The following is a 109,636-nucleotide window of genomic DNA, read 5'->3' as shown; positions in this document are numbered from 1 at the left end:
AGCTGGAGCAGCGCGTCATCGAGCTGGAGAACTGATGAGCGCGCGCGGCTACATCACCCGCGACGAGATCGCCGAGGTGGCCGGCCTGCTGTGCGCCCGGCCCGGCCAGCCGTGCGAGATGGTGAGTGTGCAGGCCACCACGATCAACGGCGAGTACGAGAACGCGCTCACCCTGGAGCGGGCGTGGGTCGAGGTCCGCGACGTCGTCGACGGTGCGAAGCGGGACGCCGACCGCTACGGCGGCGACTGGCGCGACCACATGCCCAACCGGCCGGAGCTGTTCGACGTCGAGTACGGCGACGACTACGACTTCGACGCCAGCACCGGAGCGACGACCTACACCTACACCGAGGACTACGACGAGGCCGAGGACCGGCGCGTCGCCCTCGACATCATCCGGGCGCTGGTCGCCCGGTTCCCCCTCCCCACCGAAGAAAGGAACTCCCTGTGGCCGTCAACCTGAGACACCTGGGCCTCGACGACGACCAGGTGCGCGAGCTGGTCAAGTTCGCGGCCGCGGCCTGCGTCTTGGCCAAGGACGAGCAGCACCCGCTGAACTGGGCGCTGGAGTTCTTCGAGGACCCCGAGGGCCTGGTCGACGTCGGCGTGAAGGTCTGGGACCAGATCGACAACAAGTACGGCGTGCTGTGATGAGCACCTGGGCGGAAGCGGGGCGCGTGCTCGCTGATGAGCTGGAGCGCAGCGAGGCGCTGGGGCCGTTCGCTGAGGAGGACTCCCGGCTGCGCATGGCCGACCAACTGCTCCAGGCGCTGGACGCCAGGCAGTACACCGTGACGAAGCGGATCATGCGAACCGAACCGACGCCGCCGCCAGCCACGGTCGTGTCGGCGAGCAGGTCCGTGACTGTGGGCGACCTCTGCTCCAATGCAGGGATGATCGTGCAGCGGCACACGACGCAGGAAGAGGGCTCCGACCATGTGGAGACTGAGCTGCCGTGCTGCATCCGTCGCATCACCGTCCCCGCGGACTCTGACCTTGAGGTGGATGTGGTGTGCCCGTTCGATCGGGTGCGCTACACGCTTCGGCTCGCAGAGGAGTGGGACGGCGGCCTGCTCGCCTGTTTCGAGGTGGGCGGCGAAGTGCTAATGGTCAAGCGGCGCCCTGCCAAAAGGAGGGCTTGGTGATCACGTCGTGGGACATCATCATGCTGGTTCATGCGATGGGTATCACCTACCGTGTGCCGCGTGTTCTGGATCGCTGGTCTCTCATTACAAGCTGCGACCCGGTGAACTTGTGCGACGCGTGCCGGGACGAGCGCAGGAAAGTCATGCACGAAGCCGCTCAATTCGAGGTCTACGGGGCGTTCGGCTCTGCGTTGATGGTGATGCTGGAGGCGATGGCCTGGTTCATCAAGCCTCTCATTCCTGCTAGCAGAAAGGCTTTCAGGAAGGAACGACTGCCTACCTGCTCGAAGGGAACGTGCCTCGCGCACACTGGGCAGGCGGCCACGTGAGCGTGTACCTGGGCCGGTACGGCACGACGTTCGGCGAGTCGGAGGTCCTGTTCGCCATCGTCAATGACGATGTGGACCACGCTCGTGCGCTTCTGGCCAAGATGATGCCGGAGGAGCGGCGGGCATTGGAACACCGCTGCGAAGAGGTCATCAACCTCATCCAGATCATGCGAGAGGACGAGCAGTGAACGAGATGCCCCGCCGGAAGTTTCCATGCCACGACTGCCCTTGGCAGGTCAACGCCGAGCCGGGGAAGTTCCCCCCGGGGCGGTATGAGCGTCTGCGCTCCACTTGCCGGCCGGATGCGGAGGGTATGCCGCCGCTGCCGGGATCGCCGATGTTCGGCTGTCACGTCGGTGGCCCAGGCACGGACGAGGACCTGGCCTGCGCGGGCTGGCTCGCTGTTGAGGGCCACGAGCACATGGCCGTTCGGCTTGCACTAAGGGACGGCAGGCTGCCCCTGGAGGCGTTGGACCGGGGTGACAACTGGCCGGAGCTGTACCCGTCGTACGAGGCGATGGCTGCGGCGAACAGTGTTGCTACCAGGGAGGACGTACCGTAGTCCACTGACGCGAGCGGTGTTGCTAGCAATACCGCTCGCATACCCTCAGGACATCGGTGGAAGGACGGCGTTGCCCGAGACCACGAATCAGCTGTGCATCGGCCCTCGGTGCGGGCGGCAGCCCTGCCAAGCGGCAGCCGGACGCCTCATCTGCGAGACCTGCACCACCAGGCTACGACGTGACCTGGAGATCACTCCACAGCTCACGCTATGGCTGGAGCAGAACAAAACGCCGGGCCAGGGCGGCGGGGACCGGGTGTCCGGCTCGCAGGAGGCTGGCACTCCGGCCAGGCTCGACGTGCTGTCGATGCTGCACGAGGGGGCGACGCCGATTCACGGCGACGACGAGGACCAGATTGGCCCGCCGTCCATCCCGTCCACGCTGAAGGGGTGGGCGTGGCTGATTGCCGAACATCGCGGCCTGACCTACCCGCAGCGGGCCGGCGTCGGCGAACTGTCGGTGTGGCTGCTGCGGCACCTGGACTGGGCGACCGAACGCCCGTGGATCGACGACATGATCGACGAGGTCGGAGCGTTGCGCCGGTGGGCGCATGGGCTCGCGCCGTGGGCTGTTCACGTGCAGGAGCTCGTCGGGCCGTGCCGGTCGTGCGGCAAGCGGGCGCTGATCCGTACGGCGGGGGAGCGGTACATCGAGTGCGACGCCCGAGAGGAGGTTGGGGGGTGCGGCAGCTTGTGGACCTGGGAGGAGTACGAGGAGCACGTGGCCGAGCTGGTGGGGCGGCGCCGCCAACGTCGCAAGGTTGGCGTGAAAACGAAATGAGGCGTGGCAGAATGATGTTCATGACGAGCAATCCCGGGCGGCTCCCCCCAACCGATCAGAGAGTCGCCGCACAGGAAGCGTTGAGGAAGGCCGCGGTCGCGTACTACAAGGCGATCGAGGGGCCGACGAGGCAGTTCCAAGAGGCTCTGCTTGCTGCGTCCGGGTCGCCTGTGGATGTGCCAGGCAGCGAGAAGAAGTCGCTGGTGACGCTTCGGCAGATGGTCGAGATCACAAAACAAGCCGACCCGAGCGGTGAGGGCTTCACCTTGTACACGATCCGGAAGGTCGTGTCCGAACTCGCGGGAAAGTCGGCGGAGGAGTAGACCTCCCCGCTCATCGGAAAGCTCCGGCGGCGGCCGGGGCTTTCTGCATTTCAGAAGTCGACGGCGCGAAGCCGAGAAGGGGGTTCGTGGCAGGGTGCCGTGATCGAGCCCCCGATGTCGATGCTGTGCTCCCATCCGAGCACGTATGCCTGCCTGGTTTCACCGATCATGCGCTTAAGGGCCCGCAGCACGAACAGCGCTACGGTGATCATAGTTGCCACGATCGCGAAGCTGTGCAACCACAGCAGGTAGATCACGCTCATTTTGAGCATGTTTGGGTTGAGGACGACCCAGATGGTGGCGGCCCCCGCTGTGATCCAGCTGAGCACGGTGACGGTCACGGACGTTGCTAAGGCGCGATCGGCGCGCAGCATCGCGCCTGCGTCATTGGCGTGGGCCGCGGTTGCCCCCGCGCTCACGGCCAGCATCGCAGCGGCGAGGAGTGCGCCGGCTGTCTGGAACAACCCCAAGAATGAACTCACGTCATCCATCTCCTTAAACAGGTGTGAACGGCCGACTGGCAGCGCTTACAGCTGTCAGCACTTTCGGCTTGTGTATGTTTCCCGCTAATCTAGGTTCGTGTCAACATCTGTAAGCAGCCTGATCGGAGACTCAGGATGCCGCTCGCCACGCGGCTGAAGCGTTTGCGCGAGGTGATGGTCAACCCGAACACCGGGCTGCCGTACTCGCAGCGCGACGTCGCGGCAGCTATTACGGCGGCAGGCACCCCGATGACGGGCTCCTACATCGCCCTGCTGGAGGGTGGCGACCGCGCCAAGATTTCGCTGGACAAGGCGATCGGGCTCGCTAAGTTCTACGGGGTGCCGGTGGAATACCTAAGCGAGAACCCCGACCAGGACCTAGTCAAGCAGGTGTCGTCGCAGCTGGACCTGTTCGAGGCGATGCTCAAGTCAGGCGCCGTGCAAATGCGGTTCCGGCAGGCCGGTGAGCTTTCACCTGAAGCCAGACAGCGCATCACGCGAATCATCAGGCAGGAGATGGAGAACGAGGGCATCGCCTACGAGCCAGGGATATGACGAGGTTTGTAAACTTTTCGGGCATCCCTTTCGTCCTGTCTAGGTGTCCGCTTCTCGTCTCCGCATCCCAGACACGGTGCACGCCGCCCTGGCTTCGGTGCCGCCGCCGCGCCCTTTCGACTTAGACGAGTATCTCGACCGAGTCTCCCAAGCGCGGGGGCATCGGCTCGTGCTGCAAGAGGAAGACCTGCCCGTGGATCTGTGCGGCGTGTGGCGGTTCGACGGCCACACCGATCACATCTACGTGCCTCGCGGAGCAGCCGGCTCCCACCGCTGGCAGATCATTGCGCACGAAGTGGGCCACATGCTGATGGCACCAGAAGGCGTCACGTTCGGACACGGCATCCACGAGGAGTCGCGCGAGCAACTGCCCCCGGCAGCCACGGAATGGCTGGGGGAGATGTTCCCGCACATGGACCAGGAGGTGCTGGCCCGTTACTTCGCGCGGACAGGCTACGAGGAGGAAGGCGAACTGAACGCCGAGCTGTACGGCACGCTCGCGATTGCGGGCGTGCACGTTGACGATCGCGCCATGAAGGGCCGGATCGGCAGAATTCGACAAGCAATGGATGGGTTGTGATCATGGGCGGGTGGTTATGGACGATCGCGGCGTGGGTGGCGGTTGCGGCACGGCTGCGGCAGACGGCCACGCTCCAGGACAGGGGGCTGCTGGCCATCGTGGTAGGGATGGCGACCACGCTGACGCTGGCGCGGCCCGAAGTCGCCACTCTGGTGGATTCGGGTGGGGTGCCGATCTCTTCGCTGGCGAAACGCTGCGTGGCCATGGTGGGTGTTTTTGGGATCGTGCTCTACATGTCTGGCGTGGCCGACCGGAGCGCTCGCAAATCGGTGCTGGCCACGCTGGCTGCCGTGGTCATGCTGGTGGTCACGTATCTGGCGGGCGCGTGGCGGTGGCCGGAAACCACCGTGTTCTATGCCGACCAGGGCCGGTTTCAGCTAACAGCAGCGACGGCGATGGGCTGGCTGCACTGGATCACCTGGTACGGGTACGTGGCGTTGATCCTGCTCGCGCTCGCCGCGACCTGTGTGACGGCTGCCCGGGAAGCGTCTGGGATCGTGCGCACGCAGCTGGTGTTGTTCATTATGGGTGCCGCGTGGTGCATTCTGTCTCCCGCCTACGCCCTCGCTGCGCTGGCCGGTCTCTTCCCGTATCGGCTCCTCATTGACCAAGCCGCATTCCTGGCGCCCGGCATGCTCATCATCATCTTGGCGATGGCGTTTCAGCAGATCCAGCGCCGCCGCGCGGGTGCCCGATCATGGCTGCTGTATCAACGGTTGCGCCCGCTGTGGCGGCTTCTACTCGCTGCCGACCCCAAGGTGCCGGTCCTCCACCTTGGAGGGCTGTGGCGTATCCGACTGCAGCGGCAGGTGTCGGAGTGCCACGACGTGATGCGTCGCCTGTGGGAGTTCTTGCCACCGGGGACGTACGAGGCCGGCCGGGTGGATTCGGAGACGACCGCGCTACGTCTTCGCGACGCCATCGCGGCGAAGGAGGCAGGAACCCGGGCCGTGCGGACGACTGCGGGAACCACAGTCCAGGCAGGAACGGAGATTGCCGAGGAGGCGAAGTGGCTGATCAGCGTATGGAAGGCGTGGAAGCGGCTGGAGAAGCGGCCGGACGTGGCGGAGGTTTCGCCCGCGCTGTGACAGAGGTGTTCGCCCCGCAGTACGTGGCGATTGCTATGCCACCAGTCGCCGGGCTGCTCGCCGAGGGCTGGGCTGGCTTACTGTGGGGGCTCCTGGCCGCGGTACTGTGCGCAGGCGTGCCTGCGGCCGTGATCGCGGTGGGTGTGCGGCTGGGCCGGTTGGACTCGATTCATCTGGTCGAGCGGAAATCGCGGAAGGGGCCCATGCTGGCTGGGTTCGCTGCGGTGGTGGTGGGCTTGGCTGTGCTGGCGGTTCTGGAGGCACCCAGGGTGGTGGTGGCGTCGGCTGCGGTGATGCTCGCCTGGGTTGTGGTTATGGGTCTGATCACGCTGGTGTGGAAGATTTCGTTTCACGCTGGGGTGTCGGCGGGCACTGTGGTGGTGCTGGCGCATGTGCTTCCGCTGCTGCCGGTGCTGATGGGGGGCGCGGTCCTCGTGGCGGTGATCGGGTGGGCGCGTGTCAGTGTCTCCCACCACACCGCTGCCCAGGTGTTTGCTGGCGCGGTGGCGGGGATGGTGACGACCTGGGCGACACTCGCGATCTTGCTGTAGTCCCCTTGTTGCCAGGAATGCGACCGAATCTTGTCATGGTCAATGTCGGCCATGCAGACACGCGCAGCGGGGCTCGTTCCCAACGTCATGGCGTTTCGTGTCGCATGATGTCTATCTGCTTCTCTTGCAGATCCAGCAGGGCGTCCACCTGCTGCATGAGCACCTCGATCATCCCGTCTCGGGTGTCCTGACTGAAGGGCGTCGCCTGGATCTGGGCGATTGCGCGCTCGATCCGCGCAATCGTCCGAGCGGAGGCGCCGCTTGGCGTGGGCGCGCGGCGTCGGTCGAGTTCCTGTGTCAGGAGTTCGGCGGCTTTGTCGCGGCCGGCGGCCTTCACGTCGTCTGGGGCGGCACCGACTACGAGGGCCATGAGGACGTACTCCCGGTCGGGGATGGCGCGCTTTCCTTGCTCGTAGGCGGACCAGGTTCTGTCGGTGAAGGGCTTGCTAGTGAAGGCGTTCAGCATCTCGGCGCACCGTGCGACGCTCAGGGGGCCTTCGAGTCCTCGTTCGGTGCGTAGCTGCTGGATGAGAGCGGCGTCGGGCGGCAGGGGAGTGTTGTGTGATGACGGCATAGCGGCATGCCTCCTTCGGTTCTTGCGCTGACCTTCAGTTTGTGCGGCACGGCGTCACCGTATCAGTTGCTGCGCGAACATGTCGGTAATTCGCGAAAGTTCTGTCACTCTCGGTAATTTCGCGTTACTTCGCGAAATTTCGCGAAGCGACTTGCTTTTCGCGAACAACCGGGTAATGTCGCTTACGCGATGAGTTGATCTTCAGAACGAAGATCGCAAAGCACTAGGGAGGTGCCAATGACCAGCACGGATACGGCAACAACGCCGGAGCAGATCGTCGGCGACCTCATCGACGCCGTGGTGCCGGACGACGTTCGGATGCTCGAAGTCGGGCACGTCGCGAAGGTCCTTGGAGTGACTGACCGCGCCGTCCTCTACCTCCTGCAGGGCAAGAAGCTCAGCTACGTCCGCACCGGCAAGCGCGGATACCGCATCCCGCGCGCGATGCTGGCCGAGTACCTGCTGGAGGGCTTCCACCCCCGGCAACTCAAGGCCGCTCAGCAGCAGCTTGTCGAGACGCAGCAGGCCATCCAGGACGCGACGGACAAGCTGGCCAGCCTCGCCGCGCGCATCACCGCAGCGGAAGCCAAGCTCGCCCAGGTCGACAGCGCCAACACACCCCCCCAACGTAGGCGGTCCACCCAAACCGTCTCGTAACCAACCAACCCACCCGGCACTGCACAGAGGAGATCCCACGATCATGACTATTTTCGCAAGCAATATTGCTAGCCAACGTGCCGCCCCAGCGAAGGGGCCGGATCTGCAGTTCAACCGAACGTACGCCCTCGTTGCGATCCACGCCGCGCGACACATGACCTGCCCCGCATACGCTCCGCTGCGCACGCTCCTCGTCAGCCTGCTCATGATGGACGGCCACTCGCACGCGGACGCATACCAGCACGCCGACGACCTGATCAGCGTCGCAACCAGCGTGATCGTCAGCGTCGAGGCGAGCGAACCTCGGATGGTGCCATGGCCCGGCGGCCAGCATGTGGAGCCGTTCGTGCAGGCCATGTACGAGCTGGAGACCAGCAAGTGAGCCGACTCGCAGCCGTCGCCGTCGAAGAGAACCTGGGCGACGCCGAGGCCGCCGACTGGGACCAAGCCGCAGAGGTGGTGTTCCCCGACCTCTACCCCTGCCCCGGGGAGGAGTGCAAGAAGACGGGCAAGCTGCAGAAGGTCAACAAGACCGGCAGGATCCGCAAGCACAAGGCGAACAAGGGCGACGTGCTGCCCTGCACCGGCTCCGGCGTCCCGATCCTCACCGCGCGCATCCCGCACCGCAGCAAGTCCGGCTTCTACAAGGACCCCGTGACCGGCGTGCTGCTGAGGTCGGTGACGACGATCCTCAACCAGGGGTCCGCGCACGAGGCGCTGGTCTACTGGGCGGCCAAGGTCACCGCCGAAACCGCCATGGACAACGTGTTCGCCATGCTCGACGCCTCCCGCACCGAAGAGGGACGGGAAGAGTTCATCAAGTGGCTCAAGCAGGAGCCGAACCGGCGCAAGGACGAGCGGGCCGACGTCGGCTCTGCGGTGCACAAGCTGGTCGAGTGCAAGATCCTGGGCGAGCCCGCGCCGGTGCGGCTGCTGGCCAACGCGGACCTGCGGCCCTACATCGTCCACTTCAACCGGTGGGTGGATGAGTGGGAGATCGACTTCTACGCATCGGAGATGGTCGTCGCCAACTACGACGAGCCGTACGGCGGGACGCTCGACTACCTGTTCCGGTCCCGTCCGCTTGCGCGGAAGCTCCGTGTGCCCCCGGACACGATCTTCGCAGGTGACACCAAGACCGGCGGCACCCTCAACGGAACCACGTACGACGGCAACGTGCACGGCGTCTACCCGGAAGCCGGCCTGCAGATGAGCGCTTACCGCGCCGCCCCGTGGGGATGGCTGCGCGACGGCGAGCGCGTCAAGCTGCCGCCCCGGCACGACGTGGGCGTGATCTTGCACTTGAGACCGGAGGGCTACAACCTCTACCCGGCCCGGTGCGGCGACGACATGTACGAGATCTTCCAGACCATCCGCCGCGTCGCGGAGTTCAACACCGGCCTCGCCAAGAACGTGATCGGCGAGCCGCTGACCCTGGTCGACGACGACCCCACCAACGACACCGACGAGATCAAGGAGGAAGCAGCCTGATGGGCGGGCGCATCATCGACCGGCAGCACCGGCTCCGCACAATCGGGCGGATCCGCCTCGGAACGTTCGAGGGCAGGCCGAAGGCCAGCGAGTTCTTCATCCCCACCTCCGAGTTCGAGCACTTCATCCGGCAGATGGCCGACATCTACGGCGGCAAGGTCGAGCAGTGGAAACCGCAGGGCGACGGCGGCATGCAGTGGCGGCTGATGAACGAGGAACTGACCTCTCTCGAAGCGATCATCCCGCCCCACCGTGACCCCCTCGACCAGGCATACGAGAAGTGGAGCAGGGGCGGCCGACAAGCCCGCTGCAACGGCGAGACCGTCGAGAACCTGGGACGGCCCTGCGTCTGCAAGGCGCAGTGGGGGCCGCGGTTCTGGGAGAACGCACCAGCGCAGCAGGCGTGCAAGCTGCACTCTCGTCTCAACATCTGGATCCCCGAGATTCAGGACATCGGCGTGTGGCTGCTGGAGACCAAGGGCGCGAACGCGGGAGCGGAGTTGCCCGGCTTCGTCGACATGCTTCAGGCGATGTTCGGCCCCAAGGTGGCGGTCCCGGTCAGCCTCTGGCTCGTCCCTGGCAAGACTAGGGAGAAGGGGAAACTCAAGCTGTACACCAAGGTCGAGATCGCGATCCGGGGCATGACCAGCATGCAGGCCGCCGCGCGCATCATGGCCGCAGCCCCAGAGCACGCCGAACTCGGCGCCGGGGCGTCTGAGGACCGGCTGGCGATCGAGGCGGGCAAGCCCGAGCAAATCGACTACATCGGGGCCATCCGCGTCGCGCAGACCCGCGAGAGCGTGACCCAGCTCTGGCGGCAGGCCAAGGCCGACCGTGACGCCTGGACGAGCAAGGGCCCGGAGATCGAGGCGGCAGCGGCCAAGCGCGTCAAGGAGATCGACCGGCTGGCCGAGGTGTGGAAGGAGATCGTCACCGCGTGGTCTGGCGGCGACATGGACGCGCTGCACGGCGAGTTCATGGACTTCTCCCGGGGCTGCCGCATCGAGGACGCTACGGCGGAGGAGCTGGAGAAGTTCCTGAAGCACATCACGCCCGACGAGCCCGAGCAGTCCCCGGCCGACGATCAGGCCCCGCCCGCGCAGCCCCCCGCCGGCCGCAGCGCGGAAGACGCTTCGGTGCCCCCAGACGACGAGATCGTGGACGCCGACATCGTCGACGACCCTCCGGTGGCGAAGGAACGCCTGACCCGCCTCAACATCATGATCAGTGAACGCGGCATCACCTCCGCCACCGGCAAGGGCAGCACCGCGGCGAACAAGGCGGCCAAGGCGGCGTTCCTGAACGACACCGTCCAGCGGCCTGGTAGCCCGGACACCGACATTGAGTCCACCGCTGACCTCACCGATAGCGAAGCCGACCTGGTGATGGCGCGGCTCAAGAGCATGCCGATCACGAACCCCGGCAAGCCCAAGCAGGCCGCCCAGCAGCCCCGGCAGCAGGATCCGGCCGAGCGCCGCGCCCACATGCTCAACCTGTTCGGCCAGCTCGGCATCAAGGACCGCGACGAGGTCATGCGGGACATCAGCGCCATCACCGGCGCCAACGTGGACATGTCCGCCCCGCCCACCCCGCAGCAGATGCAGGACGCGATCGACGTCCTGGAGGCCGCCAGCGGCAACTTCGACACCTACGACGCCATGCTTGCCCAGATTCAGGAAGCCCGCGCCGAGCAGGCCCAGAACTAACCCCCTCCGCCCCGGCCCGTACCCAGGGCCGGGGCACCAACCCTCTCAAGGAGAAGCCATGCGACCCCTGTACGTGGAGTCCGAACACCTTGGCACTGACCGGATCGGCTACATGCGATTCGAGGAGGAGGCGGCGCTGTCGATCGGTGCGTACCGGCTTCCCACGAGCACGACCGACCTGGGCGCGCTCAAGGAGGACGTCATCATCTACAGGAAGATCGCGGAATCTGCCGAGCACGCCTACCGGGACCTGACCGCCCGCATCGCGTTCCTCGAAAACCAGGAGGAGCAGCGCCGCCTGGCCGCCGCTCACACCCACGCCGCCGCGCAGCCGCAGGCCACCCCAACCCCGGCGCCGGCCGCGCCGTGCAGATGCGGCGACCCGGCGGCCCCGTACACCGTGCATCGCGCCGACGCGCCCTGTCACCGGGCCGACAACCCGCCCTGCCCGAACTGCAAGGGGAACGGCTGCCCGAACTGCGCGGGCCACGGCCTCGCCATCGTCAACCCGCCGCAGGAGACCAATGCCCTGCAGCTCGTCCACGACGGCCGCGCCCCCATGCCGAGTACGACCGCGTTCAACCCGCCCGCTGCCCGGACCCCGGCGACCACGCCGACCCACTGACCCCCAGCACAACCACGATCACGAAAGAAGGACAAGACATGAGTGAGCAGCGCAACCTCAGCGACATCGTCGAGGCCGTCGCCAACGCGACCGGGCTCGAGGCGAAGGACGCGCGAAAGGCGATCAAGGCGACCCTGTTTGCGATCCAGCAGGAGGTAGCCCAGGGCCACAAGGTCGCGTTCACGAACTTCGGCAGCTTCACCCTGGCCCACCAGGAGGCTCGCACCGCGCGGAACCCCAGCACCGGTGCCGAGGTGGCCGTGCCGGAGAAGTGGAAGCCGAAGTTCACCCCCGGGCAGGGCTTTGTCGGCCTGGCCCAGCAGACGCAGACGGCGGCCAAGTCCTGATGCAGCACCGCATGTTCCGAGGGTGGTCCGGGCTGCGTGTCTACGCAGCCTGGGACGCCTCCCGGCACACGTTCACGGCGTACGCCCGCGACCCGAACGACACGATCGTGTGGCAGGTCGGCCAGGACGACGTCGAACTACCCACTTTCACCGCCCTCCAACAGGCGTTGGAGCAGCGCCGGGCCTACCTCACCGTTGAAGTGGTGGCTGCTCTCCTGGGAGACAAGGAGGGCGGCCCTGCCCCTCTGGCCAACAGCGGCAGGGTGGGAGGTGCTCAGTGACCGGCATCCCCGACGCGGCCGTCATCGTCGGCGGCGTGATCGCCGTCCTCGGCGGGCTCATCGTGGCCAGCTATCTGTCCAGCTCGTCCCGCCACCACCGATGCCGGTGGTCACCGTTGGCCGTCTCCAACCTGAGGATGACGCCGTTCATGGCGGAACAGACCGCCGTGCTCAAGCGGTGCGCTCGCTGCGGCGACCTCCAGTCGACGACCCTGGTCGGCGCATGGACGTTCGCCCAAGTGATCGGGCTCGACGCCGAAGCCGGGACCGCGGCCGGCATCGCCGCCGAAGACGTCGCCCAGTGAGAACGCCGCTGATCTTCGTCGTCATCGGCGTGCTGCTCGGCATCACAGCCGTCGCGATCCTCATCTGGATCCTCGACGCCGACAACGACCGCGCTGTCCAGCAGACCACCCCCGCCCCGTCCGGATATCTGCAGGCCAGCGCCCACTGAAGGAAACCGGTGAGGGGGCGCGCTGACCATGGCGGAGCCTGATCAGCTGCACCCCCTTCACCACCTGTACATGAACGGAGAGAAGTGAAAGAAGCCCTGTCCACCGCATTGTGGGCCGCCCTCACGGCAACCCTGTGCGTCCTGGCAGCCATGTGGCCGCCAGTCGGCTACGTGCTCATCGCCGTAGGCGCCCTCTGCGTGGCGTTCATGGTGCTGCTCTTTGGTGAGGGGATTGCCCGGGAGATGCGCCTCAACAGGGTGATGCGCCGATACGAGCGCAGCATGGCCCAACAAGAGGAGGAGTACCTCGCTCACCGCGCCCGCGTTGAGCGTCAGGACAGCGAGTGACGATCCTCGGGGCGGTGCCGGCCTGGCACCGCAACGCGGCGTGCGGCAATCTCGGGAAGTTGTTCGCGTCGAAGAAGGCTCGCGATATCGACGCCCAGCGGAAGGTGTGCGCGGGCTGCACCGTGCTGGGCAGCTGTGCCGCTGCCTACAAGGCGACGCCGAAAGGCGACTTGCCGGACCTGGTCATGGCTGGGCAGACGCGACCTGAATTTCTCGGCGTTCTCCAGGTCAACACGCGCCGCAAGTGCACGAAATGCGGTGAGAACAAGCTGCTGAACGCCTTCGTCCCCAAGACGCAGGGCAAGCACGGCCGAAGGTCGATCTGCAAGGCGTGCGAGAACGCGCGTCAGCGGGCCGTCTACCAGGCCAAGAAGACGAAAACCGCTACGGAAGGAACGACAGGATGAGCGGCTCCATGGAGCACGAGCAGGACACTCCGTACGTCAACCGCAAGAAGAAGCCCCGCAAGGTCGACGGCAAGCGGGTCGTCAAGCACAAGAAGAAGCCGTCGCAGCTTCCCCGGCACCGCGTCGAGGTCAGCGACGGTGTCGTGGCCGTGGTCGAGGGGCACGGCGTCACGGCGGCGGACCTGGCCAGCGCCCGCGCGATGGTGCTCGGCATCTCTGTGGCCAGCACAGGCGGCATGCGATGAAGACCGGCGACTTCCTGGCCAACGCCCGGGTGAGGGCCCTCATTACTCGGGAGGTGCTGGAGGAGCGGATGCGTCAGCACCGCGCGTACGGCCAGCAGCGGCACCGCGACCACGCCACCTACGACAGGGCAGAGTTCGCGTTCGCGGAGATGCTCACCGAGTCGGAGCGGCAGGTCAACGCTGACCCCGAGATGAAGACGTGGCAGTCGATCCTGCTGGAGCAGGTGTACGGGGCGATGGCCGCCGACGAGCTGCCCGCCGAGCGTCAGCGCCTCGTCCAGGCTGCCGCCGTCATCATGGCGTGGATCGAGGACATCGACACCCGACCTGCCCCGGGCGGCGGTGATGGTGGCAGTTGACCAGGCCCGCCGCGTGGCCAAGGCGACCAGGCAGCGTAAGGCAAACCAGCTTGGCATCAGAAGGCGGGTGGCCGCCACTCGCGTCCGCCAGCACCTGCAGCTCCTGCGCCGCACCATGAGCGTCCGCGAGATCGCCGACGCTTCCGGCTTCACCGGCACGTCCATCTGGAACATCCTGCTCCACGACCAGAAGACCGTCTTCCCCGAGACTCAGGCGAAGATCCTCGCGGTGACTCCCTCCGACGGGTTGGTCCTGGTGGACTCGCTCGGGACGCAGCGCCGCATTCAGGCGCTCGGCACGATGGGCTGGACCGGCGAAGTGATTGGCCGCCGCGTCGCCATGCGGCGAGGAGACACCTGGGCGAACATCAGCCGCATCATGCAGGGGACACGCCTCACGGCCAGCCTCGCGGCTGAGGTCAACCTCGTCTACGGGGAGTTGCGCCAGCAAATCCCGCCCACCGACCTGGCCGCCAGCCGGGCCAAGGCGCGCGCCCAGCGCCGCCAGTGGGCGCCGCCGGCCGCGTGGGATGCCGTCGACATCGACGATCCGGACGCCAAGCCGGACTGGGCGGCTGTCCGGTGCGAGGTCGTCTCGTGCGGTCGCCAGGTAAAGAGGGGCTGGCTCCGCTGCGAGGCGTGCCTGATTCGGCTGAAGAAGCACGGCTCGGCGGACGGCTACGTCCCGGTGAAGAACGGGCGGGCGCTCGCGGAGGACGCCCGGTTCATCTCCGAGCACGAGGGATGGTCGCTTGACGACGAGCAAGGGGCGGCGCTGGTCGCCGAACGACTGGGCGTCACCTTGGAGGCCCTGCGGAAGTGCCTGCAGCGGCACAGCAGGACGAACACGCAAGCAGAAAAGCTAGCGGAAAGGGAAGCACAGTGAAGGGGCAGAAGCAGGCGCTCAGGCCGGTGGCCGCTGACCGCCACTTCGGCGGCTGCCAGGACTGCGGCAGGGTCCGGTACCGCTCGAAGCAGATGGCCAAGCTGGCAGCCAGACAGCTCCACCCGGGCACGAACCTGCGGGCGATCCGGTGTGGCGACTACTGGCACTACGCCGCACTCACCGCGGCGAAGAAGAACTATCGGCCGTTCCAGGGCGCGCGGGCCACGTTGGTCATCGTCGACGAGGCCACGTGCCTTCCGTGGGAGGCGTCATGACGTCCCCCATGACCCTGACGGACTGGCGGGGCGAGCCGTACACGGTCGGCACGCTGATCATCTACCCGCGTGCGCAGGGCCGCACCGTTGAGGTTCAGGAGGGCGAGGTCCTCGACATCTGGGAAGTCGTCTGGTCGGGCCGGTGGATGCGGTTCGAGCCGGACAACGCCGACCACAAGGGCCTGGAGCGCGTCACCCGGGTGAAGGTGCAGCCGACCGGCCGTTGCTCCCGCTACGACATGCGCCACAAGCAGATCCAGTACGACGAGCAGGACCAGATCGTGTACGGCGACGACGACCGTCCCGTGCTCGTCCAGGCCAAGGCCAAACCGGTCGTGCTGCTCATCACCGAGAACATCACCGTCGCCAACCCAGGATGCCAGCACGGTAAGTCTGGCCAGCACGAAGGAGCCGACCAGGCATGAATCCGACGTACGGAATCGACTTCGACGGCGTCATCCACCGCTACAGCAAAGGGTGGTTCGACGGCACGATCTACGACGAGCCGATGCCCGGAGCGATCGAAGGGCTGCGCCAGCTGATGCAGCACGGCGCAGTGTTCATCCACACGGCACGGAACGTGCTCGACGTCGCTCCATGGCTCGTCCAGCACGGTTTCCAGGTCCAGGTCGAATACCCCGGCGACCCTATGAAGTTCTGGATGGAACGCGGTGCGCTGCTGGTGACGCGACGGAAGTACCCCGCAGTCGCGTATCTCGACGATCGGGCCGTCAAGTTCACCTCGTGGCCGCTCGCGCTCGCCGAGCTGCTGCCGCAGGAGGCGAGGCCAGCGGCAGCGTCGGGCGACGGCCTGGTCACGGTGTCGGTGGAGGACCTGCGCCTTGCCGTGGAGATCGCGTCCTGCCACGCCGAAGGCCCCTGTGGGCCCAGCCATGAGCATGCGGCCGTCATCGAGCGGCTGCACGCCCAGCTCCGGGGCGCGGCGTCGGGAAAGGACAGGGTCCGATGACCGAGCAGCAGGTCTGCGCGGCTGTGAAGGAGATCGACCTGGGCGGGTTGTGCGGCGCGCCCGCCGTCGCGAAGGTGACGGCGCGGTGTGCGCACGGCCACGACCGTGAGGGGTGGACGTGTGACCGGCACCTGCAGCAGATGCGGGTCGGATTGACGTTCTGCTACCTGTGCTTTATCGACTGCCACGCCTGCCGGGTGTTCGTGGCCGAGTTCGAGGCGGTGGCCATCCATGTCTAGCCGTTCCTACCGCGGCAGTCGTTCCGAAACTGAGGGCATCGTCATGGTGCTGGGCGTGGTCGCCATCCTCGGCCTGGGCGTGGCCGCAGTCGTCTCCAGCGCCACGGACGACGACGTTGAGGAGGTCGTCGCCGACTGCGTGATCGCGACGCAGCAGGCGGACGGCACTTACCAGGTGGTCGACGACCGGTTCTGCGACGGCGGCTCCCACGCCGCCTACTACTACTGGCTGTACGGCTCGTCGACCACCAGCCGGACGGGGTACGTGCGCGGCGGCACCCGCGCCAGGCCAGCGGACGCGCAGATCACGACCCGCGTCGGCAAGGTCATCTCGCGCGGCGGGTTTGGCAAGAGCGGCACCACTGGCAAAGGAGGAAGCGGCGGATGAGGTTCTCCCAGCAGCCGGGAGTCAGCGCGGCCGGCACCGCCGCACACGCCAAGTTCCGGGGCCTGAAGGTGATCGAGGAGTCGGTGGTATGAGCAGCTTCCCCGACGACGGCGACGATCCGTTCGAGCTGGCATGCGTCGTCGCCGATCTGCCAGATGACGAGCCGTGCGACCGGGAGCGGGTGATGGTGCTGCTCATGGGGTGCGTTCACGAGCACCTGGGCCACACGCCGGTGTGCCAGTTCCACGTGCAGTGCGCCGCCGATGGGGAGCTGACGTGCCCGGACTGCGACGGGCACCACGCCTGCCGCCTGGATGTCCTGGCTGAGGTGACGAAGTCGGGGGAACGCCGTGTTCTCCAAGGCTGACATCCGTCGCTGCCCAGGCTTGGCGGGCAGGCCGTCGTGCGGGCAACCGGTCCGGATGACGAAGACCGATACCGGCGTGCCGTTCCCGGTGGATCTCGCTCCGGATCCGAACGGGAACACAGCGGTGTGGCGCAACGTGGCCGGGGTTCTCCGGTCGCGTCGCGTCACCCGGGAGAGGCCGCTGGCGCCGCACGAGAAGCTGATGATGCCGCACGTCGCGACGTGCAAACCGCCACCTCGGAGAACATCGCCACGGCCGCCGCGCCCGCCGAAGGAGAAGCCGGCGGCGGCCGAGTCGTTCTACCAAGTGCTTGGCGTCGAGCGGGGTGCGAGCGACGACGACATGAAGAGGGCGTACCGGCGACTGGCTCGGGAACTGCATCCGGACGTCAACCGTGACCCCGAGGCGGCTGAGCGGTTCAAGCAGGTGACAGCGGCCTACGACGTGCTGTCGGACCGCTCGAAGCGGCAGATGTACGACTTGACCGGCCGGGCTCCGCGCCCAGGCCGGTGACGGAGTTGCGAGGAGAGCTGATGGCAGCTAGTTCATGCCAGCAAAGGAGCTGGCTTTACGGTGTTGAGCCCGAGGACCGGAGTGACCTGATATGAGCGCCCTTCCCTCAAGGACGATGATGCACGACAGGGGGAGTGGTGGCCGAAAGCCTGGTCGGGGAGGTGTCTTCTTGGCTTGGGACGCCTGCTGCGCAGGGGATGCCAGCGTCGGATCGGCTGGTGCTGATGATCGTTGCGGAGCGGTCGAACAAGTCGTCGCGCCGCATGCTGTGGCATCGGGGGGACCGCAGAGACGACGGCTCGAAGATCACGTTGACGGAGACGTTGCAGATCCGGACCGGGCTCGGCGCGCGCGGTTTGAGCGACGCGTTGCAGCGGCTCGCAGCGCGCGGAGTTGAGGTGCGCGTGCAGATCGACACGGACAAGATCGGCAGGCCGGTGTTCGCGCGGCGGGGGCACGCGGTCGACTACCACCTGCCGCCGCTGCCGGCGTCGGTGGAGCTCCCCCCGGCGCCAGGCGGTTAGGTCACGTCCAGACCGTAACCAAACCCCCCGGTGAGTGCCTGTGGATAACTCGTAAATGATCATGAAATCGGGGGGAGTTAGGTCACGTCTGAGCGTGGCCCGTGGTCACGCTCAGACCGTAACCAAACGACGAGTTAGGTCACGCTAGAGCGGGGGCCCCTATCCCTACTAGCTATCCCTTCTCCATGTCCCTTAATGGATCCCCCCGTACGTGGCTAAGGAGGAAAGGGGAAGATCACCCGCACACGAAACGACCAACACGCAAGCACTCACACCAGCAGGAAGGACCCCCATGGCCACCCGCGCCAAGCACAACGACAAACCCACCCTCCGCCACGCCTACGGCCCCCTCGCCGCCCTCCTCGCAGAGATGCGCGAAGGCTGGGACGTCGACCAAGTCCTCGGCGAACTCGTCAGCTGCCCCTGGAGCCCCCGCCTCGTCCTCGAAGCGTTCCTCGCCGCGAGAGACGACCCCAGCGACCGGCTCCGCGTCCGCGACGCCGTCGTGAAAGTCCGATCCCAACAGCAACCCCTCACCCCCGAGCAGTACGCCGCCCACCGCGCCCACGCTCAACGCATCCTCGACCGACGCCCCACCGGAGACGCCGCATGAGCATCCACACGATCGTCCTCGCCTGCGACAACTGCGCCGGCCTGACCGGCATCACCAGCCCCGCCAGCATCGCCGACGCCCGAGCAACCGCATCCGCAGCCTTCGGATGGACCAGGACCGGAGACGCCGACCACTGCGCCACCTGCAGCAGCGCACACGCCCCCGGCAACGCCTCCTCGTCGCTGATGGGTTCTCGACCACGACGAGACGGACACGCGCGGACCCAGCCAGGACCCCTCTGGAACACGCTCAAACGCAAGCTAAAGCGCTCGCGTGCACAAATGGGACTCACGGACGAGGGACGTGCTCAACGACGCTCCACGGACGTTTCAGCGTCATGCGCGGGCAAGCGAACACAAGAGCGGCAACGCGGCCAGGCAAATAAGGGCGCATAGCCAGGCCACAACGTCCGACCTGCGGAAACTTCTGAGATTCGGCACCGCTCAGAGGTTGTGTCGAAAACGAAATGACCATAGGATTGGGTCATGAAGTTAACGAGATCGGGAAGGGGAGTGATGGCGGCGTCCGGCGCCCTGGCGCTCGCTGCCACCATTGCCCCGACCGTGGCGTGGGGGTACTCACCTGAGACCCCGCCCACGGTCACCCCGGACCCAACCGAGACCGTCACCAGGACGGCAACTATCACGGTCACAGCCCACGGGCCCACCATGACGGTTGCCGGACCCACCACGACGGCCACCACCACGGGCCCCACCACCACGGTCACGGCCCACGGGCCCACCACCACGGCAGCTGGACCCACCACCACGCGGACGGTCACCACGACTGCCCCCGCACCTCCCACACCCCCGACACCCCCGCCGTCCACGGCGTTCGTGACCACAGGTCCGCTGCCCACGTTGCAGGGACCTGCCCCGGAAGCCATGTCCACCAGACTGGGAGCGCCCGACACGGGCGTCACGATGCCCATGGCGGCATGCGTAACCCCGCCCATCCCCAACGTGGCGTGCGTACCCGCGCCGCCCGTTCCCACCGTCACCCTGACCGCTGCCCCGGCGGCCATCGACGGACCCATGGGCATCGCCGTCAGCGCCCTCGGTGTCGCCGCCGTAGCGTCTGCCGGAACCGCCCTCTGGCTGTATCGCCGTTCACGCAAGCAAAAGCGCTCGCGGGACAGCATCCCAACCAACCCGAAAGGCTGATCATGGCTGAGAACACGACCGCCCCCGCCACCACCGAATTCAAGCTCAGCGAGGAGCACGCGAAGGCCCTGCTGCCCGTGTACGCGTGGCTTACTCGCGCCGAAACGGTCCAGAAGGACGGGAAGATGGGCGGTTCCGGTCGCGGAACCTCTTCGTTCTGGTCGTTCGTTGGCGGGATGCGTCCCAGCATGGCCACCCTGGTCGCCCTTCACCAGCGGGAAGAGCTTGCCGGTGACGCTCTCGTCACCGAAGAACTGATCGACGTTCCCGACGTTGAGGACTACCCCGCCCAGTACGTGTACACCCAAGGTGCGGCCAAGGCCGCGAAGCGTTACACCACGCTCCGCCACTACGGCATGTACCTCCTGCAGGTGGACAAGGAACACCCCCTCGCACAGACCGCCGGTGTCAACATCCCGGACCTCAAGAAGTGGATCACGGCCGTGATGCCCGACGCCACAGAGCGGCTCGCCGCTCAGCGTGAGCTTGCCCGGAAGGAAGCCCAGCGTAAGGCGGCGGCTGAGCTCATGGAAAAGACCCTCAAGGACATGCAGGCGGCCATCGAAGTCGCCCGGAATAACGGAGTGGACGTGACCGCCATGGAAGCCATGATGGCGGCCCACAAGGCGGAAGCCAGCAAGTAGCACCACCAGCCGGGCCACGTACCCGCGTGGCCCGGCTCCACCCCCAACCAACCCGCAAGCCGAGAGGCGAACCATGCTGTACGACACAACCCCCACAAACGACCTGATCGACCAGGCGGCGGAGATGTACGTCTCCGCCATGGGGGAACTGTCCATCCCGGTGGCCTGCGCTCTCACCACCAAAGGTGAGCCCCGCAGGACCGTCATGGAGATGCACCCGGACCACTGCACGGCAGTGATGCACGCCATCACGTTCTGGCGCAACGACGCCGTCGCCGCGCCACTCATGGCCGCACACCTCGCCGCACATGACCTCATGACCGTGAGCATGGCCCGCGCGGACGCCGGTTTCCCGGGTGACTCCCCGTTCGAGGTCGCGGCTCGTGCGGAAGTGAAGCGACTCCGCGCCATCATCGCTGAGAAGGAAGCGGGCATCCAACGCGCGCTTCGAGAGATTCAAGAGCGCCTGGTCAGAGACCTCATGGGCATGTAGCTTAACCGCGCGTCGCGCGTCTCTGGGCCCCACACATGTACGTGTGTGGGGCCCTTCCCGTGTCCGGGGACAACGCGCACCCCCACCCACCCCCCTCCCCCCGGCCCCCCGGGGGGTGCGGTCCATGTCGGCGTCCGCGCTGGTATGGGTCGGTCTTTGTTGTGGTGTGGTGCATGCTTGCGGGTGTGTGGGTGTCGTTTGAGGTTGCGGCTGGTCGTGCTGGTGTGGATCGGGCGACGGTGGGCCGGTGGGTGAACGCTGGTCTGCTCCGGTGTCTGGTGGTAGACGCGTCTACGGGGTTGCCAAGGGCTCGCCGGCGGGGGGAGGCGGGGGGTCTGGTGAACGTCAGGGAGTTGCTGGAGGTGGAGTTGGAGCGTCGCCGTTCGCGTGGCCGGCCTGGGCCGCGTCTGCGGGGCGGCAATCGGGGGATGGCCTAGTACACCGACTGGCGGGGTTCGGGTCGGCCACATCTTCGGGTGTCGGGATCGCCTATGTAACAAGCACCCCGCTCGTTGGCCGCTTGGCCCGAACGGGGTGCCGTAGGGGTTGCTCCGGTCTTCGTCATGGAAGCTACAAGATCGGAGCGCCTTATTCTGCTAGCGCTAGCTAACCCACCAGCCGTTCTTGCAGGTGCGGCCGTCGCTGTCCATGTCGCCTTCGGCGTACTTGCCACTGCCCTTGATTTCCCCGTTGGGGCCCGGGTAGACCCTGGAGTAGGACATAGTGCAGCCTTCCCCGGCGGCGGCGGGGGTCGTGGTGATGGCAGCGATCCCTCCTGTGGCGATGATCGCGATCATTGCGGCGCGGGCGATGAGGTGCATGGGGTGCCTCCCGTTGATGCGACGGTAACTCTGCGTAGAGCTTTGCATGCATAGGGTAGTCAGTGGAAGGGGTGGGGGGGATCTCTAGCGGGAGGGTGACATGCTCGTAATCGCCAAGCTCAGCGCCTTGAGGTCTCGACTGTGAACTCCTTGTGTTGGTAACGCTGTGTCGTTTGCATGCGATTCTCTGTCATGTCGGGTTTCCAGGTTGTGGCGTCTCTCGTGGGTTCTCTCGACTGGCCTGTCGCTGTGGTCGTGGCGGTCGTGGTGTTGCGCCGTCCGCTGGCTGCGGCGATGAGTCGGGCGAAGCGGTTTGAGGCCGCGGGGGTGGCAGTTGAACTCGCCGAGGCGGAACAGGCGCGGGCGGAAGTGGAGAAGGAACTGGAGCAGGCCCCCACCGATGTTGAGGTCGACGAGCTGGTGAAGCTTTCTGCGAAGCTTGGATTCCATCTCGCGCGGCTTGCGCCCGATGAGAGGTCGGCCGTAGTGGTGGATAGATCAGGACAGCGGCCGGTGGTTCGTTCGGTGGTCGAGGAACGGTGCAGGATGTTGGCCGATCTCCTCGCCGCCGATTATCCCGTGAGGATCGGCGGGGATTACTACGTGCTCGCGTTTGGTAAGCGTGTGTCCTGACTCGCTCGAAGTGATGCAGACGCGACGCGCCCACCTGTAGGGGGTCCGGCCCGCGCAAGTAGCGAACCTCCGCCAGCGCGCGGGCGCTGGCGGGGGTCGTTTCGCCTATTTCCCTGAGCCGTCTGGCCCCACTCGGGGGCGTGCCGAGGCTAGTTGTTGGGGATGGTCAGTTCGCGGGGGTAGCTGGTGCCGACGCACTTGCGTATCACGAATATGGCAGTGCGTCCTCCGTACGGGTAACCCACCTGGGTGGACTCCACACGGCCACCCATGGCGTGACATTGCGCTTCGGTGACGATCTCAGCCGAGGCGGCGGGCGCGAGCGTGACCATGGCGGCAGCGGCGGCCAGCAGGGCGCCGGCCATTCGGGCGGGGATGCGCATGTAGTTCCTCCTGTTGGGAGAGCACGGACCCTTCATGTGCAGACTCCCTCTCCTCCACCATCACGTAAAGTAGCTTAGCAGCTACAGAGAGTATGCATGGCTCGGCGAGAGGCCGCCACGCGCGGTCACCTCCCCTGTCGCTGGGTCATCTCTGGCCACTCCTGTTGACGCCGGCCAACTCTCTGGCCACTTTGGTTGGCACTCGACCAGATGCGATGTCACCTGACAGGCGGCATCAGATCGGCTGAGCCGAGACAGCGGGGCCCGGAACGTAGCTGAATGATCTTGCTATAACTCACGATAATCCTTCTTATCGTGAGTTATAATCGATCATGAGAGCGCTTGATCACGAGCCCCTCCAGCGCGTCAGGTGCACCCAACGCCCGACGTCAACCAACCCGACAACACGCAAGCGAAAGAGCTGTCTATATGACGACGTCTGGCATCTTCGACCCTGGAGCCGAGTTGGAGCGTCACGGCGGCAGCGAGGTGATTCCCGCTGATGAGGCGGAGCAGTGGGCCCGGCTCGCCGAGCTCGACCAGGCGGCCGAGGAGTTCGAGCCCCGCGCGGAGAACACGCTGCGCTCCTACGCCTCCGACTGGCGGGTGTGGGAACGGTACGTCGCCGCGGTGGGCATCCCGCTGGAGGCCGGCACGCCGGGCGCCTTCTTGGGGTTCGTGATCTGGCTCGGCAAGGAGGGCAAGGCCCCGTCGACGATCCAGCGGAACCTGTACGGCGCGGCGGTGTCCCTGAGGGAACGCGGCGTCGCGGTGCATCCGAACGGGCCGAAGAAAGCGAAGAAGGCGGTTGACGCGCTGGCCCGCATGCTGGCCGAAGCGGGGGAGCAGCGCGGCCGTGGCCAGGCCCCGCCGCTGACGATCCCGCAGCTTCGTACGATATCGAAGGCGCTGCCGGACACACTGAAAGGCAAGCGGGATCGGGCGATTCTCACGGTCGGGTTCGGCATGGCGGCGCGCAGGAGCGAGTTGGCGAACCTCCGCGCCCGCGACGTGGTGGTGACAGACAAGGGGCTGCAGGTGTTCGCCCGGTACGGCAAGACCGGCGCCCGCTCGCCCGCGATCAAGCGCGGTGAGAACGAGTGGACGTGCCCGCAGCGTGCCTGGCAAGCGTGGGCGTCGGTCGCGGACCTCGACCCGGATGGGCCCGCGTTCCGGCGGTTCAACGGACGCGCGATGCTGGGCCCGATCGCCGCGCAAGGCATCGGGATCGCGGTCACGGCGGCGGCCGAGGCTGTGGGCTTGATCGGCATCACCGGGCACAGCATGCGCGCCGGCCTCGCCACGGCGGCGCGGGAGGCCGGGCACGACACCAAGACAATCGCCGTGCAGGGCGGATGGTCGCCGAACGGCACCGCGCTGCACGAGTACCTGCGGATCGTGGACCAGTGGGCAGACAACGCCACGGCGGGCATCGGCATGTGAAGTGGGGCCGACTCCCATGGCTGCGGCGGGCGGCCCACTCAGCCATCCAGACTTGAACAGTGCCACCAGGTTTCTGGCGTGCAGCATGGACTTGCGGCCAAGGTCGAGACTTCCTTGACAATTGCTCTGGCGATGACAGAGTGGAGGTCCAAACGGTTTCACAACAGAGAACGGAGAGGATAAATGAGAGCAATTTCGGTGGCCATGGCCGCATTACTTATGACCGGCACCATGGTTGGCACCGCAGGGGCAGCGGTGGCGAAGACCGTCGAAGACGGTACCAGTGCAGCTGCGCCCTGGGCAAGCGTGTCCGGTGAATGTCAAGTCCAGGGTTATCGGGGAAGCATCAAGGCATATTACCAAATCCTTCGCACACAGGATTTTATCAACCGATTCAACTGGTACGTAAGTAGCGGTGGTAGCCGTCTCGGGAAGAAGAGCAATATTGAAATAAGAGTGATGCACAATCGCCCGCACAGTCTTGATAGACCCATCATTGTCTGGAACTCGAAGGATAACGTCCGTAAAGGGCCGGGCGGCCTTTCGAAGATCGTGCGCGTGGAGCGGCGACACCGGATCTACATCACCGCCCGGTTCGACTTCGATCGCCCGGGACTACCTGATTTTCGCTGCCAGGCGCGAACAAGAGATTTCTAGCCTGGAAGTTGCGCCAATGACGGTCCTCTGTTGTGAGGATATCGGCCGCAGCGATTCACTCCCAAATACGGCCGACGATATCAAAAGCGGCAGCGTCAAATCAGCCTGGTCGGCGTAGACCTGACCCGCGCGAGCCTGACCGACGCACCTGGACCACGTGGGATGGAGCGAAGAGACGCGCTGGCCCGCGTCGGGCGGAGCGGATGCGGGGGTGTCGGACCGGCTGCTGGACGGGCGGTGGCGGGTGTGAGTCGAGGGCGTCTCGGAGGACGCCCCGGTGCTCGTCTAACGCCGGGTTTCTAGTACGTCGGGGGTTGCGGTGACTTGACAACAGTGCATATGCTCTGCGCCAGAGTGGAACACGCTTGCCAAAGTGCTTGCGTGTTTGCACGTACGCATCTCTGAGTCTGCGCGTGTCGAACGATCACGACTCCCCGCATGGTCTCCGATCCCCCTGAGAACTGATCTTGTCTGACGCGCTCTGAGACGCGCGCACAAGCTGGAAGGCCCCGCCCCCGCAGATGGGACGGGGCCTTTCCCATGTCCACCCGGCCCCGGTTGCGGCCCTGCGTCGCTCGGGGGAGGCGCGGAAAACGAGCCGGGGCCGGGTCCCCAACCTCTGCCGGAGGTCCCCTCATGTACTGGCACACCCGCGACAACGCAGAGCAGGAAGGCCGCCAGCGTGGCCGCCTGGTCGACCGCAGCATGTGGCTCCACGACGCACCCCGCCTCACGCTGTGGTGCCGCCTCTTCGGGCACAAGCCGGTCATCGACGGGTACAGCCCCCACGACTGCGGCCTGCCCGCGCGCCGCTGGGTCACCTGCGACCGGTGCGGCGTTCGCCCCGACCCGCAGGGCGACCTCGACCCCGAAGAGTGGCCCATCGGCGACCGCTACGACGGCCTGTACGAAACGCCGGAGCGCCATGTCCTCACCACCGAGGAGATCCGGACAGCCATGAACCGCGTCCGCGCCGGCCTCCGGCTGCCCGGCCCGTGGCCTAAGCACCCGACCGGCAGCATCGGCGGGCAACTGATCCTGGGCCGCACCTTCGGCGGCTTCTCCGCCGAAGTGGAAATCGGCTGCGCTGGCGCAGAGAACACGCTAGCCGCGCACATCCGCCTCAACCCGATCGGCGCCCTCTACCTCCACACCGAGGCGTTCGGCACCTGGCTCCAGCGCCGCCTCAACAGCAAGGGCTACGCGTCGCGGCTGATCGGGCTGTCGGTCGACAGCTGGGGGATCCGTACGAAGCTGTGGTCCCGCGAAGGCGAGTGGTCTTCGGCCGATCCGTGGTGGATGCACGGCAGCGTCAACCTCGACCTGGCGGAGAAGCTGCTCGGCCCGAAGCGGTACAGCTACCGCACTGTGGACGGCCCGGTCATGGGCTGGATCCGGATGCCTGAGGGCGACAGCCACCAGGTGCAGCTCACCCTGAAGCGGGCTCGGCTCGGCCGCCCCCGCGCCGAGTGGGCCGCGAAGTACCACTGGTCGGTCGAGTGGGAGTCGGCCACGCCGATCGTCACCCGCCCGTCCAAGGGCGGCATCGTGGCGGCGTCCGTGGAGGTGCCCGACCAGGCTGTCGACTCCCGCTCATGGGACGCCCTCGCCTGCACGCTCGCCGCGCAGCAGCTCTGCGCACGACGCGCCGAGTACAACTACCAGCCGGAGACAGAGCAGTGACGGCCATCATCTCCGGTGGCCCTCTACCCCGGCGGTCGGTGGCTTGTGGGAAATAACCTCGCACAAAGTAACAACCTGCAGTGAACCGGTGCGAAGCGGGGGCCCGGCGGTCTACGGTCAGAGCATGACGGCCGACGCACTCGAAGCACTCGGAGTGATCGAGGCTGCGCTGTGGGGTATGGCCGGTGGCGCGGCTGTGGCGCTCGTGTCGCTGACGGCCGCCATCAAGGCCGCGGGCTACCGCTGGCCCTGGCGCGGCAAGAACGGCGTCTCGAAGGACGAGGCCCGCGAGCGGTTCTGGGCCCGTCTGGCGGTGCTTGGAGGATCGCTGGGGCTCGGCGCGATTGTGGCGGCCGCCGCGCACGGTCAGATGAGCGGCCCGTGGCCGGCCTTCCTGCTCGGCGTGGGCGCCGAGGCCAGCGTGCGCGGCCTCCTGGCGGGCGTCGAGGTGACGGTGCGCAAGCCGGAGGACGCAGCATCAACCGGTCTACCGAGCCTACAGGCCGGGCCTGTGGCCGCGCCGGTCGAGGCGGGCGGGGGTGGGGGTGGGGATCGTGCCGACGCCTCCTGACAGTCTGCTCGGCCGCCTGGCCCGCGCCACCCGGCCGCGCCGCCCGTGGCTGCGGCTGACCGCGTCTCCCTTCTGGGCTCAGGTGCTCATCGCTGCCGGGGCGCGACCGGCCGCCGCCCCCGACAGGATGGCAGTGGCCTTTCCTCCCCGACCGGCTGTACGACGCATCGAACCCCGCGCGGACCTGAGCGACGCGGACCTGACCGGCGCGGATCTGACCGGCGCGGATCTGACCGGCGCGGACCTGGGCGATGCGACCCTGACCCGCGCGAATTTGACCGGCGCGAATTTGACCGGCGCGTGGCTGAGCCACGCGAACCTGAACGGCGCGAACCTGCACAGCGCGTGGCTGAGAGGTGCAAACCTGAGCGGTGCGAACCTGTTCGGAGCGAATCTGTTCGGAGCGAATCTGTTCAGTGCGAACCTGACCCGCGCGAACCTTAACCGCGCGAACCTGAGCGGCGCGACCCTGAGCGTCGCGATCCTGACCCGTGCGAACCTGTTCGGCGCGATCCTGACCCGTGCGAACCTGTTCGGAGCGGACCTGTTCGGAGCGGACCTGTTCGGAGCGGACCTGTTCGGCACGATCCTGAGAGGCGCGATCCTGAGAGGCGCGAACCTGAGGGGCGCGGACCTGACCCGCGCGAACCTGCTCGGCGCGAACCTGCTCGGCGCGGACCTGCTCGGCGCGGACCTGACCCGGGCGACCCTGACCCGCGCGAACCTGAGCGGCGCGATCCTGATCGATGCGGACCTGACCGATGCGGACCTGACCGATGCGGACCTGACCGATGCGACCCTGACCGATGCGGACCTGACCGATGCGGACCTGACCGATGCGACCCTGACCGACGCGCGCCTTGGTGGGATGATGTGGGGCGAGGGGACGCGCTGGCCGACCGCCGGGTGGGCGGGGCGGATGCGGCGGGCTTCGGATCGGTTGCCGAACGACCGGTGGCGGGTGCGTGATGGGGACGTCATTCAAGAGGCCTCGCTCCTGGCGTGATCGGGCCTAATCGACAGACTCCGGACCTCTTGCAAACGGAATTGTCCGGAAATCCAACGACCAGCGCAGCGGCGCTTCATGGAGCTACGTGCGGCGGTGGTGGCTCGCCGCAGCTTCGGAAGTTCGAGTGTTACCGACCACCGCCTTGGCCACTTTCCCTGTCACCGGCCAACCCTCTGGCCGCTTCGGTTGGCACGCGGCCAGATTGCATGTCACCTGACAGTGGAGAACGCCCCCAACCCCGAGGACAAGACGACGTGACGCAGCGCTACATCAAGTACATGCCTCTCCCGGACATCCCGTCCGCGAGCAGGAATGCCAAGGACCACGACCTGTCGTCGATCCGCCGGTCAATCGAGACGTTCGGAGCCGTCGTCGCCGGGGAGGTCGACGAGCGCACCGGTCGGCTCGTCGCCGGTCACGGTCGCAAGGAGGTTCTGACCCAGATGCACGCCGAGGGCGCAAGCCCTCCGGAAGGCGTGCAGTTGACCGAGGACGGCACCTGGCAGGTCGCGATCGTGCGCGGCTGGCGGTCACGATCCGACGCCGACGCGGAGGCGTACATGATCGCGCACAACCGCACCAACGAAAAGGGCGGCTGGGACCAGGACATCCTGACCCGATCCCTGCTCGACATCCAAAAGGCAGACGCGGACCTGCTCGCGGCCACCGGCTACAGCCCCGACGAGCTAGCCGACCTTGAGGAAGTCCTCGCAGTGGACGCGACCATCACGGTGGGCGTGCACGACGACGAGCGGTACGACTTCGGCGGCGGCAGCGACGACGACGCTGATGGCCCGTCGCCGCAGGACTTTCAGGAGTTCGACGACGACATCCCCACCGACTACCAGTGCCCACGCTGCGCTTACTGCTGGAGTGGTAAGCCCAAATAGCAGACCCGCCACTCGCACTTGACTACAGCGTGAGGCCAAGTTCCTCGGCTGTCTGGATGCCGTAGTCGAGCACTTTGTGGCATGTCGGGCACAGCACCCAAACGTCATCTGGCCCGGTGTTGGCAAGCGACCGCCAGGCGCCGTTACGGGGCGTCTTGTGGGCTAACTCGACCACGCGCGACTCACCGCACGCTTCACACTCCCGCTTTCGGTGCGGGTGGTTGCGGAACCACCGGCCAACAACGCCTTCCCGTTTGCGCTTGCTGGCTTCCTCCGGCGTGAGCGTCGCGGGGCGTCCTTCGTAACGTTTCGGCTCCCCGCGAGCGCGGCGCTTTCGGCTTTCTGTTCGGGACTTGCGAGCAGCAGCAGTCGAGCACTCGGGTTGGCAATAACGCTGTCCGCGACCGACGAGGTCACGCTCCGCACTGAATGGCTTGCCGCACCACTTACAGGTGAGCTGTCGCGGAGCGGTGTCCTTCTGGCGAGTCTGGCAAGAGTCGCACCACTTCCGTGTCCTTCGCAGTGCAGCAAAGTGCACACCGCAACGCTGGCAGTCAACTTCGATCACTCTCTTATCATAGTCTGAACATTCTCGGAGTTAATGTGGAAGTGGCGGTAAAGCCCTCGTATCGGGTTCCGTCGATGACTGAAATCGCGGCGCTGCCTTGGAACGGATTCACTGCGATCAGTTGCTTCAGCGGTGCTGGTGGTTCGTCGCTCGGTTACCGCATCGCTGGCCTCCGCATGCTGTGGGCATCGGAGTTTGTGCCCGCGGCCGCCGACACCTACCGCGCCAACGCCAGCGAGCACACCTACCTGGACACCCGCGACATTCGCCAGGTCACCGCGAAGGACATCCTCGACCGGACGGGCCTCAAGGCGGGGGAAATCGACCTCATGGACGGCTCCCCGCCGTGCGCGGCATTCTCCACCAGCGGCAAGCGGGAGGCAGGGTGGGGCGTCGTCAAGACGTACTCGGACACACGGCAGCGCGTTGATGACCTGTTCTTCGAGTTCACGCGGCTCCTGGGCGACCTGCAGCCGAAGACCTTCGTCGCCGAGAACGTGTCGGGCCTGGTGCAGGGCACCGCGAAGGGCTACTTCAAGGAGATCTTGGCCGCGCTGCGCAAGCCTGGTTATCGTGTCAGCGCGAAACTGCTCGACGCACAGTGGCTCGGCGTACCGCAGCGCCGTCAGCGGCTCATCTTCGTTGGCGTCCGCGACGACCTCGGCATGCAGCCCGTCCACCCGAAGCCGCTGCCGTACCGGTACACAGTGCGCGACGCCATCAGCGACCTGCCCGGCGCGTTCGACGACCTGCAGACCGACCCGGAGACGGGCCAGCACCTCACCCTGCGCGGCTACTCCGTCGAACCACTGTGGCACGATCTTCGCCCAGGCGAAGGCCACAAGCAGCGCACCAGCCTCAAGCGGCTGGCATGGGATCAGCCGTGCCCAACCATCGTGGCCAGAGCAGGCACGGCGGGCACCGCCGCGATCACCCACCCCGACCACCCGCGATACCCGACCCTGGCCGAGCTGCGACGCCTGGGCGGCTTCCCGGACGACTTCGAGCTCACCGGCAACTACTACCGCCGGTGGGAACGCATCGGCCGCGCGGTGCCGCCCGTGATGATGGCGCAGATCGCCGAGACCGTCCGCGACGAACTGCTCGTCCCGCTGCGCAACTCGGGGAAGATCTGATGTGCGGCGTCGTCGCTGGCCTCGACAAGTTGAACATCGGCAGGGCCGTGGCCGCGCTCACGCACCGCGGGCCCGACGCCTCCCGCACGGTCACGGCGGCCGGCGTACACCTCGGCCACACCCGGCTCGCGATCCAGGACCTCGATGCCCGCTCGGACCAGCCGTTCCGATCCGGGCCGGTCACGATCGCGTATAACGGCGAGATCTACAACGCCGCCGAGCTGCGCCAGGCCGTGGAGGAACGCGACCCGGGCCGGGCGTGGGCGACGACCGGTGATACGGAGGTCCTGGCCGCCGCGCTCGCGGTGCTCGGCCCCGACCGGGCGCTGCCCCGCATCAACGGCATGTTCGCCGTGGCGTGGGCCGATGACCGGCGGCCGGGCGTGCTTCATGTCGCCCGCGACCGGCACGGCGAGATCCCCCTTCATCTGCACTTGGCGCAGCCAGTCATGGCCGCGTCGGAGCTGAAGGCATTCGCCGCAGTGGGCCGCCCCATGGCGTCGCATCTGATCGCGGACGTCCCCGCAGGTCAGTGGGGGACGATCCACGGCGGCCGCGCCTCCTGGTCACGGTTCCACACTCAGCGGTGCGCGCCGGCGGGCTACACCCTGCCACAGGCGTCGACCCGCTTGAAGGACACGCTCGCGCGCGCGGTGCAGCGGCGGCTCATCGCCGACGTGCCAGTGTGTGCGCTGCTATCAGGCGGGATCGACTCGGCCGCCATCACGTACGAGCTGGCGCAGCACGTGCCCGACCTGGTCGCCTACACCGCCCGCATGGACCCCCGATCGAGGGACCTGCGGTGCGCGCGAGAGACCGCCCAACATCTCGGGATCACGCTGGTAGAGGTCGATATCCCGGCGCCGACCGCCGACGACCTGGCCCGCGTGGTGTCCGTGATCGAGATGCCGCACAAGGCGCAGGTGGAGATCGGTTGGGCGTGTCTGCAGCTCGCCGAGCGGATCCGCGCGGACGGCTTCAAGGTCACCTACTCGGGAGAAGGTAGCGACGAGCTGTGGGCCAGCTATGGGTTCGCCTACCACGCCCTGCAGAAGACCGACTGGCACATCTATCGGCGTGACCTGATGGCAGCCCAGAGCAGGAAGAACTTCCCTCGCGTCAACAAGACGTTCATGGCGTACGGCGTCGAGGGGCGCCTGCCGTTCTGCGACCCGGACATGGTCGACCTGGCGCTGTCGCTGCAGCAGCACGCCGTGGCGGACGGCAAGGCCCGCCCCAAGGTGGTGCTGCAGCGGGCGTACGCCGGGCTACTGCCCGACGCTGTGGTGCGGCGGCCGAAGGTCGCGTTCCAGGACGGCCTTGGGCTGAAGACCGCGATCACGAACGTGCTGCCGAACCCGGGCCGCTTCTACCGGGCCGAGTACCAACGCCTCGTCAGGAACAGCAGAGCATGAGCGAAGACACCGACATCGCCGAGCAGTTCGACACCGGCGGCTGGCAGTTCACGCCCGACGTCGTGGACGTGTTCGACGACCACGTACGCGCCAGCGTGCCGCACTACGACGTGATCCAGGACCTCGTGGCCGAGACGACCGACTGGCTCGTCCCGGCCGGCGGCCTGGTCGCGGACCTCGGCGCGTCGACCGGCGCGTCAGCGCGGCGCATCATAGAGCGGCACCCTGACCGAGGCATCCAGTTCGTGCTGTACGACGAACAGCCCGCGATGCTCGAACAGGCCGACGCCGAGCTGCGGGAACTCGCCGTCAAGCTGGACACCGAGTTCGACATCCTGCTGAACCGGACCCGGATCCAGGACGGGCCGCTCGTGCACGAGAACGCCGACCTGACGCTGTGCCTGTTCACGCTGCAGTTCCTGTCACGTGAGGAGCGCGTCAAGGCGCTGCGGCTCGCCCGGCAGCGCGCGGCGGAGAGCGGCGCGCTGATCGTCGCGGAGAAGATCCGCGCCATCGACTCGCGGTGGGCGGAGATCGGCACCGACGTGGCCCACGACTACAAAGCCGCGCGCGGCATCTCCGACTCCGCAATTCGGGCGAAGGCGAAGGCCCTGCGCGGCGTGCTCCGGCCGTACCCGCAGCAGGCCACCGCAGACGCCACAGTCGCGGCCGGGTGGCACGCCCCAGAGGTCCTGTTCCGGTGGCATTCATGGGCGGTGATCGGCGCTTTCGCCTCAGCCCAGTGAACGAGGGGGTGTCCGATGTGGTTCGACGAGCGCCCACCCCCGGACTGGACGATCGAGCTTCCGCCCGGCATGGAACTGCTGAACAGCAACCAGCGGCTGCACCCGATGGCCAAGGGAAGACTCACGAAGCTGCTGCGTCGCGCTGGCCATAAGGCATCCCTGGCGGTCGGCCTGCCCCGGCTTGAGCGGGTGTACGTCGTCGGCGAGCTCCGGCCAACCGACAGGAGGCGGCGCGACCCCGGCAACTGGTACCCCAGCGCGAAGGCCGCGGTGGACGGCGCAATGACCGACGCCGGCGTCCTGGTCGACGACGACGCCGAACACCTCGTTGGCCCGGACATGCGGCTCGGGCCGATCGTCAAGGGCGGCCAACTCGTGCTGCACGTCTGGCGCGGCACCGACACCTGACCCGCGCTCACTGATCGTTCCTCCCACACCTCGGACGGAGGTTTCCCCTCATGGTTTCCAGCAGAAAGCGAGCGTCGGCCGCCGTCGTCGCGGAACGGCGCGCCAAGGCCGTACAGATGCGCATCGCAGGCATCAGCCCCACGATCATCGCTGAGAACCTCGGCTACTCCGGCGGCTCGGCGGCTGTCGTCAAGGACATCACCCGCTCGATGCAGAAAGCCGCCAAGGCGGAGCACATCGCGTCCGAGCACCTGCTGCAGATCGAGATCGATCGGCTGGACCGACTCATGGCTGCCGTCTGGGCCAAGGCGCTGTCCGGCGACGTGAAGGCCGTCGAGCAGGCCGAGAAGTTGATCGCCCGCCGATGCGCCCTGCTGGGCCTGGACCTGATCAACCGCAACGGGTCGGAGAACAGCGACATCGCCAGCCTGCTGGGCAACCTGTTCGCGAACCTGCAGGCTCGGCACGGTCAGAACGAGGTGACGGTCGAGGTCGTCGACGCCATCGAGGCTGGCGAGGACCGTCCGTGAGCTTGGCGGTCGTCACGCTGTCCCCGATGCAGGAACGCAGCATCGCGGAGTCCACGGCCCGGATCAACCTATGGACGGGCAGCGTACGGTCGGGCAAGACCATCGCGAGCCTGCTGCGGTTCCTGATCTACGTGGCGCAGGCGCCACGCGGCGGCCACCTGGTGGTCGTCGGCAAGACCAACGACACCATCGCGCGCAACGTGTTCGAGCCGCTCATGGACCCGAGCTTGACGGGGCCAGTGTCGCGGCGGATCTTCTACACGCGCGGAGCGGTCACGGCGAACATCCTCGGCCGCCGCGTTGAGATCATCTCCGCGAACGACGTCCGCTCAGAGTCCCGCCTGCGGGGTCTCACCTGCGCCGGAGCTTACGTGGACGAGGCGACGCTGATCCCTGAGGCGTTCTGGGACCAACTGCTCGCCCGCTGCAGCGTCCCCGGCGCGATGATCTTTGGGACGACGAACCCGGATGCTCCGAACCACTGGTTGCGCAAGCGGTTCCTGCTCCGCTCGCACGAGCTGGACCTACGCTGGTGGCACTTCACCCTGGACGATAACCCCAGCTTGGACCCGGTGTACGTGGCCAATCTCAAGGCCGAGTACACCGGACTCTGGTACCGCAGGTACGTGCTGGGGGAGTGGTGCATGGCCGAAGGCGCGATCTTCGACATGTGGGACCCCGACCGGCACATCGTTGACCAACTACCGCTCATGGAACGGTGGCTCGGGCTGGGCATCGACTACGGCACAGTCAATCCGTTCGCGGCCCTGCTCGCCGGGGTGTCCACCCCCGACCTGGACGGCCAACGGCGCATCTACCTGGCCAGCGAGTGGCGATGGGACTCCCGCCTCGAACGCCGACAGCTCACCGACTCGGAGTACTCGAAGAAGCTCACCGAATGGCTGGACAACGTGCCAGACACGTACGGACCCGGCACCATGGGACTCCGGCCGGACTGGATCATCGTTGACCCCAGCGCCGCGAGCTTCGTCACCCAGCTCCACCACGACGGGCTCCTGCCACAACTCGGCGACAACGCCGTCCTCGACGGCATCCGCACCGTCTCCAACCTGATCGCCAGCGACCTGCTGCGGGTGCACCGCTCCTGCGCCAGCTGGCTCGGCGAAGTCGGCTCCTACAGCTGGGACGACAAGAAGGCGGAGCGCGGAGACGACGCCCCCGTGAAGGTCGACGACCACTCGATCGACGCCAGCCGATACATCCTGCACACCACGCAGGCCGTCTGGACGCCACTGATAGAGCCCGTGCCCGACTACTGGCGCAAGCACTAACGCTCGCGTCACAGACGCCCACCGTCTCCACGGTGGGCCGCTCGACGCAACCTCGGGACTGCGTCGAGCCGGTGCGGCCACCGACCCCTGCCGTTGAGGGGCGGCGCGGGGCCGGGGGCCGCACCCCCAACCACCAACGTCAGGGCCATCCAACCGGATGGCCCTTCTGCATGTTCAGGAGGGCACCGATGCAGGACAACGCGCAACTGACCGAAGGTCGGCACCTCGCTGCTGGCGTGGGCCGCCACGACACCGCCAAGTGGCGATGCCACTGGAAGCTGGAGAAGTTTCACGGCGACGACACCGCCGCCAAGCCGTTCGAGACGATCGAGCGTGAGGGCAACCTGCTCATGTACGGCGGGGTCGCTGCGCTGTGGCACCGCCTGATCGGCGGCAGCACCGTCGCAGCGTTCGACGCGGCCAACGCCCGGGTCGGCGTCGGCGACGGCACCGCCGCGGCGGATGCCGTGCAGATCGACCTTCAGGGCGCGAACAAGCTCCGCAAGGGGATGGACGCGACGTACCCGCAGCACACGGACGGCACTGGCGCCGGAGCCACGACCCTGACATTCCGGTCGACGTTTTCCACCTCGGAGGCCAACTTCACCTGGAACGAGTGGGGGATCTTCAACGCTGTGACGGGTGGCCGGCTGCTCAACCGCAAGGTCGAGAGCCTCGGAGCCAAGACCTCCGCCGCGAGCTGGGTGTTCACGGTCCAGCTGTCCCTGGTTTAAGTCACAACGCGACTGCCTGACAGGGAGGGGAGCGCGTGGCGACGATCCTGGAGGACTTTGAGGACGACACCTTCAGCCTCCTCATCGGAGGTGACTGGGCGCGGGACGACGATTACGCCGCTTTCGGAACGTATTCGCTCAAGAGCGCCGACATCGCTGCGTTTGGTGTGACGGAAGCCACGGTCACCGTACCGGCCGGGGCGACGTCCCTGACCTTCTACTACCGGGTGTCGTCGGAAGAGGATTACGACCAGTTTTACGTCTTGGTCGACGGCGCGGAAAGGCTTGTCGCCTCGGGCGAGGTGGCTTGGACCCCAGCCACGCTCGCCGTGACTGGCGCGTCCGTGGTCACCTTCCGGTACGACAAGGACCAAGACGTCGACAACGGGTCGGACGCGGCCTGGGTGGATCAGATCGAGTTCACCATTCCTGGGGAGCTTAAGAGCGCCACCGACAACGGCGCGCTGACCGAGACAGCCAACGCCACCCAGGCGCCGGAGGTCGCCAAGATCGCCAACGACAGCGGACGCCTGACCGAGGCGCGATGGAGGAACGAGCCGCAGGGCGGCACCGTGTCACCGTCGATCCGGTCGAGCTCCACGGCGGTATCCGGGTTGGCGACCTACACGATCAACGCGCCTGCTGGTGTGGTCCTCAACGACGTGCTGATCGCCATCCAGGCGGGGGACCGCGCGTCCACAGCGACCATGACGACCCCAATCGGCGGCACGACGTGGGAGCCGCTGGACGCTCTGGACGCGACCAGCCCGTCTAACGTTATTCAGGCCGTCCGGGTGTGGTGGAAGCGCGCTGGATCCGCTGAGCCGGGTCTCTACACGTTCAAGCATACGGGCGGCTCGGAGGGTCTCTGCGTGATCGTCGCCGTCAAGGGCGCGTCCCTCACGGTGGCTCCGAAGCTCCTCCGTTCGACAGATGGCACCGGCTTGAGTGTGACGACGCCAGGCATCACCCCGACGTCGGACGGCGATCTGGAACTCCGGCTGGTCGCCGCGTATGCGTTCGGCACCGCCATGACCTTCGCCGCGCCGGCCGGGCTCACCCCGGTCAACGCCGCCCAGTCGCGGGTCTACACCGTGCTGGCGGCGGCGGCTCGTCAGCTGCGGTCCAACGCAGCGACCGCCCCCGCGAACTTCGTCGCGTCGGTGGACGAGGTGATCTGGCGGAGCGGCTACACGCTGGCCATCGCCCCGGCCGTCGCCGGGCCCCCGGAGGTGACCAAGTCGGCGGCCGACGCCGCAGCGGTGGCCGAGTCATCGACGGTGGTCGTTGTCCCGGATGGTGAACCCCACGCGGCCAACGACGCGGGAACCCTGACGGAGACGGCCACGGTTACGGCCGACGCCACCTCCTTGGATGTGGCCACGCTGCACGAGGCCGTGGCGCTCGACGCTGGCTCGGGTACCGCTGACAGCGGCACGCTGGCCGAAGCGTTGATGCTACAACTCGGCTGGAGCAGCGTCGATCAGGCGCAGCTCACTGACGGCGGCCAGGTGGGCGCGCAGGCCGCAAGCGCCGACACCGGTACGTTGGTCGAGTTGGTCGATGTCGCCAAGACGATCGGCCCGGTCTCCAGCGACGCTGGGACGCTGGCCGAGGCCACCCTAGTGGACGCGGTGGCGGCGGCGGCCGATGCGGGCACGCTGACCGAAGCGACGATGTTGGAGCTCGGCCAGGGGAGCGCCGATCAGGCGCTCTTGGCCGAAAACGCCCAGGTGGAGGCACAGCCCGCCAGCGTTGACGGTGGCGCACTGGCTGAGACGGTGGACGTCGCGAAGATGATCGGCCCCGTCACCAACGACTTGGCCGCGCTGACCGAAGTCGCCACGGTGGAGGCGCAGGTGGCGGCGGCCGACGCAGGCGCGCTGACCGAGTCGGCTGTGGCGGCGGTCGTAAAGGAGTCCACCGACTTTGGGCAACTCTTCGAGTTCGTCTCGGCCGGCTTGGACGTGGTTGACACCGCAACGCTCATTGAATCCGCTGTCGTTGACGCGGTCATCGCGGCCTCCGAAAGCGCGTCCTTGGCCGACACGTCGTCGCTTGAGGCACCCAAGTTCGCCACCGACGCCGCAGTGCTCGTCGAGCACGCTGAAGTGCTCGATATCGGGCGCGCCGTCGTCGGCGCCGGGCTCGTCCGTCGCGGCTGGTCCGCTCATTCGCCGCGCCGCCGCTGGGCTGTCGGGAAGCCGCGTCGGGCTTGGCGGGCGGATTCACCCCACACGTAGGGAGGTGCTCAGTGGAACCGATGTCCTCCCTGTCCAGGGAGTACTTGTACGTCTACGTCGAGGGAGCGACCGGCAGCGAAGCCGTGGAGATGGCCTTCACCGCCCCGGGCTCCAAGCCGATCGACGCCGATTGGCGGCCGGCTGAGTGGGAGCCTCCGTCGCAGGATGGCGCGGATGCGCGCATCCTCGTCGGTCCTGGCGAGGACGCGGTGGCGCTGCCCGAGGGCACCCATCTGGCGTGGGTCCGCGTAACCGCTGTCGACGAGCAGCCTGTGCTTCCTTCCGGGCTGGTCCCCATCACATGAACGACGCGAACGAGAGGTGGTGTGATGCCGCTCCCCACTCATGACCAGGAGTGGCCGCCCCCGCACATGCGTGCTGAGATGCGCCTGTACGCCCAGCATGGAGCCTGGTACTCCGGCGATCCCGACCGGCTCGCCGAGGTGTACGGCAACGGTGCGGTGACGCCGGGCCTGGGCCTCGATTTGAAGGGCTGGGACAGGCCTTTGCAGTGGGCTGGCGGCGCGGTCGGCCGCGTGGCGCGCTGGTTCTGGGGTTCGCCGATCCCGGCCGGACAATCCAGGTCAACGAAGCTGCACGTGCCGCTGGCGGCGGACATCGCGGCCAAGTCCGCGGACCTGCTGTTCAGCGAACCGCCCACCCTGAGGGCGGCGGGCAAGAAGACGCAGAAGCGTATCGACCAGATCATGAACGAAGGCAGCGTGTACGCCGGGCTGTTGGAGGCTGGTGAGCTGGACAGCGCGTACGGCGGCGTCTACCTGCGCGTCGGCTGGGACACGGAGATGGTTGATCATCCGGTGGTGGACTCGCTCCCCGCGGACTCGGCCGTGCCGGAGTTCCACTCGGGCCGACTGCATGCGGTGACGTTCTGGCGGGTCGTTGGCGAAGATCAGAAGGTCGTGTGGCGGCATCTGGAGCGCCACGAGAAAGGCCGTGTGTTTCATGGCCTCTACCAGGGGGACGATTCGCGGCTGGGCCACATGGTGCCGCTGGAAGATCACCCAGCCACCGCCGGGTTCGCGGCCATCGTGGACGCTGATGGCGGGTTCGATAGTGGCTATCAAAAAGGCTTGCTTGTTCACTACGTGCCCAACATGCGGCCGCATAGGACGCTGAGAGGCACGGCGCTGGGCCGCTCCGACTACGCGGGTGTCGAGCCGCTCATGGACGCGCTCGACGAGACGTGGACGAGCTGGATGCGGGACCTGCGGCTCGGCAAGGCGCGCATCATCGTCCCCGAGGTCTACTTGCAAAACACGGGCCGTGGCAAGGGCTCGTACTGGGACCCCGACCGGGAGATCTACAGCGGGCTCGGCATGCTGCCGCCGGCGAACGGCGGCGGCAACATGATCACTGAATCCCAGTTCAAGATCCGTGTGGAGGAGCACCAGCAAACCGCCAAGGGCTTGGTGGCTCAGATCCTGCGCGGCGCTGGGTACTCGGTGCAGTCGTTCGGTGAGGCCGGCGAAGGTGTAGAGGCGACCGCGACGGAGATCCACTCCCGTGAGCGGCAATCCCTCACCACCAGGGGTCGGAAGGTCGGCTACTGGACGCCTGCGCTGGCGTGGTTGGGCGAATGCCTGCTGCACGTCGACCACTACATCTACAAGAGCAAGGTCACGGCGGAACGCCCGCAGGTCGAATGGCCGGACGGCGTGTTCCTGGAGACCGAGTCAGTGGCCCGCACCGTGGACCTGCTGAACAGGGCGCAGTCCGCGTCCATCGACACCCGGATCCGCATGGTGCACCCGGACTGGGACGACGAGCAGGTGACGGCCGAGATGAAGCGGCTGCGGGATGAGCTGGGCCTGAACGTTCGGGACGCCGACACGTTCGATGAGCAGATTCTCCCTGGCCTGGACGACGACCTCGATGGCTGACCTGGAGGAGGCGGTAGAGGCGCGTGTCGCGCTCGCCGCCGCGATCTCGTACAGGTACGCCGAGGCTGAGGAGCACCTGTTCGAGGTCATTGCCAAGGCGCTGGCCAAGGGCGGGAACGCGCCCCAGCAGGCGAGCGCCCGGCTCGCTGAGGTGCAAGCACTTGGCCTCCAGGTCGAGAAGATCCTCAAGGACCTGGAGGCGCTGGCAGCGCAGGCCGTCGAGGACGGTGTGACGAAGGCGTGGCAGGACGGCTTCGTGCGGGCGAGCCAGGAGCTGGAGCGTCTGGGCGACGATCAGGGCATCAGCCCCGGCAAGGGCTTGGCGCAGCTCCTGAAGGAGGCGTTGGGTCTGCTGCCTGCCCTCACAACGGGGGCGTTGAGGCAGGTCACCGACATCTACCGGCAGGTGATCGCGGAGACGACGCCGCTGGCGTTGACCGGCGCGATCACGCGGGAGCAGGCGACGACCCGGGCGCTGCAGAAGTTCGCCGCGAAGGGCATCACGTTCTTCGACGGCAAGGGTCGCACGTGGTCGATCTCCTCATATGCGGAGATGGCGACCCGTACGGCGATGGCGCGGGCGGCGAACGAAGGGCATCTGGCGACCCTGCGGGAGAACGGCCGTGACCTGGTCATGGTGTCGCGGGCGCCATACACGTGCCCGCTGTGTGATCCGTGGGAAGGCAAGGTGCTCACCCAGTCGGGGCAGGCCGGCGACCGGCAAGAGAAGAACGTCCTGACGGGCGAGGCCATAACGGTGCACGTCGCGGGCACCGTGGCGCAGGCCCGAGCGGCGGGCCTGCAGCACCCGAACTGCAAGCACACGTTCGGCGTCGTCTTACCGGGCCTGACGAAGCCGCCGCCGAAGCCGGAAGCGGAGGGCACGTACAAGGACACGCAGCAACAGCGGTACCTCGAACGGCAGATCCGAGGGTGGAAGCGGCGCGCGGCGGCGGCCCCGGCGGGCAGCCCAGAGAAGAAGACCGCGAATCGGCACGTCAAGGCGTACCAGGAGCAGATGACGGAGCACCTGGGCGAGACAGGGCTGCTGCGGCAGAGATCTCGTGAGCGGGTCCGTCCCGATGAGATGACGCCTCCGATGCTCCATCCGGCGCTGAAGCCGAAGCCCACGCCAGCACCGCCCAGCCCGACCCCCAATCCGGCACCCAGTCCGGCGGCGTCCATGCAAGCACCATCGCCGACGACGACCAGGCCCACCACGGGCGGACGCACGTCGTCAATGCGGGACGCTGTCCGTCACCGGACCAACGACGAGGGCGAGCAGTGGATCAGGGACAAGATGCCCGCGATCCCCAGGAGCGAATGGGCGCCGGACGAGAGGCGCGCGATCTGGGAGTACACGGGAGACACGCACCAGCCGATGAACGCGGCTCTGCGCGGACCCGCCGGTTCCGGCAGTTCCAGCACCCGAAAGCTGATCAACGACCTCGACAAGGCGATGGCGCGGCAGTCAGTACCGGAGCCGGTCATCGTGCACCGCGGCGTCGACGACAGGTTCACGAAGGCCAACGGTGTCGACATCACCTCGCCGGAGGAAATGGAAGGCATGGTCGGCCGTGTCCTACGGGACAAGTCGTACATGAGTACCAGCGTCGGCAGACAAGCCGCTTTCAGCAGCAACCCTATCGCCTTGGCTGTCCGCGTTCCCGCAGGTCACAACGCATTGAACGTGGACGGTCTTACGCAGTATCCCGGCGAACGTGAAATGCTTTTGCGTCGCGACACGACATATGTCGTCCATTCCGTATATAGAGTAAATGGCAAATGGTTTGTTGAAATCGAAGTGGTTCCTGACGATTGGTTCGTCACTGGGCCACCTGCCGATTGGCGCCCCGACCCGCTCGGCGACGTCGACACGGGCTACAGCTACTAAGAGAGGATGACGGAATGGCAGAACAGCACGACCCCGTACATCCGCGCTTCTCGGACAGCATCACGGTCATCGGCCAGGCGGCCGGTACGTACGGCAGTAGGCCCGCCGACCAGGCCGCCGTACGCCGCGCCCGACTGAAGGACCCGGACGGCATGGTCCTCGGCCATTTGTGGACCGACGACCAGGCAGCGGCCGGGTTCGTCAAGAACTCAGACGGGGGCAGGCCCGCCATCGCAGCAGCCGCGCAGGTGTGGAGCATCCTGAAGAACGCCTACGACGCGGGCAGGCCCGCCAGCGACGTTCTCGACCCCGCCCTGTACGCCCCACAGTTTGAGCTGGTCGTCGACTAACTCGAACTTCACCACCACATGAGAGGCCCGCCCGGCGCGGGCCTTTTTCATGTCCAGGCGCACCCCACCAGGTGCGCCTTTCTTATGTCCGCCCGCAGGCCGGGCGGTCCTGTGCGACAGCCCGCAGGCCGGGCGGCACATTACCGATTCGCAAGGAGTCAGCTTATGGCAGACGAGCAGATCGAGGTGGCCTCCACCGCCGACCAGGCTGCTACCCAGGCCGGCCAGGACAGCACCGCGCCGGAAGCGGTGAACGACACCGTCCCGGGGCAGACCCCGCCCACCGAGGACAAGGGCAAGGCGGACGCGCGGAAGATCGACGACCTTCCCGCGTGGGCGCAGGCCGAACTGCGGCGGGCTCGCAACGAGGCAGTCAAGTACCGCACGCAGCTTCAGGACAAGGACAAGCAGGCCGAGCAGAAGGCCGGGCCGTCTCCTGAGGAAGTTGCGGCGCAGGCGAAGACCGAACTGGCCCAGCAGATCGGCAAGGCCCTCGGCATCATTGCCGAGGAGGAGAAGCCCGTCGATCCGAACGACGTGATCAACCGCCTCACCTCCGAGCGGGACAGCACGGCGAAGGAACGCGATTCCGAGCGGGAGCTGCACCGCCGGGCGCTGGTCGAGCTGGGCGTGCACCGCACCGCACTGAAGGCGGGCGCGGACGGCGACGCGCTGCTGGACTCGCGTTCATTCCTGCGCAGCATCAAGGACCTCGACCCTGCGGCCGACGACTTCGGCACCGCTCTGGGTGAGCGGATTCAGCAGGCGATCGAGGACAACCCGAAGTTCAAGGCGGCCTCGCTGAGCGGGCCTCCTGCGAGGAGCGGAGGGGAGTTCACCGGTGGGCCCGGTGGCCGTAGCTCCGACCCGGACCAGATGACCACCGACGACTTCCGCGCGCAGCGGCGCCGCCAGAAGTCCAACCCCAACAAGGAGTAGGGCCCCACATGCCTAACACTTTTCTCACCCCGACCGTGATTGCCCGTGCGGCGCTGGCCACCCTCTATGAAACGACGGTCATGGCCCAGCTCGTTCACCGCGACTACGAGGAGGAGTTCGCGGCGCGTATCGGCGATACGGTCAACGTCAGGAAGCCGGCGACGTTCACCGCGAACGAGTATGTGCGCGAGAACGGTATCCAGATCCAGAACGCGCAGGAGACCTCTATCCCGGTCCGCCTGAACCATTTCGCGGACGTGAGCTTTGCGGTCACGACCGAAGAGCTGACCTTGCGGATCGAGGACTTCGGCGTCCAACTGCTCCAGCCTGCGATGGAGGCCATCGCGCAGAAGATCGACAGGGACATCCTGGCGCTGAGGGACGACATCAAGCAGGAGGTCGGCGTCACCGCTGAGGGTGGCGTGCAGTTCCCTGCGAACCCGACCGGCAAGAACATGTTCGACTACAGCAACCCCCGGTCCGCGATCGACGCGCGCAGGGTGTTGAACCAGAGGAACGTCCCGGCTGCGGACCGGAACCTGGTGATCGGCCCGGAGATCGAGGCCAAGTGGCTGGGTGACGAGCTGTTTCACAGGGCCGACGCGAGGGGCGACACGGACGGCTTGCGTGAGGCTTCACTGGGTCGTCGCGTTTTCGGTTTCGACCCGTATCAGACGCAGAACATTAAGGTCCCTGCGCAGACGACCGGAAATAGTACGACCGAGGTTGGCGTCGCATTTCATAGGACCGCGTTTGCCCTGGTGACGCGCCCACTTGTGCTGCCTCAGGGTGCGGCAAACGCTGCGGTCGCGTCCTATAAGGGTTTCGGCCTCAGAGTCGTAATGGATTACGACATCGACAAAAAGCAAGATGTGGTCTCGATCGACACGTTGTACGGCACGAAGACCCTGGATGAGTTCCGGGCCGTCCTCATCAAGGGTGCCGACGTCGCGTGAGTATCACGCAAGCGCTTCTGCTCGCGTAAATCCCTTCCAGTCCGCCCGTGCCTCGGGCGGACCTTCCATCTCCCAGCCTCAGGAGGGGGCAGCTGCGATGGGCCACAAGGTCAACACCGTGGACGGCAAGGCAGGCGACGTCGACCTGTCCGCCGTCCGCACCTTCACCGAGAAGTACCGCGTCCCCAAGGGCGCGGCCGGCACCTACATGGTGACCCGACTCCCGGTCGCCTGCACGGCCATCGCCGTACGCGCCTACCGCGCTGACGGGACTGGCGGCACCGTGAACGCACAGCGCAATGGCGGTGACCTGCTCGCGGAGAACCTGGCCACCACCACCGACGCGTGGACGGGCTGGACGCACCTGCAGAACGCCACGTTCGCCGCGGGCGACACCCTGTCGGTGGTCACCGCAGCCTCAGCCGGTAGTCCGGCTGAGGTCATCGTCCAGGTCAACTTCCGAGTGAATCCATAGGGGCGCGCGTGTACGTGTACCGCAACAGCAACAACGGCTCCATCTACGAGGTCGAGCAGCGGTCGCTCCGGATGGACGCCCTGCCGAACTGGCTGCTGATCGCCGAGCCGGACAAGCAGCCGGCCGAACTGGTGGCCACGCCCACGGCCCGGCCGTCGCGCCCGCTCGACACCGACAACAAGGCCACCTGGGAGGCGTACGCGATCTCCCGAGGCATGCCCGCGAAGGACGCTCGCGCCCTCAGCAAGGCGTCGCTGGTGAAGGAATTCGGCCGAGAGGAGGATGACGATGCCTAGAACCGACCTCCCAGTCACGAAGATCATCCGCGCCGGACACGACCTGGCGGCGGCACTGCCCACACCCGCGATTGCGGACGGGCACGCGTTCATCAACAACAGCCGCCGCATGATCCGCGTGAAGAACGCCAACACCGCCGCCCGGACAGTCACGGTTCAGATTCCCGGCGAGGTCGAGGGGCAGCCGCTCCCGGACGTGCCGTACACGATCCCGGCCAACGACGGGGACGTGCTGATCCCGGCACTGCCCGCGATCTACAACCAGAGCGACGGCAAGGTCTACCTCGACTACTCAGACCCGGCTGGCCTGACGGTGCAGGTCCTCGAACTGCCTGTGGCGGGGTAGCCGATGCCGACGTACGCCACGGCGCAGGACTACACCGACTACACCGGCACGCCCGGTCCGGACGACATCGCCCGGCGGCTCGCGCGCGCGTCGGAGCGGGTCGACGAGCTGTTGTCGAACGCCATCTACGAGACGACCGTCGAGGGCGTCGCCGTGGACCCGAAACTGGCGGACGCCATCACCCGCGCGACGTGCGCGCAGGCCGCGTGGACGCTCGCGGTCGGCGACGAGTTCGGCACCGCGTCCGCGTTCAAGGACGTGAGCATGGGGTCCGTGCGCTTGGCCAGGGTGGACACCAAGACTGGCGAGGCACCCCGGTACGCGCAGGACGCCGTATCGATCCTGCTCGGGGCCGGGTTCCTGATCGCGGTGATGACCTGGTGACCGCCATCCCCAACTTCATGTTCCGTCACACGGCGGTCGTGGAGCCGCTGGTCGGCGAAGGCGCTTACGGGCCGGTCTACGGGCCGCCGGAAACCCATCCCTGCCTGGCCGACGACAAGCGGCAGCTCGTTCGCGACGCCAATGGCATGGAGATCGTGAGCGACACGACGGTCTACTTCAGACTTGGCGTCACGTGCCCGCCCGGCAGTCGCGTCACGGTCAACGGCCGGGCGAGCACCGCCATCACGAGCCTCGTGCGCAACGGCGGCGGCCTGCCCACACCTGATCACGTGGAGGTGGCGCTGAAGTGAAGGACGGAATCGACGTCGACCTCGACCTCCACATCAACCCCGCCGCCTTCAACGAAGAGACGAAGACGGCCGCGGCCCGGGTGCTCAAGGACGCGGCACTGCACGTTCTGCAGGTGTCCAACACTAGGGTTCCGCTGCAGGAGGGCCACCTGCAGACCTCGGGTGACACGGCGGTCGACCGCGACGAGATGCGGGCCTACGTCAGCTACTCCCAGCCGTACGCGATCGCGCAGCACGAGGAGCTCGACTGGAAGCACGCGCCCGGCCGCGAAGCGAAGTACCTGGAAAAAGCGCTGGAAGAGGAAGCTCCAGCAGTTCAGGCGATGCTCGCGCAGCAGCTGAAGGAGCTGTTCACGTGACGCCGCCGCCGGGATGGACTCGGCAACTCCTGGAAGGGCTCGGCCAGCTCCTGGAGGACGCGGGCGCTGGCGACTGGAACCCCGAGGGCATCTACACGGCTGCCCAGACCGCCATCACGCTCGGCGGATTGCCCACCGCGCCGGACCTGGCCATCTCGCTGGCCACGTACGGCGTCGGCCGGACTGGCGACGACGTCGAGCAGACCGACTCCTCAGTGCTGGTGCAGTTCCGGATGCGGGGCGGTCCAGACCCGCGTGTGGCCGATGACCTGGCCGACGCCGTATTCAACGCGGTACACGGCCTGTCCAATCGGCGGCTGTTGAGCGGCGTGTTCGTGCTGCTGGCTCAGCGGCGCATCATCGCCCCCCACACACGGGACGGCTCAGGCCGCGTGGAGCGGGCCGACAGCTACGAACTGCTGTGCGTCCGGCCCTCCACCTACCGGGACTGACCTACTCCCTTCTTTTCCACTGTCGCTAGCACTATCGCTAGCGACTTCGGCATGCGCTCACAAGGAGATGAGATGACGCTGCGCAGCCTGCTCGCCAAGGACTGGCGGGTCGAGATCAACACCGGTCCCACCGCCTCGCCGACGTGGACGCCCGTCAAGGGCCTGACCGAGTTCGCCGAGGAGATCAACACCGAGACGGAGGACGACAGTGACTTCGATGGTGACGGCTGGGCCTCCCAGGTGATCACCCAGCGCGGCTGGACCCTGACTCTCAACGGCAACCGCAAGCGCGACAACGAGGCGACGACCTTCATCCCGGACCCTGGCCAGGAATTCCTCAGGAAGGCCGGCCACATCATCGGCCCCGGCGCCGACGTGCACGTGCGCTGGTACCGCCGTGACGGCTCGCCCGATGCCTACGAGGGCCGCGCCGGAGTCGACTACAAGGGAGCCGGTGGCGAAACGACCGATTTGGAGCCTTTCGAGATCGAACTGCTCGGCCAGGGCAAGCCCGAGGAAATCGAGAACCCGGTGGCGGCATAACTATGGCGAAGCTCAGGGCCCTCGACGAGTTCTTCGACGACACACTCACCCTGCCGGTCAACGGCAAGGAGTACACCGTCCCCGCGCCGGACGCGGAGACCGGCCTGCTGTGCCAGAGGCTCATGCAGGCCGGTGTCGCCGCCGCGAACGGCCAGGAAACGGACCTGACAGACCTGGCGGACTTGGACGACGACCAGGAGACGGACCTCTACCAGCGGTGCCTCGGTCCGGTCTATGACACGCTGCGCGCCGACAAGATCACCTGGCCAAAGATCAAGCACTGCGGCGTCACCGCGTTCCTCTGGATCGCCGTTGACCTTGATGCCGCGATGAAGTTCTGGGGGTCCGGTGGCAACCCGGAACTCCTCGCCCCGAACCGGGCCGTCTCCGAGGCGGCGGCGAGTACGACCCGGTCACGGGGCTCTACGAGTGGTACGAACCCGCCCCGGCAGGCCCGGCGCTCACGTGGGAAAGCCTCCTGACCCACTGGGACCTCATCGAGGCCGACCTGCACAGCGAGTTCGGGATCGACCTCGATGAGCCCGGCCTACTACAAGGCCGCTCCTGGCGGTGGCTCCGAAACCGGATTCTCGGCCTGCTGACGGCCGAAACCCGGCTTGCCCGCCAACTCGCCCCACCCCCCGACAAGACGGCCAGCCGTGCGCGTGGCCGCGCTCTCGACTAACAGAACTGACGCAAGCAATACAGATCGCGTGAGGGAACTACCCGGGGAGGTGAACCGTGGCTCTGTCGATCGGCGACCTGTACGCGACCCTGAGCCTGCGCGACAGGATGTCGGGGCCGCTCGGCAAGGCCACCGCAGGCATCAAGATCCACGCCACCGGCATCCAGGCTGCCTTCGTCGCTGCGGGCATGGCTGCCGTCCGCATGGCGAGCACCGCCGCGAAGGGCGGGCAGGCCCTCGTCTCAGCCGGTGCAAAAAGCAGCGCGCTACTGGCCGGAGTGGGTGCGGCCGGCGTCGCGGTGGGCGGCGGCCTGGCAGCGGCGTTCGCTGGCGTGACACTCGGCATCGCCGCGATCGGTATCAAGGCAGCCGCCGCCGCACCGGCCGTGAAGGCAGCCTTCGCCGACCTGGGCGCGTCCGTGAAAGGGCAGCTTGCGGACGCCGCGAGCGTCTTCCAAGGGCCGCTGATCTCGGCTGCTGGCCAGCTCAAGAGCATGTTCGGCTCGCAGATCGCTCCGGCGCTGCAGGCGATGTTCACGCAGATCGCGCCACTGATCACCCAGTTCACGTCCGGGCTCGGGCAGATGCTCACGCCTCTGCTGCCCGCCATCCAGGCGGTTGTGGGCGCGGTCGCGCCGATGCTGTCGCAGCTCGCGGGGAGCCTCGGCCAGTTCGGGGGACAGCTCGCCGGCTTCCTCGCTCCAGTGTCGGCCGCCCTGTCGCAGAACAGCGGCTTGCTGGCGACCCTGGTCACGGGGATCGGTGGCCTGCTCGTGGCGCTCGGGCCGCTGCTGGCCGCCTTTGTGCAGCTTGCCGGGGCCGTGGCGGGGCCGCTGATGTCCGGGCTCCAGCTCATCGCGACCACCTTGTCCGCGCAGCTCGGGCCGGTTCTGATCCAGATGGCGCCGCTGATTGGTCAACTCGTCGCGGGCCTGGCCGGGATCGTGGCCGCGCTCATTCCTCTGCTCCCTCCCATTCTTCAACTTGCTAGCACTTTAGCTAGCGCACTGATGCCGGTGCTGACGCAGGTGGCGCAGACCATCGTCGCTGCTCTGCAGCCGGTCCTTGTCCAACTGACCCCGGTGGTCGGGCAGATCGCGACCGCCTTCGGGCAGCTGATCACCGCCGTTCTGCCCCTGCTGCCGCCCATCGCACAACTGGTCGGCACGCTCGCCTCACAGCTCATCCCGGCGATCACGCCTGTCATCCCGCTGGTCGGGCAGGTCGCGGCGGCCCTGGCTGGCGCGCTGCTCTCGGCCTTTTCAGCGATCTTGCCCGCCGTCACGCCGCTGCTGCCGGTGATCGCTCAACTGGCGCAGGCCCTGCTGCCGCCGCTGGTGCAACTGATCAACGCCCTGTCGCCGATCTTGACAGGGCTGGCGGGGATCTTCGCGTCCGTGGTCGGCGCGGTGACGCCGTTCCTTCCACCCTTGATCCAGCTCAGCACGGCGATCCTGCCGCTGGTGATCAGCGTTGTGACCGCCTTGGCCAAGTTGCTGACCGGAGATTTTCAAGGCGCGTTCAACACCATCAAGCAAGGCGTCATCACCTTCGGCACCACAATTACATCGGCCTTCAAGAAGCTGTGGACCCTAGGCAGCGATCTCGTCACCGGAATCCGGGACGGCTTCGTCAAGGCATGGGACACCTTCATCAACACCATCAAGAACCTCGCCCAGGGCGCGGTCAGCCTGGTGAAGGGCATCTTTGGCATCTCCAGCCCGTCGAAGGTATTCGCGGAGATCGGCCAGCAGAACGTCCAGGGCCTCATCAACGGCATGGCTCGCAAGCAGAAAGGCTTGCAGAATATGGCGGCCAGGCTGTCCACCACGCTGCAACGCGCGGCCCCCGGGCCGCTGACGTACGCCTCCGCGATCAGCCCGCCGCCACTGCCGCCCGCGGCCGTGCCTGCGAACTCCAGCCCCGGCGGAGGTGACGGCCGCCAGATCCACATGACGATCAACAACCACTACCCGCAGGCCGAACCCACCAGCAAGTCGATGAACCGGGGCTTGCAGTACGCCGCGGCGGTCGGCCTCATCTCCTGACCTCACCACCCGCCAACAACTCCCGGGGAGGTGAGGCGTGGCGCTCAACGTCGGCGACCTGTTCGCCACGATCAGCCTCAGGGACAACCTCACCCCCGGCCTGGGCCGGGCCGTGGTCGCGCTTCGCACCATGGCGGGCCGGTTCGACGATGGGGCAGCGCAGATCGCGAAGACCGGCGCCGCGATCTCCCTCACTGCCACGGTGGCCAGCACGGCGCTGGCCGGCCTCGGCGTGGCCGCGTCCGCCGTCGCGGTGGGCGCGGCCGGAGCCCTCGTTGGCCTGGTCGGCGGGATCGCGGCGCTCGGCATCGCTGCGGCGGCGACCTCCGAGAACGTCAAGGGGGCATTCGTCTCGATGGCGTCCGCCGTAGGGGCGCAACTCAGGGCGGCGGCGGCCACGTTCGAGGAGCCGCTGAGGCAGCTCGCCGGGAACCTGCAGACGATCTTCACTACGATGATCGCTCCGCAGCTCGCGGCCATGTTTCAGCAGATCTCGCCGCTGATCGGGCAGTTCACCACGGCGCTGGTGCAGGTGCTGGTGCCGATCCTCCCAGCGGTACGGGAGATCATCGCGGCCATCGTGCCGATGCTGTCGAGCCTGGCCGGGGCCATGGGCGCCTTCGCCGCCCAGGTCGCCGCGTTCCTCGCACCGATCACGGCCGCGTTCGCGGCCAACAGCGGCCTGCTCACCCAGTTCGTACTCGGCGTCGGCGCGCTCCTGCAGATCCTCGGGCCGTTCATCGCCGGGTTGGTCCAAGTTGCGGCGCAGCTACTCGGCCCGGTTCTGAGCGCCCTGCAGATGATCGTGCAGGCCCTGGCCGGATCGCTGCTGTCCGCGATCGTGCAGACCACGCCCGCCATATCGCTGCTGCTGGGCAGCGTCGCCCAGTTGGTCGCCGCCCTGCTGCCGCTGCTGTCTCCGCTGCTGCAACTAGCGGCGGTGTTCGCTACGGCAGTTATGCCAGCAATAGTGCTAGCGGTATCGGTAATCTCCGGCGCGCTGGCCCCGGTCCTGATCCGGCTGCAGCCGGTCGTCGGTCAGGTCGCGTCCGCGTTCGGCGCGTTCCTGCTCGCGGTGGTGCCGCTGGTCGGCCCGCTGGCGGACCTGGTGGTTCAGCTCGCTTCGGCGCTGCTGCCCGCGCTGGCTCCCCTTCTGCCGCTGGTCGGGCAGGTCGCGACGGTCCTCGGTAGCGTACTGGTGCAGGCCCTCGGCGCAGTCGTCCAGGCGATCACGCCGATTCTGCCTCTGCTGTCGCAGGCCGTCCTCCTGTTCGGCGCGCAGCTCATGCAGGCGCTCCTCAACCTGACGCCCACGCTGCTCCAACTCGTCCAGACGTTCTCCACTCTTCTGCCCGCCGTGGCGCCGATTCTGCCGCTGATGGTGCAGTTCGCCGCTTCGATCCTCCCGCAAGCGGTACAGCTTGCCGAAGCGCTCGCTCCGGTGCTGATGCAGCTCGCGGGCGGCTTCATCCAGATCTTCCAGGCGGTGTTGCCGCTCATGCCGCCTCTGCTGCAACTGGCGGGCGCGGTCCTGCCGCATGTCGTTGCCTTGGTGTCGCTGCTCGCGCAGGGCCTGCAGACGCTGCTCGGGCCTGCGGTCCAGGGCGTCGCAACCGTCGTGGCCACGATGGTGCAAACCGTGGCCACACTGTTCGGCTGGCTGTACGACGTCCTGATCGGCCACAGCATCATCCCGGACCTGGTGACCGGGATCGGCCGGTGGATCGGCGTCACGCTGGTCGCGTTCTTCGCCGACCTCCCGGGCCAGCTCGTGCGGGCGGTCGGCGACATCGGCTCCGTGATGTCCGGCGTCGGCCAGGCCGTCATGACCGGCGTGTGGTCCGGCATCGTGTCCATGTACGACTGGCTGAAGAACGCCATCTACGGCTTCTTCTCCAGCATCATGCCGGACTGGGTGCGGCAGGCCCTCGGCATCTCCTCGCCGAGCCGGGTGTTTGCGCAGATCGGCGGATTCACGATGCTCGGCATGGCGCAGGGCATGCAGCAGTCCGCTGGCGAGGTGATGCGGACGGCGCGCAGCATCGCCGGACAGCTCACCACAGCGTTCAATCCGGACCTGTCCGCGTCGGTCAGCTCGGGCGCGGCTGCGGTCGGCGGGCCGGGCCGGAGCGGGGGAGTGGTGGTCAACCTGACCACGATCAACCCGGTCGCTGAGCCGGGCTCGCAGACGATCAACCGTGGCCTGCAAATGGCTGGCGCTATGGGGGTGGTGTGATGGGCGCGACGTACTTCCTCGACGGGGTTCCTCTGGATCACCCATCGGGGTGTTGGCGGCTGAAGAAGGGCACGAAGCGGCGGCCGTTGCCGGGGGTACGGACGGTGAACCTGTCTGTGCCTGGCCGGGCGGGCGATGTGCCCGTGCTCGGCTTGGACCATGAGGCGACGACGATCGGGCTGGTGCTCACCGTCTACTCGTTCACTCCGTCCGGCGCGGACGGCGGCGCGCAGCAGATGGAGCACAACCTCGAAGCGCTCGGTGCGCTGCTCGGGACGCGGCACCGGCTCATGGCACTCAAGTGGGTGACGGGGGCGATCGTCCGCGTCGCCGGAGTGACCGTGGAGGCCACCAGCGAGCCGGAGTATTTCCCGGGCGCGGCCATGGCCCGGCTGACCGCCGTGGTGAAGGTGCCTGGGGTGTACTGGCGGGACGAGACCGACACGACGTGGACCGGCGCCATGCCGGGCGCGGGCCAGATCGTCACTCCGCTCGCGGGTAGCACTGGCCCCATCGTCGACTCCATGGTGCGGATCACCGGCCCCGCCGTCCAGCCGTCCGTACGCGACGTCGCGACCGGCGGGACGGTCGCCTACACGGAGACCGTGCAGGCCGGCCAGCACCTGCTCATCGACTGCGGTCAGCTGCGGGCGGCGGTCGTCACGACGGACACCTGGGACATGACCCTTGGAACAGGCGCGACGGACGTGACCGGCGACATCAACGCGACCGGCCCCGGCAGCGCGTTCCGCTGGCTCCATCTCACCCCGGCCATGGCTGTGGGTGATCCGCACTCGCGGGCCGTCCTGGTCAACGCCACGGCGTTGGGCACGTCCGGCGCTTCAGCTCTCGGGATCCGGGCGCGCCGCTCCTACCTGTAGGACTCTGCTCGTAGGAGCCTGCGCGAGAGCTGAGATTGTGAGCTTCATTCCAGGTCACGGCCCAGATCTTTCGGATCGGGTATCGCAGCGATCAATTCGCCCCGATGCAGCCAGCAGTTCCGTCCCCGTGCCGCGAGGTCTGGTGTCAGCCAGCCACGCACAGTTTGCCTGTGTACCAGGCGCCGCGGATCCCGTACCCGAGCCTCGTCGCCCCCGGCTTCACACACCTTTCGTAATCGGGGGCGAAGATCGTATCAACATGGATGACGACGTCGGTTCGCGGAGGGGTATCGCAGTGCCCGTACCAGCTGAGACCACCTTCGTCTTTGTAGTAGCCGCACTGCAACTGGGCAGCTGCTTGCGTATTGGTGGTCGTCGCGGCTGAGGCCGGAGTCCCAGCGAACGCGATAGTGGCGGCCGCGAAGGCTACGATCGCCGATTTCGTGATGGTGGGAGTTGTGAAGCGCATGATTCCCCCTGAAATGCAGTGAAGGTTCCGATCCAGACACTCAAGCGCATGACGGTTTCAGAGCTGCTTCATCAAGGCTTCACGCCAGTTCGGATTCGCGTTGAGAAGCGCTGTCCGTGGTGTCCGGCTCATCGGTCTTAGCACGCGACGCTCGCTTGTGGCCCGCAGGAAGGGAACCAGTGTTCGACGTCCGCCTCATTGCCTACGCCCCCAACGGCGACCGGCTGGGCTTGCTGCCGCATCCGCTCGGGTTCGAGGTCGGATACCCACTGAACGACGTGCCCGCGCTGACGTTTCGGTACAGCCGTCACGCCATCGGCGCGGACCTGCTCGCGCAGCCGTGCGAAGTCGCGGTGGAGTGGTCGGAGGACGGACACACCTGGACGGAGCCGCCGGACTCGCGGTTCCTGAGGATTCGGCGCGGCACAGCCGTAACCGACGTAGCTGGCGTCGAAGCGTTTGAGCTGCCTGGCTACGGCTGGCAGCTGCGCAAGGTCGTGTTGTTTCCCGGGTCCGCGCCGCTGGTCGACGGAAAGAGGGCGTTCACCAGCGCGACGCCGGGCAGCATCCTGCAGTCGTTTCTTGCTGAGGCGCAGGCGCGTGGCTCGCTCCCCGAGTTCGACTGGACGTTCAATACCACCCGCGACAGCAACAACAAGCCGTGGGCGAAAAGCTTGACCATCTACTACCGGCTGGGCCTGGACGCGCATACGACGCTGATCAACCTCGCTGAGCAGTCCGTGATCGACTTCCGCATGGAGGGCCGGACGCTCCACGTCTACAACGCTGACAGCGCGCTGGCGCGCGACCGGACGGCCGCGCCGCGTGTGGACCTGATGCTTGGCCGTGACGTGCTCGACGCCCCGGACTCGGGCACGCTGGAGGATGCCGCGAATGCCGTCTTGGTGGTTGGCGATGACGGGTTCCGCCGGTCGTACGGGTCCAGCGCGGTCCTGCCGTGGGGCCGGTGGGAAAACTACATCGGCCAGGGCGGCGTCTCGGATGAGGGGACCGCGTTCCTGCTCGCCGAGGGATCGCTGCTGCGCGCCGCTCAGGAGCGCGTGCAGCACACCCGGGAGATCACCCCGGTCGGCGCGCGGTGGCTGCCGTGGCGGGACTACCAGCTCGGAGACAAGATCATCGCCCCGGCGAGCGGCGGCGCGCTGGAGCCGCTTAGGGTCCGGCAGATCACCCTCACCAAGGACGACAAGGGCACGGTGGGCGGGAACGTCGTGCTCAACGACCGATTCCTTGAACAGTCAATCAGGCTCGCCCGCCGCACGGCCGGCATCGTCGGCGGCTCCACCGCGTCCGGCGGATCCGGCGCGCCACCCGCGCCGCCGTCACCGCGCGGGCGCACGGCGGCGAAGCCCGTGGGCCTGATCGTGAACCCGATCACCTACGTGGACGCGTCCGGGCACGCGCAGGGTCAGGTGACCGCGACGTGGGGGCCGGTGCTCCTGGACGTGACCGGTGAAGCGATCGACATCGACTCGTACGAACTGTTCATGCGGGAGAACATCGTCGGCGCGCCGTGGTTCTTGGTGGCCACCACGGAACCGGGCGACACCACGGCGACGTACTCGCCGCTGCTCGTTGGCCAGGAGTACGCCTTCAAGGTCCGCGCCACGTCGCAGGGCGTCAAAGGCGTGTTCTCCGACGAGTACGCCGCGCTCATCGAGGTCGACGACACCCCGCCGCCAGTGCCGACCGCTCCCGCGCTGTCGGCTCGGCTCGGCGTGATCCACGTCGGATGGGAAGGACTCGGCTTCGGCTCGGCGCAGATGCCGGCCGACTTTCACCGGGTGCGGGCGTGGATGCAAGACCCGCTCGCCCCCGGCGCGGCCGAGGTCGGCTACCTGCAGGCGGCCGGGTCGATCGTCGTCACCGGCCAGCCATACGGCGCGCTGCGCGAGTTCTGGCTGACCGCCGTCGACCACGCCGGGAACGAGTCTGGCCCGTCCGCGAGCGCGGTCATCGCCGCGGTGCAGCTCGTGGAAGGCGACGCCGCCGACGAGTCGATCACGACTGGCGCGCTGGCGGCCAACGCGGTCACGGCCGACAAGATCCAGGCGGGGGCGATCGAGGCGTCGCACATCGGCGCCAACCAGGTCACGGCCGACAAGCTCGCGGCCATCCTGGCGCTGGTCACGCGGATCGTGGCCGGAGACCCGAACGCGGCGCGGGTGGAGCTCAACGACGACGGTTTGACCGCGTACGACGAGGGTGGCGTGCAGACGGTGGACGTGTCCTCGACCGGCGCGGTGAGCATCGTCGGGCAACTCGCGACCGGCCTGACCGGCAACCGGCTCGTCATCAACCCGACCGGCGCGACGCAGCCGGAGATCAGGTTCTTGCCGGGCAGCGGGACGAACCCGGCGCGGATGTACGTGGACGGGTCGATGTACCCCGGTGAGGCCACCGTCGTCACCGTGTCGGGCGTTAGCGGGTCGGGCACCGCGCAGGCCCGCGTCGTGCACGCGGCCACCGACTACCGGATCGCCATCGTCAACCCGACCAACGGGCTCGCCGGCGGCGGCTACCTGGTCGCGAAGCCGAACGAACTTGAGGTCGGCTACAACGACATCTCAGCGAACTTGCAGCGCTTCAAGTTCAACGCCGCGTCCACCCAGTTCGCCGGGAAGTGGTCGTTCTCGGGTAGTGAGGCCGGCCTGTTGATGCGGTCGGTGTCGCTGTCGGGCGGCTCGTCGTACTCCGTGAACTGGACGTTCACGATGGTGACGATCCCGCGCGTGGTGTTCACGGCGGACAATCCCATCCCGGACCGGCTGGCCTTCCACATGCGGAACCCGACGACGACGAACTTTTCGTTCCGCAGCTCGGAGAGCAGCTTGGGCGCGCCGACGCAGTTCACCGTGCAGCTGAACATGTGGGCCTGGCGGATGTGAAAGGGGGAGCGATGGCGGTTGAGCAGTGGCAGATCACCGAGGTTCGGGAGGTCAGCAGTCCCGGCGAGGACGCATGGCTGATCACGTACAAGCCGGTCTTCGGCGACCCGGGCGCTACGTTCGTCAGCTACGTGCCGAAGGAAGCCGTCGAGGTCCGGGCCGCGGAGTACGGGCTGGCCACCGTGGATGAGGCGCTGGACGTGATCCTGCATGCGCCGCTGCTCGCGCCCGCGCACGCGGCTGGGGAACTGGACATGCCGTCCCCGGCGCTGCTCGACGTCGAGACGGCCCGCGCGCAGGTGAACGAGCAGTTGGACGTGTGCAAGGCGAAGTACGGCGTTGTCACCACGGCGGCGGCTGGAACCGGCCGCGTGGCCAAAGCGCAGGCCGACCCGCTGCAGGTCATCCGAGATCAGACCCGGATCGACCCCGTCAAGGCGGCGACGATTCGCATGGAGATGGACCGATACCGGCTCTCCCACGAGGCCGAGATGAAGAAAGGAGGCGGCCAGTGAGCGTGATACTGCCCGCTGGTTTGCCCCGGTACGCGTTGCGCCTGGTGGCGTACGAACCGAATGGCGGCAGGCTGGGGCTGTTACCGTCACCGCTGAGCTTCGAGTCCGCGGCCCCGCTGAACGATGTGTCATCGCTGCGGCTGGACTACTCAACGCACGCGGCTGGCGCGGAACTGCTTGCGCGGCCGTGCGAAATCGCGCTGGAGTATCTGGCGGGCGGCGACTGGGTGGAGCCGCCCAACGGTCGGGTTCTGCGCATCAAGCGCGGCTCGGACGTAACTGACCAGGCGGGGAAGCGGAGCTACACCTGCCCTGGCTACGCCTGGCAGTTCAAGAAGGCCGTGCTGTACCCGACCGCCGGGATGGTCGATGGGAAACGGCAGTTCAACGCCGTTCCGGTGGGTGCGGTGCTGCGGACCCTCATCGATGAGGCGAAGGCCCGGGGCGCGCTGGACGGCATGACCGCCGAGTTCAGCAGCAGCGTCGACAGTGACGGCAAGGAGTGGGCAGCCACGCTGACGATCGCGCTGGAGCCTGGCGTGGACCTGCTGACCTTGCTGCTCAATCTGTCCGACCAGGGCGTGATCGACTGGCGGATGCGCGGCCGTGAGCTGCAGGTGTTCAACGAGGGCACCGTGATGGCCACGGACCGATCGTCTGGCCCGGCGCTGGTGGACCTGTGGCTTGGCCGCGACGTGGACCAGGCCCCGGATGACGCCACGCTGGAAGATCTCTCCTCCGCAATCCTTATTGCTGGCGAGAACGGATTCACTCACGAGATCGCCAACGACCCCTCCGCGTCGCCGTGGGGCCGCTGGGAGACCTACCAGCAACAGGGCGGGGTGAGCGACGCGGGGACGGCCGCCGCGCTCGGACAGGCCGCTCTGAGCCGCGCGGCCGAGGAACGAGTGCAGATCACCCGATCGGTCGTGTTCGACGTCGCACGCTGGCTGCCGTGGGCCAACTACGCGCCGGGGGACACGGTGCTCGCGCCAGGCGACGGCGGCGGCATGGAACCGCTCCGGATCCGGCAGATCACGGTGTCCCGGGCGAGCGACGGCAAACTGTCCGGCAACCTCGTGCTCAACGATCGGTTCTTGGAAGACGACATCAAGCTTGCACGCAAAAGCGCTGGCATACTCGCGGGCGGCGTGTCGTCCGGAGGGTCCGGCGCTACGCCAGCGCCGGACTCCAGCGGTCGTGTCCCGGCCGCACCGCCGGGCCTGATCGTGGAACCGGATGCCTATCTGGACGCGGGCGGGTACGGGCGCGGCATCGCGGTGGTGACGTGGGGGCCGGTTACTGCGGACGTCAACGGGGTCGCGCTCGACGTTGGCGGCTACGAGGTGTACGCCCGGCCGAACGCTGAGGGCGAGCTGTGGTATCTGGTGGCGCAGACCGCGTCCGGCGATGTGTCGGTGAGCGTGTCGAGCTTGAATGTGGACGCCGAGTACGCGTTCAAGGTGCGCGCGGTCGGTAACGACGGCACGAAGGGCGAGTTCAGCCCGCCAGTCGCCGTGCTCATCCCGAACGACACCACCCCGCCGCCGGTGCCGTCCGCGCCGACGCTGACGACCAGGCTGGGCGTGATCCATGTCGCGTGGGACGGCCTGGGCACCGGTGGCGTGCCGATGCCGATCGACTTCGAGCGGGTTCGCGTGTGGATGCAGGACCCGCTTGCACCGGGCACGCCTGCGGTCGAGGTCGACTACCTGACGGCGGCCGGCGTCGTGGTGATTCCGGATCAGCCGTACAACGAGCCTCGCGAGGTGTGGCTGACCGCGATCGACCGCAGCGGGAACGAGTCGCAGCCGACAGCGGCCGGGGTGATTGCCACAGTGCCGCTGGTTGACGCTGACTTGATCGGCGAAATCATCGACGGTGCTGAGCACATCATCGACGGGACGATCCCGGGCGACGCGAAGATCACCGCCGATTCAATCACAAGCCGCCTGATCCGGGCGCTGGCGATCGAGGCCGACAAGATCGCCGCCAACGCGATCACGGCGGACAAGGTGGCCGCGGGCTCGATCCAGGCGAGTCACGTCTCCTCGAACGCGATCACGGCCGACAAGATCTCCGCAAACGCGATCACAGCGGCGAAACTGGCCGCTGACGCGATCAACGGCAAGACCATCACGGGCAGCTTGATCCGTACGGGCACAGCCGGACAGCGAATCGTGATTGACCCCAGCACATTGGACATCCGCTTCTACCCGGGCAACAGCACCAATTATTCGCGGCTGTGGAGCAGCGATAACGATTTTCCGGGCGAGGCAACTTTCCGTATCACGTCCGGGACCAACGTCGGCCGAACTGCACAGACACGCATGACGATCGCTGCCGGATGGACCAAATTGGAGATTCTGAACCCGAATAACAGCAACCCCAACGGGGGTTTCTTGGAAAGCGCTGAAAGCTATTCGCGCATCGGCTATGACGATGGTGGCGTCGATTCCCAGTACATGTGGATGGACGGCTCCGGCATGACCACGCACATCGGTAAGTGGTGGGATTACGCGAGCGCATCGAACACGTGGGGTATTCATTCGGGTTCATTCGTTTCCGACGAAGACCAGATTGGAGAGAGGGTTTGGTACGGGCCGACCATGCGCGACAACATGGGCCCCGTCTGTACTGTGCGTGACGGTGCTGGTCAGGAAAATTTCACCTGGTGCATTACTGCCTCGAATCAACAATATTTCGACGTGGGGTGGAGCAGGTCAGGCGGATCCTCTGGCCCTCTCACCGGCAAAGCAACTTATTGGTGGAGCTTTCGACACAATGGAGCGTCATAAATGGAAGTCTGGACTATTTGGGATGCTGAACTGGGCTACAGCCCCATGCATTTCCAGGACGGCGATGAAGCGAAGCGTGCACCCATGGGTGCCGAACCGCTGTGGGGCCTGAAAATGGTCCGGCCCGATGGCGAGTCGATGCTGGGCATGATGCCGCACAGCACGATGGAGTGGCGAGCTGCCGAATACTGCATCGACCCGGACGACATAGACACGATTCTGGACGTGATCCTCCATGAGCCGTGGATCCCGGCCGCCGACGATCCGTTCGCCGCACAGAACCCGAAGCTCGCCGAAGTGATCGACCAGATACGCGACATGCCGACGTGCTGGACAAGAGGAGTTTCCGACCAGGATCGGCGTGACGCGTGCCTGGCCAAGATTGCCTTGGTCAAGGAGAGCATCGCGCGGGTAGACCCGGCGCCACTGGCGGACCGACAAGGCGCGCTCGCATTTGTCGGCTCCGACAGGGCCGCCCCATCGGATCCGTTGGCCCCGGTCAAGGCGACACGACTGGATCCGATCCGGGTGGAGTCCAGGCGTCTGGCCGTGGAGTGGCAGCGCCGTACCGTGACGCACGCCGACTTCTACAACAAGCCGGCTGCGACGTTCCTTGGCATGCTTCCCGCAGGTGCCGGGTGAGCGACGAGCCGCCCAGCCTTGCGCTGGCCCTGTCCGAGCTACGCGGCGCGGTCGAGCTCGGGTTCGAGCGGACCAACGGGAGTACGGCGTTGATTCTGCAGAGGCTCGACCAGGTCGACGGTCGGCATGCCGAGCTGGTGAAGCGGGTCGAGCAGGACCGCTCGGCGGCCGAGGCCCGGTACGTCTCGCTGGAGACTCGCCTGGACACGGTGGAACGGGAGGCTGTGACCCGCTTGCAGCTCACCGACCGTACCCGGCAGATCATCGCCGTTGTCACCGTCCTGGTTGCCGTGGCGGGCGCGGTGATCGCGCTGATTCAGCTCACTCGCGGCTGACTGGCCGCTCTCGCTCAATTAACTGCACTTGCTTCACCTGCTTGTCACGGCTCTCGACGTCGTGATCAAGACGCTCACCTTCCTACGCGCAACGCGAGATGAGGCCGAGCGCCATCACGACGACCAGTCGTCAACCTCGACATTCCAGACCGCGGGTGCGACAGGCTCAGGCCCGGCGCACCCGCGATCGGGGTGAGGAGAAATGAGATCAGCAACTGCTGGTGGAGTCGCCCGCATCCACGGTGCAGGTGTCGCTGCCCAGGCCGCCGCTGGCGGTGTCGCCGCTGACGCCGTCCTGGACGTCGATGTTGTCGTTGCCGAGATTGCCGCTCATGGTGTCGGTGCCGGTGTGGTCGATCAGGGTGTCGTCACCGTTCTGGCCGTCGAGGTCGTCATCTCCCGGACCGCCGTCGATGGTGTCGCTGCCGTTGTCGAACAGGTGCAGCAGTCCCCCGAGGAGAGTTTCGCCGTCATTGGTGTCGGCGCCAGGGCCACCGAACAGGGTGTCAGCGCCGTTGCCGCCGCCCATGGCGTCGTCGCCGTAGTCGCCGTAGAGGGTGTCGGTGCCGTTACCGCCGTCAACGATGTCATCACCGAAACCGGCGGAGATGATGTCGTTGCCGTTGCCGCCGTTGATGGTGTCGTTGCCCTCCAGGCCGCAGATCACATCGTTGCCGCTGGTGCCGTTCAGGGTGTCGTTACCGGAAGTGCCGGTGATCGTGCATGCGGGGAGCGCCTGCGCATTGAGTACCGCGGTGCCTTGCGAATAGGGCTGAGGGCCGAAGCCGTCATTCCAGCCGCCGACGCGGATCCAGTAGGTGGTGGAGGCGCTGGCGGAGAAGGACAGCGTCGAGGCCCCTCCGGGGGAGATGCCGTCGTCGTTGCAGGCGATCTCGGTCAGCGAGCCGAGGCCGGCACCGGTGTAGACCGTGAGCACGGTGTCGAAGTTGGAAGCGGCGGTGTCGGCAGTGACCGTGGTGGCGGCGGACAGGGTCAGCGAGTACCAGACGGTCTTGTACGCGATGCTGGGGACGGGGGTGGAGCTGCACGACGGGTCAGGTTCGCTGCCCTCGGTGGTGGCGTCCACGGTACTGACACTGTCGGCGAAGGACGCGGTGTGGGCCTGGGCGTTGGCGAAGTTGTCGTTGGCCGGAGCCACCGCCCAGGCTGGGGAGGCGGTCGAGGCGACGACCGCGAACCCCAGCGCCAGGGCGGCGGTCATAGAGATCAGCAGACGCCTGCCGCGTGCGGTGAAGGCGTGTGCGGTGCGAGGCGATCGAGTGCTGAGGATGTGCATGAATCCCCTCCGGGGAGACGCGCGGGCGGCCCCGTTCCATGAGGAGACGGAGCGCCGGTCATGGCACCCATCGAGTAGGACGGTCAGAAGCCGTTCCATGGACGGGCGATGGTCCCCCGAGCGCGAGCACGCGTTGCGTCAAGGACGCGAGGTGGTCGCGATCATTGTGCTGTGCCGGGCTCAGAACGTGTGCCTCAAAGGCTGCCCGGTCGCGCGCTGTGAAGGTAGGACTGGCCGCTCTCCTTTACCTAGGACTGAAGGCGACTGAGGTGGGGTGCGGTACCTACCAGAGGCGAGTGTGCGCCTGAACCTTCATCCCGGCAACCCTCCGCGTATGGCCACATCAGGACACACCGGACCGCAACCTCATACCTCGATCACCCATGGCGTAGAGAGCGGCCAAGTGCAGATAAGCATCGACCAACACAAGGGGGATCACATGCCATGGCTGACGCAGCTTGCCGAGGTCGCGCGGAAGACCGGCTTCCCGGTGACGGAGGTCGGCGGATGGAAGTCCCGTGGCCACGGGCAGCAGCCCTCCGTTGAGGGCGTGGTCTGCCACCACACAGCCGGTTTCAATGATCGGCATGTCGTGGTGAACGGCAGGCCGGGCCTCGATGGGCCGCTGTCGCATATCTGGCTTCAGCACACCGGCCGGATCTGGGTCGTTGCGGCTGGGCGGTGCTGGCACAACGCGCCGTCGACCAGCGCCAACCACATGAACTCGACGTCCATCGGCATCGAGGCCGAAAACGACGGTCGTACGGCGTGGCCGCAGGTGCAGCTCGACTCCTACCACGCACTCTGCGCGGAGCTGTGCCGGGAGTTCGACCTGCCTGCGTCCAGAGTGCGCGGCCACAAGGAGGTCAACACCGGCAAGGTGGACCCCCACTCGATCAACATGAACACCTTCCGGGGGCGCGTAGCCGCGCTGATCAAGAACCCGGAACAGCCCGACAAGCAGGAGGAGGACGACGTGCCCGAGGTGATCTCTCTGGGGGCTGGTGAGGACCAGTCGGTCCCGGCTGGCGGCGAGGCGGCGGTGCGCTGGCACACCGAGTACGCCGACGACCCGCCCGGTCACGGCGCGGACGGCGTCGCCGTCCTGGCGAAGGCCGGCCGCTGGTGCATCGTGGACGGCCTGGTCAAGGTCCGCGGCCTGAAGCCTGGCGCGGAGATCGATGTTGCGTGGTCGCGGTACGACCGTGACGGCAAGCAGTTCGAAGACGACGCCTGGCGGCTCAGCTTCCGCGCAGACGTCAACGGCAGGGTGGAGCAGTCCGTAGGCGGCCAGTTCGCGCTCAACACCAAGAACCAACTCCGGCTCCGGATCATCAACCCGACCGACGCTGCGGCGGTGGTCGAGAAGGTGACCATGGCCAAGATCGCCATGTTCAACCGCTAGAAGGGCGGTACCTGTGAGCATCCGACTCATCAGCCGCCGCACGTGGGGAGCGGAGACTCCCACGACGGCCTACACCCACATCCCCGGCACCGACGGCGTGAAGATCCACTACACGCGCGGCCACGTCGACGAGCAGATCGCCACCGACCACGAGGTGTGCGGCAAGCTCATCAAGGCCATCCAGTCCGAACACATGGCCGGGGCCCGCGCCGAGCCGATGATCGACATCGGCTACAACGTGATCTGCTGCCCGCACCGCCGCGTGTTCGTCGGCCGCGGCCCGTACGCGCTGCCGGCGTCCAACGGTCAGGGACGGAACACGGCGCATTACGCCGTCCTGGCCCTGGTCGGCAGCTCCGGCTTCACGGAGCCGAACGACCTGCTGCTGCACGGCATCCGGGACGCGATCGAGTACCTGCGCGCCGAGGGCAACGCGGGCAACGACATCAAGGGGCACGAGGACGGCGCGGCCACGCCGTGCCCCGGCATTCCGCTGTCGGCCTGGGTGGAGCAGGGAGCGCCGCGGCCGCCGTCCCCGCCCGTTGTGCCGGTCCCGTTTGTCCAGCCCACCCCGAGAACCACGGAGGCCCTGGTGAAGAACCTGCCGATCCTGAAGCCGGGCGACTCGCACCGGCACGTGCGGCTCATGCGCGCTGTCCTGTTTGCCGCTGGATTCGAGCCTGCGAACCTGCACAGCTCGACCTACGACCCGAACGAGGTCGACCTGGTGAAGAAGGTCAAGGCGTTCAAGTCGACACACAAGATCCCGTCCGGCGCGGACCCGCTGGAGTGGGACGCCTCCTGCTGGGAGGCCGCTCTAACTTGACGCAAGCAATAATGCTCGCGCGATACCCCAAGGAGGCACATGAACGTCATCGGACGCCACCCCGCCACAGTGGCCATCGCCCGCTACTTCGAGTACGACCACCTGCCGCCGTTCCTGCAGGTGGTGTCCAAGCCGTCCGCCGACCTGGCTCAGCAGATGATCGACACAATGCCGGACTGCACGGAGCTGACGGTGGGGCTGCGCAAGCTTTTGGAGGCCAAGGACTCTTTCGTCCGGGCCGCCCTGCCCCCGAAATAGCCCTTTCACGCTAGCAATACCGCTCGCGCCTATACACGTTTGCCCGCCGAGTGGCGGGCCTGTCCCTGAGGAGGGGCACATGCACGGTGAGCCTGTTACCTACTCCAAGCCCAAGGTCGAGACCAAGGTCAAGGCCATGACGCTGACCGCCTACTTGTCCGGAGTGGCCGGCCTGGCGGTGCTGCAGGCGGTCGCTGCCGACCCCAGCATGATCGCGTTCCTGCCCGACTGGATCGAAGCCGTCGCGCTGCCGCTGGTGCCGACTGCTCTGGCCGCGGTCGCCGGATGGAAGGCGCGGCACACGCCTCGCCCCGATCTGCCGGACACGCAGCGGTAACCGCTCGAACGGGTACGCCCCGCTTCTCCCTGATGGGAGAAGCGGGGCGTTTTCCGCGTTTCTGCAGCTAGTTGCCATCCGCTTCGACCGAAGGCGTCCTCGTCCGCGAGCCGCCGCGCGGCCGCAGGGTGACGCCAGCCTCCATCAGCACCCGGTGGACGTAGCCGTAGCTCTTGCCGACCGCCTCGCCAACAAGACGGACACTCAAGCCGCCGTCCACGTACTTGCTGACGATGTCGGCCGTCAGGTCTTCTGCTGTGCTGCTCTGTGGCATCGAGTCTCCCGAGATATGTTTTAGTCATTCCATCTTGCCGCAAGCTATACAGCTTGCGAAGGCAGTACTCGCCGATGAGATACGCCCCACTTCCTCCTGTACGGAGGGAGTGGGGCGCATTCGGCATCAGATCAGCGGGTCCACAGCCCGATGATCCCGTCCTCGTGTTTGCCGTAGAAGGTCAAGAGGCCAGTCTGGAATCCCCAGTTCTGCAGTGTCGCTGCGCTGATGGAGCAGACGTGGGTGGGGTCCATCGCCAGGACGTCCCACACCTGCGGATTCGGTGTTGTCACGACGACGCCCTTTGTCGCGTGCTGCTGAAGCGTACGGACCAGCCGCTCGGGCTCCTCCAGGTGTTCCAGTACCTCCAGGGCGGTGAACCAGTCGAAGCTTCTGGGTGGTGTCCACTGGTTCAGATCGACGCCGTCGAGCCAGGCGTCCACGGGCACGTATCGGCCTCGCCATCCCCAGTCCACGCGCAGGCATACGTCCAGTTCGGTCCAGCCGGCTCCTACGTCGGCGAGGATGTCGGTGTTGGAGATGCCCGCCGCGTAGAGGCGGTCGGCTGCGGCGTCGTAGCGTGCCCGGCGTCCGGCGTACGTGGTTCCGCGCGGCCGTCGCAGGTACGTTTCGGCTTCCCGGACGCGTGTGTGATCGACTGTCGCGCCCTCCCCGGTTATCAGGCCGGCCATGGGAGGTCCGTCTCGTAGGGTGCGGCGTAGTCGATGCCGGGCACGTCGAAGCCGTACAGGCGGTGAACCTCGCTGGTGAACCAGCCGATGTCGGCCAGGTCGCCGACGTTGTCCGCCGTTACCTGCTCCCACCGCTCGCTCACCTGCTCCTGGACAGCGGGGTCCAGTTCCCAGCCGTCGAGCCGGAGACGCCCTTCGTCGTCGAGTTGGAGCGGTCGGGTGTTGGTGAGCTGGTCCCACATGTCGATCGACTGTGCGATGGGGGAGTGCATGTGCTTGCCGAGCACGCCGCGCAACAGGCTGGTATAGAGGGCGATTCCTGGGATGGCGGTGGACGCCTGCGTGACGGCCGCGCCGTTGACCGACGTCAGGGCCCGCCCACCATCTGGCCGGAGTTCTCCGTCCAGGATGAGCGCGGTGTTCTCCAGGTGGGCCTTGGCAGCGCCGATCGTGCCCTGGCGGTAGATCTGCTCGGTGAGGTGCGAGCCGATGTAGGACAGCGCCACCGTCGTGAAACCCGGGCGCAGCAGGCCCTGGCCGGCGAGGGCGTCCACCCACAGGGCCCAGTCCTCCCCGCCCATGACCTTGATCGTGTCGGCTTTCTCGTCGTCGGTGGCGGGGTCGGTCCAGACGTCCTTCAACGTCGGCGTGTCGCCACCGAAGTCCAGGGTCTTGGTTTCGGAGCCGCGGTCGAGGGGCTTGAGCGCGGACTGGTGGGTCTGGCCGGTGACGGGGTCGGTCCGGCGCGGTGCGGCGACGCTGTAGATCAGGTAGTCGATGCCGCCCTCGTACTGCTTGGCGAGCAGGTCGAGCACCTGTCGTTTCGTGTCGTCAGCGAACGCGTCGCCGTTGACGAAGGAGAACCTGCTCTCCGTCTCGGCGGCCAACTCGGCGGTCGCGATGGTGCGGTACCAGCCTGCGGTAGCGGTGCGCCGGTCGTTCGGAGGCCGCTCGAAGCACAGGCCGACGCCCTGGATGCCGTAGCGGCGGATGCCGGCGATGGCGGCGGCCAGGCCGTATCCGGCGCTAGACCCGATGATCAGCGCGGTCGGCCGGTCGTCCCTCGCGGCGGTGCTCGCCGGGGCGACCTGGTCGCTCATGTCCTGCACGAGGCGAGCGCACCCGGCGGGATGGGAGTCGAACAAGAGGTAACCACGCCCGCGGGGCTGGATGATGCGTGCCGTCATCGTGTACGTACCTGTGCCTGTCTGGTCGGGGCCTGCGGGCCGGCTGGTGTCCGCGAGGCGGTGAACGATTGCCTGAAGGTCACCGACCGTGTGGGCCTGGCCGGTGTCCTCGTCGGGAACGGTGATGCCGAAACGAGCTTCGAGATGCTGGATGAGTCGTCGCAGCCCGAGGCTATCGATCCCGAGCTCATGCCACAGGCGCAACGCGGGGTCTGCGCAGTCACCGGGCGTGAGGCGCGCGGCCGTGGCCACCGCGGCGACCACGGTCTCGTCGATACGGGGGTCACCCACGGGGCGCCTCCTCTCTCGGGAATCGCGCCCACAGCGCTTCGGCGGGCACCAGCGGCAGGCCATCGCCGTGAGCGGGATTGTTCCCGCCGGTCTGCTCGCCGGTGCGCTGGTCGAAGGCGTCGATGAGCAGCGAGCACGACCCACAGAAGCTTCCGCACGTCATCCTCTCGGTCTCGGCGCGGGGGATGACGTCGTGCAGCGCCTTCAGGCCACCGCCGGCGCGCACGGTGGCGACGTAGGCTGACCGGTTGGTGCGTTCCAGGATGGTGCGCAGCGGGTCGGTGAACAGGTTGCCGAAGGCGAGCTTGCCCGGCACGTTGAACGCCGCGCACGCGTAGACGCTGCCGTCCTTCTGGAGCAGGGCGGTGGGCAGCACATAGGAGCCGACCGTGGGGGCGAAGCAGTCGTAGCACTCATCCATCCAGTCGGCCACCGTCGTGTGGCCGGGCCGGTGAATACCGGCCTGATCGGGGAGGCGCTCGTTGTCGAGGTAGACCCGCATCGTGGAATGCACACGGTCATGCGGGAAATCCCCGTAGGACTCCTCGTACGTGCGCAGCAGGTCGTAGATCTTGTGCTGCCGGTCGGCGGGGTCGGCCAGGCTGGATACCGCGATGTTGAGGTCGTGGTCGGTGAACTCGCTGACGGCCTGGTGGATGATCCGGGCCACCCGGTCCAGGGGCGTGGTCTGCTCGCCGATGGACACCATGAGCAGCGGCACGAACAGCCGGTTGTCCAGCAGCCCGGCCTCGACGAGCTGATCGAATGTGCGACCGCAGCGCCGCTCGGACCCCCAGATGCCGTTCGTGGTCAGCTTGCTGATGTCGGTGATGCCGCGCGCCCTGGTCATGAACCTCAGCAGGGCGCGCATCGCGACGAAGGGTTCCCCGCCGGTGATGGCGACGCTGGGCAAGCCGACATCTACGAACTCAGCCAGCAGATGATCGAGCTGAGCGTCGGTCAGGGTGCGCCCGGCCTGGAGAGATAGGGCGCCCATGCCGCAGGTCGGGCAGGAGTCGTTGCACTTCGTCGTCAGCTCGAACTCGAAGCGCAGCGGACGGTAGGGGGCGTCGGCCAGGCCCACCTTGTGCCAGCGGTCGTGGATGCGGTCGAACACGTGCGGTGATTTGACGGCGTACTTCCCCTGGTAGGGGATGACGGGGCCGCGTCCGTGGATGAACGTCGCGGTGCCTTCCTTGATCACGTGGTTCTCCTTGGTGGCCCAGAGCAGTCGTGGGGGCGGCGCAGGTCGCCCCCACGATCGTCGCCCCGGACCGGGCCCTTGCCGGGGCGACGGCTGCGGACCATCACGGGGGCACGGGCCGCAGCAGAGGGAAGGCCGCTACCGGCCGATGGTCGCCGTCCAGTTCCCGCGCTTGAGTGTGATCATCCCGTCCGGGGTGATGGTCACCGCCGCGCCGCGGATGGGCAGTTCGCCGTACTGGAGCCAGTGTTCGCGTACCTGGTCCAGGTAGCCGTAAAGACGGCGTGGCCCGCCCTGGTGGATCGTCACCTTGCCGCCGGTCTCCTCGGCACGGCACCATGACCCGTCCTCATGTGCCATGAGCGCGACCCGATCAGGCGTGTCGTCGTAAGTGATGTGGCGGTGTTCGATGCCGGGGGCGATGATGTCCAGCATCGAGCTCACGTCCCACGCGTTGACGACATCCATCACCGGGTACTGGCTGGACTCGACCTGCTCGCCCTCCTCGGCGCGGGCGCGTGCCAGGACCGTCCCGTCCCGGTCCGGGTAGTCGGCGCCAGTGCGGGTGCGCATGAACCCGGCCCGGCCATGGTCGACCACGCCGGCCGCGCCGCCGTCCGGCTGTTTGTCGGCGACGATGATCAGGCTTGTCCCGGTGACCGTGGTCACCAGCCGGCCGCCCGGCTGCAGTGCGGCCAGCCACGACGCAGGGATCGGCCGGACCGCCACCGTGGCGATGATGCGGTCTCCTTCCCAGTCGATCGGGCCGGTGGCGTCGGCGGTCAGGAGCCGGGGCCGCCAGCCGCGTTCATCGAGCCGTTGTTCGGCGGCGCCGGTGAGGTAGGGGTCCACGTCGATCGCGGTCACGCGGCTGTGGCCGAGCCGGTAGCACAGCAGGGCGGTGCCGTAGCCGGTTCCGGTGCCGACGTCCAGGACGGTGGAGCGGTTGTCGATGGAGGCGTGCCGGTACATTTTCACGAGCAGGCTGGGGTGCGTGGACGACGACGTCGGCGAGCCCTGCGACAGGCAGACGCCGGGGGCGGCGTGGTCGGCGTGCACATCGCCGACCCGGGTGACCAGCGTCCGGTCACGGTAGGCGTGCTCCTGCCACTGCTCGGTGTCATCGTCGCCGACAACCAGCTTCCACCCCTCGGGAGTTGCGGTCCACCAGCGTGGCACGAACGGGTGCCGCTTGGTGTGCTCGACCGCGCTACGCCACCGGGACGCGGGCGGGGTTACCTCGGCGGCGAGCCGGCGCGCGGGCTCCTTCCAGTCCATAAGGAAGTATCCGCCGGCGATTTCGCTGCGGTCACTCATTGGTCACCGCTCACGGTCGGGGTCCGGACTGAGGGGATGGGGCGGGTGGTGATGGCCTGGTCAGCCGTCATGATGTTCGACTTTCGTGAGACGGATCTGTTCTGGCGCCGAGGGGTGAGCGGCATCAGAGGGGTTGGTGTCGGCGGCGGCCGCTGGCGCCTCCTGAGCGGTGCGACCCTTCCGCCTCTCCAAGTTGAAGACGGCGTAGAAGAAAACGCTCATCGATGTCACCTTTTGCGCAGCATGTTGGGGGCGTCGTGCGCCCAGGAGGGCGAGGAGGGCGGACAGACGACCCTTGTCCGCCCTCCTCGCGTCCGGCCGGAGCGGGTGAGGCTCACCATCCCTGGGGTCGAGGGATGACGGTGGCCGGAGGTGAAGCTCGTGCCCCCGCCGGATGGGGGTCCCGCCGTGGGGCACGAGTGGTGAGCGACGCGGGTCACGACGGTGATCGGATTCCGAGCCCGCGCCGCAGCGCGCGGCCGACCTATGGATGAGCGTGCGTGCTCGGCCGGCCGCGCCGAAACGTGACGATGGGCAGACCCGGTGCTTGGTGTGGGCTGCGTGGTCGCCGCGTCTCGTCTTGTCACCCGTGTCAGCTCCCGTCAGGAGGGCCGGACGGCGTCGGCCGCCTCGGCGCGAGCAGGGGCCGCCGCAAGGGCTGGATCGCCTCGGCCATACGTCGCAGGAGCACGTCGGGGTGAGGGGCCGCCACGAAGATGCCGGGGGACGGGCAGGAGCCGAGGTAGAACGCGAGCAGGCCACGCTCGTGCGGTGAATAGAAGAGCAGCCAGTCAGGAAACCGCTGCTGGTGGTCGCGCACGTACCGTCGGCCGCGGCGGTCGGCTTCGGCATCGCTCTCGGTCGCGAACATGTTCCTCAGTCCCTGACCTCTGCCAGCACGGCGTAGAAATGCGGCAGGTCTTCCAACGGGATGCGGTCGCCCGGTTCCGGCAGGAAGTCCACCGTCCGGACAACGCCGGGGTCAGGCACATGGAAGTCCCGTACCAGGCCCATGACCTCATGCTCAGTGCGGACGTACATCGGGACACCGTGCAGTTCCTCGTACCGGATCTGGCCCCGCTTGACCACGTCCGGATCCATGCCGTCGCCGGTCACGTGGGTGATCACGATCTTGCTACGGGGCTTGAGCCGGGACCGCAGCGCGAACCGCAGATTGGTGCACTGCTCGTCGGTCAGGAAGTGCAGCACCGCGCCCATGAGGACCACGACCGGCGTGGCCCCGCAGAGGTGCCAGTTGATCGCGTCCAGCACCTTCGCGCTGTGCGCCAGGTCCTGCTGCACCACCTCCACGTTCGGCCCGCGCAGCAGCGCCCGGCAGGCGGTCACGACCAGCTGATCGGAGTCCAGGGCGAGCCACCGGACCCCAGGGTTGACTGCGGCGGCGACGTCGTAAAGGTTCGGCAGCCCCAGCGCATCCGGCGCATCCACGGGCCGACCGCATCCCAAGTCGGCGAACTGCACGAACCCCTGCCGCGCCAGGTGCGCGACGGCGCGGACCAGCGCGGCGGCGTTCTCCTGCACTACCTCGTCCACCTTCTCGTGGATCGTCTGCTGCAGCACCCTGGCGGCTTCCCGATCAGCGGCGAACCCGTCCCTGTTCGCCCCACGCAGGACGGCGTAGGTACGGGCCGGAGCCGGCATGTTCGGGTCGAAGGTGCGGCCGGGTCCGCCATCGGGCGGATCGACCGTGCTGTTGTCGAGAGTCATGGCAAAACCTCGGTAGGGGATGTACGTCCGCCACTTGGCGGCGGAACCATTGCGGGTGCCCCGAGTAGGAAGGCGAAACGATCAGCGGTTGCGACTTCGTCGCCCTGCTCGCCGAGCTCGTATCCGTAGCCCGTCAGGTAACGGCCGTTGACGGTGGTTAAGACCGAGCTGAACAGCGGATGCAGGGGGTTTCCCACGACCGTCGTGCCGTCGCCTTGCGCCACAGACAGCCCGCGCGCCCTGAGGAGGTCGTGCAGAATGTCCGTGGGATTCGCGTCCATGCCTTGATCCCACCGCCGCGGCAAGGCGAGCGGGAGATGACAACCTATGACACGGAGATGATCATGCCTGTGGTCGCGGCTATCACGGGGACGAGATCGACGGGGCATCGCGAACTCATCTGGTACGCCGACATGTTCAGCACCTTCCTGGCACCATTCGCCACGAAGGATGCGCACTTCTACATTGGTGGTGCGCGCGGCATCGATAGCTTGACCCTGCTGTGGCTGGCTGGCAGCACGGAGGCGCGCATCACGGTTGTCGTGCCGCGTTTTGTGCAGGACCAGCCTGCCGAGGCACGTCACGCCATCGCCGAGTGCCGTAACCGCATCGCTGAGATCGTCGAATTGCGCGCTGCCGACCTCGCGACACCGGCTTACCACGCGCGGAACCGGTGGATGGTCGATCGCGGCCACCTGGTGATCGGCTTTCCCCGCGAGGGGTGCGAGACTTCAGGCACCTGGCAGACCCTCAACTACGGAGCATCGCAGGGAAAACCTCGACTGATCGTGCCCGTGTAACCCAGACTGCGGGCATCATTAGCGCATGAGCACGCACGACCGGCTCACCGGCGCAGCCATGCTGAAGCGGCTGCGGCGCTCACGAGGGTGGTCTCTTGCCGACACCGCACGAGCTCTTGCCGATACGGCGGCCCAGCTTGGGCAGCCGTTCGATACGAGTATCAGCAGCGTGCAAAGGTCTGTCGCGCGGTGGGAGAGCAGTAAGGGCCCAACGTTGCCCGACGAGCGATATCAACTGCTGCTTGCCCACCTTTACGCTCGCGATGGCCGCGGGCAGGTGTCGTTCGGTGCTGGCAGCGACTTCGCTGAGCTGCTGGAAGCGCTCGCGTACTTCGGCGTGAGCCAATATCGGCTCGATGAACTGCGCACGATCCTCGTTCGGACAATGACCGATGCCGGGGCGGAGTTGCTCGCCTTGCTCGGCCCGCCCACTCAGGCGTCCCTGTCTGCTGCTCTCGCTGACCCATCGCGCCTTGATGAGGAGGTGTTGGCGGCCATGCGCGAGTCCGTTGCCCAGGTAAACGACCAGGTCGGGAGTGTTCCCTTCGTGCGGTTACAACTCCTGCTCGCGCCAGTCGTCGAGTCCTGCCGACGACTACTGGAGATGCCCATCCCGGGCCCGTATGTGTCCGACCTGCAACTCATCTCAACGCAGGCATACACACTTGCTGGCCGATTGGCCTTCGAGACCCGAGACGATGACGCATCGCGGGCGCTGTACACGGCGGCGACCGACGTGGCCAGCAGTCTGGGGGTGCCGTGGCGGCGCGCGGTCGTCCACATGAGCAACGCGCTCGTCACGCTGTACTCGACACCGGGCCTGGACACCGCCAAGGCGCTCATCGACGCCGCAGTGCGCGATGCGCGCATTGGGCAGAGCATCACCGTCCGAGCGCGAGCGCATGCGCTGCAGGCTGAGATTGCCGCCCGAAGCGGTGCTGCCAAGCATGCCGCGGCGGCGCTCTCGCTCGCATGGTACGACCTGGACCAGAACCGCGCCGAAGATCCCGCCACAAGCTCTTTCTCGCCCGCTCACCTGCGTGGCTTCGAGGGGGTCACGTCGCTGTACGTAGGTAACCCCTCCGAGGCACACGACTACTTTGCTCGGGCAGCTCATGCGCTGGCGGCGCCGCGTGAGCGGGTGCAACGAGCCATCGTGTCGGTAGACCAGGCACTCGCTCGTATACGCCTTGGTGAGCCGCAGTCCGCCGCCGAGCTTCTGCACAGTTGCATTGATGCCGCATCTGCCATGGGGGGACGCGTTGCCGTGATCCGTCTACGCCGTGCGCGTCACGATCTGCGTCCATGGCGGCGAGAGGAGTTCGTCGCGAATCTGGATGACCACCTGATCGAGGCGCTTGGCAGGTAACGGCTTCCGGCGGCCTGAGTCAAAAGCCCTCCAGCGGCAGGTCGTCGCTCTGGAACCGAATCCGCCTCGCGTTCGCTACTCGGCGCAGCAGTTCCACTGGCTGGGCATCGCCGTCTCGGGTGACGCGCTCAGCAGTCAGGACGGACGCGCCAGACCGGAGCCGTAGCGCCGCCGCTTCGTCCTTGGTCGCGGCGCGGGCACTGATGAGCTCGCGGACCCGGGCGGTTGCGCAGTCGAGCACACCGGCAGCGGAGAGTGCGGCCAGGATGCCACCGTCGACTTTGTCGGTGCCGGCCACGAGGGTGCCGTCGACCAGGGCGAGCGGGTAGTACGCCGTGTCGAGCATGACGGCCTGGCCGTCGAGGTGCGCGTGTCGGTCGCGGCGGACGACGGTCGCGCCGATGCTGAGCTGCAGGGCGTGGGCGACGTCGCGTTCGGCTGGGACGCGCTTGACGGAGATGAGTTGCATGATGCCGGTGCGCCCGGCCTGATGGCAGGCTGTTTCCCAGGGGCCGCGTCCGTCGCTGGGCTGGGCGGTCATGCTGAGGTCGATGTGAAGGGGCCGGAGGTCCTGGACGATGAGGCCGCGGTTGGGGATGCGCCAGACGAGTCCTTCGTCGCGGAGAATTTTGGTGGCGGCGCTGATGGTGGTCGCGGTGGTCTTGTAGGTGTCCATCAGCATAGTTCGGCCGGGGAGCAGGTCACCGGGCGCGTAGGTGCCATTGGTGATGAGTTCGCGAAGGTGGTTCGCGATCTCGTACCGCCTGGTTGTCACGGTGCGCCCGCCCCTTTCCTGCTGTGTGTCTCGATCACAGGATGTTGCCACAAGAGCGTTTGACAGATGATCGCGTTGTGATTCATCATGCTCTCAGCTCGCCCTATTGTCTAAACAACAGAGCGTGGCGAGCGCGTAGAAAAGCGGCCCCCGGAAAGCTGGCAGGTTCCCATCCCGCCCCGGAGGCCGCACCAACTCCCAACCAACCCAATTCAGCTAGGAGAACACGACCCAGAAAGTCGTGGTGGTGAGGAAATTATGACACGCACCCAGTCCAACCCGTCGGATCTTGCCCGGCTCCGCTCCATGTACAACCGGATCACGGAGAAGGGCCTGTGCACCGGGCCCGGCGCTGACCCCGCCCTCTGGTCCCCTGGGGATGAGCCCGGCCGCAACGCCATGAACCAGCGCAAGCTCTACGAGCAGACCGCCGCCGCCCTTTGCGACGGATGCCAGGCCATCACCGCCTGCCGGGTGACCGCCGAGGTCGAGGAGTACGCACTCCTCATGGAGAAGGGGTACGGGCCGCACGGCATCCGGGCCGGCCTGCCTCCCTGGGTGCGCTTTGACCGCCTTCTTGCCAGCAATAAGGATGGCAACAACACCGAGGAAGCTGCGTGAACCTCTCCACGCTGTTCAACCACGCCGCCGCCCTGGTCGCCTACGTCACCACCAACCCGATCAGCTCAGCTGTCATCGCGGCCGCCGCTCTGGCTGGTCTGGCACTGGTGTTTGTGGTGCTCCGCTTAGCCTGGCGGGCTGTCGCCTGGCTGGTCGCTCGGTACGTTGCGCCGCGCCCCGTCGAGGATGTGCTGACGGTGGTGTCCGCGTCCATCGCGACCGGCGTGTCCGCGCAGGGCATGTGGCGATTCTCTGGTGACGTGCTTGGGTTCGACGGCCCGCTGCGGCTCATGCTGTTCGCGTTCATCGAGGTCGCGATGGTGACCAGCGCCGTACGGGCTCGCCGGAACATGCGGGTGACTCACAAGGCGGGCATCGACGGCCTGGCGGTGTGGGCGCTGACCGGCCTGTCCGCAGTCCTGTCGGCGATGGACTCCCACAGCTTCCCCGAGGCGGTGTTCCGGCTGGCCGCGCCGGTCGTTGCCGCATGGTTGTGGGAGCGCGGCATGGCGATCGAGCGGCAGAAGCTCACCGGCCGGACACGGATCAACTGGCGGCTCACCCCTGAGCGGCTGCTCGTCAAGATGGGCCTGGCCGAGACGTCCGAACGCACCGCGACCGAGGTGGACACGCACCGCCGACTCACTCGCGTCGCACTCACGGCGAAGAAGGCACGGGCGCTGCGCGAGGCCGGCGCTTCCGACCGCAAGCAGGCTCGCGCGCTGGCGACGCTGGATAAGGCGATGGACCGCGCGGTCGAGCACACCGGCTTGGTGCAAAACCCGGCCAAGCAGCAGCAGATGCTCGCCCAGATCGCGGCGCTGTACAACACCGCGAAGCTGACCGAGATCGAGCCGCGTCCGTTCTGGCAGCAGCTCGCCGACGACCAGGCGGAGAAGGAGGAGCGAGACCGTGTCGCAGCGGACGCCGTGGCGCAGCTGCGCGGCTTCAGCGACCGTCACGCCCTGCTGCCGCCACTTCCTGCTAGCACTATTGCTCGTGTCGGTGACTCACCCGGCGACGCAGGCGATGGCACGCCTCGTGACACGGCCAGTGGCGCAGGTGTTGTCACGCCCGGTGGCACGGCACCGGCCCCTGTGACACGCCCTCGGCCGCCCGTGTCACGCCCTCCGAAGGCTGTGACACGCAAGCAGAATGGCGCGCGTCATGGCACGCCGGGGCAGCCCAGCAAGGAGGAGCTTGCGCGCCGCATCGAGTGGCTGCATGACGTTGCCAAGACCAACCCTGGCATTGAGGTCACGGACCTCCGTGACAAGGCCGTCGAGGAGTACGGCGTCAGCGCGCGCACCGCGTACCGGTACATCGAGCAGGCCGGGCTGTCACCCAGTGACACGGCGGCCGGTGACAAACCTCGTGACACGGCTGATGGCACAGGCGGTGACACACGCCATGACACGGCCGGTGACACGCCTGATGTCACGACTCGTGACACACCCGGTGACACAGCATCCAGCACGGCGCCCGACGCGGCGTGACACGACCCCAGGAGGACACCATGCGGCCGCCCTCGCGACGCCCCAGCGGACCCAACATCATCCGCTTCATCGTGATCTACGCGCTGGTGCAGGGAGCAGCCATCGCAACCGCTGCCATCGCCGTGTCACTGATCAAGTAACCCACCCGAACGCCCCAACCAGCCCGACACCCGAAGGACTCGACATGGATCCCGAGACCAACCTGATCAAGCTGTCCACGGTCCTGCCGATGTGGCAGGCCGACAACGACTCCAACTTCCTCACCGTGTGGCTGCACTACCACCCGGCCGACCCGTGGTTCGTGCGGGTGTACGTCGGCGGCGGCGTCGTCACGCTGGAAGTGCCCCGCGATGTCCTGCTGAAGGGCCTGGACGAGCTGGCCGTCTGCGAGGACCTGAAGGTCCAGCCGTTCGGAGAGCCGATGTGGACGCTGTTCACACTGCGGTGGAACCCCGAGGAGCCGTTGGCGTTCCGCGTGCCGACCGCCAACCTGCGCGGATTCCTGACCGAGACGCTGAAGCTCGTGCCGCTCGGCACCGAGGAGACCCGGATCGACTGGGACGGCGAGATCGCCGACCTGTTCGAGGAAGCCCAAGAAAGTGACAGCCAGTGACGGGGCTACAAGGGCCGCCCGTCGCCTGTCCGATGCTGACCGGCAGCTTCGCGGACGACCCAACGCGCGCCCGCGCTGCGCAGCGCGCGCGCCCGCGCATGCACCCGCGCGAGGCGCAGCCTACCAAAGATCACAGCCCGTAAGCAGGAGGAGCAGCACGTTGGCCAGGAACCGCACCGGCCCCGAGGAGCGGAAGGCGTTCCACACCAGTCGGATCGACCGCGAGCGCAGCGGCGTCCGTCGCTTCTGGCTCGCCGCGTGCTGGGCCGCCGCCGAGCTGGCCCAGCTCGCCAAGCGCGACCCGACCAAAGCCCACACGACTGGACTTGACCTGGCCAAGCAGCTGCGCGCCATCGCCGCCGACCTGAACACCAAGCACCTCAACCACCTCAAGGCCCGGAAAGGAGGAGCCAGCCGTGTATGAACTGAGCCTGCCCAAGGACGACGGCGGCGAGCAGAAGGAGCAGGACAACGTCGTCGTCGGCCCATTCCCGGTGCCGGTCACCGACGACACTGCGCCCGCCCCGGCCGAGGAGGAAGAGTCGGCGGGGACTGCGGTGTCCGTCTGGTCGACGGTCACAACCGAACTGCTGCCCCGCGCGGAGCAACTGCTCGACGCCATGGTGGTGGGCGACGGCCTGTTCGGTCAGCGGCCCGCAAGCATCGCGACGCTGGCCCGGCAATACTGGATCGACCCGCCTCAGTTCGTCCGCGACGCCATCGCGCTGCGGGTGCTCTACGGCCTGTACGGGGTGCCGGTCATTCTCGCGAACATCGCCGCGCAGCCTCTCCTCCTGATCATCCGCTATCCGTCGCTGCTGACCGCCGTGGTCGTCGTCGGCGCGGTAGTGGTCCTCTTCACAGTCGTTCTCGCCTGAAAGGCAAACCCATGGAACTCTCCTTCGGCCTGGTCGTCGGCGGCGTCGTGGTCGCCGCGGTGTTCCTCGCCCCTGCTATCGCCGTCATGAAGAACAGCACGCTGTTCCGCAAGATCCACTTCCTCGTCGCCGTCCTCATGGTCCTCGGCGGGGTCGGCCTGATCGGCATCGCCGCGTGGCTGGTCACCCTCGGCACGGACTGGGGGCTGGAGGTGTGGATCGGCGTCCCCGGGGTTATCGCCTTGGTGCTCGTCGTCATCGGCGTTGGCATCGGGGTGTCCGACTGGGACATCGGCAGGCCATCGCAGTGGGGGTTGTTCGCGCTGCCCGCGCTGATCACGGTCGTCGTCATGACGTCCGGACCGACGTGGGACTACGTCAGCGCCCAGTTCAGCTCCAACGCGAACACCCTCAAGTCCCAGGTGGAGGAGTCGAAATGACCATGCTCATCCTCGCCCTGGTGGTTGCCGCGCTCATCACCGGCGTCATTCTGTGGCGGCGACCCGACGCCCGCGCTGTCGCCGGCGGCGCGTGGAAGGCAGGCCGGACCCAGGCCGCGACCGAGTTCCGCCAGGGCTACAAGGCGACCCGCGACGCGTACGACCAGGCGCAGAAGGCGTTGCGGGGGCGCGGCACCAAGCGCGCCCGCGTCGCGTCGGGGCTGCTGGAGCTCCTGGGCGTCACCGTGGTGACGGCAGGCGGGACGGTGTACGGCGCAGCCAAGACCATCGGCGCGACCCGCCGCATCCTCGTCGAAGCCGCCAAGGGTGGACAAGCCGCGTATAAGACGCTCGAAGTCGAAGCTGAGGTGATCGAAGAGGTCGAAGATGCTGCCGCCGACGTCGTGCACGACAACTCGACGTATGTGGCGCAGCCCGCCGCGAGCAGCGGAAAGCTGATCACAGACACGATCATCATCGCCACGGACGCGTGCGAGAAGTGCGAAGCCTCGCACTCCGTGATGCTCCGCCCCGGCCAGGACAAGGCCGTGACCATGTGCGCGTGCGGCCAGGAGCTGCGCTTCTTCCGCGCCGCCGCTCCTGCACAAGTCAACACGCAAGCAAAAACGCAAGCAGGTACTGACAACCCCAACGCCGAGCAGGCACCGAACCAGGAAGGAACCCCCGACATGTCCGTCGCTCAGGAAGCATCCGGCCTCACCAGCTACTCGCTCGCCCACGAACAGATCGCAGCGCAGCTGAACTCGCTCGTCGCCACCAGCAACGCCCTCGTCGCCTCCATGGGCGACACCATCGCCCAGCACTCCCACCTGCTCGGCAACGCGGCCACTCTGCAGGACCTGATGAACCAGGCCGCGAACCTCGCAGCCCAGATCGCGACGGACGCGGCAGCCGTAGCCACCTCCTGACCGCTGAGGTTGCGGGTCCCGCCACGGCGTCGCCGTGGCGGGTGCCCGGAGCAGAGCGATCACCCCGGACGCTCGGAAGGGAGCGTGCTCCATGGCCACCAGCACCACCGCCAAGAAGACGAAGACCGAACCTGAGGAGCAGCCCGGACCGCGTGGGATACGGCGCGCGTTCCGACGCATCAAGCACCGGCAGCGCGGCCAGCTGGCGTACGCCCGGCCAGTGGCCTGGCTGGCCGCCATCCAGACCACTGCTGTTCTGGCCGACGTGACCGGCCTCGGCCTGGCCATCACCGGGCCAGCCGTCGTGCTCGCCGCAGGCACGACCCTGGTCAAGGCGCGACGGCGCGGCCAGAAGCCTGCCATGACGCGCACCGTGGCGGGCAGCGCGTGGCTGCTGGCGGCCGGGGTCGGAGGCCCGTACGGAGGCATGGCGCTGATGCTGTGGACCACTGGCGTGGGAGCGTACGTGAACTACTGGTACGGCCTGCACCGGTCGGCGAACCGCCCGGCCGCCCCGGCGAAGGCCGCGCTGCCGCCGACGAGCACTGTGTCCGGCGTCGAAGCGTGGTGGGAGCAGACCGTTGCCCCCAACAACCCGGCGTTCGCAGGTACCCACCTGCGCAGCCCTGAGCCCGTCCCTGGCGGGTTCACTGGCGTTGTCGTCGGTGTGCCAGGCAAAACCGAGCTGGACAAGATGCAGAAGGCCGTAGGAACCGTCGCGTCGGCCCGCCGCGTGTCCAAGGACCAGGTGGAGCTCGGGCCAGCCCCGGGCGGCGACTTCTCCGGCGCCCGGGTCACGGTCGTCGAACGGGGCGACAACCTGCGGCAGGTGCGGTTCCTGGAGGACGACGCCGCGGCGATCGACGTCGAGACGGGTATCGCCCGCGTCGGCTACTTTTTCGACCTCAAGCCGACCCACTGGTCGTTCTGGACCACGAGCGCGGGTGCGCAGATGGGCATCAACGCGGGGTCGACCGGCGCCGGGAAGTCGGGGTTCGGCGGCAGCAAGCTGGCGCTGGTGCACGAGTGCGAGCTGGCCGTGAGCGTGCTGCTCGACGCTCAGGATGGCAGCTCTCAGCCGGATTGGAACGGCCGCACCGCGATCAGCCGTGAGGGTGTGCTGGCGTGCTGGGAGGAGCTGCTGGCGCTCGACTACGTGATGGGCCGCCGCGCGCAGCACATCGCGCACGCGCCGTGGGTCGACGACAAGGGCCGGGAACGGCACGGCAAGCCGTACCTGGTGCCGGGCGACCCGGACCTGGGCGGTCTGGTGCTCATGTACGTCATGGCCGAGGAGTTGCCGCTGCTCCTGGGCGACGACGAGATCGGCGGAGAGGCGACCGTGCTGCTGGCCGGGGCCGCGAAGACGTGGCGGAAGCCCGGCGGCGCGATCGACGTGTTCACGCAGAACCTGGGCTTGGAGAACTTCGGCGGCAAACCCATCAGCAACACACTCCGCTCGAACCTGTCCGGCGGCGGCAGCGTGGCCGCGTTCCGGACCGGCTCTAGCCAGGACTGGAACATGGTTGGCCTGGAAGCCGACCCGTCGAAGCTGCCGCCGTTCTGGGACGGCACGCAGGATAAGACCCACGGCCTCGGCTTCACCAAGGGCATCGACAACCGGCCTGGCGGCAAATGGCGCGCCTCGATCTCGCGGGACCTGTACGAGATCGCAACCAGCCCCGCCGCCGGGCGGCTCGACGACATCACGGCGGGCTTCTACGAGGAGTACAACGACATGCGCCGCCGTGGTGTCGATCCGCGCGATGAGGGCGCAGTGACGCCGGCTGCTGTGGTGTCCGCGCCGAAGTGGTCGGCGGGCGACGTCGAGGCCGTGGTCGAGAACGTGTTGATCAGCGGCCCGAAGGAGCTCGGCGCGCTCTGCGTCGCGGTCCGGCGGCGGCTGGGCGACATGCCACTCGGCGAGGTCCCGGCCGCGTTGCGGGCGCTGGAGAAGGCTGGCCAGGTCCGGAAGGCCAAGGACGACCTGTACGAGCGGGTGAAGGAGGGTCTGTGATGAGCGTCGTTCCCGCGCCGTCCGCTGGGCGGATCGACTCCGTGCTGCGCGTGGCGGCCGTGGCGTTGGCATGGCTGGCGGTCGTGCTCGCCACAGCGATCGTGTGCCGCCCGTTGCCGGGAACCGAGCTGTCGGCCCCGGCGGTCGTCGCCGTGGCGGCCCTGGTGGTCGTCGCGGTCGGCCGGCCTGTCGGTGGCACGCTGGCGCTGTTCAACATGACGCTCCTCGCCACGACCGTGTGGGGCGAGGTGGGCGGCGCGGTCCTGGTCGTGTCGACCGTCGTCGCCGTAACGCTGCTTCCTGTTCACGCCGTTCGACCTGGACCGAGGAGAGGCCGATCATGAAGAGGTCCGAGAACCGGACGGTTCTGCCACGCGAGTGGCTGACCAGCCTGTCCGACCCGTGCAGCCATGGCCGCTGCGCTGGCTGCCGATACGACCGATGCGGCCACGACTGCCACGACGAATCCATTCACGAAAGCAATATTGCTAGCAAGTAATTTTCACCCATGGAGGCCCAATGCCTAGGAAAATGACCGGTCCGGAGCACGCTCAAGCCGCTCTGGACTACCTCGCGGAAGCGAAGGCGCTCGCGACACTCGCGGACAAGACCGCCCGTTGCGATCGCGACTGGCGAGAGACGTACTCCGCGCAGGCTTCGGCTTGCGCCCTCATCGCGGCCGCGGAGTTCCAGGCCGCTCAGCTGGCGTTACAGGTCGTTGAGTCGCGCATGCCGGGCCTCGACACGCGCGAGGCCAAGGAGTGGCGCAATGTCACGGGGGTGGTGTGAAGCCCTGTGCACATTGGATAGGCGCTGAACGGCGTCACTGCAGCGCCACCCCTGCGAGGTTCTATGTGCAGGGGTGGCGCTGTGTTGATCACACTCCAGCTGCGTTGGCTGGAAAGATGGAGCCTGGTGGCGGGTACTGCGCTCCGGCGCGTTGCTACTGCGGGAAATGCTCGTTCGTGGAGAGGGAGGGGCGACCGAACTTAGCGTCCAGAGGGCTAACGCTGCCGGGCACTAACTCGTAAGACCCGCCCAGGACGCAGCTTTTACTGTCAGGGGGCGTCGTTGGGGCGCGCCCGCCAGAGGCGGTCGTTACTGGGGTAGGCAGTATCGAGGTGCAGGGTGTCCCAGCTGCCGTCGTTGTAGCGGTTCAGTGCCATGGCCACGTTCTTGTTAACCATCGGTCGCCAGATCCACCAGGTGGTGTGCTGGTCGCCGACCTTTTCGCTGAACATGCTCCACTTCTGCAGTTCCGATCCGTTGCAGGTCCTCACCACGATGGTGGTGCCACGTTCGGCGGTGGCCGATGCAGGTTGGAGACACTTATTGGCTGCCTGGTTCCTGATCGTGGCCGTGTAGGTGTTGGGTTCGTCGGCCTGCCAGGCGCTGAGGGTGGTTTCCCATTCCTCGGTGGTGTACTTCCAGGAAGGGGAACGCAGCGTGATAGCTGTCGCGCCCTCGGCGGTGCTGTTGTTGAGCAGGGCGAGTCGTCCTCCGCTGCTCTTGTTGATCAAGTCTCGGTTGGGTTCGGCCGATGCGGGCGCTGTTGCGAACGACAGCGTGGCCGCAAGGCTGGCGGTGATGGCGAGGGCAGCAACTGCACTACGCATGCGAGGTCCTTTGCTGTTGGCATCAAGACGATCTCATTTAGGCCCCCGCAACATCATGGCGTACAGTGACCAATCAGTTACAGAACGCTTTCGCACGAGTGCCTCGGAGCCAATGCGCCGACCTGCAGTTACGTCATTAAGCCGCAGGGATAGACCTGAGGGTTCGTGCTCGCTCTCGCTGAGTACGAATCAAAGCCTCCAAGTCCTCCACCGAGGTGCCCGGCCGGTGTGCGAGCCTGGCGGCTTCGGCGGGGGAGAGGGCGTCACGTTCGGCGCGAGCGCGAGCCAGAAGTTGGCCAGCAGATGCAAGCGCTTTTGCTCGCGTGGTTGGAAACGAGCTCGGTTCGGAGAGAGGAGAAGTGGTCACGTGTCCATGGTAGATCGCTGGCCTACCAGCCCACGACTGAAGATCAGTCCGACGGTCGTCCGGTGGTGTCGGGACGAGGTCCAAAATCTCGTTACCAATTTGGACGCAACATCTTGGCGTCAGCTCTTCGGCCAGGACGGCCTGATCAACCAGCTCCTGGCGATGATCGGCGTCGAGGGCGTGAGCTGGGTGGCCCACCCCGACTTCGCGCTGGGCACGCTCGTGCTGCTCAACGCGTGGACGTTCGGCGCGCCGATGGTCATCTTCCTGGCCGGGCTGCGCCAGATCCCCGTCTCCTACTACGAGGCGGCCGAGGTCGACGGCGCGGGAACGGTCAGCCGCTTCCTCCACATCACGCTGCCCATGCTGACCCCGATCATCTTCTTCAACCTCGTCCTGCAGCTCATCGGCGCCTTCCAGAGCTTCACCCAGGCGTTCGTGGTCAGCGGCGGTCGCGGCGGCCCCTCCGACGCCACCCTGCTCTACACCCTCTACCTGTACGAACGCGGCTTCGGCTCCTTCGACATGGGTTACGCCTCGGCCATGGCGTGGGTCCTGCTCGCCGTCATCGCCGTGCTGACCGGGATCAACTTCCTCTTCGCCAGGCGGTGGGTGTTCTATGGCAACTGAGAGCGCCGCCCCGCGCGGCCGATCGCGGCGGCTGACCAAGCACGCGCTGCTCATCGGCTTCGGCCTGGTGATGCTCTATCCGCTGTTGTGGATGGTGTCCAGCTCCGTCAAACCGGACGCGACCATCTTCCGCGACCCGTCGATCTGGCCGTCCGAACTGGACCTGGGCAACTACGTGGACGGCTGGACGGCGCTGGAGCACCCCTTCCACTTCTACCTGCTGAACTCGGCCGTGATCGCGATCCTGGCCGTGGCCGGCAACCTGATCTCCTGCTCACTGGCCGCCTACGCCTTCGCGCGGCTGGAGTTCCGGGGCAGGAAGATCTTCTTCGCGCTGATGCTGGCCACGCTGATGTTGCCCATCCACGTGCTCATCGTCCCCCAGTACGTGCTGTTCTCCCAGCTCGACTGGATCAACACCAACCTGCCGCTGGTGGTGCCGAAGTTCCTGGCGCACGACGCGTTCTTCATCTTCCTGATGGTGCAGTTCATCCGCGGGCTGCCGCGCGAACTGGACGAGGCCGCCCGCATCGACGGCTGCGGCCACATCAGGATCTACTGGCGGATCATCATGCCGCTGTCGGTGCCAGCGCTGGCCACCTCGGCGCTGTTCACCTTCATCTGGACCTGGAACGACTTCTTCAGCCAGCTCATCTTCCTGACCGACCCCGAACTGTGGACCATGCCCGTGGCGCTGCGCTCGTTCATGGACGGGCAGGGCGAGACGGCCTGGGGCCAGCTGTTCGCCATGTCCATCGTGGGACTGGCGCCGATCTTCGGCTTCTTCCTGGCCGGCCAGCGTTACCTCACCCAGGGCATCTCCACGACCGGGTTCCGCTGATGATGTTCACGAACGTAAGGAGAGGGCCATGCCGAGAAGATCCAGTGGCCTGGCGGCGCTCTGCCTGACCGGCGTCCTGCTCGCGGCCACCGCGTGCGGCGGCTCGTCCGGCGGCGGCGACGGCGGCACGGTGGAGTTGCGCTTCGGCTGGTGGGGCAACAACGACCGGGCGGCCGCCACCCAGCGCGTCATCGACGCCTTCCAGGCCAGGAACCCCGGCATCAGGGTCAAGGGCTCCTACACCGACTTCAACTCCTACTTCGACCGCCTGGCCACCGAGGTGGCCGGCGGGCGCGCCCCCGACGTCATCACGCTCGGCGGCGCCTACCCCCGCGAGTACGGCGACCGCGGCGCCCTGCTCGACCTGTCCAAGACCGGCCTCAAAACCGACAGGATCGGCGCGGCGGCGCTGGACAACGGCAAGTTCGGCGGCGTCCAGTACGGCGTCCCGACCGGCGTGAACGCCATCGCCGTGGTCGTCAACGAGGCGGTGTTCGACAAGGCAGGCGTGGCGCTGCCCAAGGACGACACCTGGACCTGGGACGACTTCAAACGCACCGCCACCGAACTGGCCGGCAAGCTGCCCAAGGGGTCGTTCGCGCTGGCCGACCCGACCAGGACCGACATGCTGGACGCCTACTCCCGCCAGCGCGGCGAAGCCCTCTACACCGCCGACGGCAAGGTCGGCATCACCCAGCCGACGCTGGTCGACTGGTGGACGATGACGCTGGACCTGCAGCGGGCCGGCGCCACCCCGCCGGCCTCGCAGACCGCCGAGCTGATCACCCAGCCCGCGCCCGAGCAGTCGCTGATGGGCCGCGGCCAGGCCGCCATGCAGTTCGACTGGAGCAACCAGCTCACCGCGCTCGGTAAGGCCGCCGGGCAGCCGCTGCGGCTGATGCGGCTGCCGGGGGAGAGTCCCAGGCCCGGCATGTGGCTGCAGGCGTCGCAGATCTACAGCATCAACGCCAGGAGCGAGCATCCGCGGGAGGCGGCCATGTTCGTGGACTTCCTGGTCAACAGCGAGGAGGCCGGGAAGATCATCCTCGCGGACCGGGGCATCCCGGCCAACTCCGAGGTGCGCACGGCCGTCCAGGACGTGCTCGGCGAACCGGAGAAGGCCCAGGCCACCTTCATCGACGCGCTCACGCCCAAGGCCGGGCCGCCGCTCGTGATCGGGCCGGCCGGATCCACCGACACGCCCAAGATCCTGGACCGGGTCAACGCCGAGGTGCTGTTCGGCCGCGTGCGGCCGGCCGCCGCGGCCGACGACTTCATCCGGCAGGTCGGGACGGCGATCCAGTAGTGATCGACCGACGCGCCCTGGCCGGGCGGCACTCCGTGGAGATGCGGCGGATCGTCGCCGAGTCGCCGCTGTCGGTGGGCAACGGCGAGTTCTGCTTCACCGCCGACGTGACCGGGCTGCAGACCTTCCCGCGCAGTCATCCGGTCGAGGACCGCACCGGCTCGCCGCCGGGGACGCTGCTGGCCACCATGGCGTCGTGGGGGTGGCACAGCGTTCCCGGCTCCCACGGGCTGCAGGAGACGACGCGCACGTACCGGACGGCGCGCGGGCCGGTCCCGTACGTGGACATGCGCGGCGACCTGAGCGGCACCGGCGAGGCTCCCGCCTCGGCGGCCGAGTCGTGGCTGCGCGCCAACCCGCACCGGCTGGACCTGGGCAGGATCGGGCTGACCGCGGTCGGCGGGCCGCCGCTGACGCCCGCCGACCTGAGCGGCGTCCACCAGCGGCTCGACCTGTGGACGGGCACGCTGACCAGCCGCTTCCTGCTGCGCGGCACGCCGTTCACAGTCGTCACCGCCTGCCATCCGTGGCGGGACGTGCTGGCCGTGCGGCTGGAGTCGCCGGAGCCGGGCGGGACGGGGGTGCGGCTGGCCTTCCCGTACGGGTCGCAGGCGTGGGGCAACGCGGCCGACTGGTCGAAGCCGGAGGCGCACACCTCGGAGCTGCGGCCGTCGGAGAACGGTTTCACCATCGCGCGCACACTGGACGGCACCGCGTACGAGGTGGCGGTCACCATGACCGGCGGCGCCGGGGTGAGGCGGCTCGGCCCGCACGAGTTCCTCATCACCCGCACCGGGCCCGTCACCGAACTCACCTTCGCCTTCCACCAGGGCGAAGCCGCCCGGCCGCCGGCGTTCGGGCACGTGGTGGAGACCTCGGCGGCGCACTGGGCGCGGTTCTGGAGCACCGGCGGCGCGGTGGAGCTGTCAGGCAGCCACGACGACCGGGCGCACGAGCTGGAGCGGCGCGTCGTCCTGTCGCAGTACCTGACCGCGATCCACTGCGCGGGCTCCACCCCGCCCGCCGAGACCGGCCTGATGGCCAACAGCTGGCGGGGCCGCTTCCACCTGGAGATGCACTGGTGGCACGCCGCGCACTTCCCGCTGTGGGGCCGGCCAGAGCGGCTGGAGCGCAGCCTGGGCTGGTACACCGCCATCCTGCCCCGCGCCCGCGAGACCGCCAGGGCGCAGGGCTGCCCGGGAGCGCGCTGGCCCAAGCAGGTGGGACCCGACGGGCGGGAGAGCCCCAGCCCGATCGGCCCGTTCCTGCTCTGGCAGCAGCCGCACCCGATCTACCTGGCCGAGCTGGTGCGCCGCGCGATCGGCACCCGCCTGGCGGTCGAGCGCTACGCCGGCCTGGTGCTGGAGAGCGCGGAGTTCATGGCGGCGCACGCGGTCCGGCGGCCGGGCGGGTACGGGCTGGGGCCGCCGCTGGTGCCGGCCCAGGAGTCCTACGCGGACGTGCGCGCCAGCGCCGCCGACCCGGCCTTCGAGCTGGCGTACTGGTCGTGGGCTCTGGGCGTGGCGCAGCGCTGGCGCCGCCTGCTGGGCCTGCCCGCCGACCCGCTCTGGGCCGAGGTGGCCGCCGGGATGGCCCGGCCGCCGGTGCGCGACGGGGTGTACGCGGCGATGGCCGCGCCGCCGTACACGGTGCGCCAGGACCACCCCTCCATGTTGTACGCCCTCGGCGTCGTCCCCCCGACCGCCCTCATCGACCCCGCCACGATGCGCGTCACGCTCGATGACGTGCTGGCCCGCTGGGACTGGGACAGCACCTGGGGCTGGGACTACCCGGCCATCGCGATGACCGCCACCCGCCTGGGCGAGCCCGGCACGGCCGTCGAGGCGCTGCTGATGCCCACCGCCAAGAACACCTACCTGCCGAACGGCCACAACAGGCAGAGCGCCACCCTGCCCGTCTACCTGCCGGGCAACGGCGGCCTGCTGACGGCGGTCGCCCTCATGGCCAGAGGCTGGGACGGCGGCCCGCTCACCCCCGGCTTCCCCGACACGTGGACCGTCCGCCACGAAGGGTTGTCGCCCATGCCATGAGAGCCGGTCACGGGCTCGCGTGCAGCCGCAGCTCCTCCCGCTTGGCCAGGAACTCCTCGGCCACGGCAGCGGCATCGGATACGTCGTACGGATCCCGGCCAGCACCAGCGACCCGGCCGTGCCCGGGTGGCGGGCCGCCAGGTCCACCGCCACCCGGCAGCCGAAGGAGCCGCCGAGCAGGCAGGGCCGCTCCGGCCCGCGGCCGGCGATCCAGTCGGCCACCGCATTCCCGGCGCGGTGCCTGCGACCTTTCGAGGGGCACGCCTCTCCTTCCTCGTGAAGGCCGCGCTCCTGCCCGCGCCGTGATCGCCCGGACGTGGGGCCGCCCCCGGTGGATCAGTCCACGGGTGAGGGCGGCGGGGTGCCGAGCGCCGCCAGGTCGTCCCAGAACTCCTCCGGGATCACCGCGTCCACCAGGTCGTTCAGGCCCTCCAGCCGCTGGATGGAGGTGATCCCGACCACCGTGGCGTGCACCCTCGGCTCGCGCAGCGAGAAGTGCAGCGCGGCCGCCGGCAGCGCGATCCCATGCCGCTCGCACAACGCGCGCACCCGCTCGACATGCTCGCCGAACTCCGGCGAGATCGGGCGGTACCCGTACGTTCCGGCGTGCCGGGGCGAGCCGGACAGGATGCCGCCGCCGAAGGGCGCGGCGTTGAACACCGTCATGTCCCGCTCGGTGGCCAGCCGCAGGATGTCCTCGGCCCGCCGGTCCACCAGCGTGTACCGGTTGTGGGTCAGCACCGCGTCGAAGGCGTCGGTGCGGATGTAGTCCTCCACCAGGGTGCCGCCGGCCGCGGCGATGCCGATCGCGGCCACCAGGCCCTGCTCGCGCAGCGACACCAGGGCCGGCACGGCGCCGCCCGGCGCCATCGCCTCGGCCACCGTGATGGTGAACGGGTCGTGCAGGTGGTAGATCGGCAACGTCTCGACGCCGAGCCGGGAGGTCGTCTCCTCGAACGAGCGCATCACCCGGTCGCCGTCGAACACCCCCGTCCCCGGCTCGCAGTCCGCCTTGGAGAAGACGGTCACCCCCGCCTCCGGCGTCTCCCTGAGCGCCTGGCCGATCAGGGTCTCGCTGCGACCCTGCGCGTAGGCGTTGGAGGTGTCGAGCTGCCGGAAGCGGCCCGACAACAACGCCCGCGCGAGCTTTTCGTCCCCGGGGTCGCGGCCCAGCCCGGACGTGCCCAGGGTCACCGCCTCCAGGGGCGTCTGTGTTCCCGGTACGCGGCGCTCCTGCTGCTCTGGCACCGTGACCTGCCTCTCTGCGTGATCGTCCGATTCGCCCACGATCATCCCACGATGCCGGGAAACACGGTGCAGGGAAACACGATGCCGGGAAGGCCGTGTCAGAGGAGGAGCTGGAAGCGGCGCCTGGTCTGCCACTCCACGGTCAGCACGGTCGCGTCGTCCTGCAACCGGCCGCGCTGGTGCTCCAGGATGGCCTGGATGAGCCGCCGCAGCGTCTCGGGCGCCGACACCCCGTCCGCCTCGCGCCGCAACACGAACTCGATGAACCGCTCCAGCCCGAACAACTCCCCGTCCGGGCTCTGCGCCTCGATGACGCCGTCGGTGTAGAACAGCAGCCGGTCGCCGGGCTGGAGCTGGTAACGCACGATCCCCGTGTCGACCCGCAGGCCGAACCCCATCGGCGGGTCGGGCTCGCTGGCCAGGGTCGTGACCAGCCGGCCCTCCCGCAGCACCAGCGGCGGATGGTGGCCCCGGTTGACCCAGGCCAGCGCGCCGGTGCGCAGGTCGAGACCGGCCAGGATGCCCGTGGCGAAGCGGCCGGTGAACTGGCTCCTGATGGCCGCGTCGATCTCCTCGCCGGTCTCGTCCAGCGGCCTGCCCTGCCTGCGGTTGTTGCGGCAGGCGCCCATGGCGATGGTGGCCGTCAGCCCGGCCGACAGGTCGTGCCCCATCGCGTCGAAGATCGACAGGTGCAGGGTGTCGCCGTCGAGCGCGTAGTCGAAGGCGTCGCCGCCCATCTCGTACGCGGGTTCCAGCGCGGCGCTGACCACGACGTCGTCGTTGGCGAACGTGCCCGGCGGCAGCAGGTTCCACAACACCTCGGCCGACAGCGCCAGCGGGCGGGCGCGGGTCAGCCGGGCGTAGGAGTCGCTGTGCGGCCGCTTGCTGAGCACCAGCAACGCCGCCAGCGAGGCCAGGTCCTTGGCCCGCGCCTCGGCGAGCTCATCGTCGTCGGCGACGTTCAGGCCGAGCACGCCGACCCGCTCGGTGCCGTCCAGCAGCGGCAGCCACAGCCGTACCCTGCCGTCGCCGGCCGGTTCGCCGCGGGCGTGCACGAGTTCCACCATGCGGAAGGCGCGGCCTGGCATGGTGCCGTCGATGCGGATGACCTCCAGCGGCTCGCCGCCGGGCTCCCGCTGGCCCGGCAGCGGTACGAGGAACTGCTGCTGCAAGTCGGTCCCGTACACGGTGACCTGGGTGAAGCCCGTCAGCAGCGCGTGCCGGGCGATCGCGGGCGCCAGGTCCTCCATCGCCGTCATGTGCACGGCCTGCAGCAGCCCGCCCAGGGCGCGCTCACCCTCGCTCCGCACGTCCTCACCCCTCACGGCCGGCCTCGTCCTGCCCCTACCCACCACACCGGGAGTACGTACGGACATGGGCTGATCTTGACGTCCCGGCCGGCAAAGGGTCAGGGCCGATCGACGGCGTAGGTGGTCTGGACGACGCCCGCGTCGAACACCTTGGTCCTGACGTGCACGAGGGGGACGTCGCCGCCCACCGCGCCGAACAGCGGCAGCCCCGTGCCGATCAGCACCGGCACGGTGGTGATCGTGAGCTCGTCGATCAGGCCCGCGCGCAGGAACGTGCGGATGACCTGGCCGCCGTCCACGTAGACGCTCTTGGTGCCGCGCTCTTCCAGGGCGCGTACCAGGTCGTCGAGGTCGCGGTGGACGGTGACGCGCGGGTCGGCGCCGATCGGCAGGGTGCCGCTGAGGACCGCGACGTGCAGGCCCTCGTGCGGCCAGGGGTCGTAGGTGAGCGCGGGCTCGTACGTGCCGCGTCCCATGACGACGGTGTCGATGTCGCCGATGAACGCGTTGTAGCCCAGGTCGTCCCCCGAGGCCTCGCCCCTGCTGGTGAGCCATTCGAGGTCGCCGTCCGCGCGGGCGATGAACCCGTCGAGGCTGACCCCGATGAACACCGAGGACTTGAACGGGCGGCTCCGGGTCATGCGTGTCTCCTCCGCAATAGTAAATGTTCGTTCGTTTACTAACGTAGCAGACGTTTATGAATCCGGATTCACGAATCCGGGCCGGCGCATGGCGTCTGTCGGTGGCGGAGGCCATGATGAGGGCCATGGCTTCATGGCAGGAGTTCGAGAACGGGGCCCCGGAGCTGGCGCGCACCGCCCGGCGGCTGATGGACGCCTACAAACACAAGGTCCTGGCCACCCTGCGCAAGGACGGCTCGCCCCGGGTGAGCGGCGTGGAGACGACGTTCCGCGACGGCGAGTTGTGGACGGGGTCCATGGCGCACGCGGTCAAGGCCGCCGACCTGCGGCGGGATCCGCGGATGGCGATCCACGTGACCTCCCGCGATCCCCAGGGGGAGGATCCGTCCTCCTGGGAGGGAGATCTGAAGCTGGCGGGGCGGGCGGTGGAGATCACCGATCCTGAGCTGCTGGCGTCGTTCGGGCAGCCCGGCTCCGACTCCTACCTGTTCCGGCTGGAGGTGACCGAGGTGGCCTGGACCAGGGTCGAGGGCGACGACCTCGTCATCGACTCCTGGCACGAGGAACGGGGAACCCGGGAGTTCCGCCGCAAATAATCTACAACGTAAAGGCGCCCGCCTTGCTGAGGCAGATACGCGGCACAAAGAGCGCCACCATCGACGCTCAAGAGCCCCGTCTGGCGTCCGCTCAGTGGACGGAGAAGCCGCCGTCCACGAAGAGCATCTGCCCGGTGACGAAGGCGCAGGCGTCCCCGGCCAGGAACACCGCGGCGCCGGCGAAGTCCCGCGGCAGGCCGTTGCGGCCCGTCATGTGGCGGGCCGCCATCGCCTCGACCCGGCCGGGGATGGCCTGGGCGGGCTCGGTGAGCGGGGTCAGCACGAAGCCGGGCATGATCGTGTTGACGCACACCCCGTCGGCGGACCACGCCTCGGCGTGGGAGCGGGTCAGGCCGGCGAGCGCGGCCTTGGCGGCGCCGTAGACGCCGCTGTGGCCGAAGGCGCTGATGGACTGCTGCGAGCCGACGTTGATGATGCGTCCCCATCCGCGCCCGGCCATCCGCGGCCCGTGGTGCTGGCCGAGCAGGTAGGGGGCGGTGAAGTTGACGGCCATGGTGCGCTGGTAGTCGTCGAGGGTCAGTTCGGCCATGGGCTTGCGGATGTTGTTGCCGGCGTCGTTGACCAGGATGTCGATGTCGTCGGCGGTGTCGCAGACGCGCCGTACGGCGTCCGCGTCGCCGAGGTCGGCGCTGATCCATGAGGCGGTGACCCCGTGCCCGCGCAGCCGCGCGGCGGCCTCGTCCAGCGCGCCTTCCCCGCGGGCCACCAGGACGACCTCGGCGCCGGCGCGCCCGATGGCCTCGGCCATGGCGTACCCGATCCCGGAACTGCCGCCGGTGACCAGCGCGCGCCTGCCGTGAAGGGAGAACAACTCCCGCAGGTAGTCGGACATAGCCGATCAAGCTAGCACCCGCACGCCGCGCCGTACGGACAGGGCCGGAGAACGGTCCGGCCAGAGCCCGGCGAGCAGGCTCCTGAGTGCGGGCCGGTCGGGGGCCGAATGGGGGCTGGATCGCCGGTTGGGCAGGGGTTGGAGGTTGGCGGGCGGGGCGTGGTGCGGGAGAATGTGAGGTCGTTCTCGGGTGAGGAGGAAGGCGCCGGGTGTGCGATGAGCGTGGATCGGGCCCGCTCCCCGGGTGAGCGGGCGGACGCCCTGCTGGGCGCGGCGGTGCGGGCGGCGCGCTGGATCGGCAGCGCCGGGGCCGGTGACGAGCGGGCGCGGCACTGGCTGGCCAACCCCGACCCCGGTGGCCGTTCGGCGCTGGCTCCCGAACCCGTCTCCCTGTACGCCGGCGCCCCCGGCATCGTGCTGTTCCTCCTGGAGCTGGCGTCGGCGACCGGCGACGAGCGTTACCTGCGGGAGGCGCGGGCGGGGGTGCGCTATCTGGCCTCGGCGTGGCGGGAGGTCACCGATGTGGGCTTCTACCACGGGCTGAGCGGGATCGCGGTCGCGTTGTGCGAGGCGGGGTGGGTGCTGGGCGACGGCGTGGCCGAGGAGGCGGCGGCCGGGGCGCTGGAGCGGGTGGCGCGCGCGGCGCGGCCGATGCAGGCGGGCCCCGGCTGGTTGGGGGATCCGGCGCAGCGCGGCGACGGCGGGGTGCTGCTGGCGTTGCTGCACGGCGCGTCGATGCTGGGGCTGGCGCCGCTGGGCGAACTGGCGGCCGAGGCGGGGTTACGGGCGGCGGACCTGGCGGTGCCCGGCCACCGTTTCGGCGACTGCCCCGGCCTGCCGCGCGACGCGGTCACGCCGGGTTTCTCCGCCGGCACGTCCGGCACGGCGTTCCTGCTGGCCCGCCTGTACGGGGTGACGGGCGAGGCCCGGTTCCTGGCGGCGGCGCGCAGGGGCGCGGGTTTCGTGCGGGCGGTGAGCGTGCTGAACGGGGAGTGCGCGATGGTGCCGCACCATCTGCCGCAGGGGCGGGGCCTGCATTATCTGGGCTTCTGCTCGGGTTCCGCGGGTGTGGCGCGGATGTTCTGTGAGCTGTACCGGGTGGCGGGCGATCCCGCCGACCTGGACTGGGCCGAGCGGCTGGCCTGCGGGATCATGGCCAGCGGCGTGCCGGGGCGGCGGGTGCCGGGCCTGTGGGACACGGCCTGCCAGTGCTGCGGCGTGGCGGGGCTGGTGGAGCTGTTCGCGGGGCTGTGGGCGGTGACGGGGCGGGCGGCGTACCTGGATTTCGCGGCGGCGCTGGGCGGCCACCTGGCGGCGCGCGGCAGCGGGGACAGCGAAAGTGGAGAGGAGGGTTTGCGCTGGTATCAGGCGTATCGGCGGTCGCGGCCCGGTGAGATGAGCGCCGACACCGGCTACATGGCGGGGGCGGCGGGGATCGGCGCGGCGCTGCTGCATCTGGCGGCGGCCCTGCGTGCGGCGACTGGCGAGAAGGAGGGGCGGATGATCCTGCTGCCGGACAACCCGTTCCCGCCGGTGCCCGGCGTGCCCGTGTAAGAAGGCCGTTGCGCACGCGTACGCGCGGGGTTAAGCTCGAATATTGCCATTCATATGCATCGAGCTCTCACAGACCTCCTGGTTAGGAGTATACCAGCGAATGACTAATCGTCAAGATGGTTTCGCGCAAGCCCTTGACAGTGAACAGCGGACTGTGTCGTGGCTCTACGGCCGGCTCGACGCGGCCAGGGAACGGGCGCAGCGGACCCTGCGCGAGGTGTACGGCAGGGGCGGTTCGGGAACCCGCCAGGCGCGGGTCGAGCGTGAGGCGCTGGCCTCGGAGCAGGCGCGGCGGCTGGCCCAGCTCAACGCGGTCGAGCGGGGCCTGTGCTTCGGCCGGATCGACGACGGCGCCGGGCAGCGCACGTACATCGGCAGGATCGGCCTGCGGGACGAGGGGCACGAGTCGGTGCTGATCGACTGGCGGGCGCCGGCGGCGCGGCCGTTCTACGTGGCCACCGCCGCCGCTCCGGGCGGGCTGGTGCGGCGCAGGCACCTGCATCTGAAGGATCGCCTGGTGGTGGGGATCGACGACGAGGTGTTCGACCTGGAGGGGATGAGCGAGGGGGACCGGCGCACGCTGGTGGGCGAGGCGGCGCTGCTGGCGTCGTTGCGGCGGGGCCGTACGGGCCGGATGGGCGACGTGGTGGCCACCATCCAGACCGAGCAGGACCGCGTGATCCGGGCCTCGCTGCAGGGCGCGCTGGTGGTGCAGGGCGGGCCGGGCACCGGCAAGACGGTGGCGGCGCTGCACCGGGCGGCGTACCTGCTCTACACCCACCGCGACACCCTCGAACGGCGCGGGGTGCTGGTGGTGGGCCCCAACCGGATGTTCCTGCGCTACATCAGCCAGGTGCTGCCGGCGCTGGGGGAGACGCAGGTGGTGATGACCACGGTCGGGGAGATGCTGCCCGGCGTGCGGGCGCGGGCGGCCGACGGGCCTGCCGCGGCGGTGGTCAAGGGCGACGCGCGGATGGCGGAGGTGGTGGCCGCGGCGCTGCGGCTGCGCCAGCGGGTGCCCGACGGGGATCTGGTGGTGGAGCTGGACGGGCTGCCGCTGCGGGTGCCGCGTGAGACGTGCGAGCTGCTGCGCGAGCGGGCGCGGGCGGTGCGGCTGCCGCACAACATGGCGCGCAAGCTGTACGTCACCGAGCTGCTGAAAGAGCTGGCCAGGGCCGAGGCGCGGGCGCTGGAGGAGTCGCTGCACATCGAGGAACTGGTGATCGAGGGCGAGCCGGAGCTGTCGCAGCCGCTGGACCTGGAGGGCGACCTCGACGACCTGGACATCGACCTGGCCTCGCAGCGGCTGTGGGGTGAGCCGGAGGTGCGGCGCGCGGTGGATGAGCTGTGGCCGGAGCTGACCCCGGAGGCGCTGATCGACGGCCTGCTGTCCGCGCCGGACACGCTGCGCTCGGTGGCGCCGCCGGAGCTGGACTGGCGCGAGCTGGTACGCCCGGCGGGCGCCGCATGGACTGTCGGGGACGTGCCGCTGCTGGACGAGGCGGCCGACCTGCTGGGCGAGGACGACTCGGCGCGGCGGGTGGCGGCCAGGCAAGAGCTGGAGGAGCAGGCCGATCGGGAACTGTACGCGCGGGAGGTGCTGACCTCGACGGGCGTGGCCGAGGCGGGCATCTTCGGCCGGGCCGACGTGCTGGCCGGGCGGCACGCCGACGACGGCGCGTCGCTGACCACGGCCGACCGGGCGGCGGCCGACCGCACCTGGGCCTACGGGCACGTGATCGTGGACGAGGCGCAGGAGTTGTCCCCGATGGCCTGGCGGATGATCATGCGCCGGGTGCCGGCCAAGTCGCTGACCGTGGTGGGCGACCTGGCCCAGACGGGCTCGGCGGCGGGTGCGCGGTCGTGGGGCGAGGTGCTGGACCCGTACCTGGAGGGGCGCTGGCGCGAGGAGCGGCTGCTGGTCAACTACCGCACCCCGGTGGAGATCATGCGGGTGGCGGCGGACGTGCTGCGCGCGTTCGCGCCGGGGCAGGAGCCGCCGGAGTCGGTACGCGAGGGCGGAGCCGAGCCGCGGGCGGTGCGCATCCCGGCGCCGGAGCTGGCTTCGGGGCTGCCGGAGCTGGTGGCGGCGGAGCTGGCCGAGATCGGCGAGGGCCGGGTGGGCGTGGTGACGCCGGACGCGCTGCACGCGCGGGTGGCGGGGCTGTTCCCGGAGGGGGATCTGGACGCGCCGGTGGTGGTGCTGACGGTGACGCAGGCCAAGGGGCTGGAGTTCGACGCGGTCGTGGTGGTGGATCCGGCGGGGATCATCGGGCAGTCCCCGCTGGGCGGTCAGGACCTGTACGTGGCGGTGACGCGGGCCACGCGGCGGCTGACGGTGGTGCATGAGGGCGACCTGCCGGCGGTGCTGTCGCGCCTAGCTTAGAAATCTACAATGTAAAGGCGGCGGGCTGGTGACAATCCACTGCCTTCCCCATCACCAAACCCTCCACCAAAGGGAACCGGACGGACGGGCCGGCCGTTGTCGGGATGAGGTTCAGCGGGAGGTACTGGAAGAGGCGTCGTTGACGGGCTCGCCGGTGGCGCCTGCTGCCGGCCCGCCGGCCGGCTCCTGGTGTTCTTCCTGGGCGAGCTTGGTGGCGACCTCGCGCAGGGTGTGGGTGGCGGAGTCGAGGGCGCGCAGGGTCTCGGTGTCGAGGTGGCGCATGATGCGCAGGTAGTGCTGGGAGCCGGCGTTGTTGATGTCCTCGATGAGGCCGGTGCCCGCGGGGGTGAGTTCGACGCGGCGTACGCGGCGGTCGTGCGGGTCCTCGTGGCGGCTGACGAGGCCGTGGGCGACGAGGCGGTCGACGATGCCGGTGACGGTGCCGAGGCCGACGCCGAGGTCGTGGGCGAGGTCCTGGCCGGAGGCGGAGCCGTTCACCGACAGCAGCATGATGACTTTGAGCTGCCTCATGGTGAGGTTGGAGTTGAACAGGGGGGACTGGTGCTGGGCGAACAGCCGTGCCAGGCCGCGCTGTGTTTCGCTGATCCGGTGGATCAGCTCTTCGCGTTCGTTGCTCACGCTCACCTCTCGCTTCCTGAGAAGGTTATCAGGAACGCTCAGGTGATCTAAATATTCGCACAAGGCAAAGTGTTAGTCTGGGGCGAACTCTTTGGAGGGGGAGTCTATGACCGCATTCGCCCGGTTGAGCTTGGTCAACCGCAGCCTTGTGATTTTGGTGGCGGTCGTGCTCAGCGCGTTTGGCGCGTTCACGATCCCGCAGTTGAAACAGCAGTTGCTGCCGTCGTTGTCGTTCCCAGGCGCGTTCGTGATCGCGTCGTTCCCCGGCGCGTCGCCGGAGATCGTCGAGGACCAGGTCACGGCTCCGATCGAGGACTCCTTCCAGGGGCTTGCCGGGATGGAGCAGATGACCTCGACTTCGAAGGAGGGCCTGGCGCAGATCCAGGTGGCCTTCGAGTACGGCACCGACATCGAGTCCTCGCTGAACAAGATGCAGCAGTCCGTCAACAGGGTGACGCTGCCGGACGGTGTGGAACCGCAGGTGGTGGCCGGCAGTACCGACGACATCCCGGTGATGGTGCTGGCGGTGGGCGACGGTGGCGACGAGCGGGCGATGGCCGACAAGCTGCGCCGCATCATGGTGCCGGAGCTGCAGAGCGTCGAGGGCGTACGGGAGGCGTCTGTCACGGGCACCCGCGAGGAGGTCGTGACGATCGAGCCGGACGCCAAGAAGATGGCGCGGGCTGGCGTTTCGGCCGCGCAGATCCCGGACGTGCTGAAGGCGAACGGGACGCCGGTTCCGGCGGGCACGCTGACCTCCGACAGCAAGTCGTTGTCGGTGCAGGTCGGCTCGCGGGTCGACTCGGTGGAGAAGCTGAAGAACCTGTACCTGACGCCGGCCCAGCCCTCGGCGGCCCAGCAGCAGGCCCAGCAGGCTCAGCAGCAGCAGGGCCGTCCGCCGGCCGGGCAGACCGGTCAGGCTCAGCCCGGGCAGACCGGTCAGGCGCAGGCGCCGCAGCAGATCGCGCCGCCCAAGCCCCCCAAGCCGGTCAAGCTGGGTGACGTCGCGAAGATCACGCGCGGGCTGGCGGACGCGACGGCGCTCACCCGTACCGACGGCAAGACCAGCCTGGGTGTGTCGGTGACGATGACGCCCGACGGCAACGCGGTGGCGATCTCGCACGCCATCACCGAGAAGCTGCCGGAGCTGACCAAGTCGCTGGGCGACAGTTCGGACACGGCGGTGTCGGTGGTGTTCGACCAGGCGCCGTACGTGGAGCAGTCGATCGAGAGCCTGACCACCGAGGGTCTGCTGGGGCTGGCGTTCGCGGTGCTGGTCATCCTGGTGTTCCTGCTGTCGGTGCGTTCGACGGTGGTGACGGCGGTGTCGATCCCGCTGTCGGTGGTGATCGCGCTGATCGCGTTGTGGGCGGGGGACTACTCGCTCAACATGCTGACGCTGGGCGCGCTGACGATCGCGGTGGGCCGGGTCGTGGACGACTCGATCGTGGTCCTGGAGAACATCAAACGTCATCTCGCCTATGGCGAGGCGAAGTTGCAGGCGATCCTGGCAGCGGTGCGTGAGGTGTCGGGGGCGGTGACGGCCTCGACGTTGACGACGGTGGCGGTGTTCGCGCCGATCGCGATGGTGGGCGGGATGGTGGGCGAGTTGTTCAGCCCGTTCGCCATCACGGTGACGGTGGCGTTGCTGGCTTCGCTGGTGGTGTCGCTGACGGTGGTGCCGGTGCTGGCGTACTGGTTCCTCGGGGCGCCGGATCTGACTCCGGAGCAGGCGCGTAAGCAGCGTGAGGAGGCCGAGGCCAAGGAGTTGCGTTCGCCGTTGCAGCGGGCCTATCTGCCGGTGCTGCGGTTCGCGACGCGGTTCAAGCTGGTGACGATCCTGATCGGCGTGGCGGTGTTCATCGGCACGATGGGCCTGGCCGGGGGGTTGCAGACGAACTTCCTGGATTCGGCGGGGCAGAACACGCTGTCGTTGTCGCAGCGGATGCCGGTGGGCACGGACCTGGAGACGACCGACAAGGCGGCCAAGCAGGTCGAGGGCGTGCTGGATGACGTCGATGCGGTGGAGACGTACCAGGTGAACGTGGGTGGCGGCGACGCCATGATGGGCGGCACCGGTGGTGGTGCGGACCGTGCGTCGTTCTCGATCACGTTGAAGGAGGGCACCGACACTCCGAAGGTGGAGCAGGAGGTGCGCGACGCGGTCGGGAAGCTGTCCGGGGTGGGTGAGGTCACCGTGGGTGGCGGCGCCGCCGGGGGCGGGTTCGCCTCGGACACGATCGATGTGATCGTACGGGCGCCCGACACCGACGCGCTGCGCGCCGCGACGGACACGGTCAAGACGGCGATGGGCGAGGTGTCCGGGCTGCGTGACCTGTCGTCGAACCTGGAGACCAGTGCGCCGCGGGTCGAGATCGTGGTGGATCGTGAGGAGGCGGCCGAGCGGGGCCTGACCGAGTCGCAGGTGGGCCAGGCGGTGGCGCAGGCCTTCCGTGGCGCGCCTTTGGGGCAGATCACGCTGGACGGCCGTGCGAGTGACCTGGTGTTGCGGGGTGCGGACGCGCCGGACGACATCGAGGCGATCGAGGACCTGAAGCTGGCCACGGCCGGTGGGATGGTGACGTTGTCGTCGGTGGCCGATGTGCGTGAGGTGGCCGGTCCGACGCAGGTGACCAGGATCGATGGTGAGCGTTCCGCCACGGTGTCGGCCAAGGCGGCCGATGCGAACGATCTGGGTTCGGTGACGACGGCGCTGACCACGAAGCTGGACGGGCTGGAGCTGGAGTCGGGGGCCACTTACGAGATCGGTGGTGTGTCGGCTGACCAGGCCGACGCGTTCGCCGACCTGGGGATCGCGATGCTGGCGGCGATCGCTATCGTGTTCATGATCATGGTGGCGACGTTCCGCAGCTTCATCCAGCCGGTGATCCTGCTGGTGTCGATCCCGTTCGCGGCGACCGGCGCGATCGGCCTGCTGGTGGCGACGGACACGGCGCTGGGCGTGCCGGCGCTGATCGGCATGTTGATGCTGATCGGCATCGTGGTGACGAACGCGATCGTGCTGATCGACCTGATCAACCAGTACCGGGATCAGGGCATGGGTGTGGTGGAGGCGGTGATCGAGGGCGGCCGGCGCAGGTTGCGGCCGATCCTGATGACCGCGATCGCCACGATCTGCGCGCTGACGCCGATGGCGCTGGGTGTGACGGGGTCGGGCGGGTTCATCTCGCAGCCGCTGGCGATCGTGGTGATCGGTGGCCTGATCTCCTCGACGTTGCTGACCCTCGTTCTGGTCCCGACGTTGTACGTCGTGGTCACGCGCAAGCGCGACCGCGGCCCGCGCCACGCGGCCTCGCCGGGCCCGAAGTCCGAGTCCGGCACCGGCGAGGCAGGTAGGGAGAACCTGGCCGGCCAGCCCGCGTAAGACCGTCGAAGTGTGAGCCGGTCAGCCGCCCGGCGGGATCATCGCATCCCGCCGGGCGGCTGACCTGTCGGCGGCCGGACTTCCAGCGGACGATCATGGCGGTCATCTCTCAGGTGGAGAAGGACGCGGCCAGACCGATCCTGGTGCGGGAATACTTTTGTCGCGCAGGTCGTGCTCGGGTGGCCGTCCGATGTCAGGGCGCTGGCGCGGCGTGCGGCGCGCCAGGCAGTCAGGATGGGCTCGATGAGCGCCCATCGGGCGTTGGACAACTCGCTGGGATAGGGTCGCGGTGCGGTCATGCCTTGGGCGTACTGCCGGGCAGAGCGGCTGGCCAGACGGTCATCCAGCCGTCGATGGAACCCGGGCGAGATGCCATATGTGGCGATGAGACAGGATTTTTCGGGGTCAGGCGGGCGCGATGCGTTGACCTGCGATCGTGTGGCGGCCGGATGGCGCTACTTCGGTCCGATGAGGTCGGACAGGATGGTGTGGGGCCGCGTCCTCTTCCGCCCGATGTGGCGCTCCAGGTTGTAAAGCCGATCATTCCTTGATCGGTTGGAACCCTCATAGTCCCTGATTAGAGGGGTGTATGGTGACGCTCCCGGGAACGTCCGGGAGAGCGTCACCCCGACTCCCTAGTTCGCGGCTGGTCAGCAGTGCCTCGCGCAGGGCGCCCGTGGCCCCTGTCAGGTTGGGGTGAGACCGGAATACGAGCGAAACGTGCCATGCGGTGCCGTTGACCAACCGCCATCAGCCGCCGAGTATGCGCTGATCTGGTAGATCAGCCACCAGTCTTCAGCTCGGCTCGCGCTGCTGCTGCGGGCCAATGACGAGGGCCTGCCGATGCCCGCCGATGCCCGCCGCCCTGGTTCTGCTCAGCGCGGAAGACGACCTCACCGAGTCCGGGGACTCACCACCGCTGGAGACCAGGCCCGGCCCGACAGGCCCCGAGATGGAGGGCGGCGTGCTGCGCATCGCGCCCGCCCCGGGTGAACCAACGCACGGAGAGGCTGGTGCGCATTCGCGCCGCACTGCGGCACATCGTGGAGCGGCGCCGCGGCCAGGATCCGGCGCTGGAGTATCTCGACGGCACCATGCTGCTGGGTCGTTGGTGGTGTGGGGCCGGTTGGGCGCGATGAGCGACCGATCCGGGGGCGTGAGTTCGGCCCGGATTGCTCACCGCCCTGCTGGCGGAGCACGACATGGTCCTCGTCATGGATGTTCGGGAGTGCCCGTTCGTCCTGAGGCGCCTGCGGAGTTCTCCGAAGGCGGGGGTACGGCTCCGGCCTGGAGCCGCCTCTTCTCGGCCTGGTACACGTGGTAGGCGCCCCAGGTGCCGGCGAGTCCGATCGCGGCCATGACGGCGATCACCGGCCACTGCCATGGCTCGGGTACGTGCAGGGCGAGGAACCAGACCTTGTCCTGCGACCCGCTGAGCTTGATGCCCAAGGGCGCCAGGCCCTGCGGGAACAGTCCGAGGATGCCCACGGCCATGGCAGACCACATGAGGGTCTGACGACTACCCGACATCGTCGAGAACGGGGACTCCCCGGTCTTCCCGGCGCGGATGTCCGGTTTGCCCGATCGCATCAGGTGCAGCAGTTCGGGCCCCTTGTCATTCAGTGCCCTGGCCGCCATGGAACCGAGCAGCACGTGGCAGAGCGCACCGGTGAGCATGGCGACCGGGACGCTTGCCCACAGCAGGGCGGGCATGTTCAGGGCGTGGCCCGCCCATGCGGCCCCGAGCGCTGGGCACATCGCGAGAGTGACCAGGGAGCACATCAGGAAGGACTGGCCGGTGACGTCACCGTGGTCCATCGGCGAGTTCTTGCTCTTGTGCGGGTCCGGACCGGGCACCAGGGCGACGACGGAGACCCAGGCCAGCAGACCGGAGCCGCCGCCGAGCGCGGCGAGGGTGGCGGCCAGAGCCCACGGCGTCAGAGCGGCGTCGCCGTGCAGCAGGCAGCCGGCGAGCGTCAGCGCCAGCGTCAGCGGCCCGAAGACGGTCAGCCAGCCCAGCTGCCGGGCCCGGACGTCGGCCTTCTCCTTGCCCGGAACCGTCAGGGTCAGCCAGAGCGCCGTGCCGTCTTGCCCGTAGGAGTTGGCACAGGTCGCGGCGGCCATCAAGGCGCCGGCCGCACCGACGAACGGAAAGGCGGCGGTGAAGCCGAAGATCAACGGGAACAACGCGGTGATGATCGCGAAGGCCGGGCCCATCACGATGCCCTGGGTGCGTACCGGGTCGCGCCACCAGGTACGCAGTTCCTTGAGGTAGAGGGCCCCCAGGTCGCCCCGGAACAGGGCTCGGATCAATGAGCCACGCCGGGCGGAGGAGCCGCGGACCACCGGGCGGGCGATCGGCTGCGGCCCGAGCAGGGCGCTCCAGACCAGGAACAGCGCGGCCACGACCACGGCCAGCGCGAGCAGCGGTCCCACCGTCCACAGCCAGTCGCCGCGGCCGGCCGCCTCGACGGCGATCAGGCTCCAACTGGACGGAAGCGACCGCACCACCATGGAGAAGGCGGGCGGGAAACCGTACTCCAGCAGCGGGAAGACCCCGATGATCAGGATCCAGGAGAAGGAGGACAGCGAGACCATCGCGGCGGTGACGGTCGCGGTGACGACTCCTCCGAGCCGGGACGTGGCCAGCATGCGGAACAGCAGCGTGACCACGCGGGACAGCAGCACCACCAGGAGCAGGAGCAGCACCACCGCCGGGACCGACACCACGACGGCCACCCAGCCCAGCCGGGCGGCGAAGACGATCAGCGCGCCGAACGCCAGCAGCGTGATGGCGGTGGTGACGGCGACCAGGGCGGCGGCGAGCAGGCCCATGGTCAGCGTGCGACGCGGAACGGGCTGGCGGTGGAAGTGCTCCCCGTTGAGCGGCGGTTCGCCGGCGAAGATCGGGCCGGCCATCCACCCCAGCGCCCACAGCGCGAACGTCACCGCGAGCAGGTCCATCAGTAGCCGCGGGTGGGAGAAGTCAAGAAAGGCCAGGACGAGGGTGGCGACGGCGAGGCAGCTGCCGACGCCGTAGCCCAGGCCGTTGAGGGCCATCTTGGCGTCGGTCGTGCTGTGGCGCAGCACGGCCAGTTTCATCCGGATCAGGACGCCAACCACGACAGTCCCTCCCCGCCGCCGACCGTGACGCCGACCAGGCCGACGAAGGTCTCCTCCAGCGTACGGCTGCCGCGGACCTCATCCAGGGGGCCTTCGGCGACGACGCGTCCCCTGGCCATCACGGCGACGGTGTCGCAGAGCTCCTCGACGAGCGCCATGACGTGGCTGGACAGCAGCACCGAGCCGCCATGGCCCACGAACCTCTTGAGGATCTTCTTGATGGTGGCGGCGGAGACCGGGTCGACGGCCTCCAGGGGCTCGTCGAGCACCAGAACCTTGGGGGCGTGCAGCAGTGTGGTCGCCAGGCCGACCTTCTTGCGCATGCCGGTGGAGTAGTCCACCACCAGGGTGCGTTCCGCGGAGCCGTCGAGTTCCATGACGGCGAGCAGTTCGTCCGCCCGCCGGTCGGCCTCCTCGGCGTTCAGGCCGTGCAACTGCCCGAGGTAGGTGAGGAGTTCACGGCCGGTGAGCCGCTCCGGCATGGCCAGACCGTCGGGCAGGACGCCCATCAGGCGGCGCGCCCGCAGCGGCTTCTCCCACACGTCGACGCCGTGGACCAGCGCGCGTCCTTCGTCCGGTCTGAGCAGGCCGACGGCCATGGACAGAGCGGTGGTCTTGCCCGCTCCGTTCGGTCCGACCAGGCCGTAGAAGGATCCTTGGGGGACGGTGAGGTGGACGTGGTCGACGGCGGTCTTCTCGCCGAACGTCTTCGCGAGGCCGGCGATCTTGAGGGCAGGGGTCATGGTGTCTTTCTGGTCGGTCGCAAGGGTGAAGAGGTCAGACAGTTCGCGGGCGTACTGCCGCAGGTCGAAGTCACGGCCTGGCCATCGGGGCCGTGCGGGCGATCAGGGTCGAGATCAGGCATCGGGTGGAGAAGCTGGACTGCCGAGCCGCCTGGCGCCAGTCGATGCCTGGTGGATGGTGGTCCAGTAGTCGCGGTGCAGCCGGAGGGCATGCGCCAAGTCCATCGCCGTCCCGGTCAGCAGGATGGCGAGGAGGTCCTCGGCCGGGCCGGCGTGGGCGGTGGTGCCCGGGCCGCCGTCCCAGCCGAATTGACCGGGCGAGGCCGAGTCGCGGCGGTGGGTGCGGGCCGCCGTCCCGAAGCCGGAACCGCCGGGCCTGCCGAAGTGGTCCACTCAGCGGGCCAGAAAGGGCGGCGTGGTGGTCGCGAGGCTGAGTTCCTGCAGCGGCAGACGATCCGCAGCGGCACTCCTCTGGACGGACGAAGCCTCGCTCTACCTGTCGGAAACCGTCTTTTCCCACCATCTTCGGATCGCTACGGCGGGTGGAGCACCGCCTCGCTCAGTACCCGCCGCGGCGAGGGGCGGCGGTCGGGCGACGGGAGAGATTGGCCTGGCCCGTGGGCTTGAGGTCGCGCGCCGGCTGGTCGTGCCGGTGCGGCGATCGGGTCTGGTGCTCGGCCTTGGCCTGGGTGATCGCGGTGGGGAGTTTGATGTGCATGCGTGTTCCCTCGGGGGTTCTAGGCCTTGGTGAGCCAGGTGATCTGGGCGCCGTTGTCGAAGGACTCGCGCCGGGAGGGGGTGAACAGGGTGGGGCGGAACTGTCCAGAGAACATCGGGATGCCCGTTCCCGCCACCACGGGGTAGCTCTTGAGGATGATTTCGTCGATTTCCGGGAGCAGGGTGGCAGCGAGCCTGCCGCCGCCGCAGAGGTAGATGTTCATGTCGGTGTCCTCGGCCTTCAGCCGCCGGACGAGCTCGATCGGATCGCCCGTGTTCACCTGCACCGTGGGGTCGTCGATCGTCAGCGTGCGGGAGACGACGTACTGGCGCAAATGGGAGTACGGGTTGGTGATGGAGGCGCCTGCCGACTCGTAGGTGCCGCGGCCCATCACCAGGGTGTCGAAGACCTTGTTGGGCGTGTCTTCAAGGCCGACGAGCTTCTGGATATGAGTGGGGACGGTCTCGGGGTAGCGCTCGTTGACCCAGGCGGTCATGCGGTCCGATAGGGGGTAGAAGTCGAACTCGGCGTTGGGGCCGGCGATGTAGCCGTCGAGGGAGACGCCGATGTAGTAGACAAGCTTTCGCATACGGTAACTCCGGATGTAGTACTCTGTTTGGAGTGGTTCAAACGTAGTACTACAGATGGAGTGGTGTCAAGTGCGCAGAAATCCCGAGCGACGGCAAGCGCTAGTCGACGCGGCCATCGAGGTGCTGGCCAGAGAGGGAGCGCGGGGGCTGACCTTCCGGGCCGTCGATGTGGAGGCGGCTGTGCCCCCGGGCACGGCCTCCAACTACTTCGCCAACCGCGACGACCTGTTCACCCAGGTCGGTGGGCGCATCTATGAGCGTCTGCTGCCCGACGAGGCCGCGATCGCCCGCAACCAGGAAGGCGTGCAGGACCAGACTCGCTATGCCGAGCTCATGCACGAACTGGTGGATCGGGTCTCCGCCTTCAACTCCGGCTACCTGGCTCTGCTCGAGCTTCGACTGGAGTCCACTCGCCGCCCTGAGCTGCGGGCGGTGCTGACCAAGCGCATCCGGGAGGACATCGACGCCAACATCGGCTACCACGCCGCCTCGGGGCTGCCCGGCGACTCGACCTCGGTGGTGCTCCTCTACCTCGCGCTGAACTGGCTCATCGTGGAACGGCTGACGCTGCCCGACATCTTCACCGAGCCGGAGGTCCATGAGCTGGTGGAGGCCGCAGTGCGAAGATCGCTGAATGCCTGACGTGTGAGAGTTGTTGAGTCGAGGCCGTTGGATCTCGCTCGGCTTCCCCTCCCTGGCCGGCCACCGGCATCGCCTACCTGTCCCTGCTGGATCGAGTCCCCACGCCACCGGCACACCAACTACGCCGCCCTGGCCGACACCGATCCCACCGACGCGTTGACCTGCGAGCCGAGCGCCGTACCGATCCGCAGGGGCCGTTCACGAATGGGTCTCAGCTGAGCGAATGCGCGGGCTCTTATGATCGTTTCCTGCACGGGAGGCCCTGGTGCCGTGACCGATCAATGCGGGAATATGCGGACAAGCCGCGTTCACAGGCCGGTGGCACCGTCGATGAGTTCACGCAGAATGTCAGCATGTCCGGCGTGCTGGGCGGTCTCCTCGATCATGTGGGCGTAGATCCACCTCAGCGACACCTCGCCGAGCCTCTCTGACGGCACCGCGTCGTCGGGTGTGAACCGGGCTGCGATCCGCCGATTCTCCTCACACACCGTGTCGTACTCCGCGATGAGGCTGTCGAGGGTGTCGTTGGGGCTCAATTCCCAGCTCTGACCATCTCCGCGCGAGTTGCCGGGGATGTCGGCCGGATCGCGCTGTGCCAGCTGACGTTGGAACCAGTTCCTTTCTACTGCGGTTAGATGCTTGATCAGTCCTGCCAGGGTCGTCATGGACGGCACGATCCGTCGTCGCGAGTCCGCCTCGGAGACCCCGGCGATCCTTGCCTTGATCTGCCGGCGTTGGCAGTCGAGGAACGCCTCCAGAACCTCGCGTTCGGTGCCGGAGCTGACAAGTTCTTCAGGCCACAACGGTGTCGACACGATCGCACCTCCCGTATTGCATCGAACAGTGCTGCGCGCGCCGCTGGGGATGGGGGAGCTCTCCTCGCGCTGGGCTGGCGATGACACGCGCGTTGGTGATCTTAGTGGGGATTTCCGTTGGGATCCGGTCGGACCCTCACGCCCGTCTGGCGGCCGGAGCCCGAAGTGCGCACCTCACCCCTGGTGAGCATGGCCCGCTGGATGGTCACCTTCCTGCAGGCGCTCCCTCTTCGTCCACGTGCTGCGCACGTCGGCACGAGACGAGGTCACCGAGATGTTCTGCAAGCGCATGGCGGTGATCCACAAGAAGGGCCGGGCCCGGCTGGAGGCGCTGCGCGAGGAGCACCGCGAGGCGAGCGAACGGCTGATGGAGGTGTTCGGCGACGTCCTGCCCGCCGTCCGGGAGGCCGCCGGGCCCGGCGGCGCGGCGTCTGACGGCGCCGCCGACGACGAATCTGGTGCGCACGAAGACGACCCTGGAGACGGGCCGGCCGAGGCGGCCGTCAGGCAGACTGCGCTGACCGGCGAGCTGGTGCTCAAAGCCCTGGCCGCCGGCGGCGGGGTGGCGGCGGGGTGGCGGCTCTGTCGGCGTCGCACGAGGCGGTGGCCGCCCACCACGGCAACAACTACCTGCCGGTGTGCGAGCAGTACTACAAGTCGCCCCGGCTGACGTTGTTCGCGCTGGTGGAGGCGGTCGAGCTGGAGGCGACATCCGCCGAGCGGGCGGTGCTGGAGGCGTTGGAGTTCGTGCGGGCGAACCGGGATGCCGACCGCCGCGCTGAGGGGATCGAGGAGAGCGTTCTGGTCGAGCGGGACGGCCAGCAGGTCGTGCTGAGGATCGACGTGGACGCGTTCGCCGGGCCCTTGTGGAAGCGCACACTGCGCGACCGGCGCCGGCCGGGGATGCCGGCGCGACGCCACCTGGAGGTCTGCGTGTTCTCCCACTTGGCCGCCGAGCTGCGGTCGGGGGACATCGCGGTGGTCGGGTCGGATTCTTATGCCAACTTACATACCCAGCTGATGGCGTGGCAGGAGTGCGAGAGTCAGGCCGGGGAGTTCTGCGTTCAGGCCGGCATACCGTCGGATCCGAAGGCTCTTGTCGCGCATTACCGCAGCCTGCTGGCCCAGACGGCCCGCGAGGTGGATGAGGGGTATGCGGCGAACACCGACCTGCGTCTGGAGGGCGGCCGTCCGGTGCTGGGCCGGTGCGTGGTGACCGCGTTCGCCTACGGCGGGAACTTCGGCCCGACCGAGGTGGCCCGGCACATGCGCGGGATATCCGCGCACGAGATCTACACCGCCGGGAACAAGCACGCCGACCCGGGCAAGATCTACAAAGCCTCTGCGGACGTGGTGAACGCCTTCGCCGCGTTGGACGTCACGCAGGTGTGGGGCGACGGGTCGGTCGCTGCGGCCGACGGGTCGCAGATCGATACCTGGGAAGACAATCTCCGGGCTGAATCCCATGTCAGGTATGGAGGTTTTGGCGCTCTGGCGTTCCAGCTGGTGTCCGACTCCTACATCGCGTTGTTCGGCCACTTCATCCCGTGTGGGGTGTGGGAGGCGGTGTACCTGCTGGACTCGCTGCTGTGCAATGTCTCCGCCATCCAGCCCGACGCCATTCACGCCGACACCCAAGGCGGCGTCGCTGCCTGTTTTCGGGCTCGCGGCCATCCTCGGATTCGATCTTCTTCCGAGGATCAGGAACCCGCACCGAGGCGTTCCATGGCTTCGCCGCGCACCTGATGATCGGCGGGCAGCTGATCGGCCACAACGACCCGGACTACCAGGAGCGGGTGGTGAAGTTCAACGAGCTGATCTCCAACTGCGCGATCTACTCCACCGCCCTGGACATCACCGACGCCGCCAACGCCCTGGCCGCCGAAGGCCACCTCGTCGACCCCGACGACCTGGCCACCATCTCACCCCTGATCACGCGCACGATACGCCGGTTCGGCGACTGCATCGTGGACACC

General features: G+C 67.9%; 133 protein-coding genes and 3 pseudogenes (2 of these 136 only partly in view). 106 read left to right on the top strand and 30 right to left on the bottom strand.

The window, feature by feature from the left end; translation table 11 throughout:
- The 9 genes from AB0I81_RS30235 to AB0I81_RS30195 form a co-directional block, all read left to right on the top strand.
- Positions 1–35, top strand: partial view of a hypothetical protein gene (locus AB0I81_RS30235; RefSeq protein ID WP_360663285.1) — the 3' end only. Its footprint begins 157 nt before the window's first position; only the last 35 of its 192 coding nucleotides appear in the window; the start codon falls outside the window, past its left edge; its stop codon occupies positions 33–35.
- Entirely contained in the window at positions 35–463 is a 429-nt protein-coding gene (locus AB0I81_RS30230) for a hypothetical protein (protein WP_360663283.1), read from the top strand. The genes AB0I81_RS30235 and AB0I81_RS30230 overlap by 1 nt, the downstream gene beginning before the upstream one ends.
- The gene (locus AB0I81_RS30225) at positions 448–651 is read left to right on the top strand and encodes a hypothetical protein (RefSeq protein ID WP_360663281.1); all 204 of its coding nucleotides are present in this window, start codon (positions 448–450) and stop codon (positions 649–651) included. The genes AB0I81_RS30230 and AB0I81_RS30225 overlap by 16 nt, the downstream gene beginning before the upstream one ends.
- Positions 651–1,145, top strand: a complete 495-nt coding sequence (locus AB0I81_RS30220) for a hypothetical protein (RefSeq protein WP_360663279.1) — start codon at positions 651–653, stop codon at positions 1,143–1,145. Before AB0I81_RS30225 ends, AB0I81_RS30220 begins: the two co-directional genes overlap by 1 nt.
- The gene (locus AB0I81_RS30215) at positions 1,142–1,474 is read left to right on the top strand and encodes a hypothetical protein (protein ID WP_360663277.1); all 333 of its coding nucleotides are present in this window, start codon (positions 1,142–1,144) and stop codon (positions 1,472–1,474) included. The genes AB0I81_RS30220 and AB0I81_RS30215 overlap by 4 nt, the downstream gene beginning before the upstream one ends.
- Positions 1,471–1,662: a hypothetical protein gene (locus AB0I81_RS30210; protein ID WP_360663276.1), complete on the top strand. Its 192-nt coding sequence runs from the start codon at positions 1,471–1,473 to the stop codon at positions 1,660–1,662. Before AB0I81_RS30215 ends, AB0I81_RS30210 begins: the two co-directional genes overlap by 4 nt.
- A gap of 5 nt (positions 1,663–1,667) precedes the next feature.
- The gene (locus tag AB0I81_RS30205; RefSeq protein WP_360663590.1) at positions 1,668–2,036 is read left to right on the top strand and encodes a DUF6283 family protein; all 369 of its coding nucleotides are present in this window, start codon (positions 1,668–1,670) and stop codon (positions 2,034–2,036) included.
- Between the two features lie 70 nt (positions 2,037–2,106).
- The gene (locus AB0I81_RS30200; protein ID WP_360663274.1) at positions 2,107–2,817 is read left to right on the top strand and encodes a hypothetical protein; all 711 of its coding nucleotides are present in this window, start codon (positions 2,107–2,109) and stop codon (positions 2,815–2,817) included.
- A gap of 20 nt (positions 2,818–2,837) precedes the next feature.
- A complete protein-coding gene (locus tag AB0I81_RS30195) occupies positions 2,838–3,140 on the top strand; it encodes a hypothetical protein (protein ID WP_360663272.1) in 303 nt (100 codons plus the stop codon).
- A 50-nt stretch (positions 3,141–3,190) separates the two neighbouring features.
- On the opposite strand, the gene AB0I81_RS30190 is transcribed toward AB0I81_RS30195, so the two are convergent.
- Positions 3,191–3,631 (bottom strand): hypothetical protein, encoded by a 441-nt coding sequence (locus AB0I81_RS30190; protein ID WP_360663270.1) that lies wholly within the window; start codon positions 3,629–3,631, stop codon positions 3,191–3,193.
- 126 nt (positions 3,632–3,757) lie between these two features.
- On the opposite strand from AB0I81_RS30190, the gene AB0I81_RS30185 reads away from it, so the two are divergent.
- From AB0I81_RS30185 to AB0I81_RS30170, 4 genes are all read left to right on the top strand, one after another.
- Positions 3,758–4,177 carry a helix-turn-helix transcriptional regulator gene (locus tag AB0I81_RS30185; RefSeq protein ID WP_360663268.1) on the top strand — a complete coding sequence of 140 codons (420 nt, stop codon included), beginning with the start codon at positions 3,758–3,760 and terminating at the stop codon, positions 4,175–4,177.
- Positions 4,178–4,253: 76 nt separating this feature from the next.
- Positions 4,254–4,757, top strand: coding sequence for a hypothetical protein (locus tag AB0I81_RS30180; protein WP_360663266.1), 504 nt, complete (start codon positions 4,254–4,256; stop codon positions 4,755–4,757).
- 2 nt (positions 4,758–4,759) lie between these two features.
- Complete coding sequence (locus AB0I81_RS30175; RefSeq protein WP_360663588.1) at positions 4,760–5,845, top strand: DUF6545 domain-containing protein; 1,086 nt, start codon at positions 4,760–4,762, stop codon at positions 5,843–5,845.
- Complete coding sequence (locus AB0I81_RS30170) at positions 5,842–6,396, top strand: hypothetical protein (RefSeq protein WP_360663264.1); 555 nt, start codon at positions 5,842–5,844, stop codon at positions 6,394–6,396. Before AB0I81_RS30175 ends, AB0I81_RS30170 begins: the two co-directional genes overlap by 4 nt.
- An 85-nt stretch (positions 6,397–6,481) precedes the next feature.
- On the opposite strand, the gene AB0I81_RS30165 is transcribed toward AB0I81_RS30170, so the two are convergent.
- Positions 6,482–6,862 (bottom strand): hypothetical protein, encoded by a 381-nt coding sequence (locus AB0I81_RS30165; protein WP_360663263.1) that lies wholly within the window; start codon positions 6,860–6,862, stop codon positions 6,482–6,484.
- 345 nt (positions 6,863–7,207) lie between these two features.
- Here AB0I81_RS30165 and AB0I81_RS30160 point away from each other — a divergent pair, with 345 nt between their 5' ends.
- The 25 genes and pseudogenes from AB0I81_RS30160 (at position 7,208) to AB0I81_RS30040 (ending at position 20,966) form a co-directional block, all read left to right on the top strand.
- Positions 7,208–7,627, top strand: a complete 420-nt coding sequence (locus AB0I81_RS30160) for an excisionase family DNA-binding protein (RefSeq protein ID WP_360663261.1) — start codon at positions 7,208–7,210, stop codon at positions 7,625–7,627.
- A gap of 43 nt (positions 7,628–7,670) precedes the next feature.
- On the top strand, positions 7,671–8,009 hold the full coding sequence (locus AB0I81_RS30155; RefSeq protein ID WP_360663259.1) for a hypothetical protein: 339 nt from the start codon (positions 7,671–7,673) through the stop codon (positions 8,007–8,009).
- Entirely contained in the window at positions 8,006–9,118 is a 1,113-nt protein-coding gene (locus tag AB0I81_RS30150) for a hypothetical protein (protein WP_360663257.1), read from the top strand. The genes AB0I81_RS30155 and AB0I81_RS30150 overlap by 4 nt, the downstream gene beginning before the upstream one ends.
- Positions 9,118–10,824 (top strand): hypothetical protein, encoded by a 1,707-nt coding sequence (locus AB0I81_RS30145; protein ID WP_360663255.1) that lies wholly within the window; start codon positions 9,118–9,120, stop codon positions 10,822–10,824. Before AB0I81_RS30150 ends, AB0I81_RS30145 begins: the two co-directional genes overlap by 1 nt.
- A 58-nt stretch (positions 10,825–10,882) precedes the next feature.
- Positions 10,883–11,449, top strand: a complete 567-nt coding sequence (locus AB0I81_RS30140) for a hypothetical protein (RefSeq protein WP_360663253.1) — start codon at positions 10,883–10,885, stop codon at positions 11,447–11,449.
- A gap of 38 nt (positions 11,450–11,487) precedes the next feature.
- Positions 11,488–11,796 carry an HU family DNA-binding protein gene (locus tag AB0I81_RS30135; protein WP_360663251.1) on the top strand — a complete coding sequence of 103 codons (309 nt, stop codon included), beginning with the start codon at positions 11,488–11,490 and terminating at the stop codon, positions 11,794–11,796.
- 11 nt (positions 11,797–11,807) lie between these two features.
- Complete coding sequence (locus tag AB0I81_RS30130) at positions 11,808–12,077, top strand: hypothetical protein (protein ID WP_360663249.1); 270 nt, start codon at positions 11,808–11,810, stop codon at positions 12,075–12,077.
- Positions 12,074–12,382: a hypothetical protein gene (locus AB0I81_RS30125; RefSeq protein WP_360663247.1), complete on the top strand. Its 309-nt coding sequence runs from the start codon at positions 12,074–12,076 to the stop codon at positions 12,380–12,382. The genes AB0I81_RS30130 and AB0I81_RS30125 overlap by 4 nt, the downstream gene beginning before the upstream one ends.
- A complete protein-coding gene (locus AB0I81_RS30120; protein ID WP_360663245.1) occupies positions 12,379–12,531 on the top strand; it encodes a hypothetical protein in 153 nt (50 codons plus the stop codon). The genes AB0I81_RS30125 and AB0I81_RS30120 overlap by 4 nt, the downstream gene beginning before the upstream one ends.
- 84 nt (positions 12,532–12,615) lie before the next feature.
- Complete coding sequence (locus tag AB0I81_RS30115) at positions 12,616–12,879, top strand: hypothetical protein (protein WP_360663244.1); 264 nt, start codon at positions 12,616–12,618, stop codon at positions 12,877–12,879.
- Positions 12,876–13,286: a hypothetical protein gene (locus tag AB0I81_RS30110; RefSeq protein WP_360663242.1), complete on the top strand. Its 411-nt coding sequence runs from the start codon at positions 12,876–12,878 to the stop codon at positions 13,284–13,286. Before AB0I81_RS30115 ends, AB0I81_RS30110 begins: the two co-directional genes overlap by 4 nt.
- Entirely contained in the window at positions 13,283–13,531 is a 249-nt protein-coding gene (locus AB0I81_RS30105; protein WP_360663240.1) for a hypothetical protein, read from the top strand. Before AB0I81_RS30110 ends, AB0I81_RS30105 begins: the two co-directional genes overlap by 4 nt.
- Positions 13,528–13,890 carry a hypothetical protein gene (locus AB0I81_RS30100; protein ID WP_360663238.1) on the top strand — a complete coding sequence of 121 codons (363 nt, stop codon included), beginning with the start codon at positions 13,528–13,530 and terminating at the stop codon, positions 13,888–13,890. The genes AB0I81_RS30105 and AB0I81_RS30100 overlap by 4 nt, the downstream gene beginning before the upstream one ends.
- Before the next feature lie 13 nt (positions 13,891–13,903).
- A complete protein-coding gene (locus AB0I81_RS30095; RefSeq protein ID WP_360663236.1) occupies positions 13,904–14,776 on the top strand; it encodes a hypothetical protein in 873 nt (290 codons plus the stop codon).
- Positions 14,773–15,051, top strand: a complete 279-nt coding sequence (locus AB0I81_RS30090; RefSeq protein ID WP_360663234.1) for a hypothetical protein — start codon at positions 14,773–14,775, stop codon at positions 15,049–15,051. Before AB0I81_RS30095 ends, AB0I81_RS30090 begins: the two co-directional genes overlap by 4 nt.
- Positions 15,048–15,476, top strand: a complete 429-nt coding sequence (locus AB0I81_RS30085; protein WP_360663232.1) for a hypothetical protein — start codon at positions 15,048–15,050, stop codon at positions 15,474–15,476. The genes AB0I81_RS30090 and AB0I81_RS30085 overlap by 4 nt, the downstream gene beginning before the upstream one ends.
- Positions 15,473–16,021 carry a hypothetical protein gene (locus tag AB0I81_RS30080; RefSeq protein WP_360663230.1) on the top strand — a complete coding sequence of 183 codons (549 nt, stop codon included), beginning with the start codon at positions 15,473–15,475 and terminating at the stop codon, positions 16,019–16,021. Before AB0I81_RS30085 ends, AB0I81_RS30080 begins: the two co-directional genes overlap by 4 nt.
- Complete coding sequence (locus tag AB0I81_RS30075; RefSeq protein WP_360663228.1) at positions 16,018–16,260, top strand: hypothetical protein; 243 nt, start codon at positions 16,018–16,020, stop codon at positions 16,258–16,260. The genes AB0I81_RS30080 and AB0I81_RS30075 overlap by 4 nt, the downstream gene beginning before the upstream one ends.
- Positions 16,253–16,648 carry a hypothetical protein gene (locus tag AB0I81_RS30070; protein ID WP_360663226.1) on the top strand — a complete coding sequence of 132 codons (396 nt, stop codon included), beginning with the start codon at positions 16,253–16,255 and terminating at the stop codon, positions 16,646–16,648. Before AB0I81_RS30075 ends, AB0I81_RS30070 begins: the two co-directional genes overlap by 8 nt.
- Before the next feature lie 88 nt (positions 16,649–16,736).
- Entirely contained in the window at positions 16,737–17,015 is a 279-nt protein-coding gene (locus tag AB0I81_RS30065) for a hypothetical protein (RefSeq protein ID WP_360663224.1), read from the top strand.
- 307 nt (positions 17,016–17,322) lie between these two features.
- Positions 17,323–17,514, top strand: a pseudogene (locus AB0I81_RS30060) (DnaJ domain-containing protein); the annotation flags it as partial.
- Between the two features lie 233 nt (positions 17,515–17,747).
- Positions 17,748–18,053, top strand: coding sequence for a hypothetical protein (locus tag AB0I81_RS30055; protein WP_360663222.1), 306 nt, complete (start codon positions 17,748–17,750; stop codon positions 18,051–18,053).
- 292 nt (positions 18,054–18,345) lie between these two features.
- A complete protein-coding gene (locus tag AB0I81_RS30050; RefSeq protein ID WP_360663220.1) occupies positions 18,346–18,666 on the top strand; it encodes a hypothetical protein in 321 nt (106 codons plus the stop codon).
- A gap of 1,165 nt (positions 18,667–19,831) precedes the next feature.
- Entirely contained in the window at positions 19,832–20,473 is a 642-nt protein-coding gene (locus tag AB0I81_RS30045; protein WP_360663219.1) for a hypothetical protein, read from the top strand.
- A 73-nt stretch (positions 20,474–20,546) separates the two neighbouring features.
- Positions 20,547–20,966: a hypothetical protein gene (locus AB0I81_RS30040; protein WP_360663217.1), complete on the top strand. Its 420-nt coding sequence runs from the start codon at positions 20,547–20,549 to the stop codon at positions 20,964–20,966.
- A 602-nt stretch (positions 20,967–21,568) separates the two neighbouring features.
- Here AB0I81_RS30040 and AB0I81_RS30035 read toward each other — a convergent pair.
- Positions 21,569–21,787 (bottom strand): hypothetical protein, encoded by a 219-nt coding sequence (locus AB0I81_RS30035; RefSeq protein ID WP_360663215.1) that lies wholly within the window; start codon positions 21,785–21,787, stop codon positions 21,569–21,571.
- A gap of 192 nt (positions 21,788–21,979) precedes the next feature.
- Between AB0I81_RS30035 and AB0I81_RS30030 the strand changes: the two genes are divergently transcribed.
- The gene (locus AB0I81_RS30030) at positions 21,980–22,420 is read left to right on the top strand and encodes a hypothetical protein (RefSeq protein WP_360663213.1); all 441 of its coding nucleotides are present in this window, start codon (positions 21,980–21,982) and stop codon (positions 22,418–22,420) included.
- A 149-nt stretch (positions 22,421–22,569) separates the two neighbouring features.
- Here the strand turns inward: AB0I81_RS30030 and AB0I81_RS30025 are convergent, their stop codons facing one another.
- Complete coding sequence (locus AB0I81_RS30025) at positions 22,570–22,803, bottom strand: hypothetical protein (RefSeq protein ID WP_360663212.1); 234 nt, start codon at positions 22,801–22,803, stop codon at positions 22,570–22,572.
- A 429-nt stretch (positions 22,804–23,232) separates the two neighbouring features.
- Between AB0I81_RS30025 and AB0I81_RS30020 the strand changes: the two genes are divergently transcribed.
- From AB0I81_RS30020 to AB0I81_RS29865, 32 genes are all read left to right on the top strand, one after another.
- On the top strand, positions 23,233–24,246 hold the full coding sequence (locus AB0I81_RS30020; protein ID WP_360663210.1) for a tyrosine-type recombinase/integrase: 1,014 nt from the start codon (positions 23,233–23,235) through the stop codon (positions 24,244–24,246).
- A gap of 183 nt (positions 24,247–24,429) precedes the next feature.
- Positions 24,430–24,903 (top strand): hypothetical protein, encoded by a 474-nt coding sequence (locus AB0I81_RS30015; RefSeq protein WP_360663208.1) that lies wholly within the window; start codon positions 24,430–24,432, stop codon positions 24,901–24,903.
- Between the two features lie 636 nt (positions 24,904–25,539).
- On the top strand, positions 25,540–26,586 hold the full coding sequence (locus tag AB0I81_RS30010) for a hypothetical protein (RefSeq protein WP_360663206.1): 1,047 nt from the start codon (positions 25,540–25,542) through the stop codon (positions 26,584–26,586).
- Positions 26,587–26,710: 124 nt separating this feature from the next.
- Positions 26,711–27,157, top strand: coding sequence for a hypothetical protein (locus AB0I81_RS30005; protein WP_360663204.1), 447 nt, complete (start codon positions 26,711–26,713; stop codon positions 27,155–27,157).
- A complete protein-coding gene (locus AB0I81_RS30000; RefSeq protein ID WP_360663202.1) occupies positions 27,141–28,163 on the top strand; it encodes a pentapeptide repeat-containing protein in 1,023 nt (340 codons plus the stop codon). The genes AB0I81_RS30005 and AB0I81_RS30000 overlap by 17 nt, the downstream gene beginning before the upstream one ends.
- Positions 28,164–28,420: 257 nt before the next feature.
- Positions 28,421–29,056, top strand: coding sequence for a hypothetical protein (locus AB0I81_RS29995; protein ID WP_360663201.1), 636 nt, complete (start codon positions 28,421–28,423; stop codon positions 29,054–29,056).
- Between the two features lie 642 nt (positions 29,057–29,698).
- Complete coding sequence (locus tag AB0I81_RS29990) at positions 29,699–30,760, top strand: DNA cytosine methyltransferase (protein WP_360663200.1); 1,062 nt, start codon at positions 29,699–29,701, stop codon at positions 30,758–30,760.
- Entirely contained in the window at positions 30,760–32,175 is a 1,416-nt protein-coding gene (locus AB0I81_RS29985; protein ID WP_360663198.1) for an asparagine synthase-related protein, read from the top strand. The genes AB0I81_RS29990 and AB0I81_RS29985 overlap by 1 nt, the downstream gene beginning before the upstream one ends.
- Entirely contained in the window at positions 32,172–32,921 is a 750-nt protein-coding gene (locus AB0I81_RS29980; protein ID WP_360663196.1) for a methyltransferase, read from the top strand. Before AB0I81_RS29985 ends, AB0I81_RS29980 begins: the two co-directional genes overlap by 4 nt.
- A 15-nt stretch (positions 32,922–32,936) precedes the next feature.
- Positions 32,937–33,329, top strand: coding sequence for a hypothetical protein (locus tag AB0I81_RS29975; RefSeq protein WP_360663194.1), 393 nt, complete (start codon positions 32,937–32,939; stop codon positions 33,327–33,329).
- A gap of 50 nt (positions 33,330–33,379) precedes the next feature.
- Positions 33,380–33,859, top strand: coding sequence for a hypothetical protein (locus AB0I81_RS29970; RefSeq protein WP_360663192.1), 480 nt, complete (start codon positions 33,380–33,382; stop codon positions 33,857–33,859).
- On the top strand, positions 33,856–35,151 hold the full coding sequence (locus AB0I81_RS29965) for a terminase family protein (RefSeq protein ID WP_360663190.1): 1,296 nt from the start codon (positions 33,856–33,858) through the stop codon (positions 35,149–35,151). The genes AB0I81_RS29970 and AB0I81_RS29965 overlap by 4 nt, the downstream gene beginning before the upstream one ends.
- Before the next feature lie 188 nt (positions 35,152–35,339).
- Entirely contained in the window at positions 35,340–35,885 is a 546-nt protein-coding gene (locus AB0I81_RS29960; RefSeq protein WP_360663188.1) for a hypothetical protein, read from the top strand.
- Positions 35,886–35,920: 35 nt separating this feature from the next.
- A complete protein-coding gene (locus AB0I81_RS29955; RefSeq protein ID WP_360663186.1) occupies positions 35,921–38,128 on the top strand; it encodes a hypothetical protein in 2,208 nt (735 codons plus the stop codon).
- 11 nt (positions 38,129–38,139) lie between these two features.
- Positions 38,140–38,433, top strand: a complete 294-nt coding sequence (locus AB0I81_RS29950) for a hypothetical protein (RefSeq protein ID WP_360663184.1) — start codon at positions 38,140–38,142, stop codon at positions 38,431–38,433.
- A 24-nt stretch (positions 38,434–38,457) separates the two neighbouring features.
- Positions 38,458–40,029 (top strand): phage portal protein, encoded by a 1,572-nt coding sequence (locus AB0I81_RS29945; protein ID WP_360663182.1) that lies wholly within the window; start codon positions 38,458–38,460, stop codon positions 40,027–40,029.
- On the top strand, positions 40,022–41,923 hold the full coding sequence (locus AB0I81_RS29940; protein ID WP_360663180.1) for a phage minor capsid protein: 1,902 nt from the start codon (positions 40,022–40,024) through the stop codon (positions 41,921–41,923). The genes AB0I81_RS29945 and AB0I81_RS29940 overlap by 8 nt, the downstream gene beginning before the upstream one ends.
- A 14-nt stretch (positions 41,924–41,937) precedes the next feature.
- A complete protein-coding gene (locus AB0I81_RS29935) occupies positions 41,938–42,273 on the top strand; it encodes a hypothetical protein (protein ID WP_360663177.1) in 336 nt (111 codons plus the stop codon).
- Between the two features lie 165 nt (positions 42,274–42,438).
- On the top strand, positions 42,439–43,212 hold the full coding sequence (locus AB0I81_RS29930) for a hypothetical protein (protein ID WP_360663175.1): 774 nt from the start codon (positions 42,439–42,441) through the stop codon (positions 43,210–43,212).
- Between the two features lie 8 nt (positions 43,213–43,220).
- On the top strand, positions 43,221–44,168 hold the full coding sequence (locus tag AB0I81_RS29925) for a P22 phage major capsid protein family protein (RefSeq protein WP_360663172.1): 948 nt from the start codon (positions 43,221–43,223) through the stop codon (positions 44,166–44,168).
- Between the two features lie 97 nt (positions 44,169–44,265).
- Complete coding sequence (locus AB0I81_RS29920) at positions 44,266–44,643, top strand: hypothetical protein (protein ID WP_360663170.1); 378 nt, start codon at positions 44,266–44,268, stop codon at positions 44,641–44,643.
- 8 nt (positions 44,644–44,651) lie between these two features.
- Positions 44,652–44,939 carry a hypothetical protein gene (locus tag AB0I81_RS29915; RefSeq protein ID WP_360663168.1) on the top strand — a complete coding sequence of 96 codons (288 nt, stop codon included), beginning with the start codon at positions 44,652–44,654 and terminating at the stop codon, positions 44,937–44,939.
- On the top strand, positions 44,932–45,285 hold the full coding sequence (locus AB0I81_RS29910; protein ID WP_360663166.1) for a hypothetical protein: 354 nt from the start codon (positions 44,932–44,934) through the stop codon (positions 45,283–45,285). Before AB0I81_RS29915 ends, AB0I81_RS29910 begins: the two co-directional genes overlap by 8 nt.
- A 3-nt stretch (positions 45,286–45,288) precedes the next feature.
- The gene (locus AB0I81_RS29905; RefSeq protein WP_360663164.1) at positions 45,289–45,669 is read left to right on the top strand and encodes a hypothetical protein; all 381 of its coding nucleotides are present in this window, start codon (positions 45,289–45,291) and stop codon (positions 45,667–45,669) included.
- The gene (locus AB0I81_RS29900) at positions 45,666–45,980 is read left to right on the top strand and encodes a hypothetical protein (RefSeq protein ID WP_360663162.1); all 315 of its coding nucleotides are present in this window, start codon (positions 45,666–45,668) and stop codon (positions 45,978–45,980) included. Before AB0I81_RS29905 ends, AB0I81_RS29900 begins: the two co-directional genes overlap by 4 nt.
- Complete coding sequence (locus AB0I81_RS29895) at positions 45,977–46,339, top strand: hypothetical protein (RefSeq protein ID WP_360663160.1); 363 nt, start codon at positions 45,977–45,979, stop codon at positions 46,337–46,339. The genes AB0I81_RS29900 and AB0I81_RS29895 overlap by 4 nt, the downstream gene beginning before the upstream one ends.
- On the top strand, positions 46,336–46,791 hold the full coding sequence (locus AB0I81_RS29890; RefSeq protein WP_360663158.1) for a minor capsid protein: 456 nt from the start codon (positions 46,336–46,338) through the stop codon (positions 46,789–46,791). The genes AB0I81_RS29895 and AB0I81_RS29890 overlap by 4 nt, the downstream gene beginning before the upstream one ends.
- A gap of 72 nt (positions 46,792–46,863) precedes the next feature.
- Positions 46,864–47,334 carry a hypothetical protein gene (locus AB0I81_RS29885; RefSeq protein ID WP_360663156.1) on the top strand — a complete coding sequence of 157 codons (471 nt, stop codon included), beginning with the start codon at positions 46,864–46,866 and terminating at the stop codon, positions 47,332–47,334.
- A 2-nt stretch (positions 47,335–47,336) separates the two neighbouring features.
- A complete protein-coding gene (locus tag AB0I81_RS29880) occupies positions 47,337–47,816 on the top strand; it encodes a hypothetical protein (RefSeq protein ID WP_360663154.1) in 480 nt (159 codons plus the stop codon).
- A gap of 259 nt (positions 47,817–48,075) precedes the next feature.
- The gene (locus AB0I81_RS29875; RefSeq protein WP_360663152.1) at positions 48,076–50,067 is read left to right on the top strand and encodes a hypothetical protein; all 1,992 of its coding nucleotides are present in this window, start codon (positions 48,076–48,078) and stop codon (positions 50,065–50,067) included.
- 37 nt (positions 50,068–50,104) lie between these two features.
- Positions 50,105–52,303: a hypothetical protein gene (locus tag AB0I81_RS29870; RefSeq protein ID WP_360663150.1), complete on the top strand. Its 2,199-nt coding sequence runs from the start codon at positions 50,105–50,107 to the stop codon at positions 52,301–52,303.
- 104 nt (positions 52,304–52,407) lie between these two features.
- The gene (locus AB0I81_RS29865; protein WP_360663148.1) at positions 52,408–53,184 is read left to right on the top strand and encodes a hypothetical protein; all 777 of its coding nucleotides are present in this window, start codon (positions 52,408–52,410) and stop codon (positions 53,182–53,184) included.
- A 145-nt stretch (positions 53,185–53,329) separates the two neighbouring features.
- On the opposite strand, the gene AB0I81_RS29860 is transcribed toward AB0I81_RS29865, so the two are convergent.
- On the bottom strand, positions 53,330–53,653 hold the full coding sequence (locus AB0I81_RS29860; RefSeq protein WP_360663146.1) for a DUF6355 family natural product biosynthesis protein: 324 nt from the start codon (positions 53,651–53,653) through the stop codon (positions 53,330–53,332).
- A gap of 179 nt (positions 53,654–53,832) precedes the next feature.
- On the opposite strand from AB0I81_RS29860, the gene AB0I81_RS29855 reads away from it, so the two are divergent.
- The 5 genes from AB0I81_RS29855 to AB0I81_RS29835 are packed head-to-tail and all read left to right on the top strand — an operon-like array spanning position 53,833 to position 60,852.
- On the top strand, positions 53,833–56,562 hold the full coding sequence (locus AB0I81_RS29855; RefSeq protein ID WP_360663144.1) for a hypothetical protein: 2,730 nt from the start codon (positions 53,833–53,835) through the stop codon (positions 56,560–56,562).
- 11 nt (positions 56,563–56,573) lie between these two features.
- The gene (locus AB0I81_RS29850; RefSeq protein ID WP_360663142.1) at positions 56,574–57,077 is read left to right on the top strand and encodes a hypothetical protein; all 504 of its coding nucleotides are present in this window, start codon (positions 56,574–56,576) and stop codon (positions 57,075–57,077) included.
- On the top strand, positions 57,074–59,875 hold the full coding sequence (locus AB0I81_RS29845; RefSeq protein ID WP_360663140.1) for a fibronectin type III domain-containing protein: 2,802 nt from the start codon (positions 57,074–57,076) through the stop codon (positions 59,873–59,875). The genes AB0I81_RS29850 and AB0I81_RS29845 overlap by 4 nt, the downstream gene beginning before the upstream one ends.
- A complete protein-coding gene (locus AB0I81_RS29840) occupies positions 59,876–60,517 on the top strand; it encodes a hypothetical protein (RefSeq protein WP_360663137.1) in 642 nt (213 codons plus the stop codon). It begins immediately after the preceding gene.
- Entirely contained in the window at positions 60,514–60,852 is a 339-nt protein-coding gene (locus AB0I81_RS29835; protein ID WP_360663136.1) for a hypothetical protein, read from the top strand. The genes AB0I81_RS29840 and AB0I81_RS29835 overlap by 4 nt, the downstream gene beginning before the upstream one ends.
- Before the next feature lie 208 nt (positions 60,853–61,060).
- Here the strand turns inward: AB0I81_RS29835 and AB0I81_RS29830 are convergent, their stop codons facing one another.
- A complete protein-coding gene (locus AB0I81_RS29830) occupies positions 61,061–62,074 on the bottom strand; it encodes a calcium-binding protein (RefSeq protein ID WP_360663134.1) in 1,014 nt (337 codons plus the stop codon).
- Positions 62,075–62,588: 514 nt separating this feature from the next.
- Here AB0I81_RS29830 and AB0I81_RS29825 point away from each other — a divergent pair.
- The 4 genes from AB0I81_RS29825 to AB0I81_RS29810 all read left to right on the top strand — a co-directional run bounded on the left by AB0I81_RS29825 (position 62,589) and on the right by AB0I81_RS29810 (position 64,975).
- The gene (locus tag AB0I81_RS29825) at positions 62,589–63,554 is read left to right on the top strand and encodes an N-acetylmuramoyl-L-alanine amidase (protein WP_360663132.1); all 966 of its coding nucleotides are present in this window, start codon (positions 62,589–62,591) and stop codon (positions 63,552–63,554) included.
- A 13-nt stretch (positions 63,555–63,567) separates the two neighbouring features.
- Positions 63,568–64,380, top strand: coding sequence for an N-acetylmuramoyl-L-alanine amidase (locus tag AB0I81_RS29820; protein ID WP_360663130.1), 813 nt, complete (start codon positions 63,568–63,570; stop codon positions 64,378–64,380).
- A 39-nt stretch (positions 64,381–64,419) separates the two neighbouring features.
- A complete protein-coding gene (locus AB0I81_RS29815) occupies positions 64,420–64,638 on the top strand; it encodes a hypothetical protein (protein ID WP_360663128.1) in 219 nt (72 codons plus the stop codon).
- 79 nt (positions 64,639–64,717) lie between these two features.
- Positions 64,718–64,975 carry a hypothetical protein gene (locus AB0I81_RS29810; RefSeq protein WP_360663126.1) on the top strand — a complete coding sequence of 86 codons (258 nt, stop codon included), beginning with the start codon at positions 64,718–64,720 and terminating at the stop codon, positions 64,973–64,975.
- Between the two features lie 67 nt (positions 64,976–65,042).
- Here AB0I81_RS29810 and AB0I81_RS29805 read toward each other — a convergent pair whose 3' ends face one another.
- The 9 genes from AB0I81_RS29805 to AB0I81_RS29765 form a co-directional block, all read right to left on the bottom strand.
- A complete protein-coding gene (locus tag AB0I81_RS29805; protein WP_360663124.1) occupies positions 65,043–65,249 on the bottom strand; it encodes a helix-turn-helix domain-containing protein in 207 nt (68 codons plus the stop codon).
- Positions 65,250–65,380: 131 nt separating this feature from the next.
- Positions 65,381–65,941, bottom strand: a complete 561-nt coding sequence (locus AB0I81_RS29800; RefSeq protein WP_360663122.1) for a hypothetical protein — start codon at positions 65,939–65,941, stop codon at positions 65,381–65,383.
- A complete protein-coding gene (fabV, locus tag AB0I81_RS29795; protein WP_360663121.1) occupies positions 65,929–67,419 on the bottom strand; it encodes an enoyl-[acyl-carrier-protein] reductase FabV in 1,491 nt (496 codons plus the stop codon). The genes AB0I81_RS29800 and fabV overlap by 13 nt, the downstream gene beginning before the upstream one ends.
- Positions 67,412–68,623, bottom strand: coding sequence for a 4Fe-4S cluster-binding domain-containing protein (locus tag AB0I81_RS29790; protein WP_360663119.1), 1,212 nt, complete (start codon positions 68,621–68,623; stop codon positions 67,412–67,414). Before AB0I81_RS29790 ends, fabV begins: the two co-directional genes overlap by 8 nt.
- A gap of 138 nt (positions 68,624–68,761) precedes the next feature.
- Positions 68,762–69,940: a methyltransferase domain-containing protein gene (locus AB0I81_RS29785; RefSeq protein ID WP_360663117.1), complete on the bottom strand. Its 1,179-nt coding sequence runs from the start codon at positions 69,938–69,940 to the stop codon at positions 68,762–68,764.
- A gap of 60 nt (positions 69,941–70,000) precedes the next feature.
- A complete protein-coding gene (locus AB0I81_RS29780; protein ID WP_360663115.1) occupies positions 70,001–70,162 on the bottom strand; it encodes a hypothetical protein in 162 nt (53 codons plus the stop codon).
- A 370-nt stretch (positions 70,163–70,532) separates the two neighbouring features.
- A complete protein-coding gene (locus AB0I81_RS29775) occupies positions 70,533–70,811 on the bottom strand; it encodes a hypothetical protein (RefSeq protein WP_360663113.1) in 279 nt (92 codons plus the stop codon).
- 5 nt (positions 70,812–70,816) lie between these two features.
- Positions 70,817–71,668, bottom strand: a complete 852-nt coding sequence (locus AB0I81_RS29770; RefSeq protein ID WP_360663111.1) for an SAM-dependent methyltransferase — start codon at positions 71,666–71,668, stop codon at positions 70,817–70,819.
- Complete coding sequence (locus AB0I81_RS29765) at positions 71,665–71,949, bottom strand: hypothetical protein (protein ID WP_360663109.1); 285 nt, start codon at positions 71,947–71,949, stop codon at positions 71,665–71,667. Before AB0I81_RS29765 ends, AB0I81_RS29770 begins: the two co-directional genes overlap by 4 nt.
- Before the next feature lie 36 nt (positions 71,950–71,985).
- Here AB0I81_RS29765 and AB0I81_RS29760 point away from each other — a divergent pair, with 36 nt between their 5' ends.
- Both AB0I81_RS29760 and AB0I81_RS29755 read left to right on the top strand, forming a co-directional pair.
- On the top strand, positions 71,986–72,468 hold the full coding sequence (locus AB0I81_RS29760; protein WP_360663107.1) for a hypothetical protein: 483 nt from the start codon (positions 71,986–71,988) through the stop codon (positions 72,466–72,468).
- 25 nt (positions 72,469–72,493) lie between these two features.
- Positions 72,494–73,837, top strand: a complete 1,344-nt coding sequence (locus tag AB0I81_RS29755) for a hypothetical protein (RefSeq protein WP_360663105.1) — start codon at positions 72,494–72,496, stop codon at positions 73,835–73,837.
- A gap of 19 nt (positions 73,838–73,856) precedes the next feature.
- Here the strand turns inward: AB0I81_RS29755 and AB0I81_RS29750 are convergent, their stop codons facing one another.
- Positions 73,857–74,612: a GntR family transcriptional regulator gene (locus tag AB0I81_RS29750; protein WP_360663103.1), complete on the bottom strand. Its 756-nt coding sequence runs from the start codon at positions 74,610–74,612 to the stop codon at positions 73,857–73,859.
- Positions 74,613–74,870: 258 nt separating this feature from the next.
- Here AB0I81_RS29750 and AB0I81_RS29745 point away from each other — a divergent pair, with 258 nt between their 5' ends.
- The 10 genes from AB0I81_RS29745 to AB0I81_RS29700 all read left to right on the top strand — a co-directional run bounded on the left by AB0I81_RS29745 (position 74,871) and on the right by AB0I81_RS29700 (position 82,395).
- Positions 74,871–75,233, top strand: a complete 363-nt coding sequence (locus AB0I81_RS29745; protein WP_360663101.1) for a hypothetical protein — start codon at positions 74,871–74,873, stop codon at positions 75,231–75,233.
- Positions 75,230–76,729, top strand: a complete 1,500-nt coding sequence (locus AB0I81_RS29740; protein ID WP_360663099.1) for a hypothetical protein — start codon at positions 75,230–75,232, stop codon at positions 76,727–76,729. The genes AB0I81_RS29745 and AB0I81_RS29740 overlap by 4 nt, the downstream gene beginning before the upstream one ends.
- A gap of 184 nt (positions 76,730–76,913) precedes the next feature.
- Positions 76,914–77,342: an SsgA family sporulation/cell division regulator gene (locus AB0I81_RS29735; protein WP_360663097.1), complete on the top strand. Its 429-nt coding sequence runs from the start codon at positions 76,914–76,916 to the stop codon at positions 77,340–77,342.
- 160 nt (positions 77,343–77,502) lie between these two features.
- A complete protein-coding gene (locus AB0I81_RS29730) occupies positions 77,503–77,766 on the top strand; it encodes a hypothetical protein (RefSeq protein ID WP_360663095.1) in 264 nt (87 codons plus the stop codon).
- Complete coding sequence (locus tag AB0I81_RS29725; protein WP_360663093.1) at positions 77,759–78,220, top strand: hypothetical protein; 462 nt, start codon at positions 77,759–77,761, stop codon at positions 78,218–78,220. Before AB0I81_RS29730 ends, AB0I81_RS29725 begins: the two co-directional genes overlap by 8 nt.
- 11 nt (positions 78,221–78,231) lie before the next feature.
- The gene (locus tag AB0I81_RS29720) at positions 78,232–78,660 is read left to right on the top strand and encodes a hypothetical protein (RefSeq protein ID WP_360663091.1); all 429 of its coding nucleotides are present in this window, start codon (positions 78,232–78,234) and stop codon (positions 78,658–78,660) included.
- Complete coding sequence (locus AB0I81_RS29715) at positions 78,657–79,589, top strand: hypothetical protein (protein ID WP_360663089.1); 933 nt, start codon at positions 78,657–78,659, stop codon at positions 79,587–79,589. The genes AB0I81_RS29720 and AB0I81_RS29715 overlap by 4 nt, the downstream gene beginning before the upstream one ends.
- A gap of 91 nt (positions 79,590–79,680) precedes the next feature.
- Positions 79,681–81,606, top strand: coding sequence for a hypothetical protein (locus tag AB0I81_RS29710; RefSeq protein WP_360663087.1), 1,926 nt, complete (start codon positions 79,681–79,683; stop codon positions 81,604–81,606).
- Positions 81,606–81,950, top strand: a complete 345-nt coding sequence (locus AB0I81_RS29705) for a hypothetical protein (protein ID WP_360663085.1) — start codon at positions 81,606–81,608, stop codon at positions 81,948–81,950. The genes AB0I81_RS29710 and AB0I81_RS29705 overlap by 1 nt, the downstream gene beginning before the upstream one ends.
- A 187-nt stretch (positions 81,951–82,137) precedes the next feature.
- Entirely contained in the window at positions 82,138–82,395 is a 258-nt protein-coding gene (locus tag AB0I81_RS29700) for a hypothetical protein (RefSeq protein WP_360663083.1), read from the top strand.
- Between the two features lie 269 nt (positions 82,396–82,664).
- Here the strand turns inward: AB0I81_RS29700 and AB0I81_RS29695 are convergent, their stop codons facing one another.
- The gene (locus AB0I81_RS29695; RefSeq protein ID WP_360663081.1) at positions 82,665–83,222 is read right to left on the bottom strand and encodes an RICIN domain-containing protein; all 558 of its coding nucleotides are present in this window, start codon (positions 83,220–83,222) and stop codon (positions 82,665–82,667) included.
- Between the two features lie 481 nt (positions 83,223–83,703).
- Here AB0I81_RS29695 and AB0I81_RS29690 point away from each other — a divergent pair.
- The 5 genes and pseudogenes from AB0I81_RS29690 to AB0I81_RS29670 all read left to right on the top strand — a co-directional run.
- Positions 83,704–84,219, top strand: a pseudogene (locus AB0I81_RS29690) (sugar ABC transporter permease); the annotation flags it as partial.
- Positions 84,209–85,060 carry a carbohydrate ABC transporter permease gene (locus AB0I81_RS29685; protein ID WP_360663079.1) on the top strand — a complete coding sequence of 284 codons (852 nt, stop codon included), beginning with the start codon at positions 84,209–84,211 and terminating at the stop codon, positions 85,058–85,060. The pseudogene AB0I81_RS29690 and the gene AB0I81_RS29685, both read left to right, overlap by 11 nt.
- A 28-nt stretch (positions 85,061–85,088) precedes the next feature.
- Positions 85,089–86,366: an extracellular solute-binding protein gene (locus AB0I81_RS29680; protein WP_360663077.1), complete on the top strand. Its 1,278-nt coding sequence runs from the start codon at positions 85,089–85,091 to the stop codon at positions 86,364–86,366.
- Positions 86,366–88,417 carry a hypothetical protein gene (locus AB0I81_RS29675; RefSeq protein ID WP_360663075.1) on the top strand — a complete coding sequence of 684 codons (2,052 nt, stop codon included), beginning with the start codon at positions 86,366–86,368 and terminating at the stop codon, positions 88,415–88,417. Before AB0I81_RS29680 ends, AB0I81_RS29675 begins: the two co-directional genes overlap by 1 nt.
- Before the next feature lie 19 nt (positions 88,418–88,436).
- Complete coding sequence (locus AB0I81_RS29670; protein ID WP_360663073.1) at positions 88,437–88,697, top strand: hypothetical protein; 261 nt, start codon at positions 88,437–88,439, stop codon at positions 88,695–88,697.
- Positions 88,698–88,753: 56 nt separating this feature from the next.
- Here AB0I81_RS29670 and AB0I81_RS29665 read toward each other — a convergent pair whose 3' ends face one another.
- The 3 genes from AB0I81_RS29665 to AB0I81_RS29655 all read right to left on the bottom strand — a co-directional run bounded on the left by AB0I81_RS29665 (position 88,754) and on the right by AB0I81_RS29655 (position 91,616).
- Positions 88,754–89,665 carry an aldo/keto reductase gene (locus tag AB0I81_RS29665; RefSeq protein ID WP_360663071.1) on the bottom strand — a complete coding sequence of 304 codons (912 nt, stop codon included), beginning with the start codon at positions 89,663–89,665 and terminating at the stop codon, positions 88,754–88,756.
- A gap of 98 nt (positions 89,666–89,763) precedes the next feature.
- Positions 89,764–90,975 carry a PP2C family protein-serine/threonine phosphatase gene (locus AB0I81_RS29660; protein WP_360663068.1) on the bottom strand — a complete coding sequence of 404 codons (1,212 nt, stop codon included), beginning with the start codon at positions 90,973–90,975 and terminating at the stop codon, positions 89,764–89,766.
- 98 nt (positions 90,976–91,073) lie between these two features.
- A complete protein-coding gene (locus tag AB0I81_RS29655; RefSeq protein WP_360663066.1) occupies positions 91,074–91,616 on the bottom strand; it encodes a dihydrofolate reductase family protein in 543 nt (180 codons plus the stop codon).
- Between the two features lie 125 nt (positions 91,617–91,741).
- Between AB0I81_RS29655 and AB0I81_RS29650 the strand changes: the two genes are divergently transcribed.
- Positions 91,742–92,212, top strand: coding sequence for a pyridoxamine 5'-phosphate oxidase family protein (locus AB0I81_RS29650; RefSeq protein ID WP_360663064.1), 471 nt, complete (start codon positions 91,742–91,744; stop codon positions 92,210–92,212).
- Positions 92,213–92,303: 91 nt separating this feature from the next.
- Here the strand turns inward: AB0I81_RS29650 and AB0I81_RS29645 are convergent, their stop codons facing one another.
- A complete protein-coding gene (locus AB0I81_RS29645) occupies positions 92,304–93,065 on the bottom strand; it encodes an SDR family oxidoreductase (RefSeq protein ID WP_360663062.1) in 762 nt (253 codons plus the stop codon).
- Positions 93,066–93,281: 216 nt separating this feature from the next.
- Here AB0I81_RS29645 and AB0I81_RS29640 point away from each other — a divergent pair, with 216 nt between their 5' ends.
- The gene (locus AB0I81_RS29640) at positions 93,282–94,619 is read left to right on the top strand and encodes a lanthionine synthetase LanC family protein (protein WP_360663060.1); all 1,338 of its coding nucleotides are present in this window, start codon (positions 93,282–93,284) and stop codon (positions 94,617–94,619) included.
- Positions 94,620–94,719: 100 nt separating this feature from the next.
- A complete protein-coding gene (locus AB0I81_RS29635; protein WP_360663058.1) occupies positions 94,720–97,005 on the top strand; it encodes an ATP-binding domain-containing protein in 2,286 nt (761 codons plus the stop codon).
- Between the two features lie 111 nt (positions 97,006–97,116).
- Here AB0I81_RS29635 and AB0I81_RS29630 read toward each other — a convergent pair whose 3' ends face one another.
- On the bottom strand, positions 97,117–97,650 hold the full coding sequence (locus AB0I81_RS29630) for a MarR family transcriptional regulator (RefSeq protein WP_360663056.1): 534 nt from the start codon (positions 97,648–97,650) through the stop codon (positions 97,117–97,119).
- A 100-nt stretch (positions 97,651–97,750) separates the two neighbouring features.
- On the opposite strand from AB0I81_RS29630, the gene AB0I81_RS29625 reads away from it, so the two are divergent.
- Positions 97,751–101,029, top strand: a complete 3,279-nt coding sequence (locus tag AB0I81_RS29625; RefSeq protein WP_360663054.1) for an efflux RND transporter permease subunit — start codon at positions 97,751–97,753, stop codon at positions 101,027–101,029.
- A 209-nt stretch (positions 101,030–101,238) separates the two neighbouring features.
- On the opposite strand, the pseudogene AB0I81_RS29620 reads toward AB0I81_RS29625, so the two are convergent.
- Both AB0I81_RS29620 and AB0I81_RS29615 read right to left on the bottom strand, forming a co-directional pair.
- Positions 101,239–101,328 (bottom strand): annotated as a pseudogene (locus AB0I81_RS29620) (IS5/IS1182 family transposase); the annotation flags it as partial.
- 496 nt (positions 101,329–101,824) lie between these two features.
- Entirely contained in the window at positions 101,825–102,004 is a 180-nt protein-coding gene (locus AB0I81_RS29615; RefSeq protein ID WP_360663052.1) for a hypothetical protein, read from the bottom strand.
- A 38-nt stretch (positions 102,005–102,042) separates the two neighbouring features.
- On the opposite strand from AB0I81_RS29615, the gene AB0I81_RS29610 reads away from it, so the two are divergent.
- Positions 102,043–102,168, top strand: a complete 126-nt coding sequence (locus AB0I81_RS29610; protein ID WP_360663050.1) for a hypothetical protein — start codon at positions 102,043–102,045, stop codon at positions 102,166–102,168.
- Between the two features lie 73 nt (positions 102,169–102,241).
- Here AB0I81_RS29610 and AB0I81_RS29605 read toward each other — a convergent pair whose 3' ends face one another.
- The 5 genes from AB0I81_RS29605 to AB0I81_RS29585 all read right to left on the bottom strand — a co-directional run bounded on the left by AB0I81_RS29605 (position 102,242) and on the right by AB0I81_RS29585 (position 106,202).
- Positions 102,242–104,152, bottom strand: coding sequence for a hypothetical protein (locus AB0I81_RS29605; protein ID WP_360663049.1), 1,911 nt, complete (start codon positions 104,150–104,152; stop codon positions 102,242–102,244).
- A complete protein-coding gene (locus AB0I81_RS29600; RefSeq protein ID WP_360663047.1) occupies positions 104,137–104,895 on the bottom strand; it encodes an ABC transporter ATP-binding protein in 759 nt (252 codons plus the stop codon). Before AB0I81_RS29600 ends, AB0I81_RS29605 begins: the two co-directional genes overlap by 16 nt.
- Positions 104,896–105,009: 114 nt before the next feature.
- Positions 105,010–105,288, bottom strand: a complete 279-nt coding sequence (locus AB0I81_RS29595) for a hypothetical protein (RefSeq protein WP_360663045.1) — start codon at positions 105,286–105,288, stop codon at positions 105,010–105,012.
- Between the two features lie 166 nt (positions 105,289–105,454).
- Positions 105,455–105,613 carry a hypothetical protein gene (locus AB0I81_RS29590; RefSeq protein WP_360663043.1) on the bottom strand — a complete coding sequence of 53 codons (159 nt, stop codon included), beginning with the start codon at positions 105,611–105,613 and terminating at the stop codon, positions 105,455–105,457.
- Positions 105,614–105,632: 19 nt separating this feature from the next.
- The gene (locus tag AB0I81_RS29585; protein ID WP_360663041.1) at positions 105,633–106,202 is read right to left on the bottom strand and encodes a dihydrofolate reductase; all 570 of its coding nucleotides are present in this window, start codon (positions 106,200–106,202) and stop codon (positions 105,633–105,635) included.
- 70 nt (positions 106,203–106,272) lie between these two features.
- On the opposite strand from AB0I81_RS29585, the gene AB0I81_RS29580 reads away from it, so the two are divergent.
- Positions 106,273–106,845: a TetR family transcriptional regulator gene (locus AB0I81_RS29580; RefSeq protein ID WP_360663039.1), complete on the top strand. Its 573-nt coding sequence runs from the start codon at positions 106,273–106,275 to the stop codon at positions 106,843–106,845.
- Between the two features lie 308 nt (positions 106,846–107,153).
- Here AB0I81_RS29580 and AB0I81_RS29575 read toward each other — a convergent pair whose 3' ends face one another.
- Positions 107,154–107,660: a DinB family protein gene (locus tag AB0I81_RS29575; RefSeq protein ID WP_360663037.1), complete on the bottom strand. Its 507-nt coding sequence runs from the start codon at positions 107,658–107,660 to the stop codon at positions 107,154–107,156.
- A 238-nt stretch (positions 107,661–107,898) separates the two neighbouring features.
- Between AB0I81_RS29575 and AB0I81_RS29570 the strand changes: the two genes are divergently transcribed.
- The 3 genes in view from AB0I81_RS29570 to AB0I81_RS29560 are tightly spaced (each overlapping or abutting the next) and all read left to right on the top strand, a layout consistent with a single transcriptional unit that may run on beyond the window.
- Positions 107,899–108,330, top strand: coding sequence for a hypothetical protein (locus AB0I81_RS29570; protein WP_360663035.1), 432 nt, complete (start codon positions 107,899–107,901; stop codon positions 108,328–108,330).
- On the top strand, positions 108,234–109,406 hold the full coding sequence (locus AB0I81_RS29565; RefSeq protein ID WP_360663033.1) for a Tn3 family transposase: 1,173 nt from the start codon (positions 108,234–108,236) through the stop codon (positions 109,404–109,406). Before AB0I81_RS29570 ends, AB0I81_RS29565 begins: the two co-directional genes overlap by 97 nt.
- Positions 109,406–109,636: the 5' portion of a Tn3 family transposase gene (locus AB0I81_RS29560; protein ID WP_360663031.1), read on the top strand. It continues 75 nt past the right edge of the window; only the first 231 of its 306 coding nucleotides appear in the window; it begins with the start codon at positions 109,406–109,408; its stop codon lies off the right edge, out of view. The genes AB0I81_RS29565 and AB0I81_RS29560 overlap by 1 nt, the downstream gene beginning before the upstream one ends.

Source organism: Nonomuraea sp. NPDC050404 (assembly GCF_040655495.1).
Lineage (GTDB): Bacteria > Actinomycetota > Actinomycetes > Streptosporangiales > Streptosporangiaceae > Nonomuraea.
This window is presented reverse-complemented; position numbering and strand designations above follow the sequence as displayed.

Bases quoted from the DNA above. Each gene is read 5' to 3' on its own strand.
- AB0I81_RS30185 (WP_360663268.1), top strand. From the start codon at position 3,758: ATGCCGCTCGCCACGCGGCTGAAGCGTTTGCGCGAGGTGATGGTCAAC.
- AB0I81_RS29775 (WP_360663113.1), bottom strand. From the start codon at position 70,811: ATGTTCGCGACCGAGAGCGATGCCGAAGCCGACCGCCGCGGCCGACGG.
- AB0I81_RS30015 (WP_360663208.1), top strand. From the start codon at position 24,430: ATGAGAGCAATTTCGGTGGCCATGGCCGCATTACTTATGACCGGCACC.
- AB0I81_RS29935 (WP_360663177.1), top strand. From the start codon at position 41,938: ATGGCAGAACAGCACGACCCCGTACATCCGCGCTTCTCGGACAGCATC.
- AB0I81_RS29710 (WP_360663087.1), top strand. From the start codon at position 79,681: ATGGCCACCAGCACCACCGCCAAGAAGACGAAGACCGAACCTGAGGAG.
- AB0I81_RS29745 (WP_360663101.1), top strand. From the start codon at position 74,871: ATGACACGCACCCAGTCCAACCCGTCGGATCTTGCCCGGCTCCGCTCC.
- AB0I81_RS29970 (WP_360663192.1), top strand. From the start codon at position 33,380: ATGGTTTCCAGCAGAAAGCGAGCGTCGGCCGCCGTCGTCGCGGAACGG.
- AB0I81_RS30040 (WP_360663217.1), top strand. From the start codon at position 20,547: ATGCTGTACGACACAACCCCCACAAACGACCTGATCGACCAGGCGGCG.
- AB0I81_RS30230 (WP_360663283.1), top strand. From the start codon at position 35: ATGAGCGCGCGCGGCTACATCACCCGCGACGAGATCGCCGAGGTGGCC.
- AB0I81_RS30075 (WP_360663228.1), top strand. From the start codon at position 16,018: ATGACCGAGCAGCAGGTCTGCGCGGCTGTGAAGGAGATCGACCTGGGC.
- AB0I81_RS30070 (WP_360663226.1), top strand. From the start codon at position 16,253: ATGTCTAGCCGTTCCTACCGCGGCAGTCGTTCCGAAACTGAGGGCATC.
- AB0I81_RS30050 (WP_360663220.1), top strand. From the start codon at position 18,346: ATGGCCACCCGCGCCAAGCACAACGACAAACCCACCCTCCGCCACGCC.
- AB0I81_RS30175 (WP_360663588.1), top strand. From the start codon at position 4,760: ATGGGCGGGTGGTTATGGACGATCGCGGCGTGGGTGGCGGTTGCGGCA.
- AB0I81_RS30205 (WP_360663590.1), top strand. From the start codon at position 1,668: ATGCCCCGCCGGAAGTTTCCATGCCACGACTGCCCTTGGCAGGTCAAC.
- AB0I81_RS30145 (WP_360663255.1), top strand. From the start codon at position 9,118: ATGGGCGGGCGCATCATCGACCGGCAGCACCGGCTCCGCACAATCGGG.
- AB0I81_RS29590 (WP_360663043.1), bottom strand. From the start codon at position 105,613: ATGCACATCAAACTCCCCACCGCGATCACCCAGGCCAAGGCCGAGCAC.
- AB0I81_RS29840 (WP_360663137.1), top strand. From the start codon at position 59,876: ATGGAAGTCTGGACTATTTGGGATGCTGAACTGGGCTACAGCCCCATG.
- AB0I81_RS29960 (WP_360663188.1), top strand. From the start codon at position 35,340: ATGCAGGACAACGCGCAACTGACCGAAGGTCGGCACCTCGCTGCTGGC.
- AB0I81_RS29975 (WP_360663194.1), top strand. From the start codon at position 32,937: ATGTGGTTCGACGAGCGCCCACCCCCGGACTGGACGATCGAGCTTCCG.
- AB0I81_RS29780 (WP_360663115.1), bottom strand. From the start codon at position 70,162: ATGAGCGTTTTCTTCTACGCCGTCTTCAACTTGGAGAGGCGGAAGGGT.
- AB0I81_RS29930 (WP_360663175.1), top strand. From the start codon at position 42,439: ATGGCAGACGAGCAGATCGAGGTGGCCTCCACCGCCGACCAGGCTGCT.
- AB0I81_RS29715 (WP_360663089.1), top strand. From the start codon at position 78,657: ATGACCATGCTCATCCTCGCCCTGGTGGTTGCCGCGCTCATCACCGGC.
- AB0I81_RS29990 (WP_360663200.1), top strand. From the start codon at position 29,699: ATGACTGAAATCGCGGCGCTGCCTTGGAACGGATTCACTGCGATCAGT.
- AB0I81_RS29850 (WP_360663142.1), top strand. From the start codon at position 56,574: ATGGCGGTTGAGCAGTGGCAGATCACCGAGGTTCGGGAGGTCAGCAGT.
- AB0I81_RS30035 (WP_360663215.1), bottom strand. From the start codon at position 21,787: ATGCACCTCATCGCCCGCGCCGCAATGATCGCGATCATCGCCACAGGA.
- AB0I81_RS30080 (WP_360663230.1), top strand. From the start codon at position 15,473: ATGAATCCGACGTACGGAATCGACTTCGACGGCGTCATCCACCGCTAC.
- AB0I81_RS29825 (WP_360663132.1), top strand. From the start codon at position 62,589: ATGCCATGGCTGACGCAGCTTGCCGAGGTCGCGCGGAAGACCGGCTTC.
- AB0I81_RS29615 (WP_360663052.1), bottom strand. From the start codon at position 102,004: ATGCGCAGCACGCCGCCCTCCATCTCGGGGCCTGTCGGGCCGGGCCTG.
- AB0I81_RS29940 (WP_360663180.1), top strand. From the start codon at position 40,022: ATGGCTGACCTGGAGGAGGCGGTAGAGGCGCGTGTCGCGCTCGCCGCC.
- AB0I81_RS29640 (WP_360663060.1), top strand. From the start codon at position 93,282: ATGAGCGTGGATCGGGCCCGCTCCCCGGGTGAGCGGGCGGACGCCCTG.
- AB0I81_RS29905 (WP_360663164.1), top strand. From the start codon at position 45,289: ATGCCGACGTACGCCACGGCGCAGGACTACACCGACTACACCGGCACG.
- AB0I81_RS29685 (WP_360663079.1), top strand. From the start codon at position 84,209: ATGGCAACTGAGAGCGCCGCCCCGCGCGGCCGATCGCGGCGGCTGACC.
- AB0I81_RS29650 (WP_360663064.1), top strand. From the start codon at position 91,742: ATGGCTTCATGGCAGGAGTTCGAGAACGGGGCCCCGGAGCTGGCGCGC.
- AB0I81_RS29785 (WP_360663117.1), bottom strand. From the start codon at position 69,940: ATGAGTGACCGCAGCGAAATCGCCGGCGGATACTTCCTTATGGACTGG.
- AB0I81_RS30190 (WP_360663270.1), bottom strand. From the start codon at position 3,631: ATGGATGACGTGAGTTCATTCTTGGGGTTGTTCCAGACAGCCGGCGCA.
- AB0I81_RS29760 (WP_360663107.1), top strand. From the start codon at position 71,986: ATGACAACCTATGACACGGAGATGATCATGCCTGTGGTCGCGGCTATC.
- AB0I81_RS29830 (WP_360663134.1), bottom strand. From the start codon at position 62,074: ATGACCGCCGCCCTGGCGCTGGGGTTCGCGGTCGTCGCCTCGACCGCC.
- AB0I81_RS30010 (WP_360663206.1), top strand. From the start codon at position 25,540: ATGTACTGGCACACCCGCGACAACGCAGAGCAGGAAGGCCGCCAGCGT.
- AB0I81_RS30155 (WP_360663259.1), top strand. From the start codon at position 7,671: ATGACTATTTTCGCAAGCAATATTGCTAGCCAACGTGCCGCCCCAGCG.
- AB0I81_RS29720 (WP_360663091.1), top strand. From the start codon at position 78,232: ATGGAACTCTCCTTCGGCCTGGTCGTCGGCGGCGTCGTGGTCGCCGCG.
- AB0I81_RS30085 (WP_360663232.1), top strand. From the start codon at position 15,048: ATGACGTCCCCCATGACCCTGACGGACTGGCGGGGCGAGCCGTACACG.
- AB0I81_RS29645 (WP_360663062.1), bottom strand. From the start codon at position 93,065: ATGTCCGACTACCTGCGGGAGTTGTTCTCCCTTCACGGCAGGCGCGCG.
- AB0I81_RS29735 (WP_360663097.1), top strand. From the start codon at position 76,914: ATGGATCCCGAGACCAACCTGATCAAGCTGTCCACGGTCCTGCCGATG.
- AB0I81_RS29910 (WP_360663166.1), top strand. From the start codon at position 44,932: ATGCCTAGAACCGACCTCCCAGTCACGAAGATCATCCGCGCCGGACAC.
- AB0I81_RS29880 (WP_360663154.1), top strand. From the start codon at position 47,337: ATGGCGAAGCTCAGGGCCCTCGACGAGTTCTTCGACGACACACTCACC.
- AB0I81_RS30030 (WP_360663213.1), top strand. From the start codon at position 21,980: ATGTCGGGTTTCCAGGTTGTGGCGTCTCTCGTGGGTTCTCTCGACTGG.
- AB0I81_RS29800 (WP_360663122.1), bottom strand. From the start codon at position 65,941: ATGGCCGGCCTGATAACCGGGGAGGGCGCGACAGTCGATCACACACGC.
- AB0I81_RS30020 (WP_360663210.1), top strand. From the start codon at position 23,233: ATGACGACGTCTGGCATCTTCGACCCTGGAGCCGAGTTGGAGCGTCAC.
- AB0I81_RS30135 (WP_360663251.1), top strand. From the start codon at position 11,488: ATGAGTGAGCAGCGCAACCTCAGCGACATCGTCGAGGCCGTCGCCAAC.
- AB0I81_RS30140 (WP_360663253.1), top strand. From the start codon at position 10,883: ATGCGACCCCTGTACGTGGAGTCCGAACACCTTGGCACTGACCGGATC.
- AB0I81_RS29695 (WP_360663081.1), bottom strand. From the start codon at position 83,222: ATGCGTAGTGCAGTTGCTGCCCTCGCCATCACCGCCAGCCTTGCGGCC.
- AB0I81_RS30130 (WP_360663249.1), top strand. From the start codon at position 11,808: ATGTTCCGAGGGTGGTCCGGGCTGCGTGTCTACGCAGCCTGGGACGCC.
- AB0I81_RS29920 (WP_360663170.1), top strand. From the start codon at position 44,266: ATGGGCCACAAGGTCAACACCGTGGACGGCAAGGCAGGCGACGTCGAC.
- AB0I81_RS29585 (WP_360663041.1), bottom strand. From the start codon at position 106,202: ATGCGAAAGCTTGTCTACTACATCGGCGTCTCCCTCGACGGCTACATC.
- AB0I81_RS29945 (WP_360663182.1), top strand. From the start codon at position 38,458: ATGCCGCTCCCCACTCATGACCAGGAGTGGCCGCCCCCGCACATGCGT.
- AB0I81_RS30025 (WP_360663212.1), bottom strand. From the start codon at position 22,803: ATGCGCATCCCCGCCCGAATGGCCGGCGCCCTGCTGGCCGCCGCTGCC.
- AB0I81_RS30160 (WP_360663261.1), top strand. From the start codon at position 7,208: ATGACCAGCACGGATACGGCAACAACGCCGGAGCAGATCGTCGGCGAC.
- AB0I81_RS29625 (WP_360663054.1), top strand. From the start codon at position 97,751: ATGACCGCATTCGCCCGGTTGAGCTTGGTCAACCGCAGCCTTGTGATT.
- AB0I81_RS29700 (WP_360663083.1), top strand. From the start codon at position 82,138: ATGACCGGTCCGGAGCACGCTCAAGCCGCTCTGGACTACCTCGCGGAA.
- AB0I81_RS30165 (WP_360663263.1), bottom strand. From the start codon at position 6,862: ATGCTGAACGCCTTCACTAGCAAGCCCTTCACCGACAGAACCTGGTCC.
- AB0I81_RS30100 (WP_360663238.1), top strand. From the start codon at position 13,528: ATGAAGACCGGCGACTTCCTGGCCAACGCCCGGGTGAGGGCCCTCATT.
- AB0I81_RS29885 (WP_360663156.1), top strand. From the start codon at position 46,864: ATGACGCTGCGCAGCCTGCTCGCCAAGGACTGGCGGGTCGAGATCAAC.
- AB0I81_RS29755 (WP_360663105.1), top strand. From the start codon at position 72,494: ATGAGCACGCACGACCGGCTCACCGGCGCAGCCATGCTGAAGCGGCTG.
- AB0I81_RS29925 (WP_360663172.1), top strand. From the start codon at position 43,221: ATGCCTAACACTTTTCTCACCCCGACCGTGATTGCCCGTGCGGCGCTG.
- AB0I81_RS29655 (WP_360663066.1), bottom strand. From the start codon at position 91,616: ATGACCCGGAGCCGCCCGTTCAAGTCCTCGGTGTTCATCGGGGTCAGC.
- AB0I81_RS29635 (WP_360663058.1), top strand. From the start codon at position 94,720: ATGACTAATCGTCAAGATGGTTTCGCGCAAGCCCTTGACAGTGAACAG.
- AB0I81_RS29765 (WP_360663109.1), bottom strand. From the start codon at position 71,949: ATGGACGCGAATCCCACGGACATTCTGCACGACCTCCTCAGGGCGCGC.
- AB0I81_RS30065 (WP_360663224.1), top strand. From the start codon at position 16,737: ATGAGCAGCTTCCCCGACGACGGCGACGATCCGTTCGAGCTGGCATGC.
- AB0I81_RS29985 (WP_360663198.1), top strand. From the start codon at position 30,760: ATGTGCGGCGTCGTCGCTGGCCTCGACAAGTTGAACATCGGCAGGGCC.
- AB0I81_RS29600 (WP_360663047.1), bottom strand. From the start codon at position 104,895: ATGACCCCTGCCCTCAAGATCGCCGGCCTCGCGAAGACGTTCGGCGAG.
- AB0I81_RS29815 (WP_360663128.1), top strand. From the start codon at position 64,420: ATGAACGTCATCGGACGCCACCCCGCCACAGTGGCCATCGCCCGCTAC.
- AB0I81_RS29680 (WP_360663077.1), top strand. From the start codon at position 85,089: ATGCCGAGAAGATCCAGTGGCCTGGCGGCGCTCTGCCTGACCGGCGTC.
- AB0I81_RS29770 (WP_360663111.1), bottom strand. From the start codon at position 71,668: ATGACTCTCGACAACAGCACGGTCGATCCGCCCGATGGCGGACCCGGC.
- AB0I81_RS30105 (WP_360663240.1), top strand. From the start codon at position 13,283: ATGAGCGGCTCCATGGAGCACGAGCAGGACACTCCGTACGTCAACCGC.
- AB0I81_RS30195 (WP_360663272.1), top strand. From the start codon at position 2,838: ATGACGAGCAATCCCGGGCGGCTCCCCCCAACCGATCAGAGAGTCGCC.
- AB0I81_RS29810 (WP_360663126.1), top strand. From the start codon at position 64,718: ATGCACGGTGAGCCTGTTACCTACTCCAAGCCCAAGGTCGAGACCAAG.
- AB0I81_RS29860 (WP_360663146.1), bottom strand. From the start codon at position 53,653: ATGCGCTTCACAACTCCCACCATCACGAAATCGGCGATCGTAGCCTTC.
- AB0I81_RS29980 (WP_360663196.1), top strand. From the start codon at position 32,172: ATGAGCGAAGACACCGACATCGCCGAGCAGTTCGACACCGGCGGCTGG.
- AB0I81_RS30005 (WP_360663204.1), top strand. From the start codon at position 26,711: ATGACGGCCGACGCACTCGAAGCACTCGGAGTGATCGAGGCTGCGCTG.
- AB0I81_RS30045 (WP_360663219.1), top strand. From the start codon at position 19,832: ATGGCTGAGAACACGACCGCCCCCGCCACCACCGAATTCAAGCTCAGC.
- AB0I81_RS30220 (WP_360663279.1), top strand. From the start codon at position 651: ATGAGCACCTGGGCGGAAGCGGGGCGCGTGCTCGCTGATGAGCTGGAG.
- AB0I81_RS29805 (WP_360663124.1), bottom strand. From the start codon at position 65,249: ATGCCACAGAGCAGCACAGCAGAAGACCTGACGGCCGACATCGTCAGC.
- AB0I81_RS29705 (WP_360663085.1), top strand. From the start codon at position 81,606: ATGAGCGTCGTTCCCGCGCCGTCCGCTGGGCGGATCGACTCCGTGCTG.